General features: G+C 71.8%; 89 protein-coding genes and 1 riboswitch (1 of these 90 running past the window's edge). Of the genes, 53 read left to right on the plus strand and 36 right to left on the minus strand.

The window, feature by feature from the left end:
* The 3 genes from ACIHAR_RS10805 to ACIHAR_RS10815 all read right to left on the minus strand — a co-directional run.
* Window positions 1-998 (minus strand): alpha-amylase family glycosyl hydrolase (locus tag ACIHAR_RS10805; protein ID WP_400018630.1); only part of this gene is annotated, 998 nt, incomplete at its 3' end.
* Window positions 995-3,115: an alpha-1,4-glucan--maltose-1-phosphate maltosyltransferase gene (locus ACIHAR_RS10810; protein ID WP_400018632.1), complete on the minus strand. Its 2,121-nt coding sequence runs from the start codon at window positions 3,113-3,115 to the stop codon at window positions 995-997. The genes ACIHAR_RS10810 and ACIHAR_RS10805, both read right to left, overlap by 4 nt.
* 355 nt (window positions 3,116-3,470) lie before the next feature.
* Window positions 3,471-4,712, minus strand: a complete 1,242-nt coding sequence (locus ACIHAR_RS10815) for a S8 family peptidase (RefSeq protein WP_400018634.1) — start codon at window positions 4,710-4,712, stop codon at window positions 3,471-3,473.
* Window positions 4,713-5,034: 322 nt separating this feature from the next.
* Here ACIHAR_RS10815 and ACIHAR_RS10820 point away from each other — a divergent pair, with 322 nt between their 5' ends.
* The 3 genes from ACIHAR_RS10820 (at window position 5,035) to ACIHAR_RS10830 (ending at window position 12,213) form a co-directional block, all read left to right on the plus strand.
* Entirely contained in the window at window positions 5,035-7,659 is a 2,625-nt protein-coding gene (locus ACIHAR_RS10820; RefSeq protein ID WP_365472261.1) for a glycosyltransferase family 1 protein, read from the plus strand.
* Window positions 7,660-8,086: 427 nt separating this feature from the next.
* Entirely contained in the window at window positions 8,087-11,611 is a 3,525-nt protein-coding gene (locus ACIHAR_RS10825) for an RHS repeat-associated core domain-containing protein (RefSeq protein ID WP_400018637.1), read from the plus strand.
* On the plus strand, window positions 11,608-12,213 hold the full coding sequence (locus ACIHAR_RS10830; protein WP_365472267.1) for an SMI1/KNR4 family protein: 606 nt from the start codon (window positions 11,608-11,610) through the stop codon (window positions 12,211-12,213). The genes ACIHAR_RS10825 and ACIHAR_RS10830 overlap by 4 nt, the downstream gene beginning before the upstream one ends.
* Before the next feature lie 738 nt (window positions 12,214-12,951).
* On the opposite strand, the gene ACIHAR_RS10835 is transcribed toward ACIHAR_RS10830, so the two are convergent.
* From ACIHAR_RS10835 to glgX, 8 genes are all read right to left on the minus strand, one after another.
* Window positions 12,952-13,473, minus strand: a complete 522-nt coding sequence (locus tag ACIHAR_RS10835) for a DUF1990 domain-containing protein (protein WP_365474562.1) — start codon at window positions 13,471-13,473, stop codon at window positions 12,952-12,954.
* A gap of 70 nt (window positions 13,474-13,543) precedes the next feature.
* Entirely contained in the window at window positions 13,544-15,208 is a 1,665-nt protein-coding gene (locus ACIHAR_RS10840) for a M4 family metallopeptidase (protein ID WP_365472824.1), read from the minus strand.
* A 323-nt stretch (window positions 15,209-15,531) separates the two neighbouring features.
* Window positions 15,532-17,574, minus strand: coding sequence for a M4 family metallopeptidase (locus ACIHAR_RS10845; protein ID WP_365472821.1), 2,043 nt, complete (start codon window positions 17,572-17,574; stop codon window positions 15,532-15,534).
* A gap of 304 nt (window positions 17,575-17,878) precedes the next feature.
* On the minus strand, window positions 17,879-19,624 hold the full coding sequence (locus ACIHAR_RS10850) for an ABC transporter ATP-binding protein (RefSeq protein ID WP_400018857.1): 1,746 nt from the start codon (window positions 19,622-19,624) through the stop codon (window positions 17,879-17,881).
* Window positions 19,625-19,710: 86 nt separating this feature from the next.
* On the minus strand, window positions 19,711-21,543 hold the full coding sequence (locus ACIHAR_RS10855) for an ABC transporter ATP-binding protein (protein ID WP_400018641.1): 1,833 nt from the start codon (window positions 21,541-21,543) through the stop codon (window positions 19,711-19,713).
* Between the two features lie 31 nt (window positions 21,544-21,574).
* Entirely contained in the window at window positions 21,575-23,434 is a 1,860-nt protein-coding gene (locus ACIHAR_RS10860) for an ABC transporter ATP-binding protein (RefSeq protein ID WP_400018643.1), read from the minus strand.
* Entirely contained in the window at window positions 23,431-25,245 is a 1,815-nt protein-coding gene (locus ACIHAR_RS10865) for an ABC transporter ATP-binding protein (RefSeq protein ID WP_365472812.1), read from the minus strand. Before ACIHAR_RS10865 ends, ACIHAR_RS10860 begins: the two co-directional genes overlap by 4 nt.
* 170 nt (window positions 25,246-25,415) lie before the next feature.
* Entirely contained in the window at window positions 25,416-27,650 is a 2,235-nt protein-coding gene (gene glgX, locus ACIHAR_RS10870) for a glycogen debranching protein GlgX (RefSeq protein ID WP_388753574.1), read from the minus strand.
* A 152-nt stretch (window positions 27,651-27,802) separates the two neighbouring features.
* On the opposite strand from glgX, the gene ACIHAR_RS10875 reads away from it, so the two are divergent.
* The 7 genes from ACIHAR_RS10875 to ACIHAR_RS10905 all read left to right on the plus strand — a co-directional run bounded on the left by ACIHAR_RS10875 (window position 27,803) and on the right by ACIHAR_RS10905 (window position 35,053).
* Entirely contained in the window at window positions 27,803-29,047 is a 1,245-nt protein-coding gene (locus ACIHAR_RS10875; protein WP_400018647.1) for an Ig-like domain-containing protein, read from the plus strand.
* Window positions 29,048-29,191: 144 nt separating this feature from the next.
* On the plus strand, window positions 29,192-30,442 hold the full coding sequence (locus ACIHAR_RS10880) for an Ig-like domain-containing protein (RefSeq protein WP_388753567.1): 1,251 nt from the start codon (window positions 29,192-29,194) through the stop codon (window positions 30,440-30,442).
* 79 nt (window positions 30,443-30,521) lie between these two features.
* On the plus strand, window positions 30,522-31,289 hold the full coding sequence (locus ACIHAR_RS10885; protein ID WP_365460115.1) for an enoyl-CoA hydratase-related protein: 768 nt from the start codon (window positions 30,522-30,524) through the stop codon (window positions 31,287-31,289).
* Window positions 31,290-31,602: 313 nt separating this feature from the next.
* Window positions 31,603-32,106, plus strand: coding sequence for an ATP-binding protein (locus ACIHAR_RS10890; RefSeq protein ID WP_400018650.1), 504 nt, complete (start codon window positions 31,603-31,605; stop codon window positions 32,104-32,106).
* 265 nt (window positions 32,107-32,371) lie between these two features.
* Window positions 32,372-33,160, plus strand: a complete 789-nt coding sequence (locus ACIHAR_RS10895; protein WP_400018652.1) for a polysaccharide deacetylase family protein — start codon at window positions 32,372-32,374, stop codon at window positions 33,158-33,160.
* The gene (locus ACIHAR_RS10900; protein ID WP_365460124.1) at window positions 33,160-34,338 is read left to right on the plus strand and encodes a YncE family protein; all 1,179 of its coding nucleotides are present in this window, start codon (window positions 33,160-33,162) and stop codon (window positions 34,336-34,338) included. Before ACIHAR_RS10895 ends, ACIHAR_RS10900 begins: the two co-directional genes overlap by 1 nt.
* Window positions 34,339-34,414: 76 nt before the next feature.
* The gene (locus tag ACIHAR_RS10905) at window positions 34,415-35,053 is read left to right on the plus strand and encodes an ADP-ribosyltransferase (protein ID WP_365460127.1); all 639 of its coding nucleotides are present in this window, start codon (window positions 34,415-34,417) and stop codon (window positions 35,051-35,053) included.
* Here ACIHAR_RS10905 and ACIHAR_RS10910 read toward each other — a convergent pair.
* Window positions 35,007-35,672: a GNAT family N-acetyltransferase gene (locus tag ACIHAR_RS10910; protein WP_365460130.1), complete on the minus strand. Its 666-nt coding sequence runs from the start codon at window positions 35,670-35,672 to the stop codon at window positions 35,007-35,009. The genes ACIHAR_RS10905 and ACIHAR_RS10910 overlap by 47 nt on opposite strands.
* Window positions 35,673-35,734: 62 nt before the next feature.
* Here ACIHAR_RS10910 and ACIHAR_RS10915 point away from each other — a divergent pair, with 62 nt between their 5' ends.
* The 3 genes from ACIHAR_RS10915 (at window position 35,735) to ACIHAR_RS10925 (ending at window position 37,748) form a co-directional block, all read left to right on the plus strand.
* Window positions 35,735-36,649, plus strand: coding sequence for a MerR family transcriptional regulator (locus ACIHAR_RS10915; protein WP_365460133.1), 915 nt, complete (start codon window positions 35,735-35,737; stop codon window positions 36,647-36,649).
* A gap of 50 nt (window positions 36,650-36,699) precedes the next feature.
* Complete coding sequence (locus tag ACIHAR_RS10920) at window positions 36,700-36,912, plus strand: EF-hand domain-containing protein (protein ID WP_365460136.1); 213 nt, start codon at window positions 36,700-36,702, stop codon at window positions 36,910-36,912.
* 173 nt (window positions 36,913-37,085) lie between these two features.
* Entirely contained in the window at window positions 37,086-37,748 is a 663-nt protein-coding gene (locus ACIHAR_RS10925; protein WP_365460139.1) for an NAD(P)-binding domain-containing protein, read from the plus strand.
* 88 nt (window positions 37,749-37,836) lie between these two features.
* On the opposite strand, the gene sbnA is transcribed toward ACIHAR_RS10925, so the two are convergent.
* From sbnA to gcvT, 9 genes are all read right to left on the minus strand, one after another.
* Entirely contained in the window at window positions 37,837-38,808 is a 972-nt protein-coding gene (gene sbnA, locus ACIHAR_RS10930; protein ID WP_365460143.1) for a 2,3-diaminopropionate biosynthesis protein SbnA, read from the minus strand.
* Window positions 38,809-38,867: 59 nt separating this feature from the next.
* The gene (gene sbnB / locus ACIHAR_RS10935; protein WP_400018657.1) at window positions 38,868-39,905 is read right to left on the minus strand and encodes a 2,3-diaminopropionate biosynthesis protein SbnB; all 1,038 of its coding nucleotides are present in this window, start codon (window positions 39,903-39,905) and stop codon (window positions 38,868-38,870) included.
* 32 nt (window positions 39,906-39,937) lie between these two features.
* The gene (locus ACIHAR_RS10940; protein ID WP_400018659.1) at window positions 39,938-40,942 is read right to left on the minus strand and encodes a TauD/TfdA family dioxygenase; all 1,005 of its coding nucleotides are present in this window, start codon (window positions 40,940-40,942) and stop codon (window positions 39,938-39,940) included.
* Between the two features lie 23 nt (window positions 40,943-40,965).
* Window positions 40,966-44,250: an amino acid adenylation domain-containing protein gene (locus ACIHAR_RS10945; RefSeq protein WP_400018662.1), complete on the minus strand. Its 3,285-nt coding sequence runs from the start codon at window positions 44,248-44,250 to the stop codon at window positions 40,966-40,968.
* A gap of 4 nt (window positions 44,251-44,254) precedes the next feature.
* Window positions 44,255-46,870 carry a Pls/PosA family non-ribosomal peptide synthetase gene (locus ACIHAR_RS10950; protein ID WP_400018664.1) on the minus strand — a complete coding sequence of 872 codons (2,616 nt, stop codon included), beginning with the start codon at window positions 46,868-46,870 and terminating at the stop codon, window positions 44,255-44,257.
* Between the two features lie 333 nt (window positions 46,871-47,203).
* Entirely contained in the window at window positions 47,204-48,571 is a 1,368-nt protein-coding gene (locus ACIHAR_RS10955; RefSeq protein ID WP_365460158.1) for an L-serine ammonia-lyase, read from the minus strand.
* Between the two features lie 98 nt (window positions 48,572-48,669).
* A complete protein-coding gene (gene glyA, locus ACIHAR_RS10960; protein WP_365460161.1) occupies window positions 48,670-49,935 on the minus strand; it encodes a serine hydroxymethyltransferase in 1,266 nt (421 codons plus the stop codon).
* 14 nt (window positions 49,936-49,949) lie between these two features.
* The gene (gene gcvH / locus ACIHAR_RS10965) at window positions 49,950-50,327 is read right to left on the minus strand and encodes a glycine cleavage system protein GcvH (protein WP_365460164.1); all 378 of its coding nucleotides are present in this window, start codon (window positions 50,325-50,327) and stop codon (window positions 49,950-49,952) included.
* Window positions 50,328-50,457: 130 nt separating this feature from the next.
* Window positions 50,458-51,585 carry a glycine cleavage system aminomethyltransferase GcvT gene (gene gcvT / locus ACIHAR_RS10970; protein WP_365460167.1) on the minus strand — a complete coding sequence of 376 codons (1,128 nt, stop codon included), beginning with the start codon at window positions 51,583-51,585 and terminating at the stop codon, window positions 50,458-50,460.
* A gap of 173 nt (window positions 51,586-51,758) precedes the next feature.
* A riboswitch (glycine riboswitch) is annotated at window positions 51,759-51,867 on the minus strand.
* A gap of 176 nt (window positions 51,868-52,043) precedes the next feature.
* Between gcvT and ACIHAR_RS10975 the strand changes: the two genes are divergently transcribed.
* The 9 genes from ACIHAR_RS10975 (at window position 52,044) to ACIHAR_RS11015 (ending at window position 62,430) form a co-directional block, all read left to right on the plus strand.
* Window positions 52,044-52,721 (plus strand): AAA family ATPase, encoded by a 678-nt coding sequence (locus tag ACIHAR_RS10975; protein ID WP_365460170.1) that lies wholly within the window; start codon window positions 52,044-52,046, stop codon window positions 52,719-52,721.
* 288 nt (window positions 52,722-53,009) lie between these two features.
* Complete coding sequence (locus ACIHAR_RS10980) at window positions 53,010-53,816, plus strand: enhanced serine sensitivity protein SseB (protein WP_365460173.1); 807 nt, start codon at window positions 53,010-53,012, stop codon at window positions 53,814-53,816.
* 142 nt (window positions 53,817-53,958) lie between these two features.
* Window positions 53,959-54,762, plus strand: coding sequence for an enhanced serine sensitivity protein SseB C-terminal domain-containing protein (locus ACIHAR_RS10985; RefSeq protein WP_365460176.1), 804 nt, complete (start codon window positions 53,959-53,961; stop codon window positions 54,760-54,762).
* A 314-nt stretch (window positions 54,763-55,076) separates the two neighbouring features.
* On the plus strand, window positions 55,077-56,084 hold the full coding sequence (locus ACIHAR_RS10990) for an ABC transporter permease (protein ID WP_365460179.1): 1,008 nt from the start codon (window positions 55,077-55,079) through the stop codon (window positions 56,082-56,084).
* Between the two features lie 69 nt (window positions 56,085-56,153).
* Window positions 56,154-57,950 (plus strand): ABC transporter substrate-binding protein, encoded by a 1,797-nt coding sequence (locus ACIHAR_RS10995; protein WP_365460182.1) that lies wholly within the window; start codon window positions 56,154-56,156, stop codon window positions 57,948-57,950.
* A 111-nt stretch (window positions 57,951-58,061) separates the two neighbouring features.
* Window positions 58,062-59,060 carry an ABC transporter permease gene (locus ACIHAR_RS11000; RefSeq protein WP_365460185.1) on the plus strand — a complete coding sequence of 333 codons (999 nt, stop codon included), beginning with the start codon at window positions 58,062-58,064 and terminating at the stop codon, window positions 59,058-59,060.
* Entirely contained in the window at window positions 59,057-60,154 is a 1,098-nt protein-coding gene (locus tag ACIHAR_RS11005; protein WP_365460188.1) for an ABC transporter ATP-binding protein, read from the plus strand. The genes ACIHAR_RS11000 and ACIHAR_RS11005 overlap by 4 nt, the downstream gene beginning before the upstream one ends.
* A gap of 14 nt (window positions 60,155-60,168) precedes the next feature.
* Entirely contained in the window at window positions 60,169-61,710 is a 1,542-nt protein-coding gene (locus tag ACIHAR_RS11010; protein WP_400018859.1) for a dipeptide ABC transporter ATP-binding protein, read from the plus strand.
* Window positions 61,711-61,773: 63 nt separating this feature from the next.
* Window positions 61,774-62,430 (plus strand): trimeric intracellular cation channel family protein, encoded by a 657-nt coding sequence (locus ACIHAR_RS11015; protein ID WP_365460191.1) that lies wholly within the window; start codon window positions 61,774-61,776, stop codon window positions 62,428-62,430.
* Here the strand turns inward: ACIHAR_RS11015 and ACIHAR_RS11020 are convergent.
* Window positions 62,339-63,568: an alpha/beta hydrolase gene (locus tag ACIHAR_RS11020; RefSeq protein WP_400018672.1), complete on the minus strand. Its 1,230-nt coding sequence runs from the start codon at window positions 63,566-63,568 to the stop codon at window positions 62,339-62,341. The two genes, ACIHAR_RS11015 and ACIHAR_RS11020, sit on opposite strands and share 92 nt — an antisense overlap.
* A 145-nt stretch (window positions 63,569-63,713) precedes the next feature.
* On the opposite strand from ACIHAR_RS11020, the gene ACIHAR_RS11025 reads away from it, so the two are divergent.
* Both ACIHAR_RS11025 and ACIHAR_RS11030 read left to right on the plus strand, forming a co-directional pair.
* Window positions 63,714-64,565, plus strand: a complete 852-nt coding sequence (locus ACIHAR_RS11025; protein WP_400018674.1) for a thioesterase family protein — start codon at window positions 63,714-63,716, stop codon at window positions 64,563-64,565.
* A gap of 581 nt (window positions 64,566-65,146) precedes the next feature.
* A complete protein-coding gene (locus tag ACIHAR_RS11030; protein WP_400018676.1) occupies window positions 65,147-65,545 on the plus strand; it encodes a hypothetical protein in 399 nt (132 codons plus the stop codon).
* A 193-nt stretch (window positions 65,546-65,738) separates the two neighbouring features.
* Here ACIHAR_RS11030 and ACIHAR_RS11035 read toward each other — a convergent pair whose 3' ends face one another.
* Window positions 65,739-66,383, minus strand: coding sequence for a TetR family transcriptional regulator (locus ACIHAR_RS11035; protein WP_365460203.1), 645 nt, complete (start codon window positions 66,381-66,383; stop codon window positions 65,739-65,741).
* Window positions 66,384-66,504: 121 nt separating this feature from the next.
* On the opposite strand from ACIHAR_RS11035, the gene ACIHAR_RS11040 reads away from it, so the two are divergent.
* From ACIHAR_RS11040 to ACIHAR_RS11050, 3 genes are all read left to right on the plus strand, one after another.
* Window positions 66,505-66,672 carry a hypothetical protein gene (locus ACIHAR_RS11040; RefSeq protein ID WP_365460206.1) on the plus strand — a complete coding sequence of 56 codons (168 nt, stop codon included), beginning with the start codon at window positions 66,505-66,507 and terminating at the stop codon, window positions 66,670-66,672.
* A 34-nt stretch (window positions 66,673-66,706) separates the two neighbouring features.
* Complete coding sequence (locus ACIHAR_RS11045) at window positions 66,707-66,973, plus strand: DUF4190 domain-containing protein (protein WP_400018679.1); 267 nt, start codon at window positions 66,707-66,709, stop codon at window positions 66,971-66,973.
* A gap of 275 nt (window positions 66,974-67,248) precedes the next feature.
* On the plus strand, window positions 67,249-68,418 hold the full coding sequence (locus ACIHAR_RS11050; protein WP_365460212.1) for a cysteine desulfurase family protein: 1,170 nt from the start codon (window positions 67,249-67,251) through the stop codon (window positions 68,416-68,418).
* A gap of 86 nt (window positions 68,419-68,504) precedes the next feature.
* Here the strand turns inward: ACIHAR_RS11050 and ACIHAR_RS11055 are convergent, their stop codons facing one another.
* Window positions 68,505-69,164: an N-acetylmuramoyl-L-alanine amidase gene (locus tag ACIHAR_RS11055; protein ID WP_400018681.1), complete on the minus strand. Its 660-nt coding sequence runs from the start codon at window positions 69,162-69,164 to the stop codon at window positions 68,505-68,507.
* Window positions 69,165-69,333: 169 nt separating this feature from the next.
* Between ACIHAR_RS11055 and mnmA the strand changes: the two genes are divergently transcribed.
* Window positions 69,334-70,455, plus strand: coding sequence for a tRNA 2-thiouridine(34) synthase MnmA (gene mnmA, locus ACIHAR_RS11060; RefSeq protein WP_400018683.1), 1,122 nt, complete (start codon window positions 69,334-69,336; stop codon window positions 70,453-70,455).
* 16 nt (window positions 70,456-70,471) lie between these two features.
* Here mnmA and ACIHAR_RS11065 read toward each other — a convergent pair whose 3' ends face one another.
* Both ACIHAR_RS11065 and ACIHAR_RS11070 read right to left on the minus strand, forming a co-directional pair.
* A complete protein-coding gene (locus tag ACIHAR_RS11065) occupies window positions 70,472-71,254 on the minus strand; it encodes an alpha/beta hydrolase (protein WP_365460221.1) in 783 nt (260 codons plus the stop codon).
* A gap of 108 nt (window positions 71,255-71,362) precedes the next feature.
* Window positions 71,363-72,382, minus strand: coding sequence for a helix-turn-helix transcriptional regulator (locus tag ACIHAR_RS11070; RefSeq protein WP_365460224.1), 1,020 nt, complete (start codon window positions 72,380-72,382; stop codon window positions 71,363-71,365).
* 247 nt (window positions 72,383-72,629) lie between these two features.
* Between ACIHAR_RS11070 and ACIHAR_RS11075 the strand changes: the two genes are divergently transcribed.
* The gene (locus ACIHAR_RS11075; RefSeq protein WP_365460227.1) at window positions 72,630-72,983 is read left to right on the plus strand and encodes a hypothetical protein; all 354 of its coding nucleotides are present in this window, start codon (window positions 72,630-72,632) and stop codon (window positions 72,981-72,983) included.
* Between the two features lie 91 nt (window positions 72,984-73,074).
* Here ACIHAR_RS11075 and ACIHAR_RS11080 read toward each other — a convergent pair whose 3' ends face one another.
* Complete coding sequence (locus ACIHAR_RS11080; protein ID WP_365460230.1) at window positions 73,075-73,404, minus strand: DUF427 domain-containing protein; 330 nt, start codon at window positions 73,402-73,404, stop codon at window positions 73,075-73,077.
* Between the two features lie 50 nt (window positions 73,405-73,454).
* Between ACIHAR_RS11080 and ACIHAR_RS11085 the strand changes: the two genes are divergently transcribed.
* The 5 genes from ACIHAR_RS11085 to ACIHAR_RS11105 all read left to right on the plus strand — a co-directional run bounded on the left by ACIHAR_RS11085 (window position 73,455) and on the right by ACIHAR_RS11105 (window position 80,728).
* The gene (locus tag ACIHAR_RS11085) at window positions 73,455-73,994 is read left to right on the plus strand and encodes a TIGR00730 family Rossman fold protein (RefSeq protein ID WP_365460233.1); all 540 of its coding nucleotides are present in this window, start codon (window positions 73,455-73,457) and stop codon (window positions 73,992-73,994) included.
* A gap of 18 nt (window positions 73,995-74,012) precedes the next feature.
* On the plus strand, window positions 74,013-74,711 hold the full coding sequence (locus ACIHAR_RS11090) for an SDR family oxidoreductase (protein WP_365460236.1): 699 nt from the start codon (window positions 74,013-74,015) through the stop codon (window positions 74,709-74,711).
* A gap of 243 nt (window positions 74,712-74,954) precedes the next feature.
* Entirely contained in the window at window positions 74,955-75,995 is a 1,041-nt protein-coding gene (locus tag ACIHAR_RS11095) for a methionine synthase (RefSeq protein WP_400018688.1), read from the plus strand.
* 15 nt (window positions 75,996-76,010) lie between these two features.
* Window positions 76,011-78,203, plus strand: coding sequence for an NAD-dependent DNA ligase LigA (gene ligA / locus ACIHAR_RS11100; protein ID WP_365460242.1), 2,193 nt, complete (start codon window positions 76,011-76,013; stop codon window positions 78,201-78,203).
* Between the two features lie 269 nt (window positions 78,204-78,472).
* Complete coding sequence (locus tag ACIHAR_RS11105; protein WP_365460245.1) at window positions 78,473-80,728, plus strand: bifunctional diguanylate cyclase/phosphodiesterase; 2,256 nt, start codon at window positions 78,473-78,475, stop codon at window positions 80,726-80,728.
* 128 nt (window positions 80,729-80,856) lie between these two features.
* Here the strand turns inward: ACIHAR_RS11105 and ACIHAR_RS11110 are convergent, their stop codons facing one another.
* Window positions 80,857-81,471, minus strand: a complete 615-nt coding sequence (locus ACIHAR_RS11110) for a TetR/AcrR family transcriptional regulator (RefSeq protein WP_400018690.1) — start codon at window positions 81,469-81,471, stop codon at window positions 80,857-80,859.
* A gap of 105 nt (window positions 81,472-81,576) precedes the next feature.
* Between ACIHAR_RS11110 and ACIHAR_RS11115 the strand changes: the two genes are divergently transcribed.
* The 12 genes from ACIHAR_RS11115 to ACIHAR_RS11170 all read left to right on the plus strand — a co-directional run bounded on the left by ACIHAR_RS11115 (window position 81,577) and on the right by ACIHAR_RS11170 (window position 94,433).
* On the plus strand, window positions 81,577-81,948 hold the full coding sequence (locus ACIHAR_RS11115) for a DUF4267 domain-containing protein (protein WP_365460251.1): 372 nt from the start codon (window positions 81,577-81,579) through the stop codon (window positions 81,946-81,948).
* A gap of 175 nt (window positions 81,949-82,123) precedes the next feature.
* The gene (gene gatC / locus ACIHAR_RS11120; RefSeq protein WP_018531282.1) at window positions 82,124-82,420 is read left to right on the plus strand and encodes an Asp-tRNA(Asn)/Glu-tRNA(Gln) amidotransferase subunit GatC; all 297 of its coding nucleotides are present in this window, start codon (window positions 82,124-82,126) and stop codon (window positions 82,418-82,420) included.
* A 5-nt stretch (window positions 82,421-82,425) separates the two neighbouring features.
* Window positions 82,426-83,919 carry an Asp-tRNA(Asn)/Glu-tRNA(Gln) amidotransferase subunit GatA gene (gene gatA, locus ACIHAR_RS11125; protein ID WP_365460254.1) on the plus strand — a complete coding sequence of 498 codons (1,494 nt, stop codon included), beginning with the start codon at window positions 82,426-82,428 and terminating at the stop codon, window positions 83,917-83,919.
* Window positions 83,916-84,155, plus strand: coding sequence for a hypothetical protein (locus ACIHAR_RS11130; protein ID WP_365460257.1), 240 nt, complete (start codon window positions 83,916-83,918; stop codon window positions 84,153-84,155). Before gatA ends, ACIHAR_RS11130 begins: the two co-directional genes overlap by 4 nt.
* A gap of 15 nt (window positions 84,156-84,170) precedes the next feature.
* Window positions 84,171-85,685: an Asp-tRNA(Asn)/Glu-tRNA(Gln) amidotransferase subunit GatB gene (gene gatB, locus ACIHAR_RS11135; protein WP_365460260.1), complete on the plus strand. Its 1,515-nt coding sequence runs from the start codon at window positions 84,171-84,173 to the stop codon at window positions 85,683-85,685.
* A gap of 91 nt (window positions 85,686-85,776) precedes the next feature.
* A complete protein-coding gene (locus tag ACIHAR_RS11140) occupies window positions 85,777-86,157 on the plus strand; it encodes a hypothetical protein (protein WP_400018694.1) in 381 nt (126 codons plus the stop codon).
* Between the two features lie 203 nt (window positions 86,158-86,360).
* Window positions 86,361-88,589, plus strand: a complete 2,229-nt coding sequence (locus ACIHAR_RS11145; protein ID WP_400018696.1) for an MMPL family transporter — start codon at window positions 86,361-86,363, stop codon at window positions 88,587-88,589.
* Complete coding sequence (locus ACIHAR_RS11150) at window positions 88,567-89,142, plus strand: GNAT family protein (RefSeq protein WP_365460269.1); 576 nt, start codon at window positions 88,567-88,569, stop codon at window positions 89,140-89,142. Before ACIHAR_RS11145 ends, ACIHAR_RS11150 begins: the two co-directional genes overlap by 23 nt.
* A gap of 35 nt (window positions 89,143-89,177) precedes the next feature.
* Window positions 89,178-89,786 (plus strand): hypothetical protein, encoded by a 609-nt coding sequence (locus tag ACIHAR_RS11155; RefSeq protein ID WP_365460272.1) that lies wholly within the window; start codon window positions 89,178-89,180, stop codon window positions 89,784-89,786.
* 241 nt (window positions 89,787-90,027) lie between these two features.
* Complete coding sequence (locus tag ACIHAR_RS11160) at window positions 90,028-90,831, plus strand: hypothetical protein (RefSeq protein ID WP_400018699.1); 804 nt, start codon at window positions 90,028-90,030, stop codon at window positions 90,829-90,831.
* Between the two features lie 236 nt (window positions 90,832-91,067).
* Window positions 91,068-94,175 carry an AAA family ATPase gene (locus tag ACIHAR_RS11165; RefSeq protein WP_400018701.1) on the plus strand — a complete coding sequence of 1,036 codons (3,108 nt, stop codon included), beginning with the start codon at window positions 91,068-91,070 and terminating at the stop codon, window positions 94,173-94,175.
* Window positions 94,176-94,196: 21 nt separating this feature from the next.
* Window positions 94,197-94,433: a DUF6191 domain-containing protein gene (locus tag ACIHAR_RS11170; protein ID WP_365460281.1), complete on the plus strand. Its 237-nt coding sequence runs from the start codon at window positions 94,197-94,199 to the stop codon at window positions 94,431-94,433.
* 9 nt (window positions 94,434-94,442) lie between these two features.
* Here the strand turns inward: ACIHAR_RS11170 and ACIHAR_RS11175 are convergent, their stop codons facing one another.
* Window positions 94,443-95,603, minus strand: a complete 1,161-nt coding sequence (locus tag ACIHAR_RS11175; RefSeq protein WP_400018703.1) for a PQQ-dependent sugar dehydrogenase — start codon at window positions 95,601-95,603, stop codon at window positions 94,443-94,445.
* 162 nt (window positions 95,604-95,765) lie between these two features.
* On the minus strand, window positions 95,766-96,764 hold the full coding sequence (locus ACIHAR_RS11180) for an aldo/keto reductase (protein WP_365460287.1): 999 nt from the start codon (window positions 96,762-96,764) through the stop codon (window positions 95,766-95,768).
* Window positions 96,765-96,854: 90 nt separating this feature from the next.
* Between ACIHAR_RS11180 and ACIHAR_RS11185 the strand changes: the two genes are divergently transcribed.
* From ACIHAR_RS11185 to serA, 6 genes are all read left to right on the plus strand, one after another.
* Window positions 96,855-97,808 carry a 2-hydroxyacid dehydrogenase gene (locus ACIHAR_RS11185; protein WP_400018860.1) on the plus strand — a complete coding sequence of 318 codons (954 nt, stop codon included), beginning with the start codon at window positions 96,855-96,857 and terminating at the stop codon, window positions 97,806-97,808.
* A 408-nt stretch (window positions 97,809-98,216) separates the two neighbouring features.
* Window positions 98,217-101,237, plus strand: a complete 3,021-nt coding sequence (locus tag ACIHAR_RS11190; RefSeq protein ID WP_400018706.1) for a putative bifunctional diguanylate cyclase/phosphodiesterase — start codon at window positions 98,217-98,219, stop codon at window positions 101,235-101,237.
* A gap of 243 nt (window positions 101,238-101,480) precedes the next feature.
* Window positions 101,481-103,334, plus strand: coding sequence for an acetolactate synthase large subunit (locus ACIHAR_RS11195; protein WP_365460297.1), 1,854 nt, complete (start codon window positions 101,481-101,483; stop codon window positions 103,332-103,334).
* A 20-nt stretch (window positions 103,335-103,354) separates the two neighbouring features.
* The gene (gene ilvN / locus ACIHAR_RS11200) at window positions 103,355-103,882 is read left to right on the plus strand and encodes an acetolactate synthase small subunit (protein ID WP_365460300.1); all 528 of its coding nucleotides are present in this window, start codon (window positions 103,355-103,357) and stop codon (window positions 103,880-103,882) included.
* A 141-nt stretch (window positions 103,883-104,023) separates the two neighbouring features.
* The gene (gene ilvC / locus ACIHAR_RS11205) at window positions 104,024-105,022 is read left to right on the plus strand and encodes a ketol-acid reductoisomerase (protein WP_388753448.1); all 999 of its coding nucleotides are present in this window, start codon (window positions 104,024-104,026) and stop codon (window positions 105,020-105,022) included.
* A gap of 266 nt (window positions 105,023-105,288) precedes the next feature.
* A complete protein-coding gene (gene serA / locus ACIHAR_RS11210) occupies window positions 105,289-106,878 on the plus strand; it encodes a phosphoglycerate dehydrogenase (RefSeq protein ID WP_365460306.1) in 1,590 nt (529 codons plus the stop codon).
* Window positions 106,879-107,004: 126 nt separating this feature from the next.
* Here serA and ACIHAR_RS11215 read toward each other — a convergent pair whose 3' ends face one another.
* Window positions 107,005-108,531: an MFS transporter gene (locus ACIHAR_RS11215; RefSeq protein WP_400018711.1), complete on the minus strand. Its 1,527-nt coding sequence runs from the start codon at window positions 108,529-108,531 to the stop codon at window positions 107,005-107,007.
* Window positions 108,532-108,629: 98 nt separating this feature from the next.
* Here ACIHAR_RS11215 and ACIHAR_RS11220 point away from each other — a divergent pair, with 98 nt between their 5' ends.
* Window positions 108,630-109,214: a TetR/AcrR family transcriptional regulator gene (locus ACIHAR_RS11220; RefSeq protein ID WP_400018713.1), complete on the plus strand. Its 585-nt coding sequence runs from the start codon at window positions 108,630-108,632 to the stop codon at window positions 109,212-109,214.
* On the opposite strand, the gene ACIHAR_RS11225 is transcribed toward ACIHAR_RS11220, so the two are convergent.
* The 5 genes from ACIHAR_RS11225 to ACIHAR_RS11245 form a co-directional block, all read right to left on the minus strand.
* Window positions 109,201-109,878 (minus strand): dipeptide/oligopeptide/nickel ABC transporter ATP-binding protein, encoded by a 678-nt coding sequence (locus tag ACIHAR_RS11225; protein ID WP_365460315.1) that lies wholly within the window; start codon window positions 109,876-109,878, stop codon window positions 109,201-109,203. The two genes, ACIHAR_RS11220 and ACIHAR_RS11225, sit on opposite strands and share 14 nt — an antisense overlap.
* Window positions 109,875-110,921 carry an ABC transporter ATP-binding protein gene (locus tag ACIHAR_RS11230; RefSeq protein WP_400018715.1) on the minus strand — a complete coding sequence of 349 codons (1,047 nt, stop codon included), beginning with the start codon at window positions 110,919-110,921 and terminating at the stop codon, window positions 109,875-109,877. The genes ACIHAR_RS11225 and ACIHAR_RS11230 overlap by 4 nt, the downstream gene beginning before the upstream one ends.
* Window positions 110,911-112,650, minus strand: a complete 1,740-nt coding sequence (locus ACIHAR_RS11235) for an ABC transporter permease subunit (protein ID WP_400018717.1) — start codon at window positions 112,648-112,650, stop codon at window positions 110,911-110,913. Before ACIHAR_RS11235 ends, ACIHAR_RS11230 begins: the two co-directional genes overlap by 11 nt.
* On the minus strand, window positions 112,647-114,143 hold the full coding sequence (locus ACIHAR_RS11240) for an ABC transporter substrate-binding protein (protein WP_365460324.1): 1,497 nt from the start codon (window positions 114,141-114,143) through the stop codon (window positions 112,647-112,649). The genes ACIHAR_RS11235 and ACIHAR_RS11240 overlap by 4 nt, the downstream gene beginning before the upstream one ends.
* Window positions 114,144-114,279: 136 nt before the next feature.
* Window positions 114,280-115,343 carry the 3' portion of a PucR family transcriptional regulator gene (locus tag ACIHAR_RS11245; RefSeq protein WP_400018862.1) on the minus strand. 127 nt of this gene lie beyond the right edge of the window, so the window shows 1,064 of its 1,191 coding nt (coding positions 128-1,191); its start codon lies beyond the right edge, outside the window; its stop codon occupies window positions 114,280-114,282.

Here is a 115,343-nt window from a genome sequence, read left to right on the forward strand (position 1 = left end):
GTCAGCTCGTCGTGGTTCCGCAGGAAGATCCCCCACTGACAACCCGACGGAATGGCCGGGGTCTTGGCGAGGATTTCCGAGACGGGGTAGCGGGACTCCCGGCGCACCGCCATGAAGATGCGCGGCATGACCGGGAAATGGAAGGCCATGTGGCATTCGTCGCCGCCGGAGGCGAAGTCGCCGAAGTAGTCGACGACGTCCTCGGGCCACTGGTTGGCCTCCGCCAGGATGACCGTGTCCGGGTAGTGGGTGTCGATCTCCTTGCGGACCCGCTTGAGGAACTCGTGCGTCGCCGGGAGGTTCTCGCAGTTGGTGCCCTCCTCGGCGTACAGGTAGGGCACGGCGTCGAGGCGGAAACCGTCGATGCCCAGGTCCAGCCAGAACCGCAGCGCGGAGATCATCTCCTCCTGGACCGCCCGGTTCTCGTAGTTGAGGTCCGGCTGGTGGGAGAAGAAGCGGTGGAAGAAGTACTGCTTGCGGACCGGGTCGAAGGTCCAGTTGGAGACCTCGGTGTCGACGAAGATGATGCGGGCGTCGGCGTACTGCTTGTCGTCGTCGGCCCACATGTAGTAGTCGCCGTAGGGTCCGTCGGGGTTGTTCCTGGACTCCTGGAACCACGGGTGCTGGTCGCTGGTGTGGTTCATGACGAAGTCGATGATGACGCGCATGCCGCGCTGGTGGGCGGAGTCGACGAACTCGACGAAGTCGGCCAGGTCGCCGAACTCGGGCAGGACGGCGGTGTAGTCCGACACGTCGTATCCGCCGTCCCTGAGCGGGGACTTGAAGAAGGGCGGGAGCCAGAGGCAGTCGACGCCGAGCCACTGCAGGTAGTCGAGTTTGGCGGTGAGGCCCTTCAGGTCGCCGACGCCGTCGCCGTTGCTGTCCTGGAAGGAACGGACGAGGACTTCGTAGAAGACCGCGCGCTTGAACCAATCCGGGTCGCGGTCTTTCGCGGGCGTGTCCTCGAAGGTGTCCGGAACGGGCTCGTTGACGATCATCGTGTGGGTGACCCTCCGATCTGCGGGTTGGACGGTCGCAGGACGGTGAGGACGTGCGCGGGCCGGGTGCCCGGTTCGAGACGCACGTAGTTGGCCCTGCCCCAGTAATAGGTCTCGCCGGTGAGCTGATCGCGCACCGGCACCGACTCGTGCCAGTCCAGGCCGAGTTGCGGCATGTCCAACGAGACCGTTGCCTCCTGGGTGTGGTGGGGGTCGAGGTTGACGACCACCAGAACCGTGTTCGAGCCGCTCCGCTTCGAGTAGACGATCACCGCTTCCTGGTCGGCGTGGTGGAAGTGCAGATCGCGCAGTTGGCGCAGGGCCGGGTTCGCCCGCCGGATCTCGTTGAGGCGCGTGATCAGCGGGGCGATGGTGCGCCCCTCGCGCTCGGCCGCCTCCCAGTCACGCGGCTTGAGCTGGTACTTCTCCGAGTCGAGGTACTCCTCGCTCCCCTCGCGCAACGGCGTGTTCTCGCACAGCTCGTAGCCGCTGTAGACGCCCCAGGTCGGCGAGAGGGTCGCCGCCAGCACCGCCCGCACCTCGAAGGCGGGACGGCCGCCTTGCTGGAGGTAGGCGTGCAGGATGTCGGGCGTGTTGGCGAAGAAGTTCGGCCGCATGTAGGAGGCCGCCTCCCCGGAGAGTTCGGTGAGGTACTCCGTCAGTTCCTGCTTGCTGTTGCGCCAGGTGAAGTAGGTGTACGACTGCTGGAAGCCGATCTGCGCGAGCGTGTGCATCATCGCGGGCCGGGTGAAGGCCTCGGCGAGGAAGATCACGTCGGGATCGGTGCGGTTGACGTCCGCGATGACCCGCTCCCAGAAGACCACCGGCTTGGTGTGCGGGTTGTCCACCCGGAAGATCCGCACCCCGTACGCCATCCAGTGCCGCAGCACGCGCACCGTCTCGGCGACCAGGCCGTCCATGTCCGCGTCGAAGGCGATCGGGTAGATGTCCTGGTACTTCTTCGGCGGGTTCTCCGCGTACGCGATGGTCCCGTCCGGGCGGTGGTGGAACCACTCCGGGTGCTTCTGCACCCACGGGTGGTCCGGGGAGCACTGCAGCGCGAAGTCCAGCGCGATCTCCAGGCCCAGCTCCCGCGCCTGCTCCACGAACCAGGCGAAGTCCTCGATCGTGCCCAACTCCGGGTGCACGGCGTCATGGCCGCCCTCCGGCGAGCCGATCGCCCACGGCACGCCCACGTCCTCCGGGCCGGGGGTGAGCGTGTTGTTGCGGCCCTTGCGGAAGGTCGTTCCGATCGGGTGGATCGGCGGCAGGTAGACGACGTCGAAGCCCATCGCGGCGATCGCGGGGAGCCGGCGGGCCGCCGTGCGGAAGGTGCCGTGCGGACGCTCGGCCGTGCCCTCGGAACGGGGGAAGAACTCGTACCAGGAGCCGAACAGGGCCCGTTCCCGTTCCACCAGCAGGGGCAGGGTGTCGGACGCGGTGACCAGTTCCCGCAGCGGGTGGCGGGAGAGGACCTCGTCCACCTCCGGGGTCAGCGCGGCCGCGAGACGTGAGGCGGCCGGGCGGCTCTCGTCGCGCAGGGCGTCGGCGGCGGCGAGCAGGACCTCGGCCGCGTCCCCGGGCGCCCCGTCGGCGGCCCGCTCGTGGAGACGGGCGCCCTCCTCCAGGACCAGCTCCGTGTCGATCCCCGCCGGGATCTTGATGCGGGCGTGGTGGCGCCAGGTGGTGACCGGGTCCCCCCAGGCCTCCACGGTGTACGTCCAGTGGCCCGGCGCGTCCGGTGTGACCTCGGCGCCCCATCGGTCGGTGCCGGGGGCGAGTTCGCGCATCGGCGTCCACGGGCCCGTGCGGCCGTCGGGGCCGCGCAGGACGACGTTGGCGGCGACGGCGTCGTGCCCCTCGCGGAACACCGTGGCGGAGATCCGGAAGGTCTCACCGGTGACGGCCTTGGCCGGCCGGCGCCCGTGCTGGACGACCGGGCGGACGTCGAGGACCGGTATGCGCCCCACGGCGGGCGCGTCACCCGCGGAGGATCGCTCCGGGGCCGGCGGTCCGGCGTCGGCGGGGCGCGCGGAGGACGCTGTGGGTGCTGTGGGTGCTTTGGCACGGGACGTGCGGGGTGTCGGGGGTGCTGACGAGTGGTGCGTGGCGGGCATGACCGCTCCTGTCCGCATCAACGAGGGTGGGCGGATGGATGTGGGGAGGTGGGTCCTGCGGTGGGGGGTGCCGGTTGTGCCCGGTCGGGCCGGGGTCGTGCTCGTGTCCGGTCCGGCCGGGGTCGTGCTGGCGTCCGGCCGGGCCGGGGGCGTGCTCGGATCCCGGAACGCCGGACTCGTACGTGTGTCCGGAGGTGCTGGGGGTGTGCTCGGGTCGTACGGGGTCTTGTACCGAAGGAGCCTTCCCACCCTATTCGGGTGAGCAATCCGGCACTTTGTTAACTACTCACGCGTATCTCTCTGTACAAGTCCGGCCCCGTTCAAGGGGAACGGGGCCGGTGACGGGATCTCGCCCCTAGGACCGCGGGATCCGCAGGAGTTCGTCCGGCGAACCGGCCCCCCGGCCGGACACCTTGCCGCCCGACGCCCCCGCGACCAGCGCCCGTTCGACCTGGGCGGGCGTGGCCCCCGGCCGGCCGGCCAGATACAGCGCGGCCGCTCCCGCCGCGTGCGGCGCCGCCATCGACGTACCCGAATAGGTCGCCTGTCCGGTGTCGTTCTTGTGCGACGCGGAGGTGATCGAGACCCCCGGGGCGAACAGGTCGAGCGCGGAACCGTAGTTGGAGGAGGCCGCCCGGGCGTCCCTTCGGTCGGTCGCACCGACGGTGACGGCCTCCCGCACGCCGGCGGGGGAGAGGAGGGCGGCCGGCCGCCCCGCGTTGCCCGCGGCGACGGTGTAGGTGACGCCGGAGCGGATCGAGGCCTTCACGGCGGCGTCCAGTTGGGCGTTGTACGGCCCGCCCAGGCTGAGGTTGGCGACCGCGGGCCTGCGCGCGTTGCGGGTGACCCAGTCGATGCCCGCGATGACCCGCGCGGTGGTGCTCGCGCCGGCGTTGTCCAGCACGCGCACGGCCACCACCCTCGCCTTCTTCGCGACACCGGCGCTCGCGCCCGCGACGGTGCCGGCGACGTGGGTGCCGTGGCCGTTGCCGTCGGAGGCGACGCGGTCACCCCCGACGAAGTCCCAGCCGTAGGAGGCCCGGCCGCCGAAGTCCCGGTGCGTGATCCGGATCCCGGTGTCGATGACGTACACCGTCACCCCGGCCCCCGCGGACCTCGGTGCGGTGTAGACGCCGTTCAGCGGAAGGGACGGCTGGTCGACGCGGTCCAGTCCCCAGGACGGCGGGCTCTTCTGGGTCGTTCGGGACCGCACGCCGCCCCGCGTCGCGTCAACAGCCGTGTCGAGTGTCACCCGGGTGTCCTGGACGACCGACGCGACCCGCGGGTCGGCCGCCAGGCGCCTGGCCTGTCTCTCGCTCGCCTGGACGGCGAAACCGTTGAGGACCGTGTCGTAGGTCTGGCTGATTCTCACTCCGTACCGCGCGGTGATCCCGCGACCGGCCGCCGACGGCGCTCTCACCCCCGCCTCGAGCGTCACGAGGTAGCTTCCACCGACGGAGCCGGGTGCGCCGGCACCGCCGATCCTCCCCTCCGGTGCGGCGTGCGCGGGCAGGGTGACGGCCGAAAGGACCACGGTCGTGGCGACCGCGGCCAGGCCCCCCGCCCGGCGCAGACGGCGTGTTCGCGTCCGTGCCATGGTTCGAGTTCCCCTCCTCGACTCGGCGTACGGCGCGCGCGCCGTACGCACTGGGCAGCCTCTCGTGCGGGGCGAAGCGCCACAAGGTGGCCTGTGGGGGTGGAATCGGCCATAAGGGGGCGGGTTGTCGGGGGGCGCGCGGCGAGCGCGCGCCCGTCCGGCCCGGTCCGTCCCGCGGTCGAGGACGGGGCCCGTCCGGCGCCGGTGCGAGGGGCCGGGGGCGGCAAGCCCTCAGCGACGGCCACCGCAACGCGGGTACCGTCGTCAACGACGTGGACGCACACTGCCGTGCGCCTCTTCCTTACGCACGCCGAGGTGGAATGTGAAGGCGATTCGTCGATTCACCGTCCGACCCCTTCTCCCCGAACCCCTCCGGCCGCTCAGTGACCTGGCCCGCAACCTGCGCTGGTCCTGGCACGCGGAAACCCGTGACCTGTTCCAGTCCGTCGATCCGGAACGCTGGGCCGTGTCGGCCGGCGACCCGATCAGGCTCCTCGGCAGCGTGCGCCCGGCACGGCTCGCCGAGCTCGCCGAGGACCGCCGCTTCCTGCGCCGGCTGTCCGCGGCCGCCGACGACCTGCACGACTACGTGACCGGTGACCGCTGGTACCAGAAGCACGAGGGATCCGCCGAACTCCCTGCCGCCGTCGCCTACTTCTCACCCGAGTTCGGCATCACGGCCGCCCTGCCCCAGTACTCCGGCGGCCTCGGCATCCTGGCCGGCGACCACCTCAAGGCGGCCAGCGACCTGGGCGTCCCGCTGATCGGGGTGGGCCTGCTGTACCGGCACGGCTACTTCCGCCAGACCCTCTCCCGGGACGGCTGGCAGCAGGAGCACTACCCCGTCCTGGACCCCAATGAGCTGCCGCTGACCCTCCTGAAGGAGGACGACGGCACCCCCGCCCAGGTCTCCCTCGCCCTCCCCGGCGGCCGCCGGCTGCGCGCCCGCGTCTGGCTGGCCCAGGTCGGCCGGGTGCCGTTGCTGCTGCTCGACTCGGACGTCGAGGAGAACGACCTCGGCGAACGCGGGGTGACCGACCGGCTCTACGGCGGCGGCAGCGAGCACCGGCTGCTCCAGGAGATGCTCCTCGGGATAGGAGGGGTCAGGGCGGTACGGACGTACTGCCGCCTCACCGGCCACGCCCCGCCCGAGGTCTTCCACACCAACGAGGGCCACGCCGGCTTCCTCGGCCTGGAGCGCATCGCCGAACTCTGCGACGAAGGCCTGGACTTCGACTCCGGCCTGGAGGCGGTCCGCGCCGGTACGGTCTTCACCACGCACACCCCCGTCCCGGCCGGCATCGACCGCTTCGACCGCGAGCTGGTCGCCCGCCACTTCGGCCACGACGCCGAACTCCCGCGCATGGACGTCGGCCGCATCCTCAACCTGGGCATGGAGACCTACCCCGGCGGCGAACCGAACCTCTTCAACATGGCCGTGATGGGCCTGCGCCTGGCGCAGCGCGCCAACGGCGTGTCCCTGCTCCACGGCCAGGTCAGCCGGGAGATGTTCGCCGGCCTGTGGCCCGGCTTCGACGCCGACGAGGTACCGATCACCTCCGTGACCAACGGGGTGCACGCCCCGACCTGGGTCGCCCCCGAGGTGCTGCGCCTGGGCGCCCGCCAGGTCGGCGCCCAGCGCACCGAGGACGCGCTGAGCGTCGGGGGCTCCGACCGCTGGGACTCCGTCGCCGACATCCCCGACCAGGACATCTGGGACCTCCGCCGGAACCTGCGCGAGCAACTGGTCCTGGAGGTACGGGACCGCCTGCGGGCCTCCTGGCGCCAACGCGGCGCGGGCACGGCGGAGCTCGGCTGGATCGACGGCGTCCTGGACCCCGACGTCCTCACGATCGGCTTCGCGCGCCGCGTCCCGTCGTACAAGCGCCTGACGCTGATGCTCCAGGACCGCGACCGCCTGATGGACCTGCTCCTGCACCCGGAACGGCCCCTCCAGATCGTGGTCGCCGGCAAGGCGCACCCGGCGGACGACGGCGGGAAACGCCTGGTCCAGGAACTGGTCCGCTTCGCCGACGACCCGAGGGTCCGCCACCGCATCGTGTTCCTGCCGGACTACGGCATGGCGATGGCCCAGAAGTTGTACCCCGGCTGCGACATCTGGCTGAACAATCCGCTCAGGCCGCTGGAGGCGTGCGGCACGTCCGGCATGAAGGCGGCGCTCAACGGCTGCCTCAACCTCTCCGTCCTGGACGGCTGGTGGGACGAGTGGTTCCAGCCCGACTTCGGCTGGGCGATCCCGACGGCGGACGGCGCGGCCACGGACCCGGACCGCCGCGACGCCATCGAGGCGGCGGCGCTGTACGACCTGCTGGAACAGCGGGTCACCCCCCGCTTCTACGAGCGGGGCCGGCACGGCCTCCCGGACCGCTGGATCGAGATGGTCCGCCAGACCCTCACCCTCCTCGGCCCGAAGGTGCTGGCCGGCCGCATGGTCCGCGAGTACGTCGAACGGCTCTACGCCCCCGCCGCCCGGGCCCACCGCGCCCTGCACCCGGACGCGGCGCGCGATCTGGCGGCGTGGAAGGCGAAGGTGCGCGGCGCCTGGCACGCGGTCACGGTCGACCACGTGGAAACCTCGGCCGCCACGGCGACCGCCGAACTGGGCACGACCCTCGCCCTGCGCGTGCGGCTCACCCTGGGCGACCTGACCCCCGACGACGTCGAGGTCCAGGCCGTCTCCGGCCGCGTCGACACGGAGGACCGCATCACGGACGCGACGACGGTCCCCCTGAAACCGGTCGGCGGCCCCGACCTGGAGGGCCGCTGGGTCTACGAGGGCCCCCTCTCCCTCGACCGCACGGGCCCCTACGGCTACACGGTCCGCATCCTCCCGACCCACCCCCTGCTCGCCTCGGCCGCGGAACTGGGGTTGGTGGCGGGGCCCTCGGAGGAGCTGGGGGAGGGGGCGGGGGTTTTGATGCGGTGAGCGGGAGGGGGCGTTGACACGGAGGCCGAGCAGGGGTGTCGAGGCCGTGAGCAGGAGCGGCGTGTGGGCAGGCGGCCCGGACGCTGCTCCTCCTCACGACTGGGCCTCACCGTCGGCCGACGTGGCAGTGGCCGTTGTGGCCGTGTTGTACGCCCCTGCCCGACGCGCTCGCGGCCGTGACGGGGGCTTGCCCTCGGCACGGCCGCGGCGTGCGGCCTCACCGCCGGCGGCCCGAAGATCGTGGGCTGGGCGGGCCGGCGGAGGTATACGGGGCGGGCTGACGGCATTGTTGGTTGAAGTTCGTTAGCGCTACAGCTGGTCCCAAAACCTCCGTCACGCCGGAGTCCTGACCACGGTCAGGCCGACCACGCTCACGGGCTACAACGCCTTCGGCGAGGCCACCGACAGCAAGGACGCGCGCGGCAAGGTGACCCACACCGACACCGACCGTCTCGGCCGCGCCACCGCCGTGACCCTGCCCGACTACACCCCGCCAGGCTCCACCACTCCGCTGACGGCGACCACTCGCACCACCTACACCGCGCTCGGCCAGCCGCAGACGGAGACGGACCCGCTGGGCCGGGTGACCCGTTACGCCTACGACCAGTTTGGCCAACTGATCGCCCAGACGGACCCGGCGGCCGACGCCGCCGCGGCCCTGGCAGCCGAAACGGACTCCGACCTGCTCAACCCGACGAGCGCGGACGGCGGCGGAATCACCCGCTACACCTGGACGCCCACCGGCCTGCAGTTGTCGGTCACCGACCCGATGGGCGCGCGCACCGAGGCAACGTACGACGAACTGGGCAGGCAGCTGACGGCGACGACGATCGAGCGCCGCCCCAGCCTGGCCAACCTGGTCAGCCGCTACACCTGGGACGACGCGAGCAACCAGACCGCGTCGACGACCCCGTCCGGCCTCACCACGACGAGCACGTACAACGCCGCGGGCGAGCTGCGGACGGTGACGGACCCGGCCGGTACGACCAGGTTCGACTACGACGGCCTGGGCCGCCAGACGGAGGCGACGGACGCCACCAACCGCCGTACGGCGACCACGTATGACGCCCTCGGCAACGTCACCGCGACGACGGACTACGGCACGGGCACGACGCCACTGCGCACGGCAGCAGCCGAGTACGACGTGGAGGGCAACCGTACGGCGGCCATCTCCGCCCGGACGAAGACCCGTAGGACGTACGCGTACGACGCGCTCGGCCGGATGACGACGCAGGTCGAGCCGGTCTCGGCCACGGAGTCGATCACTACGTCCTTCGGATACGACATGGCGGGCAACCTCACCCGCCTGAGCGACGGCCGGGGCCACAAAACCATCTACACCTTCACCAGTTGGGGCCTGCCCGAGTCCACCATCGAGCCGTCGACGCCCGCACACCCGAACGCGGCCGACCGCACCTGGACGACGGTCTACGACAAGGCGGGCCAGGCGGTGAAGGAACTCCTGCCGGGCGGCGTGCAGCGCGAGCGCACTTACGACGGCCTCGGCCGCCTCACGAGAGAGACGGGCACGGGCGCGGAAGCCGCCACGGCGACCCGCACCCTGGAGTACGACCTGACCGGCCGCCTCACCGCGATCGGCACGGCCGACGGCCTGACCCGCAACACCTACACCTACAACGACCGCGGCCAGCTCCTGACCGCCGACGGCCCGGGCGGCACCTCCCGCTACGCCTACAACGCCGACGGCAGCATGACGCAGCGCGTCACTGACGCGGGCACCACCGACTACACCTACGACGGTGCCGGACGCATCGACAGCGTGTGGGACTCGATCACCGGCAAGAACGTGCTGTACGACTTCGACGCGGCAGGCCGCCCCAGTGTGGAGCAGTACGCCACGAGGCCTGCGGGCGCCGAGACCTACACGGTCACAGCGAAGCGCACGTACGGCTACGACAACCTCGGCCGCCTGAACACGGACACGGTGGCCTCGGCGGATGGAGCGACGAACGTTGCCTCGACGACGTACGGCTACGACCTGGACGACAACCTGACATCGAAGACGACGGCAGGTACGGCAGGCGCCGGCACCAACACCTACGGCTACGACCACGCGAACCGCATGACGTCGTGGACGAAGGACGGTACGACAACGACCCCGTACGCATGGGACGCGTCGGGCAACCGCACCCAGGCAGGCTCGACGACGGCGACCTTCGACGCCCGCAACCGTCAACTGACGGACGGCGCGACGACGTACACCTACACGGCGCGCGGCACCTTGGCCTCGGTCGACACCGGCAGCGGCACCCCGCGCACGCTGACCTTCGACGCCTTCGAGCGCAAGATTACCGATGGCGGAACGACCTACACCTACGACTCCCTCGACCGCGTCCAGACGCACGGCTCGACGACCTTCACCTACGACGGAGGCTCCAACAACCTCGCCAACGACGGCACGACCGACTACAACCGCACCCCTGAGGGCACCCTCCTTTCGCTCTCCACCGGCGCGACCCAGCAGTGGGCCCTGACCGACCGGCACACCGACCTGGTCGCCGGCCTGACGACCGACGGCACACAGATCAGCGGCTCGACGTCGTACGACCCCTTCGGCAAGGAAACGGCCACGGCCGGTAGCACGCCCGCGGTCGGCTACCAGTCCGGGTGGACCGACCCGACCAGTGGCGACGTCAACATGGCGGCACGGTGGTACCAGCCGGGGACGGGCAGCTTCGCCTCACGGGACACCTGGCAGCTCGACCCGACACCGTCGGGACAGGCCAACCGCTACGGATATGGCAACGGCGGGCCACTCAACGGCACGGACCCCACAGGTCATCTGTGGCACCCCGAAAGTTCGGGCGGGATGGCAGTGAGCATGGTGCCCATGCACCCTGGAACTCTTCTCCGTAGCTTGAGGGGGCAGCGCCCACGCTCGTCGTCGCGCGCCAGTGGCGGTAGCAGAGTATCGACCAGGGGAATGGCCCGCGCGCAGGGGCGCCGGGTCCAGCAGGAGCAGTACCGCTTCAACTCCAATGTGCGCACCACGCGTCCAACTAACGCCCGTCCGACCAACAGCCGTCCGACGACCTTCCGTCCAAGCGGGAGGCCGGGGAACGGAAGGGGCACTCCTTCTTACCGCCCGACGAACACACCCTCATCCCGCGGCGTCACGCGCCCCCAGACCCCGCGACCGCCGCAGAACCCCAATAGGGGCCCGCACCCGAAGCCGGCACCCAAGCGGCCGGTACCCAAGCCGAGGGTGGATACGGCTCGTATTCAGCAGCGGTCGTTGGATACGGCTGTGGTGGTCGAGGAAAGCACTCTGGTGCGCCTGGCGAATATTGCGAGTGAGGCGTACGCGCCGGATGATCTTCTTGAATTGCTGCCTGTGCCCGTTGACAAGCCTGGTGGGAAGAACGGCGGCCGAGATCGGCAGGACGAACAATGTGATGATGGCCCGGGAGTGAGCCCGACTGGTCACGCCGTCTACCTGCCGCGTGAGCGCTACTACGACACATTTGAGAAGCGCTACGAGTGCCGGGCAACAGGCGTGTACGGTCTGCTCGACGGCAGCGACTACAACAAGGGGCGAAGCGCTCCGGGAACAAATACAAACAACTCCACGCGACCTCCGGGAATGAGAGAGATCGAATCGCAGGGGTACGAAGCCGCCAACGGTCACCTGATCCCTGCCGCTGCGAGTGGCTCCGGGATTGATCTGCGGAACCTGGTAGCAGAATACAAGGAAACCAACCATCCGTACCTCAACTTCGGCGTTGAGAAGGAGATCAGGAAAGCCATCAAGTCAGGCAAACACCTGGCGATCTCCGTGGTGCCGCACTACGGTAACAACGGAAGTGGCATTCCCACCGAAATCGAGTACACCTACGGAACGGTCGAAGATGGCAACATGAAGCACTGTGTGATTACCCAGTCGCCTACGGGCGGGACCACTCGGGGTAGTAAGGAGTGTCCGAAAAGGTGACAGAGGACTACCTGGAGCGCGTACGGGACGTGCTCGGTGAGCCGTCGTGGCGATATCGGGACCCCGAGGCGTGGCGCAAGCTGGAGAGCGAGTTGGGAGTCAGTCTTCCGGCGGACTACAAGGAGATCGTCGATGCTTACGCCCCCGTCCAGATCAACGGCCACCTTTACCTTAGTCATCCGGCGACCGAACGTTGGAACCTAGGCGAACGGATCCGCCGGACCTCCAAGGCTTGGTCGCAGATCGAGTGGGATGACGGGGAACCCGAGGGAGATCCCCGACTCTCACTTGGCATCCCCGAGCTGGTCTTCGGTACTTCGGACGGTCTGATTCCGATCGCCGGCACTGATCGAGGGGAAGAAATCTTCTACGCACCCCGGGGAGCGCTGGGGAGGGGATCGCTCTTTGTCGAGGGCGGTGAGGGAGAGTTCTTCGAGTACTCTTTCTCGTTCGCCGAGTGGCTCTACCGGTGGCTCGTCGGCGAGGAGGTCACCGGCCCGGGCGGTAGTGCTTTCTATCCGGGACCCGTGGCCCTTCGAGACCTGCCCATGTCTTCCGAAGAGCGTCCACAGACTCGATATGGCCCCCCCCGCAGTATGTGAAAGAACCTCCCCCAGTAGGAGGGAGTGGCGACTTCGAACCCCTCGTCCATCGAAGTGGCGACGGCGACAGGCATGCTGAGAAGTGGTGCGTAGTGGCTACCGTGGTCCTCCGGGCCACCCAGTACGCCATGTCCATCACAACGGGAGACGTTCAGCCGGCCGACGGGCGCCATCGATCGCCCGCCTCGAGCCAATCGTTGCCGTCGTCGTATGGGGGTCTCAGAGAGCCGGATCTCCGGAACGGCACTGCCGATCCGGGTGTCCGGGCACTCGATATGGTCCGGGAGCTACTGTCACTGAGGCACCTAGTAGCCCGGGGCCGGCCGGGCGGCATCCACGGTGGCTGCGGCGAGGAGCATGCGTTGTCTCCCGAGGGCATCCCCGGCCACGGAAGAGACCCTCTACTGAGTTTCGCCGTGTGATGTCGCTGAAGCGCGTGCCCTGACCCGCAACGAAGGGCAACCGTAGAGCGACATCACGCGAAGATCATCAGTAACGGCACGTTGTCGAGAGGGCCACACATCACGGTCATGACTGCCGACGCGGGCCTGGACAAGGTCACGCGCCATCAAGGTTTCGTGCTGTCGGGCTCATCCTCGGATGTCGGGCGCGGGCTGCACCTCGTGCGGGCGTACGCCGACTCCTGGGGCGGCTGGCCGATCGCGGGTGACGACGAACGGCTCACGCGCGGGGCCGGGAAGCTGCTGTGGTTCGAGGTCGGCGGCCCGGCGGCCGTGGTCAGTCCTTGTCCGAGCCCTCCGCCAGACCCCGCAGCACCACCCCGCACCTCCGCGCGTACGCCTGCTGCAAGCCCCGCGTCGCCGGGCCGCCCGCCCTCGCGTACCACTTCGCCGCGCGGCTGAACGCCGACACCGTCAGCCAGACCGTGCCGTCGCCCGTGCGGTCCACGACGAAGGCCTCCTCGCCGCACTCCGGGTGGCCCGGCAGGGTGCCGTACGCCCAGCCCGCCCGTCGGCGTTCCTCCACCGTCCAGACGACGCGGCACGGCGCCTTGATCATGCCCGCCAGGGTGACCGTGACGTCCACGCCGGGAGCCGCGCGGTCGGCGCCGGCGTCGATGCCGACGCCCAGCGTGCGGTGCATCTCCCAGGTGAGGACCGCCTCGGCGGCCCGGCGGAAGACCCCCTCGCCCTCGCCCAGGCGCGTCCGTACGTGCAGGGCGTGGAAGCCGGGCGGGCAGTGGCCGGGCCGGTCGCGCGTCGCGCCGACGTCCTCGTACGTGAAGTCCCCAACAGACATGGGACCCAAGAGTAGGGCGGCACCCGGAATGCCTTCTTCCCGGGTGCCGCCCTCCGTCACTCGTCGTGCGCTAGTTGACGTTGACCGCCGCCCAGGCCGCCGCCACCGTCTTGTACTCGGTGCTGGTGGAGCCGTACAGGGCCGACGCCGCGCTCAGGGTGGCCGTACGGGCGCCCTTGTAGGTGGTCGTCGACGTCATGTACTCGGTGAGGGCCTTGTACCAGATCTGGACCGCCTTGGCGCGGCCGATGCCGGTGACCGTCGAGCCGTTGTAGGTGGGCGAGTTGTACGCGACGCCGTTGACGGTCCTCGCGCCGCTGCCCTCGCTCAGCAGGAAGAAGAAGTGGTTCGCCGGGCCCGAGGAGTAGTGGACGTCCATGCTCGCCAGGCTCGACGACCAGTAGTCGGCCGACGCGCCGTCCTTGCTCGGCTTGTCCATGTACCGCAGCGGGGTGCCGTCGCCGTTGATGTCGATCTTCTCGCCGATGAGGTAGTCGCCCGGGTCGGAGGCGTTCGCCGCGTAGAACTCGACCGCCGTGCCGAAGATGTCGGACGTCGCCTCGTTCAGGCCGCCGGACTCGCCCGAGTAGTTCAGGCCCGCCGTGTTGGAGGTGACGCCGTGGGTCATCTCGTGGCCGGCCACGTCCAGCGACGTCAGCGGCTTGACGTTGCCCGCGCCGTCGCCGTACGTCATGCAGAAGCAGCTGTCCGACCAGAAGGCGTTGACGTACGCGTTGCCGTAGTGGACGCGGGAGTACGCGGCCACGCCGTTGTTCTTGATGCCGTTGCGGCCGAAGGTGTTCTTGTAGAAGTCCCAGGTCGTCTGGGCGCCGTACGCCGCGTCCACCGCCGCCGTCTGGTCCGAGGACGAGCTGGAGGCCGTGCCGGTGCCCCAGGTGTCGTCGGCGTCCGTGAACAGCGTGCCCGCGGAACTGCTGGTGCTGCGCGCCTTGTTGTACGTCTTGTGGCCGCCGCGGGTCGGGTCGTAGAGCTGGTAGGTCGAGCCCGAGAGGTAGGTGCCGAGGGTGACGGTCCCGGAGTAGTTGCTCCTGCCCGTGCCGGTCTCGATGCCCTGGTACTCGTACAGCTTCTTGCCGGTGGCCGCGTCGGTGACGACGTGCAGCTCGTTGGGGGTGCCGTCCTCCTGGAGGCCGCCGACGACCGTCTCGTAGGCCAGCGTCGGCTTGCTGCCGTTGCCCGCCCAGATCACCTTGCGGGGCGCCTGCGAGGCCTCGGTGTCGTCGGAGCCCGCGGCCTTCGCGAGCGAGAGGGCCTGGGACTCGGCCTTCGCCGCGGCCACGGCCGGGCTCAGCGAGGCCACCTCGAGGGTGGCGTTCGTCGCCTTGGTGACGCCCTGCCGGGCGCCCGTCGCCGACTCGTGGACGACCAGGTCGCCGCCGAGGACGGGCAGGCCGGCGTAGGTGCGCTCGTAGCGGGTGTGGACCGTGCCGTCGGCGTCCTTGATGACGTCACGGACGACCAGCTTCTCCTGGGCGCCCAGGCCTATCTCCCGCGCGGTCGCGGGGGCGTCGGCCTGCTGGTCCTGGATCAGGGCGGTGCGGGCGGCCGGGGCGAGCGCGGTCGGTACGGCGAGCGGCTCGGCGCTCGTAAAGTCCGCGGGGGTCTGGGCGGCGGCGGGTCCGCCGGTCAGGCCGGTGGTGACGAGGGCTCCGGCCGCCACCGCGGTGGCGACGGCCAGGGTGGTGCGCTTGTGACGCGCGTAGAGGGGGGTCACACAAGCTCCTTGGGTGTGGGGGAGCCCGGGCGGCGTGGGGAGGCCGGCCGGGGTTGCGGTGAGGTTGTGCGGCGGGTGACAGGAAGAGTGACATCAAGGTCGCGTACATGTCATGACCCCCAAGTGATGTTGTCCGGAAATCGATCAGCCGGTGAACTCTCCCGCCGTGGTGGGGGACTTGACCTCGGTAAAAGGCCAACAGGGAGCGGGTAAGGGGTGCGCAAAATGAGGGCGCCGCCCCGGGGAGTCGAACCTCCGGGACGGCGCCCTGTCTGTGGGGGGTGGGCCTCGGCGTTCCCCCGTCGAGGCCTCCTGGTGGTGGCCTACGGGAAGGTCAGCTTCCAGCTGTTGATGTAGCCGGTGTCGATGGCCGCGTTGTCCTGGACCCGCAGCTGCCACACGCCGTTGGCGACCTCGGACGAGGCGTTCACCGTGTACGTGGTGTCGATGTTGTCCGCGCTCCCGCCGGTGCCGTACGCCTTCAGCGTGTACGCCGTGCCGTCGGGGGCGATCAGCTGCACCCGGAGGTCACCGATGTAGGTGTGGACGATGTTCACGGCGACCTGGAGGTTGGACGGTGCGTTGCCGGTGCGGCCGGAGACGGTGATCGACGAGTTGACCGCCGCGCCGTTGTCCGGGATCGACACGTCGGCGGTGTTCTCGAAGGACGTGCCGCCGCCGTCGCCGGGACGCGAGCCGACCGCGACGCCCGCCCAGGCGTGCGCCACCGCCGCGTACTCGGGGCTCGTCGTGCCGTACAGCTCACCGGCCGCCGCGAGGGTGCCGGTGCGGGCGCCCGCGTAGTTGGTGGTCGAGGTGAACTTCGTGGTCAGCGCGCGGAACCAGATCTTCTCCGCCTTGGCGCGGCCGATGCCGGTGACCGGGAGGCCGTCCGCGGTGGGCGAGTTGTAGGTGACACCGTTGATGGTCTTGGTGCCGCTGCCCTCCGACAGGAGGTAGAAGAAGTGGTTGGCCGGGCCGGACGAGTAGTGCACGTCGATCGAGCCGATGCCCGAGTACCAGCTGTCCTTGGACGCCCCGTCCTTGCTCGGCTTGTCCATGTAGCGCAGCGGGGTGCCGTCGCCGTTGATGTTGATCTCCTCGCCGATGAGGTAGTCACCGACGTCGGAGGGGTTGTTGGCGTAGAACTCGACGGTCGCGCCGAAGATGTCGGAGGTCGCCTCGTTGAGGCCGCCCGACTCGCCGGAGTAGACGAGCTTGGCCGTGTTCGACGTGAGCCCGTGGGTCATCTCGTGGGCGGCCACGTCGATCGACGTCAGCGGGTTGGCGTTGCCGGAGCCGTCGCCGTACGTCATGCAGAAGCAGCTGTCCGACCAGAACGCGTTGACGTAGTTGTTGCCGTAGTGGACGCGCGAGTACGCGCCGACGCCGTCGCCGCGGATGCCGGAGCGCCCGTGCACGTTCTTGTAGTAGTCCCAGGTCAGCGCGGCGCCGTAGTGGGCGTCGGCGGCGGCGGACTCCAGGTTGGACGGGCTGCCGTTGCCCCAGACGTCGTCGGCGCCCGAGAAGAGCGTGCCGGTGCCGGAGGTGCCGCGGTTGAGGTTGTACGTCTTGTGGCCGCCGCGCGCGCCGTCCGTGAGGTTGTACGTCGACCCGGACTGCGTGGTGGTGAGGTCGACCGTGCCGCTGTACACCGTGTTGCCGGTGCCGGTCTCGATCGCCTCCCACTCGTACAGCTTCGCGCCCGTGGTGGCGTCGGTGACGACGTGCAGTTCCTGCGGGGTCCCGTCGTGCTGGAACCCGCCCACGACCGTCTCGTACGCCACCGTCGGCGTGCCGTTCGCCGCCCAGATCACCTTGCGGGGTGCGCGGTTGACGTCAGGGCTCTTGGCCTCCTCCGCCTTCGCGGCGGCCAGGGCCTGCGCCTCGGCCTTGGCGGCGGGCAGCGCGGCCGTGGTGGTGGCCGGCTTGATGGCGGCCCGGGTGGCCTTGACGACGGACTCCGTCACGCCGGCCGGAGTGCTCTCGACGACCAGGTCGCCGCCGAGGACGGGCAGGCCCGCGTAGGTGCGCTCGTAGCGGGTGTGGACCGTGCCGTCGGCGTCCTTGGCGACGTCCCGGACGACGAGCGCCTCCTGGGCGCCGAGGCCCAGCTCCTTGGCGGTCTGCGCCTTGTCGGCGTTCGCCTCGCGTATCAGCTCGGCGCGCTGGGCGGGGGAGAGCCTGACCGACTCCGAGCCCGGGATCGCCTGGCCGGCCGCCTGCGGTGCCTTCTCCGGGGCGGCCGTCGCGGCGCCGGACTGCACGGCGGCGGCGATGAGCGCGGAGACGCCGACGAGGGCGACGGCCGCGGCTCTGCGGTAAGGGGTGTGGGAGGTGCGTCTGGAAGAACTGCTGTTCAACACGGACTCCTTCTGCGCGGCCGCGGGTCACGCGGCCAGGGGAGACCGGACGACGGGTCGGCCGTCCGGGCACAACAAGGCGGTACGCAGAACGGGGTGCTTCTGTGGGGTTGCTGTGAAGCAGCAGTGGGAAGAGTGGCAGCCGACAGCGCTATCTGTCAGGGGCGCGTCAGAAAGTTGGCCGGAAACGGTTCGTTGTCCGGGAGTTCATGTTCGATAAACGGATCCGTTGGGCGTACCGGCCGGAGATGTGCTCCGGGGTCGGTCGGCGTACGGGCCGGGCCGTGTGCGCGGGCCGGGCGTACGGCTACGCCGTCCCGCTCGGCTCCCCGTGCCACGTCGCCCACAGCGCCGCGTACGCGCCGCCCGCCCGTACCAGCTCCTCGTGCGTGCCCAGTTCCGTGATGCGGCCGTCCTCCATCACGGCCACCCGGTCCGCGTCGTGCGCCGTGTGCAGCCGGTGGGCGATGGCGATGACCGTGCGGCCCTCGAGCACGGCGGCCAGCGCGCGCTCGGTGTGCCGTGCGGTCGCGGGGTCCAGCAGGGCCGTCGCCTCGTCCAGGATCAGGGTGTGCGGGTCGGCCAGCACCACCCGGGCGAGGGCGAGTTGCTGGGCCTGCGAGCCGTCCGTACGGCCCCGGTCGCCACCCGTTTCGGCGTCGAGGCCGCCGGGCAGCTCCCGTACCCAGTCCGCCGCGCCGACCGCCGCCAGCGCCGCCCACAACCGCTCGTCCCGCGCGGACGGCTCGGCGATCAGCAGGTTGTCGCGGATCGTTCCCAGGAAGACGTGGTGTTCCTGGGTGACCAGGACGACCTGCCGGCGCAGCGCCTCCGGCTCCAGGCCGGCCACCGGCACCCCGCCCACCGTCACCGAGCCCGCGGTCGGCGCGTCCACACCCGCCAGCAGCCTGCTCAGCGTGGTCTTGCCCGCGCCGGACGGGCCCACGACCGCGAGCCGCTCCCCGGGCCGCACCGTCAGGTCGACCCCGCGCAGCACCTCGCCGCCGCGCTCGTAGGCGTACCGCGCGCCCGTCACGTCGATCCGGTCGTCCGCCGGGACCGGGCCACCGCCCTCCGGCACCGACCGCGGCGCCCGCGCCAGCCCCTCCACCCGCGCGAACGAGGCGCCGCTGCTCTGCAGTTGCTCCACCCGCATCAGGATCTGGTCCAGCGGATCGGTGAACTGCCGCAGGTACAGCGCGGCCGCCACCACGGCGCCCAGGCTCGTCGCGCCCCGCGCGTGCAGCACACCGCCCAGCAACAGGACCCCCGCGACGGGCAGCGAGTACGACACCTCGATCATCGGGAAGAACACGGACCGCAGGTAGAGGGTGTGGAAGCGGGTGCGCCGCGACACCTCCAGCGCGTCCCGGCTCGCGGCGATCCGGGACTCCTGGAGCCGGAAGGCCTCCACCGTCCGCGCCCCGGACGCCGTCGTCGCGACGATCTCGGCGACTTCGGAGGTGGCCGCCCCCTCGGCGAGGTACCCGGCGCGCGCCCGCCGCAGATACCAGCGCAGCGCGCACCAGATCGGCGTCAGGCCGAGCACCCCGACCGCGCCCAGCAGGGGGTCGATCGCGAACACCGCGCCCAGCACGAACAGCGCCTGCGCGGTGCAGACCAGCAGCTCGGGGCCGGTGTCCCGCAGGGTCGTGCCCACGGCGGCCACGTCGGCGGTGCCGCGCGTGGTCAGGTCACCGGTGCCCGCCCGCTCCACGACCGACGCGGGCAGCGCCAGCGTCCGGTCCACGAACTGCTCCCGGACCCGCGCCAGCGTGCGCTCACCGAAGCGGTGCCCCGCGGAGCGGGCCCAGCGCGCCAGCAGCAACTGCGCCAGCGCGCACACCACGATGCCCAGTGCCAGCCGGTCCACGGCCCCGGTCCCGCCCCCGGCGCGCACCTCGTCGATGATCCGCCCCAGCAGCCAGGGTCCGGCCAGGCCGGCCACGGCGGCCAGCGCGTTCACGACCAGAACGACGGTGAAGGCCCGCCCGTCCGCCCGCACCAGCCGGGCGGCCGCCCGGCGCACGTCGGCGGGGGAGGCGACCGGCAGCCGGCCCGGGGCATCGGCCGCCGACGTCGTCGAACTCCCCGTCGCCGAAGGCCGCGCAGGCCCCGGCGTCCCCGATGTCACCGACGTCACCGCACGGCCTCCTCGGCATCGCTGGGATCGTCTTCCCCGTGCCGGGAGTCCCCGGTGTGCAGGGGGTGCCCGAGGCTGTCCGGATCCTCGGTCTCCGCCCCCTTGGTCTCCTGCGCCTCCTCGGTCTCCTCCGCCCCTTCGGCGTCCCGCGCCACCAGCGCCCGGTACCCCGCCTCCGTCTCCCGCAGCACCCGGTGCGGACCGCTCGCCGCGACCTTCCCGTCCACCAGGTACAGCACGGTGTCGGCGTGGTCGAGCACGAGCGGCGACGTACTGGTCACGACGGTCGTACGGTCGGCCCGGGCCGCCCGCAGCCGTCCGGCGACCGTCGCCTCGGTGTGCGCGTCGAGCGCCGAGGTCGGCTCGACGGCGAGCAGCACCTCGGGGTCGGCGAGCAGCGCCCGCACCAGCCGTACCCGCTGCCGCTGGCCACCGGAGAGGCTGCGGCCCTGCGCCGCCACGGGTGAGTCGAGCCCCTCCGGCAGGCCCTGTACGACGTCCTCGGCGGCAGCCGCCCGCACCGCCCGTCCCACGGCCGCGTCGGAGGGTTCCCGCCGGCCGGCCACCACCTCGCGCAGGCTGCCGGCGAAGAGGTCGGCCTCGTGGTCGGCGACCAGGATCCGCGCCCTGACCCGCGCCAGAGGGACCTCGTCGAGCCGTACGGAGCCCCAGGTGACGTCGGAGGGCGCGTACCGGCCCAGCCGGTCGACGATCGCGGCCGTGTCGGCGGGACGGGCACCGACCAGCGCGGTCAGCCGGCCCGGGACCACCCGCACGCCCGACGCGGGGTCGTACAGCACCGCCGGCCCGGCGGGCGCCTCGGCGGCGCCGGTGTCCGGGTCGGGCTCCAGCCGCAGCAGCCGGACCACCCGCCGGGCGGCCACCACTCCGCGGCTGAGCTGGTAGCCCATGTCGACCAGGAACGCCACCGGGCCCACCAGCACGGCGACATAGCCGTACACCGACACCAACTCTCCCACCGTCAGGTCCCCTCGGGCGGCGAGCCGGGCAGCCAGCCAGGTGACGACGGCGAGGAACACCGTCGGCAGGCCCACGCCGAGCGCCTGCATCCAGCTGGTGACCGAGCCGACCCGATAGCCCTGGGCGCGCAGCCGCTGGGAGTCCCGCCGGAAGGCATCCGCGAACAGGCCCTTCCCGCCCAGGCCGTTGAGCACGCGCAGCCCGCCGGCGAGGTCGCCGATCCGGGCGGTGAGCACCCCCTGCAGCTCCCGGTACTCGCCTTCGGCGCCCTGCAGCCGTGCCATCAACGGCCCCACGAGCACGGCCACCACCGGCATCCCGAGCAGCACGACCGCCGCGAGCAGGGGGGAGGTCGACAGCAGCAGCCCCGCGACGACGACGTACACCACGATCGAGCCGACGCCCGGCCCGATCACCGTCAGGGAGTTGCTGATGGTGTGCACGTCGCCCACCCCGATGGTCACGACCTCCCCGGCCCCGATCCGGCGCTGCAGCGCGGCGCCCAGCCGGACCGTGTGCCCGACGACGGCCTTCACCGTGCGGAAGTTGGCGTCCATGCGCAGCCGGGTCATGGTGCGGTGCCGCATGACGCTCACCCAGGCGTTGAACGCCCCCACCAGGAACAGGGCGGCCGTCCAGCCCGCCAGCGCGGCCGTGTCACCGGGCTCCAGCCCCTCGTCGACCGCCTTGGACAGCAGGTAGGGCGCCACCGCCATCAGCACCATCCAGACGCTGGCCAGCGTCGCGCCGGCCGCCGCCCGCCCGGGCTGGCGGCGCACCAGCCACCACAGGTACCACCAGCCGCCACGACAGTCGGGTGTGCCCGGATCCTCGTAGGCGTCGATCATCCGCCCCCGCCCTTCGGCTGGTGGTCGTGGGTCAGGCCAGGCTGTCCCGCCAGGCCCGGTGCAGGTCCGCGAACCGGCCGGTGCCCGCGATCAGCTCGGCCGGTGTGCCGTCCTCGACGATCCGCCCGTGCTCCATGACCAGGACCCGGTCGGCGATCTCCACGGTCGACAGCCGGTGCGCGATCACCACCGCAGTACGGCCCTTCAGGACCGTCGCCATCGCCGCCTGTACGGCCCGCTCGCCGGGGATGTCGAGGGAGCTGGTCGCCTCGTCGAGGATCAGCACCGCCGGATCGGCGAGCAACGCCCGTGCGAACGCGACGAGCTGGCGCTGACCGGCGGAGATGCGGCCGCCCCGCTTGCGGACGTCCGTGTCGTAGCCGTCGGGCAGGGCGCTGATGAACTCGTGCGCGCCGATCGCCTTCGCCGCCCGCTCGATCTCCTCCCGGCTCGCGTCGGGCCGTCCGATGGCGATGTTCTCGGCGACCGTGCCGGAGAACAGGAAGGCCTCCTGCGTCACCATGACCACCCCGCCCCGCAGCTCCGGCATCGCCAGGTCGCGCAGGTCGACGCCGTCGAGGAGGACCCGGCCCGCGGTCGGGTCGTAGAAGCGGGCGAGGAGCTTGGCCAGCGTGGACTTCCCGGCGCCCGTGGAGCCGACCACCGCCACGGTCTGCCCCGCCGGCAGGGTGAGGTCGAAGCGGGGCAGCACCTCGCCGCCGGTGCGGTAGCCGAAACCGACCCCGTCGAACACGACCTCGCGGCCCGGCAGCCCGCCCCGACGGGCCGGCAGCTCCCTGGGGGCCGACGGCTCGGGCACGGACGGCGTCTGGGCCAGCAGGCCCGCGATCTTCTCCAGCGAGGCCGCCGCCGACTGGTAGGAGTTGAGGAACATGCCGAGCCGGTCGATCGGGTCGTACAGCCGCCGCAGGTACAGCACCGCCGCCGCCAGCACACCCAGCTCCAGCGAGCCGCCCGCGACCCGGTGGGCGCCCCACAGCACGATCGCCGCGACGGCCGTGTTGGCGACCAGCCGCGATCCGACGACGTACCGGGCCATCTCCAGGAGGGCGTCGCCGTTGGTCCGCTCGTGCCGCCGGTTCAGCACCCGGAAGTCGGCCTCGTTGACGGCCTCGCGGCGGAACGCGCGCACCGGGCGGATGCCGTTCATCGTCTCCACGAACTTCACGATCACGGCCGCGATCGCCGTGGACCGCTCGCGGAACACCCGCGCGGCCCGCCGCCGGTAGGTCCGGACGAGAAGGTGGAGCGGCACGAAGGACGCCACCGCGACGGCTCCCAGCCCCAGGTCCAGCCAGAGCAGCATCGCCGAGATGTAGAGGAAGGACAGGACGACCGTGACCAGCTCCTGGAGGCCCTCGCTGAGCAGTTCGCGCAGGGACTCCACGTCGGTGGTGGAGCGGGAGATCAGCCGGCCCGAGGTGTAGCGCTCGTGGAAGTCGATGCTCAGCGCCTGTGCGTGCCGGAAGATCCGGCCGCGCAGGTCCAGCAGCACGTCCTGGTTGACCCGGGCGGACGCGATCAGGAAGGCGTACTGGAGCCCGCCGGAGGCCAGCGCGCACAGCAGGTACCCGACCGCGACCGCGACGAGCGGGCCGTTGTCGTCCTCGCGGAACGCCGGTACGGCGCGGTCGATGGCGTACGCCACCAGCAGCGGGCCGGCCTGCACGGCCGCCTGCTGGAGCAGCAGGAGGAAGGTGGTGAGGGCGACGCGCGCCCTCATCGGGGCGAGCAGCGAGCGCAGCAGCGCCGCCGTGGCACCCGGCGGGGTGGGCAGGACGTCCCGGTCGAAGGGATCGCCGGTGTCCTTCGCTCGGGGCCGGTCCTCCTCGTCGGTGGTGGGGGAGGAGGTCGTGGGGGACGTGGTCATCGGCGGTCGGCCTCCTGTTCCCCGAACGGCTCGCCGGGCTCTCTCCCGGACATGAGGTGGGCGTACTCGGCGTTGGTGCGCAGCAGGTCGTGGTGGGTGCCCACGGCGGCGATCCGGCCGTTCGACAGCAGGGCGACGCGGTCGGCGAGCAGCACGGTGGAGGGGCGGTGGGCCACGATCAGCGCGGTGGTGTCGGCGAGGACCTGCCGCAGCGCCGCCTCCACGGCGGCCTCCGTGTGCACGTCCAGCGCGGACAGCGGATCGTCCAGGACGAGGAAGCGGGGCCTGCCCACGACGGCCCGGGCGAGCGCGATGCGCTGCCGCTGCCCGCCGGAGAGGCTGAGCCCCTGCTCGCCGACCTGCGTCCCGGTGCCCTGCGGCAACGCGTGCACGAACTCCGCCTGCGCCACCCCGAGCGCCCGCTCCAGCTCGGCCGCCCCCGCGGTGTCGCCGGCGCCCATGAGCACGTTCTCCCCGACGCTCGCCGAGAAGAGGGTGGGCTCCTCGAAGGCGACGGCGACCTTGGACCGCAGCTCCTCGCGGGACATCGCGGTGATGTCCTCCCCGTCGAGCGTGATCCGCCCGGAGGTCACCTCGTGCAGGCGGGGGACCAGGGCGGTGAGGGTGGTCTTGCCGCTGCCGGTGGCCCCGACGAGCGCCATCGACTCACCGGGACGGATGTGGAGGTCGACGCGGTCGAGGACGGGAGGTGAGCCCGGATCGGCGTCCGGATACCGGAAGACGACGTCGTCGAACCGCAGACCGGCCGCCGGGCCGCGCTCCCCGCCCCGCACCGCCGGCTCGCGCCCGCCCGCGTCCTCCGGCTCGGCGTCCATCACCTCGAAGTACCGCTCGGTGGCGGTTGCGGCCTCCTGACTCATCGCCAGCAGGAACCCGATGGAGTCGACGGGCCACCGCAGGGCGAGAGCGGTGGAGAGAAAGGCGACCAGCGTGCCCGCGGACAACGCGCCGTCCGCCACCTGCACCGCCCCCAGCACCAGCGCCGCCCCGATGGCCACCTCGGGCAGGGTGACGATGACCCCCCAGATCGTGGCCAGCAGCCGGGCCTTCCTCAGCTCCGTCCCGCGCAGAGTCTCCGACAGCTCCCGGAAGACCCGCGCCTGGCTGCGGTGCCGTCCGAACCCCTTGATGATCCGGATCCCGAGCACGCTCTCCTCGACGACCGTCGTCAGGTCCCCCACCTGGTCCTGCGCGCGCCGCGCCACGCGCGCGTACCGGCTCTCGAAGACCACGCACGTGACCACGACCGGCACCGCCGGACCGAGGATGACCAGCCCCAGCCTCCAGTCCTGGATCAGCATGATCACCACGCCGACGAGGATCGTCACCCCGTTGACCAGCAGGAACGTCAGCGGGAAGGCCAGGAACATGCGCAGCAGCATCAGATCCGTGGTCCCCCGGGACAGCAGCTGCCCGGAGGCCCACCGGTCGTGGAAGGCGACCGGCAGCCGCTGCAGGTGCCGGTACAGACCCGCCCGCATCTCCGCCTCGACGTGCGACAGCGGCCGCGCCACCAGCCACCGCCGCAGCCCGAACAGGACCGCCTCCGCGACGCCCAGCAACAGCAGGTACAGCGCGCCCAGCCACACGCCCGCCGGGTCCCGGTCGGCGATCGGTCCGTCCACCATCCACTTCAGGACGAGCGGGATCACCAGCCCCGTGCAGGAGGCCACGATCGCGACGAAAGCGGCCGTGAACAGCCGCACCCGCACCGGCCGCACATACGGCCACAGGCGCAGCAACGTCCGTACCGCGGAGCGGTCCTCGGTGGTTGCATGTGTCGTCGGCATCACCGGCGAGCCTACGGACCGCCACCGACATCGCCCACCGAGTTTCGGCCCGACCGGACTCGGGCGTCGGACCTACGACCTGCGCGTTCGACCGCACGAACGCCGCGGGCCCGGGCGACGGCGTGCGTCGGCGTCACCCGGTCGGCCCAAGCGCCGGGGGCGGCGCGGCGTCAGGCCGCCACCCGCAGCAGCACGACCGCGCGGGCGGGCACCGTCACCTCCGCCCCCGCCCGGTGCGTCACCCCCGGCGTCTCCTCCTGCTCCTCCCTCGAGGTGTCGACGACCACCTCGTACCGCTCCGCCCACGGCGGCCCCGGCAGGACGAAGCTCACCGGGCGGTCCCCCGCGTGCAGGACGGCGAGGAAGCTGTCGTCGGTGATCGGGGCGCCCCGCTCGTCCCGGCCGGGGATGTCCCGGCCGGAGAGGTACATGCCGAGGGTGGCCGCGGGGGCGTACCAGTCGCCTTCCGTCATCTCCGTGCCCCGAGCCGTGAACCAGGCCAGGTCCCGCAGCCCGTCCGCCGAGTGCGCCCGCCCGGAGAAGAAGGCCCGGCGGCGCAGGACGGGATGCCGGTGCCGCAGGGCTATCAGGCGGGAGGTCAGGTCGAACAGGGCCTTCCAGCCGGGGTCGTCCAGCAGCCCCCAGTCCACCCAGCTCAGCTCGTTGTCCTGGCAGTACGCGTTGTTGTTCCCCCGCTGGGTGCGCCCCAGCTCGTCGCCCGCGACCAGCATCGGCACCCCCGTGGAGAGCAGCAGCGTCGTCAGCAGGTTGCGCAGCTGCCGTCGCCGCAGCGCCCGTACGCCCTCGTCGTCCGTCTCCCCCTCCGTCCCGCAGTTCCACGCGCGGTTGTCGTCCGTGCCGTCGCGGTTGCCCTCCCCGTTGGCCTCGTTGTGCTTGCGCTCGTAGGAGACCAGGTCGCGCAGGGTGAAACCGTCGTGCGCGGTGATGAAGTTGACGGACGCGTAGGGGCGTCGTCCGCCCCAGGCGTACAGGTCGCTGGAGCCCGACAGCCGGTACCCCATCTCGCGTACGTCCGGCAGCGCGTGCCGCCAGAAGTCCCGCACGGCGTTGCGGTAGCGGTCGTTCCACTCCGTCCACAGGGGAGGGAACGCCCCCACCTGGTAGCCGCCCGCGCCGACGTCCCACGGCTCGGCGATCAGTTTCACCCGCCGCAGGACGGGGTCCTGCGCGATGACCGCGAGGAAAGGGGACAGCATGTCCACGTCGTGCATGGAGCGGGCCAGGGCCGCCGCCAGGTCGAAGCGGAAGCCGTCCACCCCCATCTCCGTCACCCAGTAGCGCAGCGAGTCGGTGATCAGGCGCAGGACGTGCGGCTGGACCACGTGCAGGGTGTTGCCGCAGCCCGTGTAGTCGGCGTACCGGCGGGCGTCCGGCTGGAGGCGGTAGTAGCCGCGGTTGTCGATGCCCTTCAGCGACAGCATGGGCCCGAGCTCGCCGGCCTCCGCCGTGTGGTTGTAGACCACGTCGAGGATGACCTCGATCCCGGCCGCGTGCAGCGCGCGCACCATCCGCTTGAACTCGCCGACCTGCTGACCGGTCGTCCCGGAGGAGGCGTACGCGGCGTGCGGGGCGAAGTAGCCGATGGAGTTGTAGCCCCAGTAGTTGCGCAGCCCCCTGCGCAGCAGGTGGTCCTCGTGGGCGAACTGGTGCACCGGCAGCAGCTCGACCGCCGTGACGCCCAGCCTCACCAGGTGCTCGACGGCCGCCGGGTGCGCCAGTCCGGCGTAGGTGCCGCGCAGTTCCTCGGGGATCTCCGGGTGGAGCCGGGTGAAGCCGCGCACGTGCAGCTCGTAGATCACCGAGTCCGCCCACGGGGTCTTCGGGCGGCGGTCGTCGGCCCAGTCGTCGTCATCGTGGACGACGACGCCCTTCGGGACGAACGGCGCCGAGTCCCGTTCGTCGCGCACGGTGTCCGCGACCTGCTGCTGGGGCCAGTCGCGGACGTGCCCGTACACCTCCGGCGGCAGCGTGAAGTCCCCGTCCACGGCCCTCGCGTACGGGTCCAGGAGCAGCTTCGCGGGGTTCCAGCGTCCGCCGGTCCACGGGTCCCAGCGGCCGTGCACCCGATAGCCGTAGCGCTGTCCGGGCATCACCCCGGGGACGAAACCGTGCCAGATCTCGTGGGTGAGCTCGGTGAGCCGGGCGCGGGTCTCCCGGCCCTGTTCGTCGAACAGGCACAGCTCGACGGCCTCCGCGCCGCCCGCCCACAACGCGAAGTTGGTGCCCGCGACGCCGTCCGGACCCACCCGGAAGCGGGCGCCGAGCGGCATGGGCGCGCCCGGCCACACGGGGACGCCGGGCGTCCTGCGCGGTGCCCCGTTCACGACGGCGGAGGCGGCCGTACGCTGCTCCGTCACCGTCTCCTGCTCGGCTGCGCTGGACACCGTTCCGCCTCCCGCGGCTCATGGCACGACGCGGGCCAAGGGCGTACGGCGTCCCGGCCGCGGCTCCCCGTAGCGTCGTCCTCCCCCCTGTTCTGCCCAGAGCGTGCCTCGCACTCACGTTTCCCCGGAGCGGGGCCGTCGTTGGGCACCGCGTGAGGCACGTACAACGGCGCGCGCGGCGCGCGGGGGCCGCTCTGGCCGCCGTCATGACATGGGCAGGACTGCTGGCGGGAGCCGCCGGCTGCACCGGGGACGGCCCCGGCGAGCGCGACCGGATGCTCGGGAAGCCACCGGCGCCCGAGAACGTCATCCGTGTCACGCCGGAGGACGGCACCAGGGAGGTGCGCCCCGGGCAGCAGCTCAGGGTCCGGGTGCCGCACGGGCGCCTGGAGTCGGTGAGCGTGGTCAGGTCGCAGGACGCGCAGGAGACCCCGGTCCCGGGCGAGATCTCCGCGGACGGTATGAGCTGGCGCCCGGCCGAGGACCGGCTCGCGCTCGCCGCCCGCTACACGGTCGACGCGGTGGCGATCGACCGCGAGGGCCGTCGCTCGGCCCGTCGCACCGCGTTCACCACGTACGTCCCCAAGGAGCGGTTCATCGGCTACGTCACGCCCGAGCACCGGTCCACCGTGGGCACCGGGATGATCGTGTCCCTGGAGTTCAACCGGGAGATCGAGAACCTGGCCGCCGTCGAGAGCGCCGTGGAGGTCACCGCCGAGCCGGCCGTGGAGATCCGGCCGCACTGGTTCGGCAGGGACCGCCTCGACTTCCGCCCGGAGCGCTACTGGCAGCCCGGCACCGAGGTCACCGTCGCGCTGCGCTTCCGGGACGTCGAGGGCGCGCCCGGCGTCTACGGGATCCAGGAGAAGACGTTCACCTTCACCGTCGGCCGGCACCAGGTCTCCGTCGTGGACGCCAAGAGGCACATGATGCAGGTGCGCCGTGAGGGCGAGCTGATCGCCACCGTGCCCATCACCGCCGGGGCGCGCAAGACGACGACGTACAACGGCAAGATGGTGGTCACGGAGATGTTCGAGCTGACCCGGATGAACGGCGCCACGGTCGGCTTCAAGAAGAAGAACGGCAAGAGCGAGTACGACATCCCGGACGTGCCGCACGCCATGCGGCTGACCGATTCCGGCACCTTCCTGCACGGCAACTACTGGGCGGACAGCGACGTCTTCGGCCGGACCAACGTCAGCCACGGCTGCGTGGGCCTGAGGGACGTGAAGGGCGGCGGCTCGGACACGCCCGCGGGCTGGTTCTTCGACCGCAGTCTCATCGGTGACGTCGTCGAGGTCGTCCGCAGCAAGGACAAGAAGGTCGCTCCCGACAACGGCCTGGGGGGCTGGAACATGGGGTGGGAGGAGTGGGTCGCGGGCAGCGCGGTGGAGTGAACCTTTCCTCCCAAGGTCGAAGTTGGGACGGAACGGTGACATTTGGGGGCCGCCGATGCCGCTGACCTTGTGGTTAATATGCGCGCAGCGCTGGGGACGCGCCGGCGCGCGGGCCTGACCGGCCCGGGGGAGGGGAGAAGGAACGTGGACGTGCGTCCGATATCGGGGGCATCGGTTGGCGGGCGCTCGCGCGGCCGCAACAAGGGGTTGGCGCTGATCGTCGGAGGGCTGCTGCTGGCCGTGACGGCCTGCGGCGGGAGTGGGGACTCGGACTCCGGCTCGCAGAACGCGAAGGGCAAGGAAGCGTCCGGCTCCGCCACCGCGCAGAGCGGGCAGTCGGAGGCGGTCGTCAGCATCGCGCCGAAGACCGGCGCCAGCGACGTCGACACCAGCGGAGTCCTCAAGGTCACCGCCACCAAGGGCAAGCTGACCGAGGTCACCGTCAAGGACGACAAGGGCACCGCGGTCCCGGGCACGATCACCGCGGACGGAGCCGGCTGGACGCCGAGCACGCATCTGGCCGCGGCGACGAAGTACCAGGTGCACGCGGTCGCGAAGGACTCCGAGGGCCGTACGGCCGCCGAGGACGCGAGCTTCACCACGCTGACCCCGGAGAACACCTTCATCGGCAACTTCACGCCGGAGGACGGCTCCACGGTCGGCGTCGGCATGCCGTTCTCGGTCCGCTTCACCCGGGGCATCACGAACCCGGACGACGTCGAGCGGGCCATCACCGTCAAGACCGAGCCGGCCGTCGACGTCCAGGGTCACTGGTTCGGCAACGACCGCCTCGACTTCCGCCCCGAGCAGTACTGGAAGGCCGGCACCAAGGTCACGGTGAAGCTCAACCTCGACGGTGTCGAAGGCCGCAAGGGCGTCTACGGCAAGCAGTCCAAGACCGTCTCCTTCACCATCGGCCGCAACCAGGTGTCCGTCGTGGACGCCAAGAAGCACACGATGAAGGTGATGCGGGAGGGCAAGGTCGTCAAGACCATCCCGGTCACCACCGGCAAGCCCGGCTACGCCACCTGGAACGGCCAGATGGTCATCAGCCAGAAGTTCACGGTGACCCGTATGAACGGCGACACGGTCGGCTACGACGGCGAGTACGACATCAAGGACGTCCCGCACGCCATGCGCCTGACCGACTCCGGCACCTTCGTGCACGGCAACTACTGGGGCGGGGACGCCTTCGGCAACTACAACGCCAGCCACGGCTGCATCGGCCTGCGGGACGTGCGCGGCGGCTACGACAGCGGCGTGCCGGCCGCGTGGTTCTTCAACCAGTCGATCGTCGGTGACGTGGTGGTCGTGAAGAACTCCACCGACCCGACGGTGGAGCCGTCCAACGGCTACAACGGCTGGAACATGTCGTGGGCGGAGTGGACCAAGTAGTCGCTCCTCGACGATCGGGCCCGGTGCTGTGACGGACGGCACCGGGCCCTTCGCCGTTAGTGCCCGTTAACCTGCCTCCATGACCGTGAATCTCGAAGTCTCCGAGGGCGTCGGCACACTGCGACTCGACCGCCCGCCCATGAACGCGCTGGACGTCGCCACGCAGGACCGGCTGAAGGAACTGGCCGAGGAGGCCGGCCGTCGTGACGACGTCCGCGCCGTGGTGATCTACGGCGGCGAGAAGGTGTTCGCGGCGGGCGCGGACATCAAGGAGATGCAGGCCATGGACCACACGGCGATGGTCCTGCGCGCCCGCGCCCTGCAGGAGTCCTTCACGGCGGTGGCCCGCATCCCCAAGCCGGTGGTGGCGGCCGTGACCGGCTACGCACTGGGCGGCGGCTGCGAGCTGGCGCTGTGCGCGGACTTCCGGATCGCCGCGGACAACGCGAAGCTGGGCCAGCCCGAGATCCTGCTCGGCCTGATTCCCGGCGCGGGCGGCACCCAGCGCCTGGCACGGCTGGTCGGCCCCTCCAAGGCGAAGGACCTCATCTTCACGGGCCGCATGGTGAAGGCGGACGAGGCGCTGACGCTCGGCCTGGTGGACCGGGTGGTGCCGGCCGACGAGGTGTACACGCAGGCGCACGCGTGGGCGGCGAAGCTGGCGCAGGGGCCGGCGATCGCGCTGCGCGCGGCCAAGGAGTCGATCGACACCGGCCTGGAGACGGACATCGAGACGGGCCTCGCCGTGGAGCGGAACTGGTTCGCGGGCCTGTTCGCCACCGCCGACCGCGAGATCGGCATGCGCAGCTTCGTGGAGGAGGGGCCGGGGAAGGCGAAGTTCCTGTGAGTTCGCCCCTGGCGCAGGGTCACGTGAATCTCACCGCGTGAACCGCACCGAAAGACTTGCAATTGACGGGATGTCTCATCCGGGTCCCTCGATGGGGCGGTTTATGGGAACCTTAAAACGACCTTAAGCCTGCCTTGTCGAGGGAGCCTGTCGATTGCCTCCGGATGAGCCGTCATTGCAGGTCAGTGAGGGTGTGGCAGACTCCGAACTGCCGACGGCATATGCCGATGGAATCGTGCGGAATGAGGCCTTCCAGGGGGTGTATTCCCCCGGAACCGCCACGCGGGACTCCCCGGACGGCCATGATGGGGGCATGGCGGGGCTGGAGGGTTTCGAACAGCCGCGGGGGCACGCGCGTGTGGCCGCGGCACGCTGGTCGCCTGCGGTCGAGGACGAACGGGCGCTCAAGGCGCTGGAACTCTTCGGCAACCCGACGGAGGCGGAGGTTCCACTGCCGTCCCGCCCCGAGTCCGCCGCCACCGCCCGTCGGCTCGCCCAGGTCGTCATCCTCCGTCAATGGCAGCTCAGCCCCAAGACGACCGAGGACGCCGTCCTGCTCGTCTCGGAACTCGTCGGCAACGCCGTCCGCCACACCGGCGCCCGCGTCTTCGGTCTCCGGATGCGCCGCCGACGCGGCTGGATCCGCGTCGAGGTCCGCGATCCCTCCCGCGGACTGCCCTGTCTCATGCCGGTCCAGGAGATGGACGTCAGCGGCCGGGGACTCTTCCTCGTCGACAAGCTGGCCGACCGGTGGGGGGTCGACCTGCTGCCACGGGGGAAGACGACGTGGTTCGAGATGCGGGTGCCGGAACGCTGAGAGACGGCACCGGCCGACCGCTGCCGCTCCCCGCCGTGCAACTTCCCACGGGAGCACGCTTGTTGTGTCCCGGATCGCCGGGGAAGCCGCGGCAGGAAGCTCCTCGCCTCGTCTCCGAGGGCATCGGAGCCGCCCTCGGGCCGACGCTCGGCAGCGGGACGTCGCCGTGATGCCGCCGGGTCCCTGACCGCTTCCCCGAACACGGGCCGCTCCGTTCGGCGGTGAATCACCCGTTTCCTCACCCTGTGCCCCTTAAATGGTGCGAGTGACTCCGACCGACCGCCGCACCGCACTACGGGCGGGTGCCGGGATCGTCGCGGGAAGCGCGTTCGCGACCGCGTGCACCCCGGCCGGTCCCCCCTCCGGCCCCGCTGCCCGCCACACCCCCGCCTCGTCCGCACCGGCCGCCCGTGTCCCCGCCCGACCGGCCCCGGCCCCCCGCGCCTATCCCGGCCACCCCGGGCAGATCACCCACGGACCCCGCGACCGCCCCCGGGTCGCCCTCACCTTCCACGGCCAGGGCGACCCCGCCACCGCCCGCGCCCTCCTCGACGAGGCCGAGCGGCACGGCGCGCGCGTCACCGTCGTGGCCGTGGGGACCTGGCTGGAGGAGCACGGCGGACTCGCCCGCCGCATCCTCGACGGCGGTCACGACCTCGGCAACCACACCCACCGCCACCTCGCCGTCAACGCCCTGCCCGCGGCGGAGGCGGAGCGGGAGATCGTCGCGTGCGCGCAACGGCTGCGCCGGCTCACCGGATCCATCGGCACCTGGTTCCGCCCCTCCCGCGCCGCCCGCGCCTCCCCGACCGTCGAGGCCCTGGCCCGCCGTGCCGGCTACCCGCACGTCCTCTCCTACGACGTCGACTCCCTCGACTTCACGTCCCCCGGCGGCCCCGCCGTCGCCCGCACGGTCCTCGACACGATCCGCAACGGATCCGTCGTGAGCCTGCACTTCGGGTACGCGGACACGGTCGCCGCGCTCCCCGCCGTCCTGGCCGAACTGCACCGCCGCGGTCTGCGCGCGGTCACCACCACGGAGCTGCTCAGCTGATGCACCGGAACCTCGTCGCAAGCACCCTGCTCGCGGGCGCCGCCCTCGCCGTACTCGCCGCCTGCGGCACGCAGTCCAAGGACGGTAAGGAGAGCGCGGTCACGGCCTCCCGGGCCGCCGTGCCCGTCCCGCAGCGGAAGACCGTCCAAGGCCTGCCCGGCATGCCCCCCGTCCTCGACCCCAAGGACGTCTACGCCGCCGACCGCCCGAACCGGCTCTCCCCGGTGGTCAAGGACTTCCCCTCCCGGGTCTACGTCCCCAACACCGAGTCCGACACCGTCTCCGTCATCGACCCGAAGACGTACGAGGTGATCGAGACCATCCCCGTCGGCCGCCAGCCCCAGCACGTCGTGCCCTCGTGGGACCTGAAGACCCTCTGGGTCAACAACAACCGGGGCCACACCCTCACCCCCATCGACCCCAAGACCGGCAAGGCGGGCCAGGAGGTGGAGGTGCACGACCCGTACAACCTCTACTTCACGCCCAACGGCAGGTACGCCGTCGTCATGGCCTCCCTCGACCGCGAACTCGTCTTCCGCGACCCGCACACCATGAAGCAGGTCAGGACGGAGCCGGTCACCTGCTACGGCGTCAACCACGCCGACTTCTCCCTCGACGGCCGCTACTTCATCGTCTCCTGCGAGTTCAGCGGCGAACTCCTCAAGGTCGACACCGAGAAGATGAAGGTCGTCGGCCAGATGAAGCTGCCCTTCGAGGGCGCGATGCCGCAGGACGTGAAGATCTCGCCGGACGGGAAGCGGTTCTACATCGCGGACATGATGGCCGACGGCATGTGGGTCCTGGACGGCGACAAGTTCACCGAGCCCACCCTCCTGCACACCGGCAAGGGCTGCCACGGCCTCTACGTCGGCCGCGACTCCCGCGAGATGTACGTGTCCAACCGGGGCGAGGGCAGCGTCTCCGTCTTCGACTTCACCCAGAACAGGCTCACCAAGAAGTGGCACCTGCCCGACGGCGGCAGCCCCGACATGGGCGGCGTCTCGGCGGACGGCAAGGTGCTGTGGCTGTCCGGTCGTTACGACGACGAGGTGTACGCCATCGACACCCGCACCGGCACCCAGCTGGCCCGCATCCCGGTCGGCAGCGGCCCGCACGGCCTCGCCGTCTACCCGCAGCCGGGCCGCTACTCGCTCGGCCACACCGGCATCTTCCGCTGACGGCGGGTCAGGTGACACGCCGCCGTACGGGTGATGATCCCCGACGCGCCGCCGTCGACCGGCGAAGGTGCTCGGCATGATCACAACCCGTCTGCGGCGGCGTGCCGTCGCCGCCGTCATGTCGCTCTCCGCCGTCCTGGCGACGACCGCCGCCACCGCCCCGGAGACCGCCCAGGCCGCCGCCCCGGCCGCCGCTCCCGCCTTCGTGAAGGCCGCCGCCGAACCCCGCGACTGCCCGGTGCAGTTCGAGGACCGCATCAAGGCCGCCGCCGACCGCCGCGTCGACGTGGGCCGCATCACCCCCCAGCCGGTCTGGCGCAAGAGCTGCGGCACGCTCTACCGCGCCGACGGCCGCGGCCCCTCGATCGTCTTCGAGGAGGGTTTCCGCCCCAAGGACGTCCTCAACGGGCAGTACGACATCGAGAAGTACGTCCTGGTCAACCAGCCCTCGCCCTACGTGTCCACGACGTACGACCACGACCTGTACAAGACGTGGTGGAAGTCCGGCTACAACTACTACATCGACGCCCCGGGCGGCATCGACGTCAACAAGACCATCGGCGACACCCACAAATGGGCCGACCAGGTCGAGGTCGCCTTCCCCGGCGGGATCGACCGGAAGTACGTCATCGGCGTCTGCCCGGTGAACAAGACCACCAAGGTCGAGATCATGAGCGGCTGTCAGAGCAACCCGCACTACGAGGCCTGGCACTGAGCAGGGCCTCGGCTCCGACCGGACGGTAACCGGCCGCCTGGAACGCCCGCATGCTGCGGGCGTTCCCCGGGGCCACCTGCGCCCACAGCGGCTCGCCGACGAGGTGACGGGCCGCGGTCACCAGCGAGCGCCCCAGCCCCCGGTGCCGTACGTCCCCGTCCACCTCGACCGACACCTCCAGCCGGCCGGCGATCCCGCGCCCCACCACCAGCACCCCGCCCCGAGCCGTCCAGACGCGCACCTCGTCACGGCGCCGGCGGGCGTAGACCGCGCGCGGATGCCCGGCGTCCTCGACCTCCGTCAGCGCGAGCGGCGGTTCACCCGGCAGGGGCGTACCGACGAGCATCGCGTCGACGGTCTCCGTCGTGCGCCCGGTCCGCTCCATGAAGGCCGCCAGAAACCGCGGGTGCATGGACGCGGCCAGTCCGTCGCACTCCACCGCCGCCAGCGTCTCGTACACCCACCGCGGGTCCTCGTCCGTGAAGACGACGGAGTGCGCCGTGAAGGACAGCACGCCGGCGTCCCTCGGGGAGTGCTGCGGCACGACCGTCGTACCGCCGTCCGCCGGTGGGAAGACGCCCCGTGCCGCCGCGTCCACGATGTCCCTCAACGTCTCCACGGCACTCCTCGCGTACACCGCCGCTTGAGTCTCCACCCACTGGAAGGCCCAGACTCGCAGACATGATCGACGACGGCACCGGACTCTTCACCATCGGCGAACTGGCCCGGGCCACCGGACTGACCGTGCGCACGATCCGCTACTGGTCGGACGAAGGGGTGCTGACCCCGGTCACCCGTTCCGCGGGCGGCTACCGCCTCTACGACGCCGAGGCCGCCGCCCGCCTGGAGCTGATCCGCACCCTGCGCGAACTGGGCCTCGGCCTGGACGCCGTACGCGGGGTGCTGGCCGGGGAGACCACGGTCGCGCAGGTCGCGGCCGCGCACGTGGCCGCGCTGGACGCCCAGATCCGCTCGCTGAGAGTGACCCGTGCGGTGCTGTCGACCGTGGCGCGACGCGGCTCCACCGCGGAGGAGATGACCCTGATGAACAAACTGGCACGGCTGTCGGCGGCCGAGCGCAGGCGGATCGTCGAGGAGTTCCTGGCGGAGGTCTTCGACGGCCTCGACACCGTCGACCCCGACATCCGCACCCGGCTGCGCTTCCACGCCGCCGAACTGCCGGACGACCCCACGCCCGAGCAGGTCGACGCCTGGATGGAGCTGGCCGAGTTGATCCAGGACCCGCGGTTCCGGACGCTGATGCGCAGGATGGTCGAGCTCAACGCGGCCGACCGCGGGCCCGAGGTCCCGGCGGGCACCTCCCTGTGGTTCATGAGCCGCCTGGTGCAGCTCGCGGGGGAGGCCCTGCGCAAGGGCGTCGCCCCCGACGCCCCCGAGGCCGAGGAGACCCTGCGCGGCCTCCTCGGTGACGCCGACCGGGCCGCCGCACTGGAGCGGCTGACGGCGGCGGCGAACGAACGGGTCGCCCGGTACCGGCACTTGTCGGCCGTCGTGAACGGGCTCGGGGCGCAGCCGTCGTACGAGGAGGAGTTCGCGTGGGTGGTCGCCGCACTCCGCGCTCACCAGGGCCGTTAATCTGACCTCCGTCAGTAGGACTGCAAGGTACGACGAAAAGGGGCGGCTCGGTGGCGGACATCGACGAAGCACGCAAGCACTTCCAGCGGATCGACACGGACGGTGACGGCTTCATCACCGCGGTCGAGTTCAGGGCCGCCCTCACCCAGGAAGGCGACTGGAACGTCACCCAGTCCGTCGCCCAGGCCATCATCAACAGCCGGGACCTCAACGGGGACCGGGTGATGTCCTTCGACGAGTTCTGGTCGTACCTGAACAAGTGACGTGCGCGAGAGGGGGCGCCCGCGGGGGCGCCCCCGGTCCCGTTCGCGTGTGAAGCGGGGGACGGGCACCCGTTCGGCGGGTGGTCCGGAATAGGGTGCGGCGGCACAGGGTTGAGACCCGACGAACCCATGCACATGCATGGAATCGTGTCTCGTTCTGAAAGGGCCCTGTCATGAAGATCGGAATCATCGGCGCCGGCAACATCGGCGGCAACCTCACCCGGCGGCTCACCGCACTCGGACACGAGGTCTCGGTGGCCAACTCCCGCGGCCCGCACACGCTCACGGCCCTGGCCGAGGAGACCGGCGCGAACCCCGTCACGGTCGAGGAAGCCGCACGCGGAGCCGAGGTCGTGGTCGTCACGATCCCGGTGAAGGCGGTACCGGACCTGCCGAAGGGCCTGCTGGACGAGGCGGCCGAGGGTGCGGCGGTCATCGACACCGGCAACTACTACCCGCAGCAGCGAGACGGCCGGATCGCCGCGATCGAGGACGAGGGCATCACCGAGAGCCGCTGGACGGAGCGCCAGATCGGCCACCCCGTGATCAAGGCGTTCAACGGCACCTACGCCCAGGACATCCTGGACCGCCCGCGCCCCGCCGGAGACCCCGACCGCATCGCCCTGCCGGTGGCCGGCGACGACGAGGCGGCGAAGGCGAAGGTCCGCGCCCTCATCGACGAACTCGGCTTCGACACGGTCGACGCGGGCGGCATCGACGACTCCTGGCGCCAGCAGCCCGACACCCCGGTCTACGGCCTGCGCGGCGGCGTCGAGGAGGTCACCCGGGCCCTGGCGGAGGCGAGCCCCGAGCGCAAGCCGGAGTTCCGCGGCTGAACGATCTCCGGGCCGGTGCGGCCCGTCCGCCGGAGCACCCCCGTTCGCCCTGCCGTGAGGCTCCTCCCCTCCGGTGCGGCAGGGGTGCTCACGGCGGGGTGAACGCGTACTTGAGCACATCGTCCCCGTAGACGTCCCGGAGCCAGGTGGTCTGGTAGATGGTGTCGAGGTAGCGCTCGCCGAGGTCCGGCGCGATGGCCACGGCCGTGGCGTCCCGCGCGTCGTTCCGGGCCAGCCAGCTCATCGCGCCGCTGACCACCGTGCCGGTGGAGCCACCGAACAGGAATCCGTGCCTGACCAGACGGTGACAGGTCCGGATGGTGTCCACTTCCTCGACCCGTACGACCTCGTCCACGTAGGACTCGTCGAGCAACGGCGGGCGGACGCTCATGCCCAGGCCGGGGATCATCCGGCGGCCGGGTGGGCCGCCGAACGAGACCGAGCCGGCGCTGTCCACCGCGACGATCCGCACCCGCCGGTGCCACCGGCGGAAGAACCGGGCGCACCCCATCAGCGTCCCGGTGGTACCGGCCCCGACGAACAGCACGTCCAGCCGCGGGAACTGGCGGGCGATCGCCGGCGCCGTGGTGCGGAAGTGCGCTTTCCAGTTGGAGGGATTGGTGTACTGGCTGAGCCACACGTACCGGTCGTCGGTGGAGCACAGGGCCCGCACGCAGTTGAGCCGTGCGCCGAGGAAACCGGTCTTGGGATCCGGTTCGACGATGGTGTGCACCCGGCTGCCCAGGGCCTCCATCAGCAGCCTGCTCGACAGGTTGCAGCGGGAGTCCGTCACACACAGGAACTGGTAGCCCTTGTTGGCCGCGATGAGGGCCAGTGCCACGCCCAGGTTCCCGGACGACGACTCGACCAGGACGGAACCCGGCTTCAGGACTCCCTCCCGCTCCGCGGCCTCCACCATCTCGTTCGCGGCCTTCAGCTTGATCGAGCCGGCGAAGTTGAAGCCCTCGCACTTGAGGAAGAGCGACTGGCCGAAAACCGACCGGAGGTCGACGTAGAGTTCCTCCTCGTTGTACGCCTGGGGCACGGAGATGACGGGCATTCGGGTCTCCCTCTGCGGAGCGGAACCGCGGGTGTTCCGGGCTTCGATCGGTGCAGCGCCTATCCGTACCGGCGCAGTTCGTGGAAGAAGTCCTCGACGACGTGCAACCGGCCCGAGCGGGCCACCTCGTCGTAGACGTACTTGCCGACCGCCAGGTCGAGCACCCCGAGGCCGAAGGGCGAGAACACCAGCGGTCGGTCGTCCGGCAGCCTCACCCGGCCGGCCAGCACGTCGTCCAGGGTGCCGTTCAGGAAGTCGCGGGCGCCCGTGCGCTGTTCGGCCAGGTGCGGTGAGGTGTCGGCCTGCAGGCAGTGCTCGACGTCGTCGACGATGTTGGTCGAGGCCAGCACGATCTCGGGTGCGAGGTCCCGCAGGGACACGTGCAGCACCAGCGGGTTGTGCTGGAACCAGGACATGTCGTGGACATGGGGCTGACCCGCGATGGTGGCGAAGACCACCAGGTCGCTGGAGCGGATCAGCTGCTCGGCGCCGTCGTGCACGGTGATCCGGCCGGGGGCGCCCGACTGCTCCAGGTATCCGCGGAAGCCGGCGGCGCTGTCCGGGGACAGGTCGTGCACACCGATCTCGTCGAACGACCAGCCGGTGCCGGCCAGGAAGGTGTGGATGTAGCGGGCGATCAGGCCCGTACCGAAGAACCCCACGCGCGTCGGGCGTTGCCGGTGGCGGCTGAGCGCGTCCGCCGCCAGCGCCGCCGACGCCGCCGTCCTGGTGGCGCTGATGATCGAGCTCTCCAGGCAGGCGAACGGATAGCCGGTTTCGTGGTCGTTGAGGATCAGCACGGCCGAGGCCCGCGGGATGCCGGCGGCGACGTTCCCCGGGAAACTGGAGATCCACTTGAGGCCGTCCACCCGTACCTGCCCGCCGATCGAGGCCGGCAGCGCGATGATCCGGGAGGACGGGCGGTCGGGGAAGCGCAGGAAGTAGGACGGCGGGTTCACCGAGTCGCCGGCGCCGTGCAGCCGGTAGGTCTCCTCGACCAGCTCGACGACCTGTTTCTCGCGCCCGCGCAGCACCTGCTGGACCTGGGCGCCGGGGATCACGGCGAACGGCGGCACGCTGATCGGCTCGGACGGCATGGCGGACTCCCTCGCGGTGGGACGGGCGGTGCTCATCGGCCCGCCGGTGTGACGGTCGGCGAGCAGTCGGACAGGCGTACCGGGTCCGCCAGCGCGGCGAGGACCTCGCGCGGCCCCTCGAACGGCTCCCTGCTGTGGGCGGTGCGGACGTTGTCGACGATCAGCAGATCGCCGGCCTGCCACGGCTCGCGCACGGTGTGCGCCTGGTAGACCTCGTTGATCAGCTGGACGACGTCCTCCCCGACCGGATCGCCGTCGCCGTAGCGGGTGTTGAACGGCAGGCCGTCGGCGCCGTAGACGTCCACCAGGTACTCGCGCACCTCCGCCGCGAGCGTCCACTCGTTGAGGAAGGCGATCTGGTTGAACCAGCAGCGCCTGCCGCTCACCGGGTGGCGCACCACCGCGCTGCGGCGCTGCCTGGTGCGCAGCCCGCCGTCCGGCTGCCACTCGACGTCGATCGCGTGGGCGCGGCAGTAGCTCTCCACGGCGCCGCGGTCCTCCGTGCCGAACGCCTCGGCGAAGGACGCCCCGATCTCGTCGTTGTAATTGCGGGTGAGCAGCCAGCCCTCCCTCTCGAACCGCTCGACCAGCCCGGCCGGCAGCGCGTCGAGCACGGCCACCGAGTCGGCCAGTGCGGTCGCGCCGCCCTCGGCGGGCGCGACGAGGCACGCGAAGAGCATCAGCCCGGGGAACTCGAGGGTGTAGCTCAGCTCGTGGTGCATGCACATCTGCTGGTTGGGCGGCCATTTGGTCGAGGAGTACACGCCGTCGCCGTGGGCCCGCCGGGGCGCGAACGACTCCGTCTCGGCCATCAGGTCGCCGGCCAGCCGCCGGAAGACGGCACCGGTCCCGGCCGCGTCGCGCAGCCCGAGGCCGCGCACCAGGACCGACCCGTGCTCGGCGACCGCCTCGCGCAGCGCGGCCCGGTGCTCGGCCGCCCAGCCCGCCGCGTCGCCGGCTGCCTCGGCCCGCAACAGCGGTGGTCGGCCGGGTTCCAACTGCACCTCGAGCCGAGGCGCCGGGGATGTGATCCGCATCGTGTGTCCTTTCGTCTCTCGCCTCACCGGGAAGCCGGCAGTCCGGCGGCGCTCAGCACGGCCCGCGCCGCCTCGGCCGGACGGGTACGCAGGAAGTAGTGGCCGCCGTCGGGGAGCTCATGGAGGTCGACGTGTTCGGCCAGGACCTGCCAGTCGAGGTACCGCTGCCGGAACTCCGCCGTACTCGGATCGTCGCCGGCGACGACGACGGTGACCGGCGCGGTCAGCTTCGGGGCCGGCGGGGTGTCCCGGACGCCGGCGAGGTAGCGGTGTGCCGACGCGCAGTCGTGCCGGTAGGCCGCGCCGATGCGCTCGAGGCGCCGCGGGTCCAGCTCATCGAGCCCGGCCGGCCCGTGGCCGGCGCTCAGCCGTGCGGCGATCTCCGCATCGCTCAGTACGCTCAGTCCGTCGACGGCGGCGCGCCGGTCGGCGGGGTCCCCGAGCAGCTGCGCGCCGAGGAACACCCGCCGGACGCGCACCCCGAGGCCCTCCAGCCTCCTGGCCGCCTCCACGGCGAACGCGCTCCCCGAGGAGTGCCCCCACAGCAGGACGTCACCGAGGCCGAGTCGGGTGATCTCGGCGACGACCTGCTCGACGACCTCCTCCAGGGGCGCGAACGGCTCGCTCTCGGCCGCCGGGTCGTGCCCGGGAAGCTCCACGGCGTAGACCGCCGGCCCGCCGTCCCGCAGCGCCCCGGCCAGCGGCTGGAAGTTCACCGCGTGGCCGCCCGCGTAGGGGAAGCACACCAGCGCGGCGCCCTGCGCCCCGTGCGGCGGCGACAGCGGCTGCAGCAGCCCGGCGCGCCGTTCGCACCGGCCGTCGACGAGCCGGGCCAGATCGGCGAGGACCGGATGGCCGGTCACGTCCTTGAGGGACACCGCACGGTCCAGGACGATCGCCAGCTTCACCGCGGACAGCGAGGTGCCTCCCCGGTCGAAGAAGTGGTCCCGTCGGTCGATCTCCTCCCGCGGGACGCCGAGCACCTGCGCCCAGGCGGCCGCCAGCCGGTGCTCCGTCGGCGTGGCCGGCGCCTGGCGGTCGTCGTCCACCACGTGGAGCTCCGCGGCGAGCTCCACCAGCCGCCTGCGGTCGATCTTGCTGTTGGCGGTCAGCGGCAGGCTCTCCCGCCAGTGGAAGGCCGAGGGGACCATGTACCCGGGCAGCGACTCACCGAGCCGGTTGCGCAGGACGTCCGCCCCGAGCGGCCGCGGACCGGTGTAGAACGCCACCAGGTGCCTGCTCCGGTCGGCCCGCTCGGCGACCACCACGGCACCGTCGCGGACACCGGGCACACGCAGCAGCGTGTTCTCGATCTCGCCGATCTCGATGCGGAAACCGCGGATCTTGACCTGGGTGTCCCGGCGTCCGAGGAACTCCAGCTTGCCCTCCGGCAGCCAGCGGCCGAAGTCCCCGCCCCGGTAGAGCCGTTCGCCCTCGCGGTGCGGATCGTCCAGGTAGGCCAGCCGGGTCCGCTCGGGATCGTTGACGTACCCGCGTCCCACGCACACCCCGGAGAAGACGATCGCACCGGGTGCGCCGAGCGGCACGGGTGACAGGTGCTCGTCGACGACGTAGACGCGCACATTGCCCACGGGGCGGCCGAGCGGGACCCTGTCGCGGTCCGGGACCCGGTCCATGACCTCGTGGTTGGTGTCGTCGGAGGTCTCGGTCAGCCCGTAGGCGTTGACCAGCTTGATGCCGGGCTGGACCGCGAACCAGCGCTCCGCGAGCTCCTTCTTCAGCGCCTCGCCGGTGACCGACACGCAGCGCAGGTCCGGGAACCGACGGGGGCGCTGCTCCAGGCAGGACAGCAGGACCTCGAGGTACGACGGCACCACCTGGAGCACGGCGACCCGGCCGTCGACGATCCTGTCGAGGAACCGCTCGGCGTCCAGGATCACCTCCTGCTCGACGATCAGCGTGCGCCCGCCGACCAGCAGGGCGGAGACCAGTTGCCACAGCGAGATGTCGAAGCACTGGGGCGCTGTCTGGGCGACCACCTGGCCCTCGCCGATGCCGAGGTCGTCGATCTTGGCGTAGAGGTGGTTGAGCATTCCCGCGTGCTCGCACATCGCCCCCTTGGGCTCACCGGTCGAGCCGGAGGTGAAGTAGATGTAGGCGAGCTGGTCCGCCGCGACGTCGACGCCGAGATCGTCCTCGGCACGGGGCTCCCGGCAGGCCGCGTCGACGAGGAGCGTGCGGACCCCGGGCACGGAGGTCAGGGCCTGGTCGAGGGTGGTGGTGCTGCCCGGCTCGGTCAGGACGAGTCGGCACTCGGCGCGGGAGAGCACGGCCGCGATGCGGTCGCCGGGAAAGTGCGGCTCGATGGGCAGGTAGACGCCACCGGCCTTGAAGATCGCCAGGACGGCGGCCATCCAGTCCGGGGTGCGTTCCATCACCACCGCGACGACGTCCTCGCGTCGCAGCCCTCGCGCCAGCAGGGCCCGGCCCAGGCGGTTGGCACGCGCGTTGAGCTCCCGGTAGGTCCACCGCCGGTCGCCGTGCACGACCGCCACGGCGTCCGGGTGCGCCGCCACGCGCTGCTCGAACAACTCGTGGAGCCGGCGGTCCGGCAGCTCCCGGTGGGGCCCGGCGAGCCCTTCGAGCTGGAAGCGGAGTTCCTCGGGGGAGAGCAGGCTCTGACGCCCGTGCTCGGCGTCCGGATCGGCGGCGAGCAGCGACAGCGCGGTGAGGTGGTACCCCGCGATGCGCGCGGCGCAGTCCGCGTCGAGCGCGTCGGGGCGGTACCGCAGCCGCAGCAGGCGTCGGCCTCCGTGGGAGGAGACGCCCACCCGGAGCACGACGTCCTCGCCGAGGTCCTCGTCGAGCCGGCCGGGTCCGTCGCGGTCACCGTCGTCGCCGTGGGGATCGAGCACCGTCTCGAACGCGGGCTCGGTCAGGTTCAGCTCCCGCCTGAGGGCCTCGACGGGGAAGTCCCCGTGGGCGGCCGTCTCCGACGCGACTCCGTGCGTCTCCTTCAGCAGCGTCCGCCACGAGTCGCCTTCGGTCGTCAGCCGGCAGGGGAGCGGCCGGCCGCCCTCGACGGCGACGAAGCCGGTGGTGACCTCTCTCTCGCCGGACAGGGCGGCGAGCACCTTGGCGTGCGCCGCCAGCAGCACCGTGCTGAAGGGCACCGCCAGCTCGTCCGCCAGCCGGCGCAGTGCCGCCGTGAGGTCGTCGGGGATCGCCGTCTCCTGGCGGGCGACGCCCGGCGAGGGATCGAGGGTCCACCGCGGGATCGTGGTGGACCCGCCGGCGACGAGCATGCCGCGCCAGAATTCCCGGCCGGTTTCCGCAAGCGTTTCCATCGGGTTATTTCTCTCCGCTCGACTTTCCGTTGCCACGCTGCTGTTCGCCACCGACCAGGACGCCCCGGCCGCTGTCGTCGCCATCGCGGAGAACGCGGGGTTCGGCCGCCTCGCTCCGCATTTCCCTGGCCGGGTTTCCTCCCCATCGCGCGCGCGGTGGGATTTCCTCGCCTTTCATGAGGAAGGAGTCGGGGGCGAGCACCGCGCCGTCCCCGATCGTCACGCCGTAGTGGATGAAGGCGCCGACGCCGAGAGTGCAGCCGGAACCGATGGTGCTGTGGTCGGACTTGAACGTGCCGTCCTCCTGCGAATGGCACTGGATCACGGTGCCCGCGTTGAGCGTGCAGTCGTCGCCGATGGTGACGAGCGTCCGCTCCGGCATGAAACAGCCGTCGTCGAAGACCCTTTTCCCGAGCCGCACACCCAGAAGGCGCCAGACGAGGCTTTTGAAAGGGGTGCCGTTGAACAGTGCGATCCGCTCCGTCATGGCCGTCAGCTTCCAGTAGCGCTCGTGCCGCCAGAAGGCGGTGTCGTAGATCGAGCAGTACAGGGGCCGCAGGGGCCGGAATTTCGTCGCGACGCGTTCGAGGAGAACGAAGTAGACGACACTGAAAAGGAGGGCGGCGACGGAGGCCAGCGCGACCACCGACGCGCCGAGCGAGGGGTAGAGCCCCGAGGCTCCGGAAGCGATCAGCACCACTCCGAGAACATGGATCCACCGCGTCAGCAGGAACAGGCCCAAGGTGGCGGCATTGTGCTTGTCCTTGGCCGCGAGGTGGCGGCTCAGCTCGTCGTCGGTCTTCAGGTGGTCGAATCTGCTGTCGCGTTCGACCGAGCGGGGAATCTCGAAGCACGGCGAGCCCAGGAGACCGACGCCCTCCCGGAGGGGCCCGTCGATGGGGACCATGACCTTCGTCGCGAGAAGGCAGTTGTCGCCCGTCCTCCCTTGCACGGGATAGTGGATCCTGTTCCCGAGGAAGTTCCGCGGCCCGATCGACACCCGGGACACGCGGAAGGACGTGCTGGAGAAGTCGGCGTTGATCACGGAAAGCCCGTCGGCGACCATCGTCCCGCTGCCGACCTTGGTCAGGAACGGGGTGTCGTGCTTCATCTCCGTGCCGAAGTTCGACCCCGTCTGCTCGACGCGGGAGAGGTCGTACCCGATTCCGCGCAGATAGTGGACGATCCAGGAGCTGTCCCCGAAGAGGACCTTGAAGAACTTGCGGTTGGTCAGGCGCTCGATCGCCCGGTGGACCCCGTAATGGAAGCCGTACAGGCGGTAGACCCGGTCCGGCTCGATCGCGAGGTGGAGCGCCCGGGGAACGGTGACCACCAGGAGCAGGCCCACCAGCGCGGAGCCGAAGAAGCCGACGAAGGACACCGCCAGGGCGTCGAGATAGAACGCCCAGCCGGTGAAGGCCGGGGACTGGCCGTCCGCGAGCGCGGTCGGGTTCGGGATCACACTGAGCAGGAGGGTCACACCGCCGACCGCCAGCGGCAGGTAGAGGAACAGCGTGCCCAGTACCTGGGCGACGGTGAACAGGACCTTGCGCGCGGTGCCGCACTCGACGGGGCCCACCGTGCGGTAGTCCGTTTCGGTCGGCTGCGCCGGCGAGCCGTGCCAGCGTTCCCCCGCGGGCACCGCCTGCCCGGAGTGCAGGGAGGAGGAGTGGCCGAGCTGCGCCCCGTCGCCCAGCGAGGTCCCGATGTCGAGCACCGTCGCCTCGCCGACGAACGCGTCGCTGCCGATGGTGACCGTTCCCGTCTGGATCAGGCCGTCGTGGGCCCGGTAGCAGCTGAAGAGCGAGTCCTTGCGGATGACCGTGCCCGCGCCGATGGTGAGCAGGTCGGTGCAGATGGGGATATTTCGCGATAAAACGGCGGCGCCGCGACCGACGTGCGCACCCAGCGCCCGCAGGTGGAGCACATGGAGCGGGGAGCCGGCGAACAGGAGGAGGGGGCTCGACCGGAGCAGCGTCCTGACGACCCAGAAACGGAAGTACGCCAGGCTCCAGACGCGGATCTGCCGTGGCTTCCAGCGGCCGATGAGGGTCCACTTCGCCACGATCGGAAGAAGGCACAGGGCGAGGAACGCCACGCCACCGAAGAGGACCGCCCTCAGGTAGATGTCGATCAGCCCGGTGCCCCGGTACACCCAGTTGAATCCCGCGACGGCGACGAGTGCCGCCGCGAAGGACCATCCGAGGAAAGCGAGGAACTGAAGGGTTCCGCAGAATATGTGCTGCAGACCGCCCGCCGGTCGTGCCGGTCGTTCCGTCTCCACCGGCGCCGGAATCGGCGGCCCGTCAGGAGAAGGCGACGTCCGCTCGAGCGCTGCCGTCAGGCTTCTTATCGTCGGGTGCCGGTAGACGTCCTTCATCGAGATCGACGGCAGGTCCGGCCGCTTTCTGACCCGTGCGCAGAACTGCGCCATGAGCAGGGAGTCGGCGCCCAGTTCGTCGAAGAAGTGACTGTCGGGCGGGACGTCGTCGACGCGCAGGACTCCGGACAGAACCTCGGTGAGGATCGTCTCGATCCCGGACGCCGGGTCGGTGTGCCCGCTCAGGGCGATGGACGGGTCCGGATCGGCCGTAAGGGCCTCGACGGGCTTTCCCTCCATGAGCTCTCCTCGGGCTCTCGACGCCATCGGTCCTGTGGTGAAAACCCGGTGCTTTCACGTTCACCGACGAGCCGAGGCTCGAGCAATCCGGAAGTCATAAGGCCGTCGACCGTGACTTCTCGGGAAACCGTTCGTCACCCGCCCTCAGTCTCAGCAGATCACCAACGGGTCGCCACTCAGGTTCGGCCGTGACGCGGCATCGGCTCAACAGGCGACGGAAGCCCCGGAGTCAACTGCCGCATGGCGTTCCGCCCGCTCCGAGGAGGGCGAGTGCCGGAAATCCTCCCCGGTGTTTTCCTCCACATGGCTCACTCCGCCGGGGGGCCGGATTCCTCAGCACTCGATGATGTTGACGGCGAGGCCGCCGCGGGCGGTCTCCTTGTACTTCACGGACATGTCGGCGCCCGTGTCCTTCATCGTCTTGATGACCTTGTCCAGGGACACCTTGTGCGAGCCGTCGCCGCGCATCGCCATGCGGGCCGCGGTGACCGCCTTCACGGCGGCCATGCCGTTGCGCTCGATGCACGGGATCTGGACGAGACCGCCGACCGGGTCACAGGTGAGGCCGAGGTTGTGTTCCATGCCGATCTCGGCCGCGTTCTCCACCTGCTCGGGGGAGCCGCCGAGGACCTCCGCCAGCGCGCCCGCCGCCATCGAGCAGGCCGAGCCGACCTCGCCCTGGCAGCCGACCTCCGCGCCGGAGATGGAGGCGTTCTCCTTGAAGAGCATGCCGATCGCGCCGGCGGCCAGCAGGAAGCGGACCACGCCCTCCTCGTCGGCGCCGGGCACGAAGTTCACGTAGTAGTGCAGGACGGCCGGGATGATCCCCGCCGCGCCGTTCGTCGGCGCCGTGACGACCCGCCCGCCGGCCGCGTTCTCCTCGTTCACCGCCATGGCGTACAGCGTGATCCACTCCATGGAGTGCGCCAACGCATCGCCCTCGGCCCGCAGTTGGCGAGCGGTCACCGCCGCGCGGCGGCGCACCCGCAGACCGCCCGGCAGGATGCCCTCGCGGGACATGCCGCGGGCCACGCACGCCTGCATCACCCGCCAGATCTCCAGCAGACCCTCGCGGATCTCCTCCTCGGTGCGCCAGGCCCGCTCGTTCTCCAGCATGAGCGAGGAGATCGACAGGCCCGTCTCCTTCGTCAGGCGCAGCAGCTCGTCGCCCGTGCGGAAGGGGTACTTCAGGACCGTGTCGTCGAGCTTGATGCGGTCCGCGCCGACGGCGTCCTCGTCGACGACGAAGCCACCGCCCACCGAGTAGTACGTCTTGCTCAACAGCTCCGCGCCCTGCTCGTCGTGGGCCCACAGCGTCATGCCGTTGGCGTGGTACGGGAGGGCCTTGCGGCGGTGCAGGACCAGGTCGTCGTCGAAGGAGAACGGGATCTCGTGCTCGCCGAGCAGCCGGATGCGGCCGGCCGACCTGATCGCCTCCACCCGCTCGTCCGCCGTCTCCACGTCCACCGTGCGCGGCGAGTCGCCCTCCAGACCGAGGAGGACGGCCTTGGGGGTGCCGTGGCCGTGGCCGGTCGCGCCGAGGGAGCCGTACAGCTCCGTGCGGACGGAGGCGACGGAGCCCAGCAGGCCCTCGTTGCGCAGGCGCCGGGCGAACATGCGTGCCGCGCGCATCGGGCCGACCGTGTGGGAGCTGGACGGGCCGATGCCGATCGAGAACAGGTCGAAGACCGAGATGGCCACGGTGACTCCTCAAGACGGGGGGTGGTGCGGAAGGTTTCCTGTGGGGTGCCCCGCTCACCCACCTACGAGTGTGCAGGGCACCCCACGGAAAACGGGAACTACCTGGTCAGACCGGGGTACAGCGGGTGCTTGTCCGCCAGGGCGACGACCCGGGCCTTCAGCGCCTCGGCGTCGTAGGACGGCTTCAGCGCCTCCGCGATCACGTCCGCGACCTCCGCGAAGTCCTCGGACGTGAAGCCGCGGGTGGCGAGGGCCGGCGTGCCGATGCGCAGGCCGGAGGTGACCATCGGGGGACGCGGGTCGTTCGGGACCGCGTTGCGGTTGACGGTGATGCCGACCTCGTGGAGGCGGTCCTCGGCCTGCTGGCCGTCCAGCTCGGACTCGCGCAGGTCGACGAGGATCAGGTGGACGTCCGTGCCGCCGGACAGGACGTTCACGCCGGCCTCGCGGGCGTCGGCGGCGGTCAGCCGCTCGGCGAGGATCCGCGCGCCCTCGACCGTACGGCGCTGGCGCTCCTTGAACTCCTCGCTCGCCGCGACCTTGAAGGAGACCGCCTTCGCCGCGATCACGTGCTCCAGGGGACCGCCCTGGAAGCCCGGGAAGACGGACGAGTTCAGCTTCTTCGCGAACTCCTTCTTCGCCAGGATGACGCCGCCGCGGGGACCGCCCAGCGTCTTGTGGGTGGTGGAGGTGACGACGTCGGCGTGCTCCACCGGGTTGGGGTGCAGGCCCGCCGCGACCAGACCGGCGAAGTGCGCCATGTCCACCCACAGGTACGCCTCGACCTCGTCCGCGATCCGGCGGAACTCGGCGAAGTCGAGCTGCCGCGGGTACGCCGACCAGCCCGCGATGATCACCTTCGGGCGGTGCTCCTTGGCGAGCTTCTCGACCTCGGCCATGTCGACCAGGCCGGTCTCGACGTCGACGTGGTAGGCGACCACGTCGAACTGCTTGCCCGAGAAGTTCAGCCGCATCCCGTGGGTGAGGTGACCGCCGTGCGCCAGGTCCAGGCCCAGGACTGTGTCGCCCGGCTGGGCCAGCGCGAACAGGGCGGCCTGGTTGGCGGAGGCGCCGGAGTGCGGCTGGACGTTGGCGTACTCGGCGCCGAACAGCTCCTTGATCCGGTCGATGGCGATCTGCTCGGCGACGTCGACGTGCTCGCAACCGCCGTAGTAACGGCGACCCGGGTAGCCCTCGGCGTACTTGTTGGTCAGGACCGAGCCCTGTGCCTCCATGACCGCGGACGGAGCGAAGTTCTCCGAGGCGATCATCTCCAGCGTGGACTGCTGGCGGCGCAGCTCGGCGTCGACCGCGGCGGCGATCTCCGGGTCGAGCTCGTGCAGGGGCGTGTTCAGGACGGACATGCGTCTACGACTCCTCAGCCGGCGGTGTAGGCGGTGTACTCGTCGGCGGAGAGCAGCTCTTCCTGCTCGCCCGTGACGCGTACCTTGAACAGCCACCCGCCCTCGAAGGGGGCGGAGTTCACCAGCGACGGGTCGTCGGCGACGTCCTGGTTGACCTCGACGACCTCACCGTCGACCGGCGAGTACAGCTCGCTGACCGACTTGGTGGACTCGAGCTCGCCGCAGGACTCGCCCGCGGTCACCGTGTCACCGACCTCCGGGAGCTGGACGAAGACCACGTCGCCGAGCGCGTTGGCCGCGTGCTCCGTGATGCCGACCGTCGACACGCCGTCCTCGGCGGCCGACAGCCACTCGTGCTCCTTGCTGTAGCGCAGCTGCTGGGGGTTGCTCATGGCCTGAATTCTCCTGTACGCGGGGGAGTGCTGATGAATAGGGGCCTGCTGGAAGCACGCGTGAGCAGCGCAGATGTGCGCAGGGTCACGCGCTGCGACCGGCCTCGGTCGCTGCTTCGGCTTCGAGTCTCTACTTCTGGCGCCGGTAGAACGGCAGCGCCACGACCTCGTAGGGCTCGTGGCTGCCCCGGATGTCCACGCCGACGCCCGGCGTGCCCGGCGCCGCGTGGGCGGCGTCGACGTACGCCATCGCGATCGGCTTGCCCAGCGTGGGCGAGGGCGCACCGGAGGTGACCTCGCCGATCACCTCGCCGCCCACGACGACCGGGTACCCGGCGCGCGGGACGCGGCGGCCCTCGGCGACCAGGCCGACGAGGACGCGCGGCGGGTTCTCCGCGGAGCGGGCGGCCGCTTCCCGCAGGGCCTCGCGCCCCACGAAGTCGCCCTCCTTCTCGAACTTCACCACGCGGCCGAGGCCGGCGTCGAAGGGGGTCAGGTCGGTCGACAGCTCGTGCCCGTACAGCGGCATGCCCGCCTCCAGGCGCAGCGTGTCCCGGCAGGACAGGCCGCAGGGGACCAGACCGGCGGCCTCGCCCGCCTCGGTCAGCGACTGCCACAGCTCCACCGCGTGCTCCGGCCGCACGAACAGCTCGAAGCCGTCCTCGCCGGTGTAGCCGGTGCGCGCGATCAGCGCCGGGACGCCGGCGACGGTGCCGGGCAGACCGGCGTAGTACTTCAGGCCGTCGAGGTCGGCGTCGGTGAGCGACTTCAGGATGCCCGGCGACTCGGGGCCCTGGACGGCGATCAGCGCATAGGCGTCCCGGTCGTCGCGCACCTCGGCGTCGAAGCCGGCGGAACGCTCCACGAGCGCGTCCAGCACCACCTGGGCGTTGGAGGCGTTGGCGACGACCATGAACTCGTTCTCGGCGAGCCGGTACACGATCAGGTCGTCGAGGATGCCGCCGTCGGTGCGGCAGATCATGGTGTAGCGGGCGCGACCCGGCTTGACGGCGCTGATGTGACCCACCAGGGCGTGGTCGAGGAGGGCGGCGGCCTGCGAACCGGTGACGGTGATCTCGCCCATGTGCGAGAGGTCGAACAGGCCGGCCCGGGTGCGTACGGCGTGGTGCTCGTCGCGCTCGGAGCCATAGCGCAGGGGCATGTCCCAGCCGGCGAAGTCGGTCATCGTCGCGCCGAGCGCGCGATGGACGGCGTCGAGCGCGGTACGGCGCTGCTGGGTGGGTTCGGTACTGCTCATCGGGCGTTCGTCTCCCAAGGCAAGACTGGCGAGGTCGTTCCTCCCCATCTGTCATCGGAACCTGAGAGGTTCGCCATGATCGTGGATCACCGGTGAGCTGGAGTGATCGTGATCGTGGCTTGCACCTTGGGTGGAGCCGTCCCGGACGGGGTCGGCCCGCTTTTCAGATGTGCCTCGCCCGCGCGGTAACGGGGCCTGAGAGATTCAAGGGAGGGACTTGCTCCTTCGGCGCCCCGGCGAAGCTGTCACAGCTCCTGCCGGGAACTCTCCCGCGCGGATTCAAACGGCCGGTATGCAGTTGGCGCGCACATCATCGCACGGTCCGTCCGATCGCGGCAGGCCGCATCTGTAACCGGCTTGTGGCGGTACGCGCACGAAAACGGAAGACACCGGGCATTACCTTCTCTTTACGCTCGATGGGGAGAAGACTTGTCTGACCCCAGGGGAGGACGATCACGGTGAACAGGACCACGGGATACGCGACCACCTCGGCGCTCGCGCTGCCCGCGCTGCCCCCGCAGCCGGCGTCGCCGGGCAAGGAGGCGTGCGGTCCCGCGCCCGCGCCCGTCGTCCGCGACCTGCGTGACCGCGCCGGCCGCAGCCCGCGCGCACTGCTGTTCGGCCCGCACGACCTGGTCGTGGTGACGGGCCTGCCCGGCAGCGGGAAGTCCACGCTGATGAGGCGCGCGGTGACGGGCATCCGCGTCGACTCCCAGGACACCCGCGACCGCTGGGACGCCGCCGTGCCGCGCTTCCTGCCGTACGCGCTGTACCGGCCCCTCGTCCGCGTCGCCCACTACGCCGGGCTGCGCCGCGCCCTGCGCACCGGCGAGGGCGTGGTGGTGCACGACTGCGGGACGCAGGCCTGGGTGCGCCACTGGCTGGCCCGCGAGGCCCGCCGGCGCGGCGGCATCCTGCACCTGCTGCTTCTCGACGTCGCCCCCGGCACCGCGCTGGAGGGTCAGCGCGAGCGGGGCCGGGGCGTCTCCCGCTACGCGTTCCTGCGCCACCGCCGCGCCGCCTCCCGGCTGCTCCGCTCGGTCGAGAAAGGCCGCCTGCCCGGGGGCTGCACCTCGGCGATCCTCCTCGACCGCCCCGCGGCGGACGCCCTCCGCCGGATCGCGTTCACGGGCTGAGAACGGGGCCGACGGGTCGGGCGGGTCTCCCCGCCCGCGCCGACCCCACCGTTCCTGTCCCTGGGCGCTCCCCTCCGGACCCCCTGCCGTCCTGCCGGGCCGGCCTTCTCGCGCCGTGTCCTGCCGCGTCGGTGCCGGGTGGGAACCGGATGCCGGGGATCCGGGGCGCGGGCACGCCGATGGGGGGCGCGGGACGGGTCCGCAGGCCGGGGCGCGGGCAGTGGGGCGGGGTGTCGGTACCCGCTAGCCTTTCAGCCACAGCAGTGGATCCCAGCAGGCGGTAGGCAGATGGATTTCCCCCCGGCGGACCTCCCGGCGGACTTCTCCGCGGACGTCCCGGCACAGGCGCACCCTCATCCGCACGGCGGATGGCCCGGCAACGAGCTGGAGGAGGTGCTCTCGGCCTCCCTCGGCGTGCCGGGCGCCGGCGGGCGGATCCTGGAGGTGCTGGGCCGCAGCTTCGTGTGGGTTCCGCTGCCCAGCGGCGGCGGCCCGCACAGCGGCCCCCTCGACCTGCCCACGCTGGAGCTCGACGGCCAGGCGTACGTGCCCGTCTTCAGCTCCGAGGAGCAGTTCCGCCAGGTCGTCGGCGCGCACATGTCGTACACGATCGCGCCGGCCGTGGAGTTCGCCCGCGGGCTGCCGCCCCAGGTGGGCATCGCGGTGAACCCGGACGGAGTGGTCGGCGTCCCGCTGCCCCCGCCGGCCGTCGCCGAGCTGTGCCGCGCGGGCCGCACCCCGCTGGACGGCCCCGCGAGCGGCGGCCGCGTCCGCCTCTTCGAGCCCGACTGGCAGGACGACCCGGTCGACTTCCTCTCCGCGGCCTCGGCGGAGTTCGAGGCGACGGGCGTCGTCCTCACCGCCCGCCGCTGCCTGGCCGCCATCGAGACGGCCGACCCGGTCATGTTCGTCGGCGTGGAACTCTCCCAGTGGGAGGGGGACCTGAGGGCGCTCCCGCTCGAGGCGCTCGGCAGGGCCCTGGGCGCCGTCGCCGTGAAGTGGCCGGTCAACCTGGTCCTGCTGGACGTGACGGACGACCCGGTCGGCACGTGGCTGAAGGAAAGGGTGCGGCCCTTCTACACCCGGGCGCACTAGGAACGAACCGGAAACCCGGACCAGCCGCGCAGAGCCGCGTCCGCCGACAAGGAACAACCCGCCCCTCGTTGGGCGCCCGTTGTCGGCGGAGCCACCTAAGCTGGTCTCCAACGCGGGGCAACCAAACGAAGGGGCGGTACAGGTGAGCGCCAGCGGCATCGCGGCCGGGCAGGTCGAGCACATGCTGCGCCAGGTCACGCCCGGGCGCTACGACGCCTACGAGGCGCTCCTGCGCGCCCTCGCGACCCCGACCACCGGCCAGGTGTGGATGCTGCTGTGGCACGGACAGGCCGGCTCCCCGGACGCCCAGTACGGCACGATGGAGGTCGAGGGCCACGGCTACGCCCCCTGCGTCACCTCCGCCCAGGAGCTCTCCGCCAGCGGCTGGAACAGGTCCTACGAGGTGGTCGACGGCCTGGACGTGGCGCGCACGCTCTATCCGGACCACCACGGCCTCTGGCTGAACCCGCACGCCCCGGGCGGCGGCGTCGGCATCCCCTGGCTCGACCTGCGCCGGATCGCCACCGGCCTGGACCGGCAGCCGGCCGGACCGCTGCGCCTGTCCGAACCCGCCATCGAGATCCCGCAGTTCTACGCCCTCCTCGCGCAGAACGCCCACCGCACCCCGGCGCTGCGCTCGCTGCGCCGCGCCTGGGTCCAGCCCGCCCTGGGCGCGCCCTACCTCGCCATCGGGCTCGACGTGTACGACACCTCCCCGCCGGCCGTGGACGCCGTACGCGCGATGATGCAGCAGTCGATCGGCGCGATCCCGGAGGGGCTGCCGGTGTCGACGGTCGCCATGAGCGACGACTACGACCCGGTGGTGATGTGGATGCGCGTCCACGCCCGCCCCTTCTACGACCGCGAGGCCCACGCTCCCGCCGCCCCGGCCGCCCAGCAGGCGCCCGCCGCGGGCTACGGTTATCCACCCGCCGGCCGCTACTGACGCCGGCCTGCCGTCCCGTTCCTCGGGCACCACCGTACTTCTGCGCGCGTAGATAGGGGCGGTTGTACCGATTTACTCCTGATACGCCCCAACATGTCGCTGTCCGGCGGACGTTACCCGCCGTCCGGATAACGGAACCCACCTGACCGCATCACGTTTACGCATCCTTTCACTGCCAAGTCTGGCAACAGATCGCCAAAGCGTTGAAGACTCCCGCTCCAGGGGTGCTTCGCCCCTGTGTACGACGGACTGATCACGCCGCTACAGCGGCAAGTGCGGGCCGGCTACCGCCGGTTGAGAGGGGTCCCTGCCAGATGACGGCACCATTGCACGAGCCGACCGCGGAAGCGGCCCCGAGCGCGGCCGAGGAAGCGGCGGTCGCCACCAGCGGCGCCAAGGCCGTACAGGGCCGTTCCCTGGGCCGGATCGCCTGGGAGCGCCTGAAGCGGGACAAGCTCGCCCTGACGGGCGGGGTCGTGGTGCTCGTCCTCATCGTGATCGCCCTGCTGGCCCCGGTGATCACCAATCTGCTCGGGCAGGACCCCAACGAGTACCACGAGGACCTCATCGACCCGCTGTTCGGTACGCCCACGGGCTCCCTGGGCGGCATCAGCGGCGAGCACCTGCTGGGTGTCGAGCCGGTCAACGGCCGCGACATCCTCGCCCGCATCCTCTATGGCGCCCGCATCTCGCTGCTGGTCGGCTTCCTGTCGGCCGTGGTCGCGGTGATCCTCGGCACCGTCCTGGGCATCCTCGCCGGCTTCTTCGGCGGCTGGGTCGACTCCCTCATCAGCCGGGTGATGGACGGCCTGCTGGCCTTCCCCCAGCTGCTGTTCATCATCGCGCTGGTCTCCGTCATGCCGAACGAGATGCTCGGACTGACCGGCACGGGTGTGCGCGTCTTCGTGATGATCCTGGTCATCGGCTTCTTCGGCTGGCCCTACATCGGACGCGTGGTGCGCGGCCAGACGCTCTCGCTGCGTGAGCGCGAGTACGTCGAGGCCGCGCGGTCGCTGGGCGCGGGACGGCTGTACATCCTGTTCAAGGAGCTGCTGCCCAACCTCGTCGCCCCGATCATCGTGTACACGACGATGATGATCCCCACCAACATCCTCACCGAGGCGGCACTCAGCTTCCTGGGCGTGGGCGTCAAGCCGCCCACGGCCTCCTGGGGGCAGATGCTTTCGAGCGCGCTCGATTACTACGACTCGGACCCCATGTACATGGTGGTCCCGGGCGTGGCGATCTTCATCACCGTGCTTGCCTTCAACCTCTTCGGCGACGGCGTGCGTGACGCGCTGGACCCGAAGGGCTCCCGCTGAACTGCCGTACCCCAAGCCTCCCGTGGCTCTCACACGGGGTCTCTCATCAAATCCGGAGGATCCGAGATCGTGACTACCCAACGCACCTCAGGGCGGCGCAAGCAGGCCATGGCCGCTGCCGCCGTGGTCGCGGCGCTGCTGACCACGGCGGCGTGCGGCGGCGGTGGAGATGACGGCGACGGCGGTTCGAAGAACGGCGCCGCCGGGTTCGACGCCGCGAACCAGAAGATCGCCCAGGCCGACCTGGTCAAGAAGGGCGGCGAGCTGAAGTTCGGTGGCGCCCAGGACGCCGACTCGTGGGACACCACGCGCGGCTACTACGGCTTCATGTGGGACTTCGCCCGCTACTACAGCCGCCAGCTCGTCACGAACAAGCCGGAGCCCGGCAAGGCCGGCGCCGAGCTGACCCCCGACCTCGCCACCGGTCTCGCCAAGATCACCGACGGCGGCAAGACCTACACGTACACGCTGCGTGACGGCATCACCTGGGAGGACGGCAAGCCGATCACCTCCAAGGACATCAAGTACGGCATCGAGCGCGTGTGGGCGCAGGACGTGCTGTCCGGCGGTCCGACGTACCTCAAGGAGGTGCTGGACCCGACCGGCGCCTACAAGGGCCCGTACAAGGACACCTCCGCGGACAAGCTCGGTCTGAAGGCCATCGAGACGCCCGACGACAAGACCATCATCTTCAAGCTGCCGAAGGCCAACTCGGACTTCGAGGAGATGCTGGGCCTCATCTCGGCCTCGCCGGTCCGCCAGGACAAGGACACCAAGTCCAAGTACGGCCTGAGGCCCTTCTCCTCCGGCCCGTACAAGTTCGAGTCGTACAACCCGGGCAAGGACCTGACCCTCGTCCGCAACGACCAGTGGAAGCAGGCCTCGGACCCGATCCGCAAGGCCTACCCGGACAAGATCACGGTCAAGTTCTTCTCGAACGCCAACGAGCTGGACCAGCGCCTGATCAACGGCGACCTGGACATGGACATCAACCAGACCGGCATGTCGCCGCAGGGCCGCACCACCGCCCTGAAGCAGCACAAGGCCAACCTGGACAACCCCGTCTCCGGCTACATCCGTTACGCGGTCTTCCCGCAGAGCGTCGCGCCGTTCAACAACATCGAGTGCCGCAAGGCCGTCATCCTCGGCGCCGACCACGTCTCGCTGCAGACCGCGCGCGGCGGCCCGGTGGCCGGTGGCGACATCGGCACCAACATGCTGCCGCCGCAGGTTCCGGGCTCCGAGGGCCAGAAGTACGACCCGTACGAGCTCGCCGGCGCCAACAAGAGCGGCAACGTCGCCAAGGCCAAGGAAGCGCTGAAGGCCTGCGGTCAGCCGAACGGCTTCAAGACCACCATCGCGGTCCGCAACAACAAGCCCGCCGAGGTGGCCACGGCCCAGTCCCTGCAGGCGTCCCTGAAGAAGATCGGCATCACCGCCGAGATCGACCAGTACGACGGCTCGCAGACCTCCAGCATCATCGGTAGCCCCTCCAACGTGAAGAAGAAGGGCTACGGCATCATCATCATGGGCTGGGGCGCGGACTTCCCGTCCGTCCAGGGCTACGGCCTGCCGCTGTGGAACAGCAAGTACATCCTCGAGAGCGGCAACAACAACTACGCCCTGATCAACGACAAGACGATCGACGGCCTCTTCGACACCTACGTCAACACGCTGGACGACGCGGGCAAGGCCAAGATCGCGACCGAGATCAACCACAAGGTGATGGAGGGCGCGTACTACCTGCCCTTCGTCTTCGAGCGGTTCCTCAACTGGCGCGGCAGCCGGCTGGCGAACGTCTACACGTCCGACGGCTACAGCGGCATGTACGACTTCGTCAACCTCGGTCTGAAGTCCACCAGCTGACAACCGGTACACCCGCCGTACGGCACGAAAGGCAGGTGAAGGCCGGCGCGGCGTGATCGCGGGCCACCGGAAGACCTCCGGTGGTCCGCGGTCCGCAGCGGGCCGAGAGCTGTGCTCGCTTATCTCATCAGGCGGCTGTTCGCCGCCGCAGTGATGCTCGTGGTCATCATCATGGTGGTCTTCGGCATCTTCTTCCTCGTCCCCAAGTGGGCCGGCGTCGACGTTGCCCTCAGCTTCGTGGGCAAGCAGGCCGACCCCGCCGCCGTCGAGGGCGTGCGGCAGAAGCTGGGACTGAGCGACCCGATCTACACCCAGGTCTGGGAGTTCTTCAAGGGCATCTTCGCGGGCCGCACCTACGTGGGCGGCGGTGACTCCGTGCACTGCGCCGCGCCGTGCTTCGGTTACTCCTTCCGCAGCGAGCAGGCCGTCTGGCCGGTGCTCACCGACCGCTTCCCGGTGACCCTGGGTCTCGCGCTCGGCGCCGCCGTGCTCTGGCTGATCTTCGGTGTCGCGGCGGGTGTGCTCTCCGCGCTCAAGCGGGGCACCATCTGGGACCGCGGTGCGATGGTCGTCGCCCTCGCGGGTGTCTCCCTCCCCATCTACTTCACCGGCATGCTGAGCCTGGCGATCTTCGTCTTCGGACTGAAGTGGTTCGACGGCCAGTACGTGCCGCTGGAGGACAGCTTCGGCGGCTGGTTCGGCGGCATGATCCTCCCGTGGATCACGCTGGCGTTCCTGTACGCCGCGATGTACGCCCGGATCACCCGTGCCACCATGCTGGAGATCCTCGGCGAGGACTACATCCGCACCGCCCGCGCCAAGGGCCTGCGTGAGCAGACGGTCATCGGCAAGCACGCCATGCGCTCCTCGATGACGCCCGTCCTGACCATGCTGGGCATGGACCTCGGCGCCCTCATCGGCGGCGCGATCCTGACGGAGACGACGTTCAGCCTGCCCGGACTCGGCCAGGCCGTGCTCAACGCCATCAAGAACCAGGACCTGCCGATCATCCTGGGCGTCACTCTGATCACCTCCGTCGCGGTGCTCGTCGCCAACCTCGTGGTGGACGTGATGTACGCCGTGATCGACCCCCGAGTGAGGCTCTCATGACCGAACTCAGCAAGACGGGAGCCGCCGTGGGCGAGCCCACGGGCACCTCGCCCGCGCCGACCGCCTTCCTCGAAGTGCGCGACCTGAAGGTGCACTTCCCGACCGACGACGGCCTGGTCAAGTCCGTCGACGGGCTCAGCTTCCAGCTGGAGAAGGGCAAGACCCTCGGCATCGTGGGCGAGTCCGGCTCCGGCAAGTCGGTGACCTCGCTCGGCATCATGGGCCTGCACACCGCGGGCCAGTACGGCAAGCGCAAGGCGCAGATCTCCGGGGAGATCTGGCTGGACGGCACCGAGCTGCTGTCCGCCGACCCGGACCACGTGCGCAAGCTGCGCGGACGTCAGATGGCGATGATCTTCCAGGACCCGCTGTCGGCGCTGCACCCGTACTACACGATCGGCCAGCAGATCGTGGAGGCGTACCGGATCCACCACGACGTCGACAAGAAGACCGCCAAGCGGCGCGCGGTCGAGATGCTCGACCGGGTGGGCATCCCGCAGCCGGACAAGCGGGTGGACAACTACCCGCACGAGTTCTCCGGCGGTATGCGTCAGCGCGCGATGATCGCGATGTCGCTGGTGAACAACCCCGAGCTGCTCATCGCGGACGAGCCGACGACCGCCCTCGACGTGACCGTCCAGGCGCAGATCCTCGACCTCATCCGCGACCTGCAGAAGGAGTTCGGCTCCTCCGTCATCGTCATCACCCACGACCTGGGCGTCGTCGCCGAACTGGCCGACGACATCCTGGTGATGTACGGCGGCCGGTGCGTCGAGCGCGGTCCCGCGGACAAGGTGTTCTACGAGCCCCGCCACCCCTACACCTGGGGGCTGCTCGGCTCGATGCCGCGCCTGGACCGCGACCAGCAGGAGCGCCTCATCCCGGTCAAGGGCTCCCCGCCCTCCCTGATCAACGTCCCGTCCGGCTGCGCCTTCAACCCGCGCTGCCCGTACGCGGACCTCCCGAAGGACGACGTCACCCGCACGGTCCGCCCCGAGCTGGCCGAGGTCGGCAGCCGGCACTGGGCCGCCTGCCACCTGAGCACGGAGCAGCGGGAGCGTATCTGGACCGAAGAGATTGCGCCGAAGCTGTGAGTGACGAGAAAGCGGTGGAGATTCCCGCGCAGGCTGACCACGGCCGTCGTGCCGACGGCGAGGTGCTGCTGAAGGTCACCGGCCTGCAGAAGCACTTCCCGATCAAGAAGGGCCTGCTCCAGCGGCAGGTCGGGGCGGTGCACGCGGTCGACGGGCTGGACTTCGAGGTCCGCTCCGGCGAGACGCTCGGCGTCGTGGGCGAGTCCGGCTGCGGCAAGTCCACGATGGGCCGGCTGATCACGCGTCTGCTGGAGCCGACCGGCGGCAAGGTCGAGTTCCAGGGCAAGGACATCACGCACCTCGGTGTCGCGGGCATGCGTCCGCTGCGCCGCGATGTGCAGATGATCTTCCAGGACCCGTACTCGTCGCTGAACCCGCGCCACACCATCGGCACGATCATCGGCGCCCCCTTCAAGCTCCAGGGCGTCGAGCCCGAGGGCGGCATCAAGAAGGAAGTGCAGCGGCTGCTGTCGGTCGTGGGTCTCAACCCCGAGCACTACAACCGCTACCCGCACGAGTTCTCCGGCGGCCAGCGCCAGCGCATCGGCATCGCCCGCGCGCTCGCGCTCAACCCGAAGCTGGTCGTGGCGGACGAGCCGGTGTCCGCGCTGGACGTGTCGATCCAGGCGCAGGTGGTGAACCTCCTCGACGACCTCCAGGAGGAGCTCGGCCTGACGTACGTGATCATCGCGCACGACCTCTCGGTCGTCCGGCACGTCTCGGACCGGATCGCGGTGATGTACCTCGGCAAGATCGTCGAGCTGGCCGACCGTGACGCGCTGTACAAGACGCCGATGCACCCCTACACCAAGGCGCTGATGTCGGCGGTGCCGATCCCGGACCCCAAGCGGAAGAACGCCAAGAGCGAGCGCATCCTGCTCAAGGGCGACGTGCCCTCGCCGATCTCCCCGCCGAGCGGCTGCCGGTTCCACACCCGGTGCTGGAAGGCGACGGAGATCTGCAAGACCACCGAGCCGAAGCTGATCGAGCTGCGGCCCGGCCAGCAGGTCGCCTGCCACCACCCGGAGAACTTCGCGGACCAGGCTCCGCAGGACACCGTCCTGCTGACCGCCGCGAAGGAGGCGGCGGAGCTGGTGGCCGACGAGGTGCTCGCGGAGTCGGCGGAGACCTCTGCGGCGGTGGCCTCGCTGACGGAGGGGACGGCGGAGGCTGAGGCTTCGGAGACCGCGCCTGCGAAGGCTGAGGCTTCGGTGACCGCGCCTGCGAAGGCTGAGGCTTCGGAGACCGCGCCTGCGGAGGCTGAGGCTTCGGTGACCGCGCCTGCGGAGGCTGAGGCTTCGGTGACCGCGCCTGCGGAGGCCGAGGGTTCGGTGACCGCGCCTGCGAAGGCTGAGGCTTCGGTGACCGCGCCTGCGAAGTCCGAGGCGTCGGAGACCGCGCCTGCGAAGGCCGAGGCGTCCGCGACCGCGCCTGCGAAGGCCGAGGCTTCGAAGACCGCACCTGCAGAGACCGAGGCGTCGGAGGAGGCCGAGGCCTCCTCCGGTGAGGCTCCCGAGGCGGAGGCCTCGAAGGACGCGCCCTCCAAAGAGAAGTAAGTAACACCCAGCCCCCGCCTTGCAATGTAAGGCGGGGGCTTCGTGTTGGGTGAGAATGGAAGGGTGCTCCAGCAACTCTTCAGCCCGTCCGTCCAGCACACGCTCGACCTCTTCGGCATCTTCGTCTTCGCCATCTCCGGCGCGCTGCTGGCCGTCCGCAAGAACTTCGACGTCTTCGGCATCGCCGTGCTCGCCGAGGTCACCGCGCTGGGCGGCGGGATCTTCCGGGACGTGATCATCGGGGCGGTGCCGCCCGCGGCCTTCACCGATCTGGGGTACTTCCTCACCCCGCTGCTCGCCGCCCTCCTCGTCTTCTTCCTGCACCCGCACGTGGAGCGCATCCAGACCGGTGTGAACGTCTTCGACGCGGCGGGCCTCGGCCTGTTCTGCGTCACGGGCACGACGAAGGCGTACGACCACGGCCTCGGCCTCACCGCGTCGGCCGCCCTGGGGCTGGCCACCGCGGTCGGCGGCGGTGTGCTGCGGGACGTCCTCGCCAACGAGGTGCCCTCCCTGCTGCGCTGGGACCGCGACCTCTACGCGGTCCCGGCGATCGTCGGCGCCACGATGGTGGTGCTCTGCATCCGCTACGACGCCCTCACCCCGCTGGCCAGCGGAGCGGCCGCGGTCACCGCCTTCGTCCTGCGACTGCTCGCGATGCGGTTCCACTGGCGAGCTCCGCGCGCGTGGAACCGTCGCTCGACGGTGCGTGAGGAGTAGCGCCCTTCAGGGCGTGGGCCTGGCCCGTCTGCACGGTCAGCCAGCGGAACGCCGGCACCACCTGCGGCCGCCACAGCGCCATGGTGTGGCCGCCGGCGCTCTTCGGGACGTGCACGACGTGCACGGTCGTGGGTGCCTTCGCCTGCCGCTCCAGCGCCATGCCGTCCTCGTAGCCGTCGCCCGGCTGGCCGGAGAGGTAGAGGGCGACGGCGGGCGGCTGGGCGGCCTCGCGCAGCAGCACGCAGGGGTTGTTCCGCTCGCGCAGGGACGGGCTCTGTGCGGTGAGCGACGCGCGCTCGGCGACCGGGTCGTTGTAGCCGGACAGGCTCACCGCGGCCCGGTAACGGTCGGGATGGGCGACGGCCAGCTTGGTGGCGCAGTGCGCGCCGGCCGAGTACCCGGCGACCGCCCAGCCGCGAGGTGCGGGCTCGGCCCGGAAGTTGTCCATGACCATTCTGGGCACGTCGATGCTCAGCCAGGAGTCGGCGTTGACGGTGCCGGGGATGTTGGCGCAGCCGGTGTCCACCCCGGGGAGCAGCGTGGTGCGCGGCGCGACCAGGATGAACGGCGCGACCTTGCCCTCCTTCATCAGCGGCAGCAGCTGCTCGTGGGCGCGGAGCGTCCCGAACCAGGACTTCGCCGAGCCCGGATAGCCCGGCAGCAGCTCCACGACGGGGAAGGCGCGGTGCCGGTAGGCGGGGTCGTCGTACTGCGGCGGCAGCCACACGTAGACCTCGGCGTTCACCCCGGAGACGCGGCCCTCGAGCTGGGTGACGCGCACTCCGCCGGCCGCGCGCATCCCGGGGCCGCCGGCGCGGGTGAAGGTCTGCCGGACCCTGGGCAGCCGCTCCAGCGCGATGCCGCCGGTGCCGTCGGGGCCCAGGTCGGCGGCCTGCTGCACGTGGTTGCCGGTGCCGAGGAGGTCGTCCCAGTCGTCGTACAGGTTGTTGGAGTTGTTGACCAGGACGAAGACCAGGGCGACGGCCGTGCCCTGGGCGAACAGCAGCATCAGCATCCGGGCCGCGGCCCGCAGGACCCGGGGACCGCGCAGGCGCGACCACAGCAGCAGCGGCAGGGCGACGGCGAGGACCGCCAGCGCGATCAGGGTGGTGAGGAACGGAGTCCCGGTGAGGCTCATGTCCCTGGAGAGGGGAAAAAAGGGCCCGAGGTTGACGGACGTGTACGGACACTTACCGAGAAATCGCGCACCCTTGACTCCGGATCGGGCACCGGGCAAGCATGGAAAGCTACCGCTTAGTAATTGCCTGTTGTACCGTGCAGACATGCCAGAAGCAGCCACCGCCCCCGCCGCCGTCGGGGACAGCGAGTTCGACCGCGACACCGCCGTCACACCGCGCGGGCCGGGCGTCTACGACACCGACCTCTCGGCCGGCTGGACGATCTTCGGCGCCGTCAACGGCGGCTATCTGCTCGCCGTCCTCGGCCGGGCCCTGGCGGACACCCTGCCGCACAGCGACCCGTTCACCGTCTCCGCGCACTACCTCAGTGCCTCCCGCCCGGGTCCGGCGGTCGTCCGCACGCAGACGGTCCGCACCGGCCGCACCCTCTCCACCGGCCAGGCGTCGCTCTTCCAGCACGACGAGGAGGGCCGCGAGGTGGAACGCATCCGCGTCCTCGCCTCCTACGGCGACCTCGACGCCCTCCCCGACGACGTCCGCACGTCCGCCAAGCCCCCGGCCATCCCGCCGATCAGCCAGTGCCTCGGTCCCGAGGACGGGCCCGCGCCCGACGCCGACCAGCAGCCCATCGCCGAGCGGCTGATGCTCAAGCTCGACCCGTCGACCATCGGCTGGGCTCTCGGACAGCCCTCCGGCAAGGGCGAGATGCGGGCCTGGTTCGGCCTGGCCGACGGCCGTGACGCCGACCCGCTCTCGCTGCTGCTCGCGGTGGACGCCCTGCCGCCCACCGCGTTCGACCTCGGCATCGCCGGCTGGGTCCCGACGGTCGAACTCACCGTGCACGTCCGCTCCCGACCGGCTCCGGGTCCCGTCCGCGTGTCCATCGCCACCCGCAACCTCGCCGGCGGCTTCCTGGAGGAGGACGCCGAGGTGTGGGACAGCGAGGACCGGCTGGTGGCGCAGTCCCGGCAGCTGGCCCGCGTCAGGCTGGGCTGAGGGGCGTGCGGCCCGGCCGGGCCGCAGGCCTCGTGTAGGCGTCGGCCCCCTCGGGGGCCGGCACGGCCGGCGCGAAGGGACGCCCCTCGCGCGGCCCGCCCGGGACGGAGGCCCGCGCGGCTCGTCGCTCTCCCAGGCCCTGATCGCCCGCTCTCTGACCACCCCGTAGGCGGCCCCCAGTCGTCGTCCTCGACGTCGTCGGCGAACAGCGGGACGGGGAACCCGGCAGCGGCTGTCGGCGTGTGCCGTTTCGACCCGTACGGCGGGATCCTGGGCGGTGGCGTCCGGTCGTCCGCTGCGTCCGCCGCCGTCTGCTGTCGATCCAGTTGATCGAATGGATCCTGCTGATCCTTTTGATCCTGTGAATCCTGCTGATCCTGCGGACCGCGGCCGCCTCTGTCACGGAGCTGTACCAGCGCGCCGACCGCGCTCCGGTGTGAACTCCCAGACCGACGAGGTCTCTTGAGAAGCGCTTTACCCCACTGACAGGCGGGAAACAGGCCGGGCTCAAGGAGGCCTCAGTCGCCGTTGGTTGAGTTCCGCACCTCAGGACTTCCTCATCCTTCTTGGAGTTGTTTCTCATGGAGCGTGTGCTCAAGTCGGTGCGCCTGGCCCCCGCGGTGGCCCTGCTGGCGCTCTCGCCGCTCGCCCTGGTGGCCTGCGGCTCGGGTGACTCGTCGTCCACGGACAGCGGCACCTCCGGGCAGCAGGCGTGCCAGGCCCCGTCCGGGATGCCGAGCGGTGCGCCGTCAGGGGCGTCCTCGGGGGCTCCCTCCGGGGTTCCCTCAGGGGCCGCGTCGGGCGCGCCGACGGGGACCCCCACCGGCACGCCGACGGGCGTCCCGAGCGGCGCGCCCTCGGGCGTGCCGAGCGGTGGTCCCGGCGGGGGCGGGCAGGGCGGCCCCGGCGGGGGGCAGGGCGGCGGTTGCGGCGGACCGGGCGGCGGCCAGGGGCAGAATCAGCAGGCGCAGCAGGGCTGAACGGACGGCGCGAACACGGGATCCACACGCGAGGGCGGGCCACTCGAAGGCGAGGGCCCGCCCTCGCGCCTGGGACCCGGCAGGCCGGGTGTGGCCGTCGGGTCTTGAGGGACCCGGCAGACGAAGAAGGGGCCCAGCCGATGGGGAAGGGCCCGGCAGGTCGGGGCGGAGCCCGGCGGTCGGGTGGGGAGGCTCAGTCGAGCCAGTGGTGGCGGCCGATGCTGATGAGCCGCATCTGACGGGTCGCGAGCCGGGTGACGCGTTCGAGGGCCTCGGCGGAGACCTCCTCGCCCTCGGCGGCCTCATGGACCTCCAGGAACAGCGAGGCCGTGACGAGCATCTGGTCGACGTAGAGGTGCGACAGCATCAGCAGGTCGTCGTCGCTCCAGCCCTCCGCCTCACGGTCCTTGGCCAGCTCGGCCTTCACCTCGTCGGCGAACCGGGCCAGTTGGTCCCGTATCGCCTCACGGACCGGCTGAACTCCGCCATGTCGCTCGCGGGCGATGAAACGGACATGCGCGGGGTACGCGTGAACGTGACGGGCGATCAACTCGACAGCGCGCGTAATGCGTTCGTCGCTGGAGCCGGCGGCGGTCACGGTGGTGCGGATCATCGGGTGGAGGCTGCCCAGGGCCTCCTCGACCAGGGCCACCCCGAGGTCCGCCGTGGAGCGGAAGTGCCGGTAGAAGGCGGTCGGGGCCACTCCGACGGCGCGGGTGACCTCGCGCAGGCCCAGGCTGCTCAGGCTCTGCTCCTCCAGCAGTCCCAACGCCGCGTCCAGAAGCGCCTGTCGCGTCTTCTGTTTCTGTGCCTGCCGGATGCCGAGGGTGTGACTCATGTCATCAGTTAACAACTGTTCTCCGTAATTGCAAACCCGTAGGACACGCTAGACTCGTGAGTCAGTGAACAACTGTAACTACAACTGTTCACCGAAACTTAACGGAGGGGGATCCGATCCCATGCTGTTCCTCGTCGCCGCCCTTCTGCTGCTCGGCGTGGTCATGGGCACCGTCGCCCACGCGCCACTCGAGTTCAGCCTCGTCGCCGCCGCCGTGATCGCCGCCTGGCTCGGCATCTTCGCGCTCCGCGAGCGCCACGGCCGCCGTCGTCACACCTCGACCCACTGACCTCGCCCCCCGACCGGAAAGGAACGGAACGACCATGCACCTCACCGCACCGGCCACGCGCCGCACGGGCATCCGGGACACCGACGGCATGGCCGTCGCGTCCTTCGTCCTCGGTCTCGTCGGCCTCCTCGTCCTCAACGTCTTCCTCGGCCCGATCGCCATCGTCCTGGCGACGGTGGCCCTCTGGCGCGGCACGAAGCGCCGCGGCCGTGCCTGGCTCGGCCTCACGCTGGGCATCGCCGACCTGGTGGTCCTGGTGGCGTTCATGCAGGCGGACTCGACCATCTCCTGGAGCTTCTGAGGCCCTTCCCGGGCCGGCGCCCCGCCGCCGCTTCCCGGCTGGGGGCGGCCGGTCGGTCCGCGGCCGCCCCAGCCGCTGTGGGCGGTCGTCCCGCAGGGCGACGGGAGTCCTCCACCCGGGCGGAGCCGGGAGTGGGGAGGGCGGGCGCAGCCGACAGCACGTGGTGCTCCGCGACCCGCTCCGCACGCAGGCCGGGCAACATGCACGCGCTCGCCGCGGCTCCCGGTGACCTTGACCCGAGGTCCCTCGACCCCGCGCCGTAGAATCGCCTCACCATGGCTTACCTCGACCACGCCGCGACCACCCCGATGCTCCCGGAGGCGGCAGAGGCACTCACCGCCCACCTGGGCGTCACCGGCAATGCCTCCTCCCTCCACGCATCCGGCCGCCAGGCCCGCCGCACGGTCGAGGAGGCGCGCGAGACCCTCGCGGAAGCGCTCGGCGCCCGCCCCAGCGAGGTCGTCTTCACCTCCGGCGGCACCGAGGCCGACAACCTCGCCGTCAAGGGCCTGTACTGGTCCCGCCGCGACGCCGACCCGGCCCGCACCCGGGTCCTCGCCAGCCCCGTCGAGCACCACGCCGTCCTCGACGCCGTGCACTGGCTGGGCGAGCACGAGGGCGCGACCGTCGAGTACCTCCCGGTCGACGCCCACGGCCGCGTCCACCCGGACGCGCTGCGCGAGGCGATCGCCCGCAACCCGGCCGACGTGGCCCTGGCCACCGTCATGTGGGCCAACAACGAGATCGGCACGATCATGCCGGTCCGCGAACTCGCGGAGGCGGCGGCCGAGTTCGGCGTCCCTCTGCACGCCGACGCCGTCCAGGCCTTCGGCCAGGTCCCCGTCGACTTCGCCGCCTCCGGCCTCGCCGCGATGACGGTCTCCGGCCACAAGATCGGCGGCCCCTACGGCATCGGCGCCCTCCTCCTGGGCCGCGAGTACACGCCCGTGCCCGTCCTGCACGGCGGCGGCCAGGAGCGGCACGTGCGCTCCGGCACCCTGGACGTCCCCGCGATCGCCTCCTTCGCCGTCGCCGGACGTCTCGCCGCCGAGCAGCGCGAGTGGTTCGGCCGCGAGATCGGCGCCCTGCGCGACGCCCTGGTCACCGCGGTCCGTACGGCCGTCCCGGACGCGATCCTCGGCGGCGACCCGGCACCGGAGGGCCGCCTCCCGGCCAACGCCCACTTCACCTTCCCGGGCTGCGAGGGCGACTCCCTGCTGCTGCTCCTGGACGCCCAGGGCATCGAGTGCTCCACCGGCTCCGCCTGCACCGCCGGCGTCGCCCAGCCCAGTCACGTCCTGCTCGCCACCGGCACGGACCCCGACCTGGCCCGCGGCACCCTGCGCTTCTCCCTCGGCCACACCTCCACCGAGGCCGACGTCGAGGCGGTCGCCAAGGCCATCGGCCCGGCCGTGGAACGGGCGCGCGCCGCGGGACTCACCTAGGGGCCTGTAGCGCCCCGGCACGGAAAAGTCACCCTGGCTTCCCCGCGGCCTGATCCGGACGACGGGGTCCAGCGCGCAGCCGCGCCTCAGGCGGAAGCGGCGTACGCGTCCCGCACCAGCCGCATGTACCGGTCCCAGTCCCAGTGCTCGCCCGGGTCGGTGTGGTCCGTGCCCGGCACCTCCACGTGGCCGATGATGTGCTCCCGGTCCACGGGTATCTCGTACCGACGGCAGATGCCGGCGGTCAGCCGCGCGGACGCCGCGTACATCGCGTCGGTGAAGTCCTGCGGGCGGTCGACGAAGCCCTCGTGCTCGATCCCGATGCTCCGCTCGTTGTACGAGCGGTTGCCCGCGTGGTACGCCACGTCCAGTTCGCGGATCATCTGCGCTATGCGCCCGTCCTGGCGGACGATGTAGTGCGTGGCCGCCCGGTGGGCGGGGTCCTGGAACACCTCGACCGCGCTCGCGTAACTGCCCTGGGTGACATGGACGACCACCATGTCGATGCCGTAGTCGTCCGGCCGGTCCGCCCAGCGGAAGTTCCCGTCCGAGGCCGCCACCCACTGCGCATCCCGGAAGTCGACCGCGCCCTCCACCCGCGGCTTCTCCACGCTCGGCAGCCGCCACCACAACCGGGCCAGCTCGTCCCGCGCCAGCACCGCCGAGCCGACGGCGGCCGCCGCCCCGCCGGCCAGCAGCGCACGCCGCCCGATCCGCCGGTCCCCGTCCTTCTTCCTCGCCCCCATACGCCCGCCCCGCTCCTCTTCGTCCCGCATCCTCGCCCGCGAGTGCACGTCCCGCTGCCCGCCGTCCACGGCGTCCCACCGAGCTCCGCCGCGCCCCACCTCGGCCCTCGAGATCCACAACGGATACGCGCGGGCCGCGGTTCCCGGCGCCCCGTACCCTGGAGGGGTTATGACTGAGACCTCGCAGCGCCCCCTCCGCGTCCTCGCCGCCATGTCCGGCGGGGTGGACTCCGCCGTCGCCGCCGCCCGCGCCGCGGAAGCCGGCCACGACGTCACCGGCGTCCACCTCGCGCTCTCCGCGAACCCGCAGTCGTTCCGCACCGGAGCGCGGGGCTGCTGCACCATCGAGGACTCCCGCGACGCCCGCCGGGCCGCCGACGTCATCGGCATCCCCTTCTACGTCTGGGACCTCGCCGACCGCTTCCGCGAGGACGTCGTCGAGGACTTCGTCGCCGAGTACGAGGCCGGCCGCACCCCCAACCCCTGCCTGCGCTGCAACGAGAAGATCAAGTTCGCCGCGCTCCTCGACAAGGCGCTCGCCCTGGGCTTCGACGCGGTGTGCACCGGCCACTACGCGAAGATCGTCACCCTCCCCGACGGCTCGCGCGAGCTGCACCGCGCCTCCGACATGGTGAAGGACCAGTCGTACGTGCTCGGCGTGCTGGACGACAGGCAGCTCGCCCACGCCCTCTTCCCCCTCGGCGACACGGTCACCACCAAGGAGGAGATCCGCGCCGAGGCCGAGCGCCGAGGGCTGGCGGTCGCCAAGAAGCCCGACTCCCATGACATCTGCTTCATCGCCGACGGCGACACCCAGGGCTTCCTCGCGAAGAGGCTCGGCAAGGCCGAGGGCGACATCGTCGACGAGGCCGGCAACAAGCTGGGCACGCACGACGGCGCGTACGGCTTCACCATCGGCCAGCGCAAGGGCCTGCGCATCGGCACCCCGGCCGCGGACGGCAAGCCGCGCTACGTCCTCGACATCTCGCCGGTGAACAACACGGTGACCGTCGGCCCCGCCGCCGCCCTCGACGTGACGGGCCTGACGGCCGTCAAGCCCCGCTGGTGCGGAACCGCCCCGTCCGGCCCCGGCACCTACACCGCCCAGCTGCGCGCCCACGGCGGCGAGACCGAGGTGGCCGCCGAACTGGTCGACGGCCGCCTGGAGGTCAGCTTCACCGAGCCGGTCCGCGGCGTGGCCCCCGGCCAGGCGATCGTGCTGTACGACGGCACGCGGGTGGTGGGGTCGGCGACGATCGCCTCGACCACGCGCGCGCCCGCGGCGGTGTGACCGCGGGCCCGGGAGCCTATGGCGCGAAGAACTCGCTGAGCACCGGCGCGAGGACGTTCGGGTCCACCATGTGCGTCTGCCCTTCGAGCGCCCGGTACGTCCCCTGCGGCACCGCGTCCGCGACGGCGCGGGCCGCCTCCCGCATCCAGGCCGGGCTCTCCGCGCCCGCCACCGCCAGCACCGGGACACCGACCGAGGCCAGCCGCTCCCGGGGCACCAGCCCGTCGCCCATGACGGCGTCGTCGTAGGCGAGGGTCGGCGCGATGGCCTCCATGCCGGCCCACATCGGCGACTGCCGGGCGCCCTGGATCATCGCCTCGGCCAGACCCGTCAGCCGCAGGAACAGCTCCACGGCGTCCCCGCGCCGGCCCTGCCCGAGCGCCTCGGTCAGCCGCCGGGTGTAGACGGCGCGCTCCTCGGCGCCGCCGTCCGAGAAGTCCGCGTACGGCGTCTCGTACACCGCCACCCGGCTCACCGGGAGCCCGCTCGCCGCGGCCTCCAGCACCAGCGCGCCGCCCGACGAGACGCCGTACAGCGCCGCCTCGCCGCCCACCACGTCGATCAGCGCCGCGAGGTCCTCGACCTCGCGTTCCACCGCGTACGGCGCGGTGTCGCCGCTCTCGCCGCGGCCCCGGCGGTCGTACCGGACGGCCGTGAAACGGCGTGCGAGGAGTCCGGCCAGCGGCGCCACGGTGGCGCCCGTGGACATCGCGCCGCTGACGAGGACGACCGCCGGGCCCTGCCCTCTGACTTCGTACGCGAGGGACGTGCCGTCGCGCGAAAGCGTCTTCTTGTCCATGTCTGTGGAGACTGTCAGACATGACGGGAGTTGTCGGTGTGGCGGGGCCGTGCCGGTCGTGGTGAGGCACCCCGGCGCCGGTCGTGGTGCGCGGTGCAGGGCCGCGTGTCAGTCCGCCCGGACGAGGAAGCGCTGGTCGGCCGCGCCGGTGCAGCGTTCCTCGACGGCTTCGACCCCTGCGGCGCCGCCGCCCTCGCTCATGCCGATGCACCCGCTGCTGTGGGCCGGAGTGAGCCGGAAGCCCCCACCGTCGTCGTCGGAGGCCGCCTCCACGCGGAACAGGGTGGCCCCGGCACAGTCGTTCCGCGGTTCGAGCATGCCCTTCACCGGGCCGGCCTCGATGACCGTCAGGCAGCCCCTCCCCTCCTGCGGATGGTGCCACTGGATGCGGTACAGGTCCTCGCCGGCCGGTTCGAGGTAGGTGCGCGGCACGGTGGCCCGGGCGCAGGGGAGCTGGACGGCGACGGCGTGCGGGTAGGCGCCGGCGCGGTCCCTGCCGTCCGTCAGGCACAGATCCGGCGTCCGCAGGGGCCGCAGGGTGACCCAGCCGTCGGCGGGCGCGGCGGCCGGCGCCCCGGAATCGCCCAGGCCTCCGGGGAGCAGCGCCCAGGCGGCGAGGGCGAGCAGCGGGACGGTGAGCACGGCCGCGAGCAGGGCGGTGCGGACCCTGGCCCGGCGGGGCGGCCGGGCACCGGGAGAGTCCGCGTCCGGCGGGGGAGCCGGGGAGGCCACGGCCGGGACCGCCGTCCCGGTGTCCGCGCCGATCCCGGTCGCCGCGGCCACCGTGTCCGCTCGGGCCTCGGCCACGGCGGCGGTGCCCGTGCCCGCCCCGGCCCGGGCGGCGGCCGGGTCCGCGGCGATGCGCTCCCTGGCGTCCAGCCACGCGTCGACCCGCTGCCCGTCCCCGCAGGCGCGGACGAACGCGGCCAGCACGTCCGGGCGCGGCAGGCTGGTCCGGCGCAGGACGTCGGCCAGGGTGCTGCGCGCCAGCACGTCACCGTTGCCGGCGGCCCGCTCCTCCAGTTCCCGGTACGTCAGCCCCGCTCGCTCCTTGAGCCGGCGCATCGACACGACGAAGCCGGCCGCGTCGCGGGCCGCGTACGGGGACAGCTCTTCCGGATTGCCCATGAGCGCATGGTGTTGCAGTCCTGACGCGAGGGACAACGGGGGATTCGGACATGCGGCCGCTGTCCGGGACGGAATCCGGACAAGGCCCTGACCAGCCCGGACGGCCGGGGCCCGTCCGGGACAGCCGGATGCCGTTGCCCCTGTCCCGCGGTGCTCAGCAATCTCGGTGGCGCCCGGCCGGCTCCCGGCACAACGGGCTCCATCCCACCGGCATCAAGAGATCCGGACAGCAGAGACGAGGAGTGGCATGAAGGTCCGTCAGGTCATGACCGGCGTCGCAGGCGTTGCGCTCGCCATCGGTATCGGGGCGTCCCCCGCACAGGCCGACGGCAGCGTCCGGCTCGGCAACAACGAGGCGGGGGTCGTCTACCGCAGCTACGGCGACATCTTCGAGATCTGGGACAACGTGGACGACGACAAGGCGGTCCACGTGAAGTGGGCCTACAACTCCGCGCTGAGCGGCGCGGCGACGCTCCGCGTGCCCGTGGACTACTCCAGCGGCTACACCTACAACCTGGAGCTCGACGAGTCGCGCGGCACGGTCTACTTCAAGGTCTGCCAGGGGAGCCGGTGCTCCACCCTGGGCAGCAGCAACATCTGACGTGAGCGTCGCGACCGGTGGCGGAGGGGGGACCACCGGTCGCGACCCGGCACGGCACGGCGCGCGCCGGTGCCCCGGCGCGCGCCCTTGCTCACTCCGTCGTGACGGTCGCCTCGTAGAAGCAGAGGTGGTCCTTGATCGCGGCCACGTCCGGTTCGGGTTCGGGGTAGGACCAGACGAGGTCGGGCGCGTCCGGCAGGGACCAGTAGGACGCCGTGCCCTTGAACGGGCAGCGCGTGTGGGTGCTGGAGGGGGTGAGGAGATCCAGGCGCACGTCCTCCGCGGGAATGTAGTACCGCACCGGACAGCCGGTCTCCTTCAGGACGAGGGGCCGGTCGGTCTCGGCCAGCACCTGGTCGCCGTGGACGACCCTGACGTGCTGGTCGCCCTGCTCGATCGTGATCGTGTGTCCTTGGGCCATACCGGAAGAGCGCTCGCGGGCCCCCGGTTCTTCCCGCGTACGGTGGCGCCATGCGTATTTGTGTCTTCCTCTCCGCCGCCGACCTCGACGACCGCTACACCCGGCCCGCCCGTGAGTTCGCCGAACTGCTCGGCAAGGGCGGCCACACGCTCGTGTGGGGCGGTTCCGACGTCGGGCTGATGAAGGTGGTGGCCGACGGCGTCCAGGAGGCGGGAGGCCGGCTGTGCGGGGTGTCGGTGGGCTTCCTCGCGGCCAAGGCGCGGGAGGGCGCCGACGAGATGGTCGTCGCGCGCGACCTCGCCGAGCGCAAGGCGCTGCTCCTGGAGAAGGCCGACGCGGTGGTGATCATGGTCGGCGGTACCGGCACGCTCGACGAGGCCACCGAGATCCTCGAGCTGAAGAAGCACGGGCACACGGACAAGCCGGTCGTCCTGCTGAACACCGCCGGCTTCTATGACGGTCTCAAGGAGCAGTTCCGGCGGATGGAGGCCGAGGGCTTCCTGCCCAGGCCGCTGACCGACCTGGTGTTCTTCGCCGAGGAGCCGGTCGGGGCGCTCGCCTACCTGGAGGAGAGCCAGGGCATCGCCTGAGCGCCCGGTGATGCGAGCATGGCGGGCATGGCTACTCATGTGATCACCGGGGCGGGTTCCGGCATCGGTGCGGCCGTCGCCCGCCGCCTCCACGCGCGCGGGGACGACCTCGTGCTGCACGCGCGCGACGCGGGGCGCGCGAAGGAGCTGGCGGCGGAGTTCCCCGGGGCGAGGACGCTCGTCGGCGACCTGGCCGACCCGGACAGGCTGTCCTGGGCCTTCTCCCACCAGACGCTCCCCGACCGCGTGGACTCGCTGCTGCACATCGCCGGGGTCGTCGACCTCGGCCCGGTCGGTGAGCTCACGCCCAAGTCCTGGCGCCACCAGCTCAACGTCAACCTCGTCGCGCCCGCCGAGCTCACCCGGCACTTCCTGCCGCAGCTGCGCGCGACGCGCGGCCACGTGGTGTTCGTCAACTCCGGGGCGGGTCTGAACGCCCACGCCGACTGGTCCGCCTACGCCGCCTCCAAGCACGGTCTGAAGGCCCTCGCCGACTCCCTGCGCCAGGAGGAGCACGCCAACGGCGTCCGCGTCACGTCCGTCTACCCGGGGCGCACGGCCAGTCCCATGCAGGCGAAGGTGCACCAGCAGGAGGGCAAGGAGTACGACCCCGCGCGCTGGATCGACCCCGAGTCGGTCGCGACGACGATCCTCACGGCGATCGACCTGCCGAGGGACGCGGAGATCAACGACGTGACGGTGCGCCCGGGACGCTGACGGAGGGAGGGGGCGCTGACGGAGGGAGTCTCGCCCCCGCCGCCCTTCCCGTCCGTTCCCCACGGGTGCCGCTTTCCAGGGGCTCCGCTCCGGACCCCCGCGGTCGGCCCTGACGTGCACCCGGCGGCGACGGCCGGGCCTCGTCCTCGGACGCCGGACGGGAGGGAAGGGGCGCCCTCCACCGGGTCGGTGGTGGGCGGGCACCGCCCGGCGGCCGGGGGTGGAGCCCCGGGTACGGGACGGATGGGGGCGGCGGGGGCGGGAGTCCGTAGGCTTCCTCACGTGAACGCAGAATTCAGCTTCGGCCCCGCGACCGGCATCGGTTCCCTGCCCGGCGGCGACGCCAGAGAGGCCGCGAAGACAGCCACCGGCTCCTTCGAGGACTTCCCGTTCCTCGCCGAGCTCCCCGCCCGCGGCCCCGGCGCCGACATGATCGGCCGGACGGCGGGGATGCTGGTCGAGCTGTACGCGCGCGTGGAGCCCAGCGGCTGGCGCGTCGGCGACCGGCCGGGCCGGGACACCAAGCGGGCCAGGTCGTGGCTGGGCGAGGACCTGGACGCGCTGGAGGAGTTCACGCAGGGCTACGAGGGCCCGCTGAAGGTGCAGGCGGTGGGCCCCTGGACCCTCGCCGCCCATCTGGAGCTGAGGAACGGCGAGGCCGCCCTCTCCGACCCCGGCGCCTGCCGCGACCTGGCCGCCTCCCTCACGGAGGGCCTGCGCCTGCACCTCGCCGAAGTGGCGCGCCGGGTTCCCGGCGCCCGGCTCGTGCTCCAGCTCGACGAACCCTCCCTCACCGCCGTCCTGCGCGGCCAGGTGAGGACCGCCAGCGGCTACCGCACCCACCGGGCCGTGGACCGGCAGGTCGTCGAGGCCACCCTCCGGGACGTGGTGGGGGTGCACGACGGCGGCCCCGTCGTGGTCCACTCGTGCGCGCCCGACGTCCCGTTCGCCCTCCTGCGGCAAGCCGGCGCGGCCGCGGTCTCCTTCGACTTCTCGCTCCTCACCGAGCGTGACGACGAGGCGATCGGCGAGGCGGTGGAAGCGGGTACCCGGCTGTTCGCCGGTGTCGTGCCGGGGACGGACGGCCCGTTGTCAGACCCTGCGGGTAGCGTCATGGGTGTCAGGACGCTGTGGCGCAGGCTGGGACTGCAACCGGGGCTTCTCACGGAAGCGGTCACGGTCACGCCGGCGTGCGGCCTCGCGGGGGCGTCCCCCGCGTACGCACGGCAGGCACTCGCGCACTGCGCCCGGGCGGCGAGATCCCTCGCGGACAACCCAGAGTAACGGGAGGACAACACGGTGGCCGGCGACAAGCAAGCGGAGACGACGGTGCCCACCGAGGCACGGGAGCAGCACGCGCAGCTCGCTGAGCAGATCGAGGAGCACCGCTTCCGGTACTACGTGAAGGACGCCCCCGTCATCAGCGACGCGGAGTTCGACCGTCTCCTGCGCTCCCTGGAGGCGCTGGAGGAGCGGTATCCCGAGCTGCGCACGCCCGACTCGCCCACCCAGAAGGTCGCGGGCGCGTACGCGACGGAGTTCACGGCCGTCCAGCACCGCGAGCGCATGCTCTCGCTGGACAACGCCTTCGACGACCTGGAGCTGGCCGCCTGGGCCGAGCGCGTCCACAAGGACGTGGGCGCCTCCGCGTACCACTTCCTGTGCGAGCTGAAGGTCGACGGCCTCGCCGTCAACCTCACCTACGAGCACGGCCGTCTCACCCGCGCGGCGACCCGCGGCGACGGCCGCACCGGCGAGGACATCACGCCCAACGTGCGCACCATCGCGGAGATCCCGGACCGCCTGTCCGGCGACGGCGTCCCCACGCTGGTGGAGATCCGCGGCGAGGTCTACTTCCCGATGGAGAAGTTCGAGGAGCTCAACGCCCGCCTGGTCGAGACCGGCGACAAGCCCTTCGCCAACCCGCGCAACGCCGCGGCCGGTTCACTGCGCCAGAAGGACCCGCGCGTGACGGCCACCCGCCCCCTGCACATGGTGGTCCACGGTATCGGGGCCCTGGAGGGCTACGAGGGCCTCACCCGCCTCTCCGAGGCCTACGACCTCCTCAGGGCCTGGGGCCTGCCCACGTCCACGCACAACAAGGTCGTCGACGACCTCGACGGCGTACGGCAGTTCATCGCGTACTACGGCGAGAACCGCCACTCCGTGGAGCACGAGATCGACGGGGTCGTCGTCAAGCTGGACGAGATCCCGCTCCAGGGGCGCCTCGGCTCGACCTCGCGCGCGCCGCGCTGGGCCATCGCGTACAAGTACGCGCCGGAGGAGGTCAACACCAAGCTCCTCAACATCCGCGTGGGTGTGGGCCGTACCGGCCGGGTGACGCCGTACGCCCAGGTCGAGCCGGTGAAGGTGGCGGGCTCCGAGGTCGAGTTCGCCACCCTGCACAACCAGGACGTCGTCAAGGCCAAGGGCGTCCTCATCGGCGACACGGTGGTGCTGCGCAAGGCCGGTGACGTCATCCCGGAGATCCTCGGACCGGTCGTCGACCTGCGCGACGGCAGCGAGCGGGAGTTCGTGATGCCCGCCGAGTGCCCCGAGTGCGGTACGCCCCTGCGGCCCATGAAGGAGGGCGACGTCGACCTGCGGTGCCCCAACGCCCGAACCTGCCCCGCCCAGTTGCGCGAGCGCCTCTTCTACCTGGCCGGCCGCAAGGCCCTGGACATCGAGAACTTCGGCTACGTCGCCGCCGCGGCCCTCACCAAGCCGCTGGAGCCCGAGGACCCGCCGCTGGTCGACGAGGGCGACCTGTTCGACCTCACCATCGAGCAGTTGCTGCCCATCAAGGCGTACGTCCTCGACCAGGACAGCGGTCTGCCCAAGCGTGACCCGAAGACGGGCGAGGAGAAGATCGCCACGGTCTTCGCCAACCAGCAGGGCGAGCCGCGCAAGAACGCGCTGGCGATGCTGCAGAACATCGCCGCGGCCAAGGAACGGCCCCTCGCGCGCGTCATCACGGGTCTGTCGATCCGTCATGTCGGTCCGGTCGCCGCGGAAGCGCTCGCGCGCGAGTTCCGTTCCATCGACCGCATCCAGCAGGCGAGCGAGGAGGAGCTGGCGGGCACCGACGGCGTGGGCCCGATCATCGCCGCCTCGCTCAAGGAGTGGTTCGCCGAGGAGTGGCACCAGGAGATCCTGCGCAAGTGGAAGGCGGCCGGCGTCCGCATGGAGGAGGAAGGGTCGGGCGAGGACGAGGGGCCGCGCCCGCTCGAAGGACTCACCGTCGTCGTCACCGGCACGCTGGAGCGCTTCACGCGCGACGGCGCCAAGGACGCGCTGCAGAGCCGTGGAGCAAAGGTGACCGGTTCGGTTTCGAAGAAGACGTCGTTCGTCGTCGTGGGTGACAATCCCGGCTCGAAGTACGACAAGGCGATGCAGCTCAAGGTGCCTGTTCTGGACGAGGACGGCTTCACCGTCCTTCTGGAGCAGGGTCCCGAGGCGGCGGCGGAGGCCGCCCTTCCGGTGGCGGAGTAGCGCGGGAGGCGGTTGAAGGCCACCCGATCGGCGCATATCAGATGCATACGGGTGGCCGGGGCGCATTCGGGCAACCGTCGACGACCGCTGCCCGTGGAAGCCGTCCGCGGCCTACTGTTGAGATGTGCGCCTGCCGTGCCCAGCTGCGGTCGGGGCATCCCCGTGCTCTTCACGAGCAGGGGGAAGGGTCTTCCAACGTGGCGCCGCCCGGGGGCTGTCGGGCAGCGGGCCGCGTGGCGTGGGCACCGCCGGCTGTGAGAGGGACGGGAATGGAACCGACCGAGAGCGCCGCCCCGGACGCACGGCTGCGCCGACGCCGGGTCATCGGCGTCGGGTGGGGCAGCCGGTGGGTGGCGTGGTCAGCGCGGCCGCCGGGCACGGAGGCGCGTGCCGGCACACCGCACACCTCCATGGACCCCCGTGCGCCCGACCGGTTCGCCGCCGCGTCCGGTGGCGCAGCAGGACTGACCGACGGCGAGTCCGAACGCCACCATTCCTGGCCCGCGTTGCCCGCGGCGGTCGTCGCGGCGGCCGGGTTCGCCCTGGGCGCCGGCTTCTACCGCGCCTTCACCGGCAACCATGCGCTCTTCCCGGCCGGCACCGTCGGCTGGTCGCTGGCCGTGCTCACCGGTCTCATCGTCGGCCATCTGGTCATGCTCGGCCGGGCCCGCTGGTGGGGCGGCACCGGTTCCGGCGCCGCCCTCACCCTCGCCGTCCTGCTGCTGTACGGCTGGGTGCCGGCCGGCCTGGTCAGCCTCACCGTCGTCGTCCTGGTCGGCATAGCCCGCCGCCACCGCTGGCGGCAGGGCGTCCTGCACGGCGCGGTGGACATCCTCGGCATCGGCACCGCGGCGCTGCTGCTGCGGGCCTGCGGGCGCGTCCCGTCCGTGGAGGAACCCTGGACCCCCGAGAGCTGGACGGTCTACACGGCTCCCCAGGTGGTGCTGGTCGCCGTCGCCTACCTCGCGGTCACCCGCGTCCTGCTCTGGTACCTGCACGCGCCGCGAGCGGGCGGTCTGCCCACCGTCGCCCGCACCGCCCTGGTCAGACAGGGCCTGCTCGCCGTGGCCCTGCTCGGCATAGCCCCGCTGGTGTGCGTGGTGGCCATGGCGGAGCCGATCCTGCTGCCCCTGTTCGCCATCCCGCTCATCGCCCTCGACTCCACGCTGTGGATGGCCCGCGCCCGGGCCGAGGAGCAGCTGCGCGACCCGCTCACCGGGCTGCCCAACCGCCAGTGGCTCGGAGAGCGCATATGGACCGCCCTGGACGACGCCGAACGCATCGGCGCCCGGGCCGCCCTCATGCTGATCGACCTCGACCGTTTCCGTTCGGTCAATGACACGCTCGGTCATCTCGCCGGTGACCGGCTCCTGCTCCAGATCGCCGACCGGCTGCGGCTCGCCCTTCCGCGCGGGGCCGAGGTCGCCCGGCTCGGCGGCGACGAGTTCGCCGTCTTACTCCCCGTCGCGGACTCCACCACGTCCGCGACCCGTGTCGCCCGCGGACTCGTCTCCGCCCTCAGTTCGCCGCTCGACCTCGACGGGCTCACGCTCGTCCTGGAGGCCAGTGCCGGCGTCGCCGTCTTCCCCGACCACGCCCTCGACGCCGAGGGGCTGCTGCGCCGGGCGGACGTGGCGATGTACCAGGCCAAACGCGACCGGACGGGCGTAGAGGTCTACGAGTCCAAGCGCGACTCCAACACCCCCGACCGCCTCGGGCTGCTGGGCGACCTGCGGCGCGCGCTCGACGCGCACGAGGTCGAGCTGCACTATCAGCCGAAGGTCCGCTTCGACGGGCAGGTCGCCGGGCTCGAGGCACTGGTGCGGTGGGTACATCCCGAGCGGGGCAAGGTGCCGCCGGACGAGTTCATAGCGATCGCCGAGTCCTCCGGGCTGATGCCGCACCTCACCGAGTACGTCCTGGAGACGGCGCTCGGCCAGGTCGCCGAGTGGCGGTCCCAGGGCCTGTACGTGCCCGTGGCGGTGAACGTGTCCCCGCGGGACGTGCACACCCCCGGCTTCGCCGGCTCCGTCGCCGCGCGCCTCGCCCGGCACGGCGTCCCCGCGGGAGCGCTCCAACTCGAGATAACGGAGCACGTCCTCCTGGAGGACCCGCAGCGCGCCGCCGACACCCTCAACGGGCTGACCGGGCACGGCGTGAAGATGTCCCTCGACGACTTCGGCACCGGCTACTCCTCGCTCGTCCATCTGCGCCGGCTTCCGGTGAGCGAGCTGAAGATCGACCGTTCCTTCGTGGCCCGGCTGGCGGTGGACAACGAGGACGCGGAGATCGTGCGCTGCACGGTCGACCTCGCGCACTCCCTCGGGCTGCTCGTCGTCGCGGAGGGCGTCGAGGACGACGAGACCTGGGAGCGCCTGCGCGACCTCGGCTGCGACGCCGTGCAGGGCTGGCTCGTCGCGGCGGCGATGCCGCCGGAGGAGACGACGGCGTGGCTGCGGGCGAGGGGGTCCCGGGGCTGGCAGCGACCGGCGGCGGCGCTGCCGGCGGCGGCGACCGAGGAGTAGCCACCCCACCCCACCCCACCCGACCGCGCACCGGTGCGACCGGGCGGACCTCGCCCGGTGTCCCGTACGGAGGTGCGACCGGGCCGACCGCGCCCGGTGCCCCGTACGGCTCCGAGCCTCCGCCCGGCTCACCCGTCCCTTCGGGCGGCTCCTGCCGTGAAGTGGCCGGTCAGGAGCTCCAGCCGTCGTTCGTGGGCCTGCGCCGGCAGGCGGCCGCTGCGCATCAGGGTGGCCAGGCCGTGCAGGCCGGCCCAGTAGGTCTCGGTCAGGACGCCGGGGTCCTCGCCCTCCGCCGCCACCGGCCGCACGGCCGCCAGGAGTTCGTTGAACGCCTCCCACAGCGGCGCCGGCGCCTCGGGCGTGGCGAACGGCAGCTCCACCCTGTGCGTGAACATCGCGTCGTAGAGCGCGGGCCGGCGTCGCGCGAAGGCGGTGTACGCCCGTCCGACCGCCGTCAGCGACTCCCGGTCGCCGGCCGCACCCGCGCCGCCGGCCACCGCCCGGCGCGCCTCCCGCAACTCCTTCGCCAGTTCCGCGAACCCCTGCACGGCCACGGCCGCCATGATCGCGTCCTTGCCCTTGAAGTGGCTGTAGAGGACGGGCTGGCTGTACTCGATCTCCGCGGCCAGACGGCGCGTCGTGACCGCGTCCCACCCCTGGCTCTCCGCCAGTTCCCTGGCCGCCGTGACGATCAGCTTCTCGCGCTCCGCTCGTTCGCGCTCCCGGCGCGCCTGAATCGACATGACGGAAGTATAGCAGCGCTAGCGTTTCTTTCGATGCTCTGTTAGCTTCGCTCTCAGGGCTAGCGCTGCTAGCAACTTGGTGCGAGACCAACCTGGGGGACCCTCATGACCGTCACCGCCTACACCCTGGCCGTCGTCCTCGACCTCTTCATCCTGTTCATCGGCGCACGCTTCCTGCTCCAGCCGCGCCCCTCCGCCGCCGGCTACGGCGTCCCCGCCGAGCCGAACGGCGACGCCGGCGCCTACCTCGCGATCAAGGGCCTCAGGGACGGCGTCTTCGGCGTCCTCGGGCTCGCCCTCCTGTTCTTCGTGGGCGCCCGCGCGGAGGCGTGGTTCATGCTCGTCGTCGCGATCGTGCCGCTCGTCGACACGGTGATCGTGTTGCGGCACGGCGGCACCAGGGCCGTGGCCTTCGGCATCCACTTCGCCACCGCCGTCGTCGTCCTGATCAGCGCGGGACTGCTCTTCGCCGTCTGACCGCGCCCGGACGCACCGGCGACCCCGGACCACCGGGACAGGGGACGAGCCGGGTGGGGAAGGCCCGCCGCCCACCCGCGGACGGGCCGCCCGGGCAAACCGTTTCACGGGTACGCGGCCCCGACCCCTAGGATTGGGCCCAAACCACACACACTCACCCCCAGAGGAACGCTGCATGCCTGGCATCACGCGCGAGGAGGTCGCCCACCTCGCCCGGCTGGCGCGTCTGGAGCTGAAGCCCGAAGAGCTCGACCACTTCGCGGGACAGCTGGACGACATCATCGGCGCGGTCGCCCGCGTCAGCGAGGTCGCCGACCAAGACGTACCGCCGACCTCGCACCCGCTCCCGCTGACGAACGTCATGCGGGCGGACGAGGTCCGTCCGTCGCTCACCCCCGAGCAGGCGCTCTCCGGCGCCCCGGCCCAGGAGCAGCAGCGTTTCAAGGTGCCGCAGATCCTGGGGGAGGACTGACCGTCATGACGGACATCATCAAGCTCACCGCGGCCGAGATCGCCGCGAAGATCGCCTCCGGCGAGCTCACGGCCGTCGAGGTCACCGAGGCCCACCTGGCCCGGATCGAGGCCGTCGACGAGAAGGTGCACGCCTTCCTGCACGTCGACCGCGAGGGCGCACTCGCCCAGGCGCGTGCCGTCGACGAGAAGCGGGAGCGCGGCGAGAAGCTCGGGCCGCTGGCCGGCGTCCCCCTCGCGCTCAAGGACATCTTCACCACCGAGGGCATCCCGACCACGGTCGGCTCGAAGATCCTCGAGGGCTGGATCCCGCCGTACGACGCGACGCTCACCAAGAAGCTCAAGGCCGCCGACGTCGTCATCCTCGGCAAGACCAACATGGACGAGTTCGCCATGGGGTCCTCGACCGAGAACAGCGCCTTCGGGCCGACCGGCAACCCCTGGGACCTCACCCGCATCCCCGGCGGCTCCGGCGGCGGCTCCTCCGCGGCCCTCGCCTCCTTCGAGGCCCCGCTCGCGATCGGCACCGACACCGGCGGCTCCATCCGCCAGCCGGCCGCCGTCACCGGCACGGTCGGCGTCAAGCCGACGTACGGCGCGGTGTCCCGTTACGGCATGGTCGCCTTCTCCTCCTCCCTCGACCAGGGCGGGCCCTGCGCCCGCACGGTCCTGGACGCGGCCCTGCTGCACGAGGTCATCGCCGGGCACGACCCGCTCGACTCGACCTCCATCGACGCCCCGGTCCCGCCGGTCGTCGAGGCCGCCCGCAACGGCAGCGTCGCCGGCATGCGCGTCGGCGTCGTCAAGCAGTTCCGCGGCGAGGGCTACCAGGCCGGTGTCATCCAGCGGTTCGACGAGTCCGTCGCCCTCCTCAAGGAACTCGGCGCCGAGATCGTCGAGCTGGACTGCCCGTCCTTCGACCTGGCCCTGTCGGCGTACTACCTGATCGCGCCGAGCGAGTGCTCCAGCAATCTCGCCCGCTTCGACGGGCTCCGCTACGGCCTGCGCACCGGCGACGACGGCAACCACTCCGCCGAGGAGGTCACCTCCCTCACCCGTGAGGCGGGCTTCGGCGCCGAGGTGAAGCGCCGCATCATGCTCGGCACCTACGCCCTGTCGAGCGGGTACTACGACGCCTACTACGGCTCCGCCCAGAAGGTCCGCACGCTCATCACGCGCGACTTCGAGAAGGCCTTCGAGCAGGTCGACGTGATCGTCTCGCCGACGACCCCGACCACCGCCTTCCCGATCGGCGAGCGCGCCGACGACCCGATGGCGATGTACCTGGCCGACCTGTGCACCATCCCGACCAACCTGGCGGGCAACGCGGCCATGTCGCTCCCCTGCGGTCTCGCCCCGGAGGACAACCTCCCGGTCGGCCTGCAGATCATCGCCCCGGCACTGAAGGACGACCGGCTGTACAAGGTCGGCGCCGCCGTCGAGGCCGCCTTCGTGGAAAGGTGGGGGCACCCGCTTCTCGAGGAGGCTCCGTCGCTGTGAGCGCACTGTCCAAGGCCAAAGGCTTCAAGAAGTCCAGGTCCGGTCTGTACGTGTCGATGGCCACGTCGGCTTTCGGCGTGATCGGCGTGGTCAAGCAGATCAAGAAGGCCCGGACCGACAACGACACGCTGCGGCTGCTCGACGCCGTCGTCACCGGCGCGGCCGTCGTCACCAACCTGGCCATTCTCTACCGCGAGCTGAAGCGGCTGGGCGACGACGACGTCCTGCTGGGCTGAGAGGGAAGTTTCACCGTGACCACCACGACCGACCTGGTGTCGTACGAGGAAGCGCTGTCCTCGTACGACCCCGTCATGGGCCTCGAGGTCCATGTCGAACTCGGCACCAAGACCAAGATGTTCTGCGGCTGTTCGACCGCGCTCGGCGCCGACCCGAACACCCAGACCTGTCCCACCTGCCTCGGCCTGCCCGGCTCGCTCCCGGTCGTCAACGCGACCGGCGTCGAGTCCGCGATCAAGATCGGTCTCGCGCTGAACTGCGAGATCGCCGAGTGGTGCCGCTTCGCCCGGAAGAACTACTTCTATCCGGACATGCCGAAGAACTTCCAGACCTCCCAGTACGACGAGCCGATCGCCTTCAACGGCTATCTCGACGTGCAGCTGGAGGACGGCGAGGTCTTCCGCGTGGACATCGAGCGCGCCCACATGGAGGAGGACACCGGCAAGTCCACCCACGTGGGCGGCGCCACGGGCCGTATCCACGGCGCCTCGCACTCGCTCCTGGACTACAACCGCGCCGGCATCCCGCTCATCGAGATCGTCACCAAGCCGATCGTCGGCGCCGGCGAGCGCGCCCCCGAGGTCGCCCGGGCGTACGTGCGTGAGCTGCGCGAGGTCATCCGGGCCCTCGGCGTCTCCGAGGCCCGCATGGAGATGGGCCAGATGCGCTGCGACGTGAACCTGTCGCTCATGCCCAAGGGCAGCGACACGTTCGGCACGCGGTCCGAGACGAAGAACGTGAACTCGCTGCGGTCCGTGGAGCGCGCGGCCCGGTTCGAGATCCAGCGGCACGCCGCCGTGCTGGGCAGCGGCGCGCTGATCGTGCAGGAGACCCGCCACTTCCACGAGGACACCGGGTCGACGACCTCGGGCCGGGTGAAGGAGGAGGCCGAGGACTACCGGTACTTCCCCGAGCCGGACCTGGTGCCGGTGGCCCCCTCCCGCGAGTGGGTCGAGGAGATCCGCGCGGCTCTTCCCGAGTTGCCGCTGGTCCGCCGCAACCGTCTGCGCGAGGAGTGGGGGGTCTCCGCCACCGACATGCAGGCGATCCTCAACGCCGGTGCGCTGGACCTGATCGTCGCCACCATCGACGCCGGGTCCGACGCGGCCTCCGCCCGCAAGTGGTGGATGGGGGAACTGGCCCGCAGCGCCAACGAGTCGGGCAAGGCGCTCGACGAGCTGGCGATCACGCCGGCGCAGGTGGCCCGCGTCACCGAGCTGGTGGCGAAGGGCGACCTGAACGACAAGCTGGCCCGCCAGGTCATCGAGGGCGTCCTCGCCGGCGAGGGCACCCCGGACGAGGTCGTCGAGAAGCGCGGCCTGAAGGTCGTCTCCGACGAGGGCGCGCTCACCGCCGCCGTGGAGGAGGCCATCGCCGGCAACCCGGCCATCGCGGAAAAGATCCGTGGCGGCAAGCTGGCCGCGGCCGGCGCCCTGGTCGGCGCGGTCATGAAGGCCACCCGCGGGCAGGCGGACGCGGCGCGCGTCAAGGAGCTGATCCTGGAGAAGCTGGGCGTCAGCGAGGGCTGAGCCCACCGCCGGTGATCCCCGGGGGGATGCGTCGACCTCGACGCATCCCCCCTCTCGGTCCCTCCGGAGCGAGGCGCTACGCTCGCCCGCCATGAGTGGACGTACCGACTCCGACACCCAGGACGACATACGGGTCGACGCGATGGACGATCAGGAGACCAGGGGGCAGGCGCCCCGGGACCCGGAGACGGACGAGCAGCCGGAGTCCGACGAGGAGCACGGCACCGAGGACGCCCGGCGGGCCCGCTGGACGGCGACCGGCACCGGCGCCCTCCTCGCCCTCGCCGGCCTCGCCGCGGCAGTGCTGCGGCTCTCCGGCTCCGCCCCGGCCCTCGTGCCGGCGGCCTACGCCCTCGGCGCCGCGGTCTGCGCCCTCGCGGCGGTCCTCGGCTCCCAGGGCCGCACCCGGCGCGCACTGTGGCTGCTGATCGCCGGAGTGATGATCATGGCGGTCGGTGACCAGTCCGACTGAGCGCTGTGACGAGGGTCGACACGGTCGCCGTTATTGTCCTGTGATCTGGCTCGCACTGCTGTGAGGATGCCCACGAACGCGGCAAACGATCATCTAGGCCTGCAAGAGTGATCTCGCATTGCTCATGCGTTCTTTGCGGGCTGTTCAGTTCATGCACGGCTGTTCCCGGTCAAAGATCCACAATCCACCTCCGGGAGCACGTAGTGACCGCCCTTGCGCACTGGTGTGTTCGATACCGCCTTGCCGCGGTCCTGCTCTGGCTCCTGACCCTCGGCGGTACCGCCACGGCCGCCGTCCTCACCGGCACCTCCTACTCCAACGACTACGAGGTCCCCGGCACCGAATCCGGCCACGCCACCCGGCTGCTCGCGGAGGGCTTCCCGGGCCTCGGCGGCGACAGCGTCACCGTGGTCTGGCACACCACCGAAGGCACCGTCCGCGCCGCCGACGTCGAACAGACGATGACCCGCACCCTGGACCGGATCGCCGACCTCCCCGGCGTGGCCTCCGTGGCCGGCCCCTACGACGAGCGGGGCGCCGCCCGGATCAGCGAGGACGGCCGGACCGCGTACGCCACCGTCGCCTTCGCGGACCGGGCCGAGGACATCGACCGGGCCGAGGCGCAGGCCGTCGTCGACACCGCCGGGTCGGCGGACACCGACGGGCTCCAGGTGGAGCTGGGCGGCAGCGCCGTCGCCCTCACCGAACCCTCCGGCGGGCACCTAGCCGAGGCCGTCGGCGTGGTCGTCGCCGCGGTCGTGCTGTTCCTCGCCTTCGGCTCGCTCGCCGCCTCGCTGCTGCCCATCGCCACCGCCCTGGTCGGCGTCGGCACCGCGTACGCCGGGACCGTGCTGCTCGGCCACGCCATGACCGTCGCCGACTTCGCGCCCATGCTCGGCATGCTCATCGGGCTCGGCGTCGGCATCGACTACGCGCTGTTCATCGTCACCCGGCACCGGCGCGGATTGAAACGGGGACTGTCGGTCACCGAGGCGGCCGTCGACGCCGTCGCCACCACGGGACGGGCCGTCGTCTTCGCGGGCGTCACCGTGTGCATAGCCCTGCTCGGCATGCTGGTCCTGCGCCTGAACTTCCTCAACGGCGTCGCCATAGCCGCGTCCCTCACCGTCGTGCTGACGGTCGCCGCCTCCGTGACCCTGCTGCCCGCCCTGCTCTCCCTCATCGGCCCACGCGCCCTGAGCCGCCGCGAACGGCGCCGGCTGGCCAAGCACGGGCCCGAGCCGGAACTGCCGACCGGTTTCGCCGCCCGCTGGTCCGCCTTCGTCGAACGCCGCCCCAAGCTGCTCGCCACGCTCGCCCTCGTCGTCATCACCGTCCTCGCCCTGCCCACGTTCTCCCTCCGCCTGGGCACCTCCGACCAGGGCAACGACCCCGAGTCGACGACCACCCGCCAGGCCTACGACCTCCTCGCCGACGACTTCGGCGCCGGCGTCAACGGCCCGCTGACGCTGGTCGCGCGGGTCGACGGAGCCGAGGACCGGCTCGCCCTCGACAATCTCGACGCCACCCTGCGCACCACCGAGGGCGTGGCCGCGGTGACACCGGCGACGTACAGCGCGGGCGGCGACACCGCGTACCTGACCGTCGTACCCGAGTCCGCCCCGCAGTCGCAGCGGACCAGCGAGCTCGTCGACCGGCTGCGCGACGAGGTGCTGCCGCGGGCCGAGCACGGCACCTCCCTCGACGTGCAGGTCGGCGGGGTGACGGCCGGCTACGACGACTTCGCGGAGGTCATCGTCGGCAAACTGCCGCTGTTCGTCGGCGTGGTCGTCGGCCTCGGCTGCCTGCTGCTCCTGCTGGCCTTCCGGTCCGTGGGCATCCCGCTGAAGGCCGCCGCGATGAACGTCGCCGCCGTGGCCGCCGCCTTCGGCATCGTCGTCGCGATCTTCCAGTGGGGCTGGGGCAGCGAGTTCCTGGGCCTCGGCCGGGCCGGGCCCATCGAGCCCTTCCTGCCCGTGATCATGGTGTCCGTGCTCTTCGGGCTCTCCATGGACTACCAGGTCTTCCTGGTCAGCCGGATGTACGAGGAGTGGCTGGAGACCGGGGACAACCGGCGCGCCGTCCGCGTCGGCCTCGCCGAGACGGGCCGGGTGATCAACTCCGCCGCGGTCATCATGATCTCGGTCTTCCTCGCCTTCGTCCTCAGCGGCGACCGCGTGATCGCCATGTTCGGCATCGCGCTGGCCGCGGCCGTCGCCCTCGACGCGTTCGTCCTGCGCACCCTTCTCGTGCCCGCCCTCATGCACCTGCTCGGCGGCGCCAACTGGTGGCTGCCCCGCTGGCTCGACCGGCGACTGCCGCACGTCAGCATCGAACCGCCCGAGCGCCGTGCCGCCCATGAGAGGCTCACCGGGGTGGTGGACGAACTCGAGAAGGAGCGGCAGCCCGATGTACGCGATATCACTGGGTGACGACGGAGCGGAACTGCGGCCCCTGGAACCCTGGCACGCCGAGGAGTTCCTGGCTCACCTCGACCGCGGCCGGGAGTTCATCAACCGGTACATCCCCTTCGGCTCGAAGGCCACCGACGTGGCGGGCGCGCGCGAGGTGCTGCAGCGGTACGCGGACATGCGCGCCGCCGACACCGGCTCCCTGCACGGACTGTGGCTGGACGGCAAGCTCGTGGGCGGCGTGCTCTTCCTCAACTTCGACGCCGAGGCCGCCAACTGCGAGGTCGGCTGCTGGCTGGAACCCGCCGCCACCGGGCGCGGCCTGGTCACCCGCGCCATGCGGGTGCTGATCGACTTCGCGGTCGAGCAGCGCGGGATCCACCGCATCGAATGGGTCGCCTCCGCCGGGAACGAGCCCAGCCTCAACGCCGCCCGGCGCCTCGGGATGACCCGGGACGGTGTGCGCCGTGAGGCCTACCCCTATCGTGGGGTGAGGCACGACCTGGAAGTCTGGTCCGTGCTGGCCCCCGAGTGGCGCGCCGCACGCGCGCGTACCGCTCACAGCGATCATTAAGAGACCTCTCAGAGAGCGTCCGTACGGTGCGAGACATGGGAACCAAGACTGTTGACGAGGCCGGCGCCGGCACGGGCGCCGAGGCCGCCGAGGCGAAGCGCGACGAGGAGACGGTGGACATCACCAAGAACGACGCGGCTGACGCCACGGACGCGTCGACGAAGACCGAGGACGACACCGTGGACGCCGCCGGCACCGGGGACGGCGACGAGCCCACCGCCGACGAGGCCGCCACCAAGGAGGACGGCCCCTCGGGCGTCGGCCAGGGCGCCGGAGCCGTGGTCTCCGCCGCGCTCGGCCTCGTGTCGCTGACCGGCGGCTGGATCGGGACCGTCGCCTCCGCGCGCGAGACCCTCGTCGGCCAGCTGGAGGCCTCGTCGAACGCGAGCGTCGCCCAGCAGATCCAGGCGGTCTACGGCGACGCCTGGCAGACCACCGCCCTGTGGGCAGGCCTGTTCGCGCTGGCCGCGCTGATCACCGCCGTCGTCGTGCTGGCCCGGCCCGCCTTCGGCGCGCCTGGCAGGCCGCAGGCGCCGTGGATCAAGTCGGTCGCCTGGGCGGGCGTCTCGCTCGGCGTCATCGGCCTGCTGCTGGCCGTCCTGAAGTACACCGACGCCCTGCTCGGACTGCCGTCCGCGAGCTGACCGCCGGCTGACCACCGCGGGTTCCGGGGGGAGCCCAGGTCCCGAAAAGACGCCGGTCCCGAGGGGGCTCGGGCGGGCCGTAAGCACCTTACGGCCCGCCTGAGGCCCCTCGCGCGCGTCTGAGGCCCCGGCCCGCCCCCGGGGATACGGAACTCTCCCGATGTGGCGGACCCCCCTGCGAGACGACAGTGGAGGCGTCGCGGCAAGCGACACCACCACCGACTCCAGCGGGGGACCCACCATGCACGACTACGAGATGCAGCGGATGCGTGCCGCCGAGCTGATCCGCCGGGCCGAGCACTGGCGGCTGGCCCGCGAAGCCGTCCGCGGCCGGCGCGCGGCACGTCGCGAGGCCGCCGAACGAGCCGCGACCGCCGAACGGGCCGCAGCTGCCGATCGGGCGGCGAGCGCTGATCGGGCGGCGACCGCTGATCGGGCGGTGAGCGCTGATCGGGCCGCGACTGTCGATCGGGCCGCGAGCGCTGATCGGGCCGCGAGCGCTGATCGGGCCGCGAGCGCTGATCGGGCCGCGAGCGCTGCTCGGGCCGCACGTGCCGAACGCGCCGCGAGCGCTGATCGGGTCGCGACGGCCGATGGGGCGGCGACTGCTGATCCGGCGGCGATCGCCGAGCGCGCCGCGACCGCTGATCGGGCCGATCGGGTTGCGACGGCCGATGGGGCGGCGACTGCTGATCCGGCGGCGATCGCCGAGCGCGCCGCGACCGCTGATCGGGCCGATCGGGTCGCGACGGCCGATGGGGCGGCGACTGCTGATCCGGCCGCGATCGCCGAGCGCGCCGCGACCGCTGATCGGGCCGATCGGGTTGCGACGGCCGATGGGGCGGCGACTGCTGATCCGGCCGCGATCGCCGAGCGCGCCGCGACCGCTGATCGGGCCGATCGGGTCGCGACCGCCGATCGGGTCGCGACCGCTGATCGCGCCCCTACCGTCGATCGGGCCGCATGCGCCGATCGGGCCGCACGCGCCGCGAGCGAGCCGCATACCGACCGCCCTCGCCGAGCGCGTTCCCCCCGGACCGCGTGAGCGCCCGGGGACGGGAGGGCGGCCTCGCGGGGGCCGGCCGCACGGGGGAGGGTCGCACGACGGCCGGCCGCTCCGTCGGGACCGGCTCCGCCGGGACCGGCGTCGTGCCCGCGCGGGAGGCACCGCCGACGAGGGCACCTACGACGAGGGCACCTGCGACGAGGGCACCTGCGACGAGGGCACCTGGGATGAGGGCACCGGCGATAACGGCTGGGGCGCCGTCGGCCCCCTGTGCGATGCTCGCCCCCGTGGAGACCAGGTCCGTCAGCCCCGTCTTCGTCGGCCGCGCCGACGAGCTGGACACCCTGAACGCCGCGCTCTCCCGCGCCGCCGCGGGAGAGCCACAGGCGTTGCTGATCGGCGGCGAGGCCGGAGTCGGCAAGACCCGCCTCGTCGAGGAGTTCGCCACCGCCGCCCGCCGCCGGGGCGCCGTCGTCGCGCTCGGCGGCTGCGTCGAGATCGGCGCCGACGGGCTGCCGTTCGCTCCGTTCTCCACCGCCCTGCGCGCCCTGCGCCGCGCCCTGCCGGACGAACTGGCCGCCGCGGCCGCCGGTCAGGAGGAGGAACTCGCCCGGCTGCTGCCCGAACTGGGCGAGGCGGGCGCGGGACGGCACGACGAGGAGGGCATGGCCCGCCTCTTCGAACTCACCGCGCGCCTCCTGGAGCGCACCGCCGCGGACCGCACCGTCGTGGTCGCCCTGGAGGACCTGCACTGGGCCGACGCCTCCACCCGCCACCTCCTCACCTATCTGCTGCGCACCCTGCGCACCGGCCGTCTCGTCGTCCTCGCCACCTACCGCTCCGACGACATCCACCGCCGCCACCCGCTGCGCCCGCTGCTCGCCGAACTCGACCGGCTGCGCACCGTCCACCGCCTCGAACTCGCCCGCTTCACCCGCGACGAGGTCGGCCGCCAGATCGCCGGAATCCTGGCGTACGAACCCGACCCCGCCCAGGTCGACGCCATCTTCGAACGCTCCGACGGCAACGCCTTCTTCGTAGAGGAGCTCGCCGTCGCCGCCCACGAGGGCTGCCGCACCGGCCTCACCGACTCCCTGCGCGACCTGCTGCTGGTCCGCGTCGAGGCGCTGCCCGAGAACGCGCAGAGCGTCGCCCGGATCGTCGCCGAGGGCGGCTCCACCGTCGAGTACCGGCTGCTGGCCGCGGTCGCCCGGCTCGCCGAGGACGACCTCATCGAGGCGCTGCGGGCCGCCGTCGGCGCCAACATCCTGCTCGCCGCACCCGCCGGCGACGGATACCGCTTCCGTCACTCCCTGGTCCGCGAGGCCGTGAGCGACGACCTGCTGCCCGGCGAACGCTCCCGTCTCAACCGCCGCTGTGCCGAAGCCCTGGAGGCCGACCCGACGCTCGTCCCCGCCGACGAGCGGATCATGCGCCTGGCCAGCTACTGGTACCACGCCCACGACGCCGCCAAGGCCCTCCCCGCCGTCCTGGACGCCTCCGCCGCCGCCCGTTCCCGCCACGCCTACAGCGAGCAACTGCGGCTCCTGGAAAGGGCGATGGAACTGTGGGACACCGCCCCCGAGGACGTACGGGCCCGACTGCGCGCCGGGGACCACACCGAGGTGTGCCGTCCCTCACGGCGCGAACGGCACGGGACGAACCCCGGCGGCCGCGACCCGGCCGCCGCGCCCCTGCACTACCTCGACCTCATGGCGGAAGCCGCCGTCGCCGGCCGGCTCTGCGGGGAACGCGAACGCGCCCTGAAGATCACCAAGCGCGCACTGCGCCTGCTGGAGGACGAGTACGACCCGCTGCGCGCCGCCTGGTTCTGGGTGCAGCGCTCCCGGCTGGTCCAGGCCCAGGCCCGCGGCGACGGCTGGGCCGAACTGGCCACCGCCCAAAAGCTCGTGCGCGGACTCCCGCCGTCCGAGGTGCACGCCGAGGTGCTGAACGGTGTCGCCAACTGGTCGATGGTGCACGAACCCGGTCCCGAGGCCTTCGCGGCCGCCGAACGCGCGGTGCAGTACGCGCGCATGGTCGGCGTCCGCGAGATCGAGCTGAACGCCCGCCTCACCCTGGCCGGCCTCATGGTCGACTCGGGCGACGTCGAGGCCGGCCTGGCGGAGCTGTACGAGGTCAAGGAACGGGCCGTGGCGGAGGGCATGACCTCCGTGGCCGGCCGCGCTCATGTGAACCTGCCCTCGGGACTGGAGGCCGTCGGCCGCTCCCGGGAGGCGGTCCCCATCCTCGAGGAGGGCGTCGCCTTCACCCGGAAGTTCGGCCTGCTGGACTCCGAGGCGTGGGTGTGGGGCAACCTGTCCGACTCGCTGTACTCACTGGGCCGCTGGGACGCCGCCGCCGAGGCCGCCGCCGGCGCCCTGCGCGTCGGCCACAGCGCCAAACCGCAGGGCGCCGGCGCGCTGCGCATGGCCAATCTGGCCCTGAGCCGCGGCGACGTCGCCGCAGCCGCCGGCCACCTGGCCACCGCCCGGGCCTTCTACGGCCCCCACGACTCCATGCCGCAGCAGACGCTGCCACTCACCCGGATCGCGATCGGCGTGGCCGCGGGGGAGGGCCGCCTCTCCGACGCCCGCGCCGAACTGGTGCGCGCCCTCGACGCGGGCTTTCCGCCCGGCACCGAGCGCCATGGCTGGCCCGTGCTGCTGGCCGCCGCCCAGGCCGAGGCCGACGCGCGCGGCCTGCCCGCCGCCCGGGAGGGCAGGGCGGACGTCCTCGACCGCATCCGCGAGGCCGCGAAGAGGCTCACCACTGGCGTCCCCCTCTGGCACGCCGTCGAACGGTGGGTGCGCGCCGAACTCCGACGGGCCGAGGGCCACAGCACCCCCGACCTCTGGTCGGAGGTCGTCACCGCCTTCGAACCCCTGGAGCGGCCCTACGACCTCGCCCGCGTCCGCTACCGACTGGCCGAGGCCCTCCTCGCCGTGGGCACCGCCCGCTCCGGCGCGGACGGCAGCGGGAAAGACACCGAGCCCGAGCGCGACCGCGCCACGGAGCTGCTCCGCCTCTCCCACGCCGTCGCCGACCACCTGGGCGCCCGCCCCCTCGCCGAGTCCGCCGCCCGCCTCGCCCAGCGCGCCCGCCTCCCCCTCACCACCTCCCCGGGAACCGCCGCCGACGACCCGGTCCGCGCTCTCGGCCTCACCGGCCGCGAACGCGACGTCCTGCGTCTGGTGTCCGCCGGCCGCACCAACCGCCAGATCGCCGGGGAACTCTTCATCTCGCCGAAGACGGCGAGCGTCCATGTCTCCAACATCCTGGCCAAGCTGGGCGTCTCGGGGCGGGGGGAGGCGGCCGCGGTGGCGCATCGGCTGGGGTTGTTCGCGACGGGCGCGGACAAGCGGACGGTCACGGGACAATGACGTCAGGCGAAAGGAAGAACCATGTTCAACGTCTTCGAGGAACTGTTCTCCCCGGGCCGCAAACACACCCGCGACGAGCAGAACCGGCTGGAGCTCACCCGGGAGGACGTCGGTGACGCCGACCCCGGGCGCGGGCCGATAGACCTCGCCTCCGGGAAGGTCGTGGTCCGTCCGCCCACGCCGACGGCCGAGGAGGCCGCGGCGAACGACGTGGAGAACGAGGTGGGGAACGACCCGGGGGAGCCGCCCCCCGAGTGAGGCGGGGCCTCAGCTCACCTGCAGCTCCAGGATCCGGTCGTCCCCCGCCTTCGGCGCGCCTCTGCCGTCCGTGTTGCTCGTCGTCAGCCACAGCTTGTCGCCGCCCGCCGAGACCACCGTGCGCAGCCGGCCGTAATCGCCCTCGAGGAACGCCTGAGAGTCCGCCGACGCCACCGTGCCCTTCAAGGGCACGCGCCACAGACGCGCGCCCTTGAGGCCCGCCATCCAGATGGACCCCTCCGCGAAGGCGATGCCGCTGGGGGAGGCGTCGTCCGTGTCCCACTGGTCCAGCGGATTGCGGTACTTGGCGTCGTCCGACTTCCCCTCGGCCTGCGGCCAGCCGTAGTTGGCGCCCGGCTCGATCGCGTTCAGCTCGTCCCAGGTGTCCTGGCCGAACTCCGCGGCGAACAGCCGCTGCTTGCCGTCCCAGGCCAGACCCTGCACATTGCGGTGGCCGTACGAGTACACCGGGGAGTCCGGGAACGGGTTGCCCGGAGCCGGTTCGCCCTCCGGGGTCAGGCGCAGGATCTTGCCGCCCAGGGACTCCATGTCCTGGGAAAGACCCCGGTCGCCGCTCTCGCCCGTCCCGACGTAGAGCATCTTGTCGGGGCCGAAGGCGATCCGTCCGCCGTTGTGGATCACGCCCTTGGGGATGCCCCTGAAGACCGTGTCCGGCGCGCCGAGCTGGTCGCCGGCGGGCCGCTGGGCGTCGTAGATCATGCGGACGATGCGGTTGTCCGAGGCCGAGGTGAAGTACGCGTAGATCATGCGGTCCGAGGCGAACCCGGGGGAGAGGGCGATACCGAGCAGACCGCCCTCACCGGCCGCCGAGACGCCCGGCACCTCGCCGAGCTCCGTCTTTCTGCCGGTCTCCTCGTCCACGTGGAGGATCGTCCCCTGGTCACGGGAGGAGACCAGCAGCCCGCCGCCGGGGAGCGGGGCGAGGCCCCACGGGCTGTTCAGGCCCTCGGCGACCGTACGGACCACCTTGACCGTGCCCTTCGCGGGCGGGGTCTCCTCGGCCGACCGCGAGGGGGAGCTCTGCGGGGCGGTGGCACTCGGGGACGGGCTGCCGGCGGCGCCCGGGGCTCCTCCGCCGTCGGAGGAGCAGCCGGCCGCCCACAGAAGCGCACTCGCGGCCAGCACGGCCGTCACTGCTCGACGTCGCACGATCTCGGTCCCTTCGACGGGGTCGGGTTCCGCCGCCGCCTGCGCGACGCCGGACTTCCCACGGCAGCCTCTCCTTGTCATACACCGCTCGCGCCCGCCGGGTTCCCGATCACCGAAACCGGATACCCGCGACCGCCGCTCGACCGGCCTGCCGCGCCCGGCCTACTCCCACGATCCCTGCGCCGCCGGCAGTCCCGCGACCTCGGCCAGGTCCCGCGCGGTCAGCCGCAGCCCGGCCGCCGCCGCGTTCTCCGTCACCCACCGCCGCTGCTTGGCCCCCGGGACCGGCACCACGTGCCGGCCCTGCGCCAGCACCCACGCCAGCGCCACCTGCGCGGCCGTCACGTCTTCGCCGTGCCGTGCGGCCACCCGGCGCAGACCGGCGACGATCGGCTGGTTCGCGGCCATCATCTCGGCGGTGAACCGGGGGTGCCGGGCGCGCATGTCGTCCGGTTCGAAGCCCTCGCCCGGGGTCAGGGTGCCGGTCAGGAAGCCGTTGCCCAGCGGCATGGCCGCCAGGAAGCCGACGCCACGCTCCTCGCACCAGGGCAGCAGCGCCTCCAGGGCCTCCGGCGACCACACCGACAGCTCCGCCTCCACCGCGCTCACCGGGAACACCTGCTGCACCCGCCGCAGCTGCCGGATCGTCGCGTCGTAGAGCCGCCCGCCGGCACGGCGGCCGCCCCGGGCCCCCACCGCGCACAGCCCCAACGCCCGCACCTTGCCCGCCCGGACGAGTTCCGCCATCGCCCCCCAGGTCTCCTCCACCGGCACCTCGGGGTCGGCGCGGTGCAGCTGGTAGAGGTCGATGACGTCGGTCTGCAGGCGGCGCAGCGAGGCGTCGCAGGCCCGTCTCACGTATCCGGGGCGGCCGTTGGCGACGATGTGCTGCTCGCCCACCAGCAGCCCGACCTTGGTCGACACGAACGCGTCCTCGCGCCGGTCCTTCAGCACCCGCCCCACCAGCAGCTCGTTGGTGAACGGGCCGTACATGTCGGCGGTGTCCAGCAGGGAGGCGCCCAGATCCAGGGCCCGGTGCAACGCCCTCAGCGACTCGTCGCCCCGCTGCCGCGATGCGCTGTACCCCCAGCTCATCGGCATGCACCCGAGTCCGACGGCCCCCACCGCGAGCGCCGCCGCGCCGATCGTCCTGCGCTCCACCTGCTCGTGACCCTCCCTTTCCCGGCCCCCAACCTAACCTCTGCACGCGCGCGTGCCTGACATAGCCTCCGGAGCATGACTGCTGCTGACCTGCCCCACGACGTATGGATGCCCCTCCCGCCCGACGAGATCGACGGTCTCCCCGAGGGGCTCAACCACCTGTTCTGGGACGGCGGGGAGGACTTCCCCGCGGACCCCGCCCGGTGCGTGTACTACGTGGTCCCCTACATGAAGCCCACCGAGGTCGCCCTGCGGCCCCTGTCCCGCATGAGCTCCGTCCAGGTCGTGCAGACGCTCTCGGCCGGCGTCGACAACGTGCTGCCGGGCCTCGACTCGCTGCCCCCGGGCGTACGGCTGTGCAACGCGCGCGGGGTGCACGAGGCGAGCACCGCCGAGCTCACGCTGACGCTGATCCTCGCCTCCCTGCGGGGCATCCCCGACTTCGTCCGCGCGCAGGAGCGGGGAGAGTGGCTCGGCGGCTTCCGGCCGGCGCTGGCCGACAAGAACGTCCTCATCGTGGGATACGGGTCGATCGGGTCGGCGATCGAGGACCGGCTCGTGCCCTTCGAGGTGGCGCGGGTGGCGCGCGTCGCGCGCTCCCAGCGCACCACGGCGCGCGGACCGGTGCACCCACTCACCGAACTGTCCGCCCTGCTCCCCGAGGCGGACGTCGTCGTCCTGTCCACGCCGCTGACCGAGGCCACGCGCGGCCTGGTCGACGCCGACTTCCTGGCCCGGATGAAGGACGGTGCGCTGCTGGTCAACGTCGCCCGCGGCCAGGTCGTCGACGACAAGGCACTCCTCGCCGAGCTGGAGACCGGCCGCCTCAAGGCCGCCCTGGACGTCACCGACCCGGAGCCCCTGCCCCCCGCCCATCCGCTGTGGCGGGCGCCGGGCGTGCTGATCAGCCCGCACGTGGGCGGCCCCACCTCCGCCTTCCTGCCGCGCGCCGAACGGCTGCTGAGGGACCAGTTGAGCCGTTTCGTGAACCACGAGCCCCTGCGCAACGTGATCCTTACGACGGGCGCCACGAACGAGGCATGACGAGCACGGCACACGTCTGAGCCGGTTCGCGTACCCTCCGCAGTCCCCCGGACGCGGTCCGTACGCGTGTTGCCGCTGATCGTCACGGAGCGTAGAGGAACTATGTCCCTGAGTGACGAGACTGGTGTATCGTCCCGACAGGGGCTGCGCCGTGCACCGTTCGGCGCCGGGGACGACTTTCTGACTGTGAGGGGGGCGACGGGCGATGCACGGCCTATGGACGAACGATCCGACGCGGCGGAGTCGCCGCCGGCGGCCCTGTTGCACGGCCACGAGCGGACTCGGTGGCCCCGGTCGCGACAGTCGGCACAGCCATCACCGCCGCAGGAGCAGCGGCCGCTGGAAGCAGACCCAGCCGACGCGGCGGGACCGGCGGGGCCGGAGGGCGGCGTGGACCGGGAGGATCCGGTGAGCGCGCCGTCGACCTCCACGCCCGTCCTCGACGGGGCGCTGCGGGCGCACCCTCCGAAGGGCGCGCCGCTGACCAGGCCGTCGTCCGCCGGCGGCCCCGGATCCAGGAACACGGTCCACCAACTGGCGCTGGTGCTGCTGTGCGCGGCATACGCCGTCGGCTCCGCGCTCGGCTGGGGCTCGGACCGACTCGCCCTCATCATGGGCGACTTCGGGCTCGCCGCGGCGGCGGGCGCCGCCGCGGTGTCCTGCTTCCTCTACGCGCGCACCCGACGCGTGCGCTTTCGACCCGCCTGGATGCTGTTCGCCCTCTCCTCGACGATGGCGGCCCTGGGCAACGTGGTCTGGGGGTGGTACGAGGTCGTCCTCAACCGCCCCGTCCCCAGCCCCAGCTACGCCGACCTGTTCTTCCTGTGCTTCGCGCCGCCCGCGATCGTCGGGCTGCTGGTCCTCGCCGCCCGGCCCGTGACCAAGGCGGGCTGGGTCTGCCTGGTGCTGGACGCCTGGTTAATCGCGGGTTCGCTGCTCACCCTGGCCTGGAGCCTCGCCCTCGCGCAGGCCGCGCGGCTGGACGGGCCGAGCGTGGCCCACGCGGCGCTGACGTTGGCGTACCCGCTCCTGGACATCGCCCTGGTGAGCATGGTGCTGGTGCTGCACTTCCGGCGCTCTTCCGTCAACCGCACGGCGGTCAACACCGCCGTCGGCGCCCTCGCGCTGACCGTGATGTGCGACGCGCTGTTCACCTCGCCCCTGCTGCACCACGGCTACCGCTCGGGCCAGCTCCTCGACGCGGGCTGGTTCGCCGGCTCCCTGCTGCTGGCGTACGCCCCCTGGGCCGCCGGCCGGCGGCGCGGGGCGGGGGACGAGGGGCACACGCGCGTGGTGCACGAGCACGTGCCCGGGCAGCGCCGTCCGGGCCCCGCGCACCTGCCGCCGCACGCGCCGGGAGGCGACCACAGCCGGTACCCGGCCACCCGGCCCATCACCGGCTCCCTCGCCGCCCTCACGCCGTACCTCGCCGCCGCCGTCTGCACCCTGGGGATCCTCTACAACGTCCTCAACGGCCGCAGCGTCGACCGCGTGGTGCTCCTGACCGGCGGCGCCGTGGTCCTCGCCCTCGTGGCCCGCCAGGGGATCATGCTGCTCGACAACATCACCCTCACCCAGGAACTGGCGCAGAAGGAGAACCACTTCCGCTCCCTGGTGCAGGGCTCCAGCGACGTCATCATGATCGCCGCCCCCAGCGGCGTCCTGCGGTACGTCTCCCCGGCCGCCGCCGGCGTCTACGGACGGCCCGCCGAGGAGCTGGTGGGCACGGAACTGGCCCAGCTCATCCACCCGGAGGACCTGGGCTGCGTGGTGCACGAGGTGCGCCGCTTCCTCGCCACCAGCCCCCAGGAGGAGCCCACCACGCGCATCGAGTGCCGCTTCCGCTCCGGCGACGGCGGCTGGCTCAACGTCGAGTCGACCGTCAACCGGCACCACGGCGGGCTGATCTTCAACAGCCGGGACGTGACCGAACGGGTGCGTCTGCAGGCGCAGCTCCAGCACAACGCCGAGCACGACCCGCTGACCGACCTGCCCAACCGCGCCCTGTTCACCCGGCGCGTCCAGCAGGCCCTCTCCGGCCGCCGCAGCTCCGACCGGGGTACCGCACTGCGCAACACGGCCGTCCTCTTCATCGACCTCGACGGCTTCAAGGCGGTCAACGACACGATCGGCCACCAGGCCGGGGACGAACTGCTCGTCCAGGCCGCGCGCCGGCTGCAGGACGCGGTGCGGCAGGGGGACACGGCCTCCCGGCTGGGGGGCGACGAGTTCGCGGCCCTGATCGTCGGTGACACCACCCGTGACCGCAGTGCCCGGGAGCGGCACATCCTGGAGCTCGCCGACCGACTCAGGGTGACGCTGTCCCAGCCGTACCTCATCGACGGCAACGAGGTGCGGGTCGCCGCTTCCATCGGCGTCGCCTTCGCCGAAGCCGGGCTCGGGGCGGGGGAGCTGCTGCGCAACGCCGACCTCGCCATGTACCGCGCCAAGGCGGGCGGCAAGGGCAGGGTCGAGCTGTACAAGCCGCAGATGCAGCAGGACGTCGTACGGAAGGCGGAGCTGGCGACGCGGCTGCGGGCCGCGCTGCACGACGGCGAGTTCGCGCTGCTGCACCAGCCCGTGGTGCGGCTGGAGGACGGCCGGATCTCGTCGGTCGCCGCGCATCCCCGCTGGCGGTCCTCACAGGGGGTGCTGTTCACGCCCGCGGAGTTCCTGCGGGTCGCGGAGGACGGTGACAAGACCGTCGAGCTGGACCGCTGGATGTTCGAGAGGGCTGTCGAGCAGGCCGCCGACCGGGCCGCGAGCGGGCTGAACGTGCCGGTGGTCGTCCGCGTGGGCGCCCGGCGCCTGCTGGACCGCTCGATGCCGCTGGGCTCCGTCGAGGCGCTGCTGACCCGGCACGGACTGCCCTCCGGGTCACTGCTCGTCGAGCTGTCGGACATAGAGCCGAACGTGTCGCTGGACGAGCTGGAGCGGCGGCTGAGCGCCCTGCGCCGACTCGGCGTCCGGATCGCCCTCGACGGCTTCGGCGGCGGCTGCGTGGCCATAACGGCACTGCGCCGACTGCCGGTCGACGTACTGAAACTGGACCGCGGTCTGGTGGAGGGCGTCGTCGAGTCCGCGCGGCTGCACAAGATCACCAGCGGGCTGCTGCGGATCGCCGGCGACCTCGGGCTGCAGTCCGTGGCCGAGGGCGTGGACGTGCCCGAGCAGGTGGTCACCCTGCGCGCGATGGGCTGCACGCACGGCCAGGGCATGGCGTTCTCCGGTCCGCTCGACGAGTACCGGCTGCGCAGGGCGCTCGGCCGCGGGGGCTATCCGGTGCCGCACGGGCCCGCCGAGCCGGCGTTCGCGGGTGGCGGCGCGAAGGCGTACACCGGTGGTGTCCCCGCCGTTCTGGGAGGCGGAACCCTTGGTGGCGGTACGGCCCTGCGCCCACATAATGAGACCCCCGTCCCACCCACTTGACAGTGGGTGCGTGCCGGGGGGAGGGTCAGTGCCATGCGCACCCGAATTCTCGTACTTGGACAGCGCGTCGGCTGAGCTGGGACCCACCGGAGGACGATCCGGAAACCCCAGCGACCTCACCGGCGCGCTCCCCTCGCTTGCCTTTTGGCACGAGGGGTTTTTTGTTGCACGGGCACCTGCCGTGCGCCAGCCGAACACCGCACAAACCTCGCAAAAACCCTCAGCATCGAGAAGAGAATGCCGATGACCGAGCAGGCCACCGGGGCCCATCACCCGCAGCCGCGGCCCCGATCCGGAGGACAGCACTCCGCGCCCGTCGAGAACGTCACGGGTGCGCAGTCCCTCATCCGCTCTCTCGAGGAGGTCGGCGCCGACACGGTATTCGGCATTCCCGGCGGTGCGATCCTTCCCGCCTACGACCCGCTGATGGACTCCACGCGGGTGCGCCACGTCCTCGTCCGCCACGAGCAGGGCGCCGGTCACGCGGCCACCGGCTACGCGCAGGCCACCGGCAAGGTCGGCGTCTGCATGGCGACCTCCGGACCCGGTGCCACCAACCTGGTCACGCCGATCGCCGACGCCCACATGGACTCCGTGCCGCTGGTCGCCATCACCGGCCAGGTCGCCTCGTCCTCGATCGGCACGGACGCCTTCCAGGAGGCGGACATCGTCGGCATCACCATGCCGATCACCAAGCACAACTTCCTGGTGACCAAGGCCGAGGACATCCCCCGGGTGATCGCGCAGGCGTTCCACATCGCCTCCACCGGCCGTCCCGGCCCGGTCCTGGTCGACATCGCCAAGGACGCGCTCCAGGCGAGGACGACCTTCTCCTGGCCGCCCACCATGGACCTGCCCGGCTACCGCCCGGTGACCAAGCCGCACGCCAAGCAGATCCGCGAGGCCGCCAAGCTGATCACCTCCGCCAAGCGGCCGATCCTCTACGTCGGCGGCGGCGTCCTCAAGGCCGGCGCCACCGCCGAGCTCAAGGTCCTCGCCGAGCTGACCGGCGCGCCCGTCACCACCACCCTGATGGCGCTGGGCGCCTTCCCCGACAGCCACCCGCAGCACCTGGGCATGCCGGGCATGCACGGTTCGGTGGCCGCCGTCACCGGTCTGCAGAAGGCCGACCTGATCGTCGCCCTCGGCGCCCGGTTCGACGACCGCGTCACCGGCAAGCTGGACAGCTTCGCCCCGTACGCCAAGATCGTCCACGCGGACATCGACCCGGCGGAGATCGGCAAGAACCGCGCCGCCGACGTGCCGATCGTCGGGGACGCGCGCGAGGTCATCGCCGATCTGATCCAGGCCGTCCAGAAGGAGCACAGCGAGGGCGGCCAGGGCGACTACAGCGCCTGGTGGAAGGACCTCGACCGCTGGCGCGAGACGTACCCGCTGGGCTACGACCATCCCGAGGACGGCTCGCTCTCCCCGCAGCAGGTCATCGAGCGCATCGGACAGCTCGCCCCCGAGGGCACGATCTTCGCGGCGGGCGTCGGCCAGCACCAGATGTGGGCCGCCCACTTCATCCAGTACGAGAAGCCGGCCACCTGGCTGAACTCCGGCGGCGCCGGGACGATGGGCTACGCGGTTCCGGCCGCGATGGGCGCCAAGGCCGGAGCTCCGTCGAAGACCGTCTGGGCGATCGACGGCGACGGCTGCTTCCAGATGACCAACCAGGAGCTCACCACCTGCGCCCTGAACAACATCCCGATCAAGGTCGCCATCATCAACAACGGCGCTCTCGGGATGGTCCGCCAGTGGCAGACCCTCTTCTACAACCAGCGCTACTCCAACACCGTCCTGCACTCCGGCCCGGAGCACGACGGCAAGGAGCCGGCGCAGGGCACCCGCATCCCCGACTTCGTGAAGCTGTCGGAGGCGATGGGCTGCTACGCCATCCGCTGCGAGGACCCGGCCGACCTCGACAAGGTCATCGAAGAGGCGAACTCCGTCAACGACCGTCCGGTCGTCATCGACTTCATCGTCCACCAGGACGCGATGGTGTGGCCGATGGTCGCCGCCGGCACCTCCAACGACGAGATCATGGCCGCCCGGGACGTCCGCCCCGACTTCGGCGACAACGAAGACGACTGAGCGAGAGAGACGAACGAGAAATGTCCAAGCACACGCTCTCCGTCCTGGTGGAGAACACCCCGGGCATCCTGGCCCGGATCGCCGCCCTCTTCTCCCGTCGCGGCTTCAACATCGACTCCCTCGCGGTGGGCGTCACCGAGCACCCCGAGATCTCCCGCATCACCATCGTGGTGAACGTGATCGAGGAACTGCCGCTGGAGCAGGTGACGAAGCAGCTCAACAAGCTCGTCAACGTGCTGAAGATCGTCGAACTCGAGCCGTCCCAGGCGGTCCAGCGCGAACTGGTCCTGGTGAAGGTGCGCGCCGACAACGAGACGCGCTCCCAGATCGTCGAGATCGTCCAGCTGTTCCGCGCCAAGACCGTGGACGTCTCCCCGGAGGCCGTGACCATCGAGGCCACCGGCAGCAGCGACAAGCTGTCCGCCATGCTCAAGATGCTGGAACCGTACGGCATCAAGGAGCTGGTCCAGTCCGGCACCATCGCCATCGGCCGCGGCGCCCGTTCGATCACGGACCGGTCGCTGCGCGCACTCGACCGATCGGCATAGGACGCGTACCGGACCCGTCCACGACCGGAAACGGGCGGTCGGCGCGCCGCCGTCCGCCCGCATTCCGAGACCCCCAGACTTCCCTTCCGCCCACCGTCATACGGTGGGACGCAACACCTGCACTCAAGGAGAGAACCCAAAGTGGCCGAGCTGTTCTACGACGCTGACGCCGACCTGTCCATCATCCAGGGCCGCAAGGTCGCGGTCATCGGCTACGGCAGCCAGGGCCACGCCCACGCGCTGTCGCTGCGTGACTCGGGTGTCGACGTGCGGGTCGGTCTGCACGAGGGCTCCAAGTCCAAGGCGAAGGCCGAGGAGCAGGGCCTGCGCGTGGTGACGCCGTCGGAGGCCGCCGCCGAGGCCGACGTCATCATGATCCTGGTGCCGGACCCGATCCAGGCCCAGGTCTACGAGGAGTCCATCGCCCCGAACCTGAAGGACGGCGACGCGCTGTTCTTCGGCCACGGCTTCAACATCCGCTTCGGCTTCATCAAGCCCCCGGCCGGCGTGGACGTCTGCATGGTCGCCCCCAAGGGCCCGGGCCACCTGGTGCGCCGTCAGTACGAGGAGGGCCGCGGCGTTCCGTGCATCGCCGCCGTCGAGCAGGACGCCTCCGGCAACGCCTTCGCGCTGGCCCTGTCGTACGCCAAGGGCATCGGCGGCACCCGCGCCGGCGTCATCAAGACGACCTTCACCGAGGAGACCGAGACCGACCTCTTCGGTGAGCAGGCCGTCCTGTGCGGTGGTACGGCCGCGCTGGTCAAGGCCGGTTTCGAGACCCTGACCGAGGCCGGTTACCAGCCCGAGATCGCCTACTTCGAGTGCCTGCACGAGCTGAAGCTGATCGTGGACCTCATGTACGAGGGCGGCCTGGAGAAGATGCGCTGGTCGATCTCCGAGACCGCCGAGTGGGGCGACTACGTCACCGGCCCGCGGATCATCACCGACGCCACCAAGGCGGAGATGAAGAAGGTCCTGGCCGAGATCCAGGACGGCACCTTCGCGCAGGCCTGGATGGACGAGTACCACGGCGGTCTGAAGAAGTACAACGAGTACAAGAGCCAGGACTCCGAGCACCTGCTGGAGACCACCGGCAAGCAGCTCCGCAAGCTGATGAGCTGGGTCGACGAGGAGGCGTAAGCCTCTGCGCCAGGGGCCGGAGCGAGCCGCTCCGGCCCCTTTGGCGAACCCCCGGAAACGCCGCTTAGATGGTGTTGTCCACCCCGTCCAGCCACGGACGGGTGATCCTTCCGCAGAGGCGCATGACGACCTTTGCCGCGGCACTAGACTGCTGCACACATACGCGTCAGGCCCACAGCGTCGTGCGTCTTCCACGCGGCTAGCCCCTCCTCCGCCTGCGGCCGTCGGGACGGCCGTCCGCACGCATTGGATTTGTGAGGACTCACGTGAGCTCGAAACCCGTCGTACTCATCGCTGAAGAGCTGTCGCCCGCGACCGTGGACGCGCTTGGCCCGGACTTCGAGATCCGGCACTGCAACGGAGCGGACCGAGCCGAACTGCTCCCCGCGATCGCCGACGTCGACGCGATCCTGATCCGTTCGGCCACCAAGGTCGACGCCGAGGCGATCGCCGCCGCGAACAAGCTCAAGGTCGTCGCACGAGCCGGCGTCGGTCTGGACAACGTCGACGTCTCCGCCGCCACGAAGGCCGGCGTGATGGTCGTCAACGCCCCCACCTCCAACATCGTGACCGCCGCCGAGCTCGCCTGCGGTCTGATCCTCGCCACCGCCCGCAACATCCCGCAGGCGAACGCCGCGCTGAAGAACGGCGAGTGGAAGCGCAGCAAGTACACGGGCGTGGAACTCGCCGAGAAGACCCTCGGTGTCGTCGGCCTCGGGCGCATCGGCGCCCTGGTCGCCCAGCGCATGTCGGCCTTCGGGATGAAGGTCGTCGCCTACGACCCGTACGTGCAGCCCGCACGGGCCGCGCAGATGGGCGTGAAGGTGCTGTCGCTGGACGAGCTGCTCGAGGTCGCCGACTTCATCACCGTCCACCTGCCCAAGACGCCGGAGACGGTCGGCCTCATCGGCCACGAGGCGCTGCGCAAGGTCAAGCCGAGCGTACGGATCGTCAACGCGGCCCGCGGCGGCATCGTCGACGAGGAGGCGCTGTACTCCGCCCTCAAGGAGGGCCGCGTCGCCGGCGCCGGCCTCGACGTGTACGCGAAGGAGCCGTGCACGGACTCCCCGCTGTTCGAGTTCGACCAGGTCGTCGCCACCCCGCACCTCGGCGCCTCCACGGACGAGGCCCAGGAGAAGGCCGGCATCGCCGTCGCCAAGTCGGTGCGCCTCGCCCTCGCCGGTGAGCTCGTGCCCGACGCGGTCAACGTCCAGGGCGGTGTCATCGCCCAGGACGTCAAGCCGGGCCTGCCGCTGGCCGAGCGCCTCGGCCGCATCTTCACCGCGCTCGCGGGTGAGGTCGCGGTCCGCCTCGACGTCGAGGTCTACGGCGAGATCACCCAGCACGACGTGAAGGTGCTGGAGCTGTCCGCCCTCAAGGGCGTCTTCGAGGACGTCGTCGACGAGACGGTGTCGTACGTCAACGCCCCGCTGTTCGCCCAGGAGCGAGGCGTCGAGGTGCGGCTGACCACCAGCTCGGAGTCGGCCGACCACCGCAACGTCGTGACCGTACGCGGCACGCTGGGCAACGGCGAGGAGGTCGCGGTCTCCGGCACGCTGGCCGGCCCGAAGCACCTGCAGAAGATCGTCGCGGTCGGTGACTACGACGTCGACCTCGCGCTCGCCGACCACATGGTCGTGCTGCGGTACGAGGACCGTCCGGGCGTCGTCGGCACCGTCGGCCGCATCTTCGGCGAGGCCGGGATCAACATCGCCGGCATGCAGGTCGCCCGTGCGGTGGCCGGCGGCGAGGCGCTGGCCGTGCTCACGGTGGACGACACGGTGTCCGCGACGGTGCTCGGCGATGTCGCGGAAGAGATCGGCGCCACGTTCGCCCGGGCCGTGAACCTGGTCTGACGGGCCTTCTCCGGTGACCGTCCGCCGCGGTCGCCGTCGTGCGGGGGCCGCCGCCCCGACCCCCGCTTCCCTTACGAACGCCGGACGGGCTGACGCAGCCCGTCCGGCGTTCGTATGTGCCGTGCGTCAGACGCAGGCCTTCTCCGGGGCCTCGGCGGCGGACTTCCGCGGCTCGACCCGCCGCAGGCTCACCGCGGCCAGCGCCGCCGCGCCCGCCAGCACCACCGCGCCCGCGATCGCCGCGGCCTGCATCCCGCTGGTGAACGCCTCCCGGGCCACGGCCGCCAGGCCGGGGACCTGATCGGCGACCGCCAGCGCCCCGCCCAGCGTCTCCCGGGCCGCGTCCGGCGCCGACTCCGGGATCTCGTGGCGGTAGACCGCCGTGCCGACGGCGCCCAGGACCGCCATGCCCAGGGCGCCGCCGAACTCCGTGGCGGTCTCCATCAGGGACGACGCGGTGCCCGCCCGCTCCACCGGGGCCGTGCCCATCGCGAGGTCCATGATCTGCGACATCACGGTGACGCCACCGACCGCGAGGACCGCGCACGAGGCCAGCACCAGCCACATCGAGTCCGTGCCGGAGAAGGCCAGCAGAGCGAAGCCGCACGCGGCGATCGTGAAGCCGGCGGTGACGACACGGGCCCGGGGGACCCCCTTCTGCACCAACCGGGCCGCGATCGGCGCCGCCGCACCGATCGGGACCGACGGCAGCAGCGCCCACAGGGCCGCCTCCATGGCGCTCTTGCCGAGCACCGACTGCAGGTACTGCGTGGTGAAGTAGGCGGAGCCCATCACCCCGAACGCCGAGACGAGGTTGAGGGCGACGGACGGGGCGAAGCCGCGGCCGCGGAACAGGGCCGGGGGGATCATCGGCGAGGCGGCGGTGCGCTGGCGGTGGACGAAGAGCGCGGCGAAGAGAAGACCGACGGTGATCGAGACGACGTACCGCACGTGCCAGCCCTCGGACGGGATCTCCTTCAGACCGTAGATCACGGGCAGTACGGCGGCCATCGACAGCGGCACGCCGGGCCAGTCGAAGCGGCCGGGGGCGGGGTCGCGCGACTCGGGCAGCAGGAGCGGTCCGAGCACCAGCAGCACTGCCATCGCGGGCAGGTTCACCAGGAAGACCGAGCCCCACCAGAAGTACTCGACCAGCACGCCGCTCATCACCGAGCCCAGCGCGATCCCGGCCGTCATCACGCCCGACCACACGCCGATCGCCTTCGCCCGCTGGCCCGGGTCGGTGAACATCGTGCGGAGCAGCGCCATCGTCGACGGCATCAGCGTCGCGCCGCCGATGCCGAGGACCGCGCGGGCCGCGATCAGCGTCTCGGCGCTGGTGGCGTAGGCCGCCACCAGCGAGGCGGCGCCGAAGGCGGCCGCGCCGAGCAGGAGCAGCCTGCGCCGGCCGATGCGGTCGCCCACCGACCCCATCGTCATCAGCAGGCCCGCCAGGACGAACGCGTAGATGTCGAAGATCCACAGTTGCTGGGTGCCGCTCGGCTCCAGGTCCGCGCTGATCGCCGGGATGGCGAAGTAGAGGACCGAGACGTCCATCGAGACCAGGAGCAGCGGAAGCATCAGGACGCCGAGTGCGGTCCATTCGCGGCGCCCGGCACGAGGGCCCGCGGAGGTGCTCGTCGAGTTCGTCATGCCGGGGACTGTACGGCCGTATTAAACGTCTGTCTATGACGATTGTATAAGTCGTCTGTCTAGGACGGGTGTATGGATCCGGCGATAGAGTGGCGCCCATGGGACACCGTGAGGATCTGCTCGAAGGCGCCGAGCGCTGCCTGCTGCGCAAGGGGTTCGCGCGCACGACGGCGCGCGACATCGTCAAGGAGTCGGGGACGAATCTGGCCTCGATCGGCTACCACTACGGTTCCAAGGACGCGCTGCTGGCGCAGGCGTACGTCTCGTTGGTGGAGCGGATGGGCGACGCCTTCGACGGGGGCGGCGGGGAAGCGCTTCCTGGGGAGCCGGGCTCGCTGGAGCGGTTCCGGGCGGTGTGGTCGAACATCATCGGCACCATGCGGGAGCCCGGTTCGATCTGGCGGCTGAGCATGGAGATCGTGGTCATGGGCGACCAGCTGCCGGAGGTGCGCGACCATCTGGCGCGGGCCCAGCGGGAGGCCGGGCGCGGTCTGGTGCCGCTGCTCATGGGCGGGCGCGAGGAGGACGTCCCGGACGAGACCGCGGACACCCTCGGCATGTTCTACGTGACCCTGATGACGGGCCTCATCGCGCAGTGGACCTTCGACCCGAAGACCGCGCCCGGCGCCGACCAGCTCGCCGAGGGGCTGCGCCAGGTGATCGGGGGAGTCACGAAGAGCTGACCCGGCCGTCCCGCATCTCGATCACCCGGTCCGCGAAGTGCCGCACCACCGCCCGGTCGTGACAGATGAACAGGTACCCGAGGCCCAGCTCGTCCTGGAGGTCGGCGAGCAGGTTCAGCACCCCGGCCCGCACCGACGGGTCGAGCGCCGACACCGGTTCGTCCAGGACCAGCAGACGGGGGTCCGAGGCCAGGGCGCGGGCGATTCCGGCGCGCTGGCACTGGCCACCGGAGAGCTCGTACGGGCGGCGGGCGCCGTAGGAGGCGTCGAGTCCCACGCGGCGGAGCAGTTCGGTGACGCGTGCGGGGCCGTCGGCGTCGGTCCAGCGGCCCTGCACCTTCAGGGGTTCCGCCACCGCGTCGCGGATGCGGTGGCGGGGGTTCAGTGAGCCGTACGGGTCCTGGAACACGGGCTGCATACGGGGGCGCAGCGGGCGCAGCTCCCGTTCGGTCAGGGCGGTCAACTCCCGACCCTCGAAATGGACTTCGCCCGCGTCCGGGCGGCGCAACTGGAGGACCGCCGACGCCGTGGAGGACTTGCCGCAGCCGGACGGGCCGTCGAGGGCGAGGGTCTCCCCCGGCTCCAGGGAGAAGGAGACGCCGTCCACGGCGGTGAGGGCGCCGTAGCGGACGACGAGGTCACGGACGTCGAGCAGGGGGGTCATACCGGTCGCTCCTCCTCGTTGCCGCCCGCGGGGGCGGTGAGCCGGTCCGAGTGGTGGCAGGCGACGAGACGGGCGCCGGTCCACCGCGGCTCCGGTTCCGCGCGGTGGCAGTGGTCCGTCGCCAGGGGACAGCGTGGCGCGAAGGCGCAGCCGGGCGGGAGGGCGCCCGGCGCCGGGGGAATGCCGGGGAGGGCGGGCAGGCGGCGGCGCCTCGGGCCGTCCTGGGGGAGGGAGGCGAGCAGGCCGGCGGTGTAGGGGGCGCGGGGGTGGGCCAGCACCTCGCCCGCCGGGCCCAGTTCGCTCGTGCGCCCCGCGTACAGGACGAGCATCCGGTCCGCGTGCTCGCGGACGACGTCCAGGTCGTGGGTGACGAGGAGGAGCGCGGCGCCGACCGCTGCGCGCTGCTCGGCGAGCACCCGGAGCACCTGCTCGCGGTGTCCGGCGTCCAGCGCGGTGGTCGGCTCGTCGGCGACGATCAGGTCGGGTTCGTTGAGCGTGGCCATCGCGATCACCGCGCGCTGCCGCATGCCGCCGGAGTACTCGTGCGGGTACGCCCGGGACCGGCGGGCGGCCTGCGGAACGCCCACCCGCTCCAGCGCGGCCACGGCACGGGCGCGGGCCTCCCGGCGGGAGACGCCGTGCACCGACCGCACGGCGGCGGCGAGCTGGTCGCCGACGGGGTGCACGGGGGAGAGGGCGGACAGGGCGTCCTGGGGGACGAGCGAGATGCGCCGTCCCCGCGCGGCCGCGAGGTCCGTGGATCCGGCCAGCCGGATCTCCCCGCTCACCGTCGCCCCGGGTGGGGTCATGCCCAGCAGCGCCCGCGCGGTGAGGGACTTGCCGGCCCCCGACTCGCCGACCAGGGCGAGGACTTCACGTGGCCGCACGTCGAACGACACACCGCGGACGGCCTCGGCCCCGGCGAAGGCGATGCGCAGGTCGCGCACCGAGAGCAGGGGCCCGTGCGTGGACGGTCGTTCCTCGGCGCCCTCGGGTGCCGGCCGGGCCTCCCCGACGGCGCCGGGCAGTTCCTCAGGCTCCAACGAGGGCCTCCTTCCGCGCAGTCGACGGGACAGGCGCCCGTCGGCCGTCGGCGTACGCCGCTCCCGACACCGCGAGCCCGGCCAGGAGGGCCAGGGCGACGGCGGGGGCGAGGGCCGCCCAGGGGGCGCGTTCCACGTAGGCGCGGGACTCGTCGAGGAGGAGACCCCACTCGGGAGCCGGCGGCTGGGCGCCCAGGCCGAGGAAGCCGAGGGAGGCGAGGGCGAGGGCGATGCCGGGGAGCCGGAGCAGGGCGTGACGGGCGACGGGGGCGGCGACGGAGGGGAGGACGTGCCGGGTGAGGATCCAGGACGGGGGCGCGCCGATGGCCCGCTGGGCCGTGAGGAAGGCGGACGCCCGCACCTCCTGGACCAGGGCCGCCGCGTGCGCGGACAGGGCCGGCCAGGAGATCGCACCGACGGCCAGGGCCGCGCCGCCGGTGCCCGGCCCCGCCGCCGCGGCGACCAGGATGCCGACGATCACCGGCGGCAGCGCGTTGGCGATGTCCGCAGCGCCGGACGCCACGCCCGGCATGAAGCCCAGCGCCAGTGACAGGACCAGGCTGAACACGCAGACGACCGCCGCCGTGCCGATCGTCGCCGCCGCACCGTGTCCGAGGCGGGCCAGCACGTCACGGCCGAGGCCGTCGGTGCCGAGCGGGTGGGCCCAGGAGGGGGAGGCCAGCCGGGCCGCCGTGTTCACCGCGTACGGGTCGCGCAGCAGACCCCAGCCGATCGCCGTCACCAGGGCGGTCGCCAGGGCCAGCGGGATCGCGGCGGGGGTGCGGACCGGCCGGGCCGGCGGCAGGGCCAGCGAGGCGTCCCGCAGGGCCGGGCCCAGCAGCCGGCGCCGGGCGAGGGCCGCCAGCGCGCCGGTCACCAGGCCGAGCAGCAGCAGGGCCAGCACCGAGCCCTGCAGCAGCGGCAGATCCTGTGACTTGGCCGCCCCCAGGGCCGTACGCCCGATGCCGGGTACCGCGAACACCGTCTCCACCGCGACCGCGCCGCCGGTCAGGCCGACGGCGGCCATGCCGAACTGCGGGACGAGCGGCGGGAGCACGCGCCGCAGGGCGGCCGCGGAGATCCGCGCCCGGCTCACCCCGGCGCCCCGCCACAGCTCGACCCACCGCTCCTCCAGCACGGCCGGCAGCGCGTCCGCGACCAGCCGCCCGAGCAGTCCGCCGGCCGGGACACCCAGGGCGACGGCGGGCAGCACCATGGACGCGGGACCCTGCCAGCCGGAGGTCGGCAGCCACCCCAGCCACACCCCGCACACCAGCAGCCCCACGGTCGCCAGCAGGAACTCCGGTACGGCGGCCAGCATCGCGGCGCCAGCCCCGGCCGACCCGCGCCCGCGTACCAGCACGGGCGTGATGAGGACGACGGCGAGCAGGACCGCCACCGCGACGGCCGCGCCCATCAGGGCCAGGGACACCTGGAGCCCGGCCGTCACCGAGGGCAGGACGTCGGTGCCCGACACCCACGAGGTGCCGAGGTCGCCGCGGACCAGGTTCCGGGCCCAGTGCCCCAGCAGCGACAGCGGCCCCGCGTCGAGGCCGAGGTCACGCCGGATGGCGTCCAGGGCCTCCCTCGTCGGTTCCTGTTCGGCGGAGCGGGCGCGCAGCACGGTCAGGGCGGGGTCACGGCCCGACAGCCACGGCAGCAGGCCGACGGCGGCGACGACCGCGAGCAGAGCGACGGCCCGGGTGAACCCGGCGGTGGTGGGCCTCACTTGACGTACGTGGCGGCCGTGACCAGTTCCCGCTCGCGCGGGTCGTGCGCGGCGCCGACGACCCCGGCGGCGTCGCCCTGGATCACCCGCTCGTGCAGCATCGGCACGGCGGCGTCGGTCGCGAGGACGGCGGCCTCACCGGCGATGAGGGCCTTGCGGCGCGCGTCACCGGTGGGTGTCCCGCCCGCCTTGCGCAACGCGGCGTCGACGGAAGGGTCGCTGAGCCGCGCGATGTTGAAGGAGCCGTCGGAGGCGAAGTCGCTGTAGAGGTACGCGGCCGGGTCGCCGGAGTCCAGGACGGTGGCGCGGGAGAGGATGAACGCGTCGAACCTGCCCGCCAGGGCGTCGGGTTCGATGTTCGTGTACTCGCGGACGTCCAGCTTCACCGTGAACCCGGCCTTCTGCAGCTGCTGTTGCAGGGCGGCGGCGACCTCGGCCAGCTCGGGGCGATCGGTGTACGTGCCGATGGTGACGGTCTTCCCGGCCGGGTCGCCGGACGTGACGGTCCGCTTCACGGGCCGGCGCAGCTCGGCCGCCCACGGGAGCGCCGGGCCCAGCAGTCCTTCGGCGACGTCGGCGCGCCCCTCGTACACGCCCTTCACGATCGCCGCGGCGTCGATCGCCTCCCGGGCGGCGGCGCGCAGCGAGGCGTCCTGGAAGACGCCCTTCTCGGTGTTCAGGTACAGGGTGTTGGTGCGCGGCATGGGCACCTCGGTGACGAGGTCCTTCTCCAGCAGTGCGGCCTGCGACACCGGCACCGCCTCGACGATGTCCGCCTCGCCGCTGCGCAGGGCGGCGGCGCGGGCGGTGCCGTCGGGCACGAACCGCACGTCGATGCCGGGAGCCTTCGCCCTGCCGCCCCAGTAGGCGTCGTAGCGGTCGAGGGTGGCGGAGGAGGTGCCGTCGACCTCGGTCAGCTCGAAGGGTCCGGTGCCCGCGCCGACCGGGTTCACCGTCTTTCCGGTGTAGGCCCTGGCGGCGAGGATCGAGAGCTGGGGGGAGCTGAGGCGCTGCGGGACCAGCGGGTCCCCGGCGGCGGTCGTGACGGTGACGGTGTCGGCGTCGGCGGCCTTCACGGTCAGGGCGACGCCGTCCAGGATGCGGGGCTTGGGCGAGGCGGTGGCGGCCTTCGTGAGCGAGCGGACGACGGCCTCGGCGTCGAGTTCCGTGCCGTCGTGGAAGGTGACGCCGTCGCGTATCTCGAAGCTCCACGTTCTGCCGCTCCGCCGCCAGGACGTGGCGAGCGCGGGCCGGGCGTCGCCGGCCGCGTCCAGCTTCACCAGCGTCTCCGCCGTCGACCAGCGGGAGAGCTTGAAGGCGTCGTCGGAGAGCGGGGACAGCCCCGAGCGCGGAGGCTGCAGCATCGCGAGGCGGACGCGCTTGCCGTCCGGGCCGGTGGACGCGGAGCCGTCACCGGTGAAGCAGCCGGTGAGCAGCGCCGAGACGGCCGTGAGGGCGGTGAGGGGGAGCAGTCGGCGGGCGGGCAGGCGCACGGGGCCCTCCGTGAAGAGGTGGTCAAAGGATCAACGATCGCGCCGACCATAGCATGATGACAATCGTTTTCAGTAGTTGGCCGGAAGTGGCCGCATCACGGCCATGCGGGGAGAGGGCCTCCGGGCAGCGCGCGGCTCAGAGCCGATGGGCCTTGAGCGCCATGTGCAGCAGGAGCCGGTCCTCGCCGTCGTCCAGGTCCAGCCCCGTCAGCTGCTCCACCCGCGACAGCCGGTAGTACAGCGTCTGCCGGTGGATGCCCAGCTCCGCCGCCGTACGGCCCGCCTGCCCCGCGCAGTCGAGGTAGACCTCGGCGGTGCGGGCCAGCTCCCGGTGCGCCGGGGTCAGCAGGGCCCGTACGGCGGGGTCGTGCGCGGTCTCCGGCGGCAGGGCGGTGAGCAGCCGGAACGGCCCGATCGACGCCCACCGGGCGACGGGCCCGAGCCGGGGCTCGGCCAGCGCCGCCCGGGCCGACGCCGACGCCTCCTGCCAGGCCGTGCCCAGCTCCGCCAGGCCGGCCCGCCCGGCGGCGATCCCGGCGGCGGCCCTGCCGCCGCCCGCCCGCTCCAGCAGCCGCCCGGCCGCCGACGTCGCCGGCGCCAGGGCGTCCGTCGACCGCAGCCGCACCAACAGCGCCAGTGACTGGGAGGCCGTCCCCCACGGCACCGTGCACAGCGCCTCCGCCCCCGGCAGCGTGCGCAGCGAGGGCGCGTCGTCCGGGTCGGCCGACGGCCACGGGGCCACGCACACCACCGTGTGGGGGCCGTCCGCGCGGGCCCCGAGTGCCGTGCGCAGCTCCGCCACCGCCATGTCCCGCGGCCAGCCCGGCTCGGCGGTCAGCACCGCCCGCAGCTCACGCGTGAGATCGGCCCCGTGCTGCGCCTCGTCCGCGAGCAGGGCGCCGATCCGGCCGGTCACCTCCATCGCGGCCGCCAGCTGGGCGTCCGAGGGACCCGGTTCGCCGTCCAGCAGCCAGACGTAGCCGAGGACGACCCCCCGGTGGCGTACGGGGAGACAGACGCGGCCCCGGTACACCCCCGCCTCCGGGGTCGGCGGGATTCGGACCGGGCCGGTCGCCCGGGTGATGCCGAAACCCTCGAACCAGGCCCGGACCGCCGCCGTGGAGCGCCGGGTCAGGATCGAGCGGGTGCGCACGGGGTCCAGGGCTGAGGCGTCGAGCTCGTCCTCGCTGTCGTAGGCGC

The sequence above is a fragment of the Streptomyces sp. NPDC052016 genome (genome assembly GCF_044548445.1).
Lineage (GTDB): Bacteria > Actinomycetota > Actinomycetes > Streptomycetales > Streptomycetaceae > Streptomyces.

What these genes read in the sequence shown, in the direction of transcription:
- ACIHAR_RS10810 (WP_400018632.1), bottom strand. Translation starts at nt 3,115, where the DNA reads ATGCCCGCCACGCACCACTCGTCAGCACCCCCGACACCCCGCACGTCC.
- ACIHAR_RS10815 (WP_400018634.1), bottom strand. Translation starts at nt 4,712, where the DNA reads ATGGCACGGACGCGAACACGCCGTCTGCGCCGGGCGGGGGGCCTGGCC.
- ACIHAR_RS10835 (WP_365474562.1), bottom strand. Translation starts at nt 13,473, where the DNA reads ATGTCTGTTGGGGACTTCACGTACGAGGACGTCGGCGCGACGCGCGAC.
- ACIHAR_RS10855 (WP_400018641.1), bottom strand. Translation starts at nt 21,543, where the DNA reads ATGATCGACGCCTACGAGGATCCGGGCACACCCGACTGTCGTGGCGGC.
- ACIHAR_RS10860 (WP_400018643.1), bottom strand. Translation starts at nt 23,434, where the DNA reads ATGACCACGTCCCCCACGACCTCCTCCCCCACCACCGACGAGGAGGAC.
- ACIHAR_RS10865 (WP_365472812.1), bottom strand. Translation starts at nt 25,245, where the DNA reads ATGCCGACGACACATGCAACCACCGAGGACCGCTCCGCGGTACGGACG.
- ACIHAR_RS10885 (WP_365460115.1), top strand. Translation starts at nt 30,522, where the DNA reads ATGACCGTGAATCTCGAAGTCTCCGAGGGCGTCGGCACACTGCGACTC.
- ACIHAR_RS10890 (WP_400018650.1), top strand. Translation starts at nt 31,603, where the DNA reads ATGGCGGGGCTGGAGGGTTTCGAACAGCCGCGGGGGCACGCGCGTGTG.
- ACIHAR_RS10900 (WP_365460124.1), top strand. Translation starts at nt 33,160, where the DNA reads ATGCACCGGAACCTCGTCGCAAGCACCCTGCTCGCGGGCGCCGCCCTC.
- ACIHAR_RS10905 (WP_365460127.1), top strand. Translation starts at nt 34,415, where the DNA reads ATGATCACAACCCGTCTGCGGCGGCGTGCCGTCGCCGCCGTCATGTCG.
- ACIHAR_RS10915 (WP_365460133.1), top strand. Translation starts at nt 35,735, where the DNA reads ATGATCGACGACGGCACCGGACTCTTCACCATCGGCGAACTGGCCCGG.
- ACIHAR_RS10925 (WP_365460139.1), top strand. Translation starts at nt 37,086, where the DNA reads ATGAAGATCGGAATCATCGGCGCCGGCAACATCGGCGGCAACCTCACC.
- sbnA (WP_365460143.1), bottom strand. Translation starts at nt 38,808, where the DNA reads ATGCCCGTCATCTCCGTGCCCCAGGCGTACAACGAGGAGGAACTCTAC.
- sbnB (WP_400018657.1), bottom strand. Translation starts at nt 39,905, where the DNA reads ATGCCGTCCGAGCCGATCAGCGTGCCGCCGTTCGCCGTGATCCCCGGC.
- ACIHAR_RS10940 (WP_400018659.1), bottom strand. Translation starts at nt 40,942, where the DNA reads ATGCGGATCACATCCCCGGCGCCTCGGCTCGAGGTGCAGTTGGAACCC.
- ACIHAR_RS10945 (WP_400018662.1), bottom strand. Translation starts at nt 44,250, where the DNA reads ATGGAAACGCTTGCGGAAACCGGCCGGGAATTCTGGCGCGGCATGCTC.
- ACIHAR_RS10950 (WP_400018664.1), bottom strand. Translation starts at nt 46,870, where the DNA reads ATGGAGGGAAAGCCCGTCGAGGCCCTTACGGCCGATCCGGACCCGTCC.
- glyA (WP_365460161.1), bottom strand. Translation starts at nt 49,935, where the DNA reads ATGTCCGTCCTGAACACGCCCCTGCACGAGCTCGACCCGGAGATCGCC.
- gcvH (WP_365460164.1), bottom strand. Translation starts at nt 50,327, where the DNA reads ATGAGCAACCCCCAGCAGCTGCGCTACAGCAAGGAGCACGAGTGGCTG.
- gcvT (WP_365460167.1), bottom strand. Translation starts at nt 51,585, where the DNA reads ATGAGCAGTACCGAACCCACCCAGCAGCGCCGTACCGCGCTCGACGCC.
- ACIHAR_RS10980 (WP_365460173.1), top strand. Translation starts at nt 53,010, where the DNA reads ATGGATTTCCCCCCGGCGGACCTCCCGGCGGACTTCTCCGCGGACGTC.
- ACIHAR_RS10990 (WP_365460179.1), top strand. Translation starts at nt 55,077, where the DNA reads ATGACGGCACCATTGCACGAGCCGACCGCGGAAGCGGCCCCGAGCGCG.
- ACIHAR_RS11005 (WP_365460188.1), top strand. Translation starts at nt 59,057, where the DNA reads ATGACCGAACTCAGCAAGACGGGAGCCGCCGTGGGCGAGCCCACGGGC.
- ACIHAR_RS11020 (WP_400018672.1), bottom strand. Translation starts at nt 63,568, where the DNA reads ATGAGCCTCACCGGGACTCCGTTCCTCACCACCCTGATCGCGCTGGCG.
- ACIHAR_RS11025 (WP_400018674.1), top strand. Translation starts at nt 63,714, where the DNA reads ATGCCAGAAGCAGCCACCGCCCCCGCCGCCGTCGGGGACAGCGAGTTC.
- ACIHAR_RS11030 (WP_400018676.1), top strand. Translation starts at nt 65,147, where the DNA reads ATGGAGCGTGTGCTCAAGTCGGTGCGCCTGGCCCCCGCGGTGGCCCTG.
- ACIHAR_RS11035 (WP_365460203.1), bottom strand. Translation starts at nt 66,383, where the DNA reads ATGAGTCACACCCTCGGCATCCGGCAGGCACAGAAACAGAAGACGCGA.
- ACIHAR_RS11040 (WP_365460206.1), top strand. Translation starts at nt 66,505, where the DNA reads ATGCTGTTCCTCGTCGCCGCCCTTCTGCTGCTCGGCGTGGTCATGGGC.
- ACIHAR_RS11045 (WP_400018679.1), top strand. Translation starts at nt 66,707, where the DNA reads ATGCACCTCACCGCACCGGCCACGCGCCGCACGGGCATCCGGGACACC.
- ACIHAR_RS11050 (WP_365460212.1), top strand. Translation starts at nt 67,249, where the DNA reads ATGGCTTACCTCGACCACGCCGCGACCACCCCGATGCTCCCGGAGGCG.
- ACIHAR_RS11055 (WP_400018681.1), bottom strand. Translation starts at nt 69,164, where the DNA reads ATGGGGGCGAGGAAGAAGGACGGGGACCGGCGGATCGGGCGGCGTGCG.
- mnmA (WP_400018683.1), top strand. Translation starts at nt 69,334, where the DNA reads ATGACTGAGACCTCGCAGCGCCCCCTCCGCGTCCTCGCCGCCATGTCC.
- ACIHAR_RS11065 (WP_365460221.1), bottom strand. Translation starts at nt 71,254, where the DNA reads ATGGACAAGAAGACGCTTTCGCGCGACGGCACGTCCCTCGCGTACGAA.
- ACIHAR_RS11070 (WP_365460224.1), bottom strand. Translation starts at nt 72,382, where the DNA reads ATGGGCAATCCGGAAGAGCTGTCCCCGTACGCGGCCCGCGACGCGGCC.
- ACIHAR_RS11075 (WP_365460227.1), top strand. Translation starts at nt 72,630, where the DNA reads ATGAAGGTCCGTCAGGTCATGACCGGCGTCGCAGGCGTTGCGCTCGCC.
- ACIHAR_RS11080 (WP_365460230.1), bottom strand. Translation starts at nt 73,404, where the DNA reads ATGGCCCAAGGACACACGATCACGATCGAGCAGGGCGACCAGCACGTC.
- ACIHAR_RS11085 (WP_365460233.1), top strand. Translation starts at nt 73,455, where the DNA reads ATGCGTATTTGTGTCTTCCTCTCCGCCGCCGACCTCGACGACCGCTAC.
- ACIHAR_RS11090 (WP_365460236.1), top strand. Translation starts at nt 74,013, where the DNA reads ATGGCGGGCATGGCTACTCATGTGATCACCGGGGCGGGTTCCGGCATC.
- ACIHAR_RS11095 (WP_400018688.1), top strand. Translation starts at nt 74,955, where the DNA reads ATGGGGGCGGCGGGGGCGGGAGTCCGTAGGCTTCCTCACGTGAACGCA.
- ACIHAR_RS11105 (WP_365460245.1), top strand. Translation starts at nt 78,473, where the DNA reads ATGGAACCGACCGAGAGCGCCGCCCCGGACGCACGGCTGCGCCGACGC.
- ACIHAR_RS11110 (WP_400018690.1), bottom strand. Translation starts at nt 81,471, where the DNA reads ATGTCGATTCAGGCGCGCCGGGAGCGCGAACGAGCGGAGCGCGAGAAG.
- ACIHAR_RS11115 (WP_365460251.1), top strand. Translation starts at nt 81,577, where the DNA reads ATGACCGTCACCGCCTACACCCTGGCCGTCGTCCTCGACCTCTTCATC.
- gatC (WP_018531282.1), top strand. Translation starts at nt 82,124, where the DNA reads ATGCCTGGCATCACGCGCGAGGAGGTCGCCCACCTCGCCCGGCTGGCG.
- gatA (WP_365460254.1), top strand. Translation starts at nt 82,426, where the DNA reads ATGACGGACATCATCAAGCTCACCGCGGCCGAGATCGCCGCGAAGATC.
- ACIHAR_RS11140 (WP_400018694.1), top strand. Translation starts at nt 85,777, where the DNA reads ATGAGTGGACGTACCGACTCCGACACCCAGGACGACATACGGGTCGAC.
- ACIHAR_RS11150 (WP_365460269.1), top strand. Translation starts at nt 88,567, where the DNA reads ATGTACGCGATATCACTGGGTGACGACGGAGCGGAACTGCGGCCCCTG.
- ACIHAR_RS11155 (WP_365460272.1), top strand. Translation starts at nt 89,178, where the DNA reads ATGGGAACCAAGACTGTTGACGAGGCCGGCGCCGGCACGGGCGCCGAG.
- ACIHAR_RS11160 (WP_400018699.1), top strand. Translation starts at nt 90,028, where the DNA reads ATGCACGACTACGAGATGCAGCGGATGCGTGCCGCCGAGCTGATCCGC.
- ACIHAR_RS11165 (WP_400018701.1), top strand. Translation starts at nt 91,068, where the DNA reads ATGCTCGCCCCCGTGGAGACCAGGTCCGTCAGCCCCGTCTTCGTCGGC.
- ACIHAR_RS11170 (WP_365460281.1), top strand. Translation starts at nt 94,197, where the DNA reads ATGTTCAACGTCTTCGAGGAACTGTTCTCCCCGGGCCGCAAACACACC.
- ACIHAR_RS11195 (WP_365460297.1), top strand. Translation starts at nt 101,481, where the DNA reads ATGACCGAGCAGGCCACCGGGGCCCATCACCCGCAGCCGCGGCCCCGA.
- ilvN (WP_365460300.1), top strand. Translation starts at nt 103,355, where the DNA reads ATGTCCAAGCACACGCTCTCCGTCCTGGTGGAGAACACCCCGGGCATC.
- ACIHAR_RS11215 (WP_400018711.1), bottom strand. Translation starts at nt 108,531, where the DNA reads ATGACGAACTCGACGAGCACCTCCGCGGGCCCTCGTGCCGGGCGCCGC.
- ACIHAR_RS11220 (WP_400018713.1), top strand. Translation starts at nt 108,630, where the DNA reads ATGGGACACCGTGAGGATCTGCTCGAAGGCGCCGAGCGCTGCCTGCTG.
- ACIHAR_RS11225 (WP_365460315.1), bottom strand. Translation starts at nt 109,878, where the DNA reads ATGACCCCCCTGCTCGACGTCCGTGACCTCGTCGTCCGCTACGGCGCC.